General features: G+C 53.5%; 115 protein-coding genes, 1 other RNA gene, 2 pseudogenes and 1 other annotated feature (2 of these 119 cut by a window edge). Of the genes and pseudogenes, 75 read left to right on the forward strand and 43 right to left on the reverse strand.

The window, feature by feature from the left end:
• Positions 1-180, reverse strand: the start of a protein-coding gene (gene uspF, locus OGV82_RS18735) for a universal stress protein UspF (protein WP_012132695.1). 249 nt of this gene lie to the left of the window's left edge; only the first 180 of its 429 coding nucleotides appear in the window; it begins with the start codon at positions 178-180; the stop codon falls past the left edge of the window.
• A 531-nt stretch (positions 181-711) separates the two neighbouring features.
• On the opposite strand from uspF, the gene OGV82_RS18740 reads away from it, so the two are divergent.
• From OGV82_RS18740 to OGV82_RS18770, 7 genes are all read left to right on the forward strand, one after another.
• Complete coding sequence (locus OGV82_RS18740) at positions 712-1,806, forward strand: NapC/NirT family cytochrome c (RefSeq protein WP_047457454.1); 1,095 nt, start codon at positions 712-714, stop codon at positions 1,804-1,806.
• A 20-nt stretch (positions 1,807-1,826) separates the two neighbouring features.
• Positions 1,827-4,271, forward strand: coding sequence for a trimethylamine-N-oxide reductase 2 (locus tag OGV82_RS18745; protein WP_047457451.1), 2,445 nt, complete (start codon positions 1,827-1,829; stop codon positions 4,269-4,271).
• Between the two features lie 136 nt (positions 4,272-4,407).
• Positions 4,408-5,058, forward strand: a complete 651-nt coding sequence (gene zinT, locus OGV82_RS18750; RefSeq protein WP_024130401.1) for a metal-binding protein ZinT — start codon at positions 4,408-4,410, stop codon at positions 5,056-5,058.
• A 209-nt stretch (positions 5,059-5,267) separates the two neighbouring features.
• Positions 5,268-5,906, forward strand: a complete 639-nt coding sequence (gene leuE, locus OGV82_RS18755; protein WP_012132690.1) for a leucine efflux protein LeuE — start codon at positions 5,268-5,270, stop codon at positions 5,904-5,906.
• Between the two features lie 186 nt (positions 5,907-6,092).
• A complete protein-coding gene (gene yeaR, locus OGV82_RS18760) occupies positions 6,093-6,455 on the forward strand; it encodes a DUF1971 domain-containing protein YeaR (protein WP_024130400.1) in 363 nt (120 codons plus the stop codon).
• A 3-nt stretch (positions 6,456-6,458) separates the two neighbouring features.
• A complete protein-coding gene (locus tag OGV82_RS18765) occupies positions 6,459-6,641 on the forward strand; it encodes a DUF1869 domain-containing protein (protein ID WP_012132688.1) in 183 nt (60 codons plus the stop codon).
• A gap of 231 nt (positions 6,642-6,872) precedes the next feature.
• On the forward strand, positions 6,873-7,520 hold the full coding sequence (locus tag OGV82_RS18770; RefSeq protein WP_058669016.1) for a hypothetical protein: 648 nt from the start codon (positions 6,873-6,875) through the stop codon (positions 7,518-7,520).
• 63 nt (positions 7,521-7,583) lie between these two features.
• Here OGV82_RS18770 and fdhF read toward each other — a convergent pair whose 3' ends face one another.
• Complete coding sequence (gene fdhF / locus OGV82_RS18775; protein ID WP_101744271.1) at positions 7,584-9,731, reverse strand: formate dehydrogenase subunit alpha; 2,148 nt, start codon at positions 9,729-9,731, stop codon at positions 7,584-7,586.
• 466 nt (positions 9,732-10,197) lie between these two features.
• Here fdhF and OGV82_RS18780 point away from each other — a divergent pair, with 466 nt between their 5' ends.
• Positions 10,198-10,446, forward strand: a complete 249-nt coding sequence (locus tag OGV82_RS18780) for a GlsB/YeaQ/YmgE family stress response membrane protein (RefSeq protein WP_012132684.1) — start codon at positions 10,198-10,200, stop codon at positions 10,444-10,446.
• Between the two features lie 139 nt (positions 10,447-10,585).
• Here the strand turns inward: OGV82_RS18780 and OGV82_RS18785 are convergent, their stop codons facing one another.
• Entirely contained in the window at positions 10,586-10,684 is a 99-nt protein-coding gene (locus OGV82_RS18785; protein WP_024130398.1) for a YoaK family small membrane protein, read from the reverse strand.
• Positions 10,685-10,854: 170 nt separating this feature from the next.
• Between OGV82_RS18785 and OGV82_RS18790 the strand changes: the two genes are divergently transcribed.
• On the forward strand, positions 10,855-11,109 hold the full coding sequence (locus OGV82_RS18790; protein ID WP_024130397.1) for a putative hemolysin: 255 nt from the start codon (positions 10,855-10,857) through the stop codon (positions 11,107-11,109).
• Between the two features lie 55 nt (positions 11,110-11,164).
• Here the strand turns inward: OGV82_RS18790 and OGV82_RS18795 are convergent, their stop codons facing one another.
• Positions 11,165-11,512: a DUF488 domain-containing protein gene (locus tag OGV82_RS18795; RefSeq protein ID WP_012132682.1), complete on the reverse strand. Its 348-nt coding sequence runs from the start codon at positions 11,510-11,512 to the stop codon at positions 11,165-11,167.
• A 217-nt stretch (positions 11,513-11,729) separates the two neighbouring features.
• On the opposite strand from OGV82_RS18795, the gene OGV82_RS18800 reads away from it, so the two are divergent.
• Positions 11,730-12,437, forward strand: a complete 708-nt coding sequence (locus tag OGV82_RS18800; protein ID WP_101744272.1) for a CTP synthase C-terminal region-related (seleno)protein — start codon at positions 11,730-11,732, stop codon at positions 12,435-12,437.
• Positions 12,438-12,469: 32 nt separating this feature from the next.
• Here the strand turns inward: OGV82_RS18800 and OGV82_RS18805 are convergent, their stop codons facing one another.
• Positions 12,470-13,657: a CynX/NimT family MFS transporter gene (locus OGV82_RS18805; RefSeq protein WP_101744273.1), complete on the reverse strand. Its 1,188-nt coding sequence runs from the start codon at positions 13,655-13,657 to the stop codon at positions 12,470-12,472.
• Between the two features lie 99 nt (positions 13,658-13,756).
• Here OGV82_RS18805 and OGV82_RS18810 point away from each other — a divergent pair.
• Positions 13,757-14,546 (forward strand): annotated as a pseudogene (locus tag OGV82_RS18810) (AraC family transcriptional regulator); the annotation flags it as partial.
• On the opposite strand, the gene OGV82_RS18815 reads toward OGV82_RS18810, so the two are convergent.
• Positions 14,529-14,975, reverse strand: a complete 447-nt coding sequence (locus OGV82_RS18815; RefSeq protein ID WP_101744274.1) for a DUF441 domain-containing protein — start codon at positions 14,973-14,975, stop codon at positions 14,529-14,531. The pseudogene OGV82_RS18810 and the gene OGV82_RS18815 overlap by 18 nt on opposite strands.
• Positions 14,976-15,184: 209 nt before the next feature.
• Between OGV82_RS18815 and yoaI the strand changes: the two genes are divergently transcribed.
• On the forward strand, positions 15,185-15,289 hold the full coding sequence (yoaI, locus tag OGV82_RS18820) for a small membrane protein YoaI (RefSeq protein ID WP_096753847.1): 105 nt from the start codon (positions 15,185-15,187) through the stop codon (positions 15,287-15,289).
• A 4-nt stretch (positions 15,290-15,293) separates the two neighbouring features.
• Here the strand turns inward: yoaI and OGV82_RS18825 are convergent, their stop codons facing one another.
• On the reverse strand, positions 15,294-15,797 hold the full coding sequence (locus tag OGV82_RS18825) for a YbaK/prolyl-tRNA synthetase associated domain-containing protein (RefSeq protein WP_012132676.1): 504 nt from the start codon (positions 15,795-15,797) through the stop codon (positions 15,294-15,296).
• 45 nt (positions 15,798-15,842) lie between these two features.
• Positions 15,843-17,330 (reverse strand): diguanylate cyclase DgcJ, encoded by a 1,488-nt coding sequence (gene dgcJ, locus OGV82_RS18830; RefSeq protein ID WP_012132675.1) that lies wholly within the window; start codon positions 17,328-17,330, stop codon positions 15,843-15,845.
• Positions 17,331-17,500: 170 nt separating this feature from the next.
• On the opposite strand from dgcJ, the gene OGV82_RS18835 reads away from it, so the two are divergent.
• Entirely contained in the window at positions 17,501-18,271 is a 771-nt protein-coding gene (locus OGV82_RS18835; protein WP_049008788.1) for a class I SAM-dependent methyltransferase, read from the forward strand.
• A 51-nt stretch (positions 18,272-18,322) separates the two neighbouring features.
• Here the strand turns inward: OGV82_RS18835 and OGV82_RS18840 are convergent, their stop codons facing one another.
• Complete coding sequence (locus tag OGV82_RS18840) at positions 18,323-19,606, reverse strand: YeaH/YhbH family protein (protein WP_058669020.1); 1,284 nt, start codon at positions 19,604-19,606, stop codon at positions 18,323-18,325.
• A gap of 204 nt (positions 19,607-19,810) precedes the next feature.
• Positions 19,811-21,745, reverse strand: coding sequence for a protein kinase YeaG (gene yeaG / locus OGV82_RS18845; protein WP_012132672.1), 1,935 nt, complete (start codon positions 21,743-21,745; stop codon positions 19,811-19,813).
• A gap of 432 nt (positions 21,746-22,177) precedes the next feature.
• Between yeaG and OGV82_RS18850 the strand changes: the two genes are divergently transcribed.
• On the forward strand, positions 22,178-22,924 hold the full coding sequence (locus OGV82_RS18850) for a MipA/OmpV family protein (protein WP_012132670.1): 747 nt from the start codon (positions 22,178-22,180) through the stop codon (positions 22,922-22,924).
• Between the two features lie 209 nt (positions 22,925-23,133).
• Here OGV82_RS18850 and OGV82_RS18855 read toward each other — a convergent pair whose 3' ends face one another.
• Together OGV82_RS18855 and gapA are read right to left on the reverse strand one after the other, a co-directional pair.
• Positions 23,134-24,018, reverse strand: a complete 885-nt coding sequence (locus tag OGV82_RS18855; protein ID WP_047457434.1) for a D-hexose-6-phosphate mutarotase — start codon at positions 24,016-24,018, stop codon at positions 23,134-23,136.
• Positions 24,019-24,102: 84 nt separating this feature from the next.
• Complete coding sequence (gapA, locus tag OGV82_RS18860; protein ID WP_012132666.1) at positions 24,103-25,098, reverse strand: glyceraldehyde-3-phosphate dehydrogenase; 996 nt, start codon at positions 25,096-25,098, stop codon at positions 24,103-24,105.
• A gap of 341 nt (positions 25,099-25,439) precedes the next feature.
• Here gapA and msrB point away from each other — a divergent pair, with 341 nt between their 5' ends.
• Entirely contained in the window at positions 25,440-25,853 is a 414-nt protein-coding gene (gene msrB, locus OGV82_RS18865) for a peptide-methionine (R)-S-oxide reductase MsrB (RefSeq protein WP_047457431.1), read from the forward strand.
• Between the two features lie 41 nt (positions 25,854-25,894).
• Positions 25,895-26,170 (forward strand): YeaC family protein, encoded by a 276-nt coding sequence (locus OGV82_RS18870; protein WP_012132664.1) that lies wholly within the window; start codon positions 25,895-25,897, stop codon positions 26,168-26,170.
• Positions 26,171-26,274: 104 nt separating this feature from the next.
• Here the strand turns inward: OGV82_RS18870 and pncA are convergent, their stop codons facing one another.
• The 3 genes from pncA to sppA form a co-directional block, all read right to left on the reverse strand.
• Positions 26,275-26,916 carry a bifunctional nicotinamidase/pyrazinamidase gene (pncA, locus tag OGV82_RS18875; protein ID WP_047457428.1) on the reverse strand — a complete coding sequence of 214 codons (642 nt, stop codon included), beginning with the start codon at positions 26,914-26,916 and terminating at the stop codon, positions 26,275-26,277.
• Between the two features lie 10 nt (positions 26,917-26,926).
• Positions 26,927-27,943, reverse strand: a complete 1,017-nt coding sequence (gene ansA, locus OGV82_RS18880; protein ID WP_047457426.1) for an asparaginase — start codon at positions 27,941-27,943, stop codon at positions 26,927-26,929.
• Between the two features lie 127 nt (positions 27,944-28,070).
• Entirely contained in the window at positions 28,071-29,927 is a 1,857-nt protein-coding gene (sppA, locus tag OGV82_RS18885; protein WP_047457423.1) for a signal peptide peptidase SppA, read from the reverse strand.
• A 180-nt stretch (positions 29,928-30,107) separates the two neighbouring features.
• Between sppA and OGV82_RS18890 the strand changes: the two genes are divergently transcribed.
• The 3 genes from OGV82_RS18890 to topB all read left to right on the forward strand — a co-directional run bounded on the left by OGV82_RS18890 (position 30,108) and on the right by topB (position 33,811).
• Positions 30,108-30,659 carry an NAD(P)H nitroreductase gene (locus OGV82_RS18890; protein WP_286462791.1) on the forward strand — a complete coding sequence of 184 codons (552 nt, stop codon included), beginning with the start codon at positions 30,108-30,110 and terminating at the stop codon, positions 30,657-30,659.
• Positions 30,660-30,819: 160 nt separating this feature from the next.
• Entirely contained in the window at positions 30,820-31,863 is a 1,044-nt protein-coding gene (gene selD / locus OGV82_RS18895; protein ID WP_024130393.1) for a selenide, water dikinase SelD, read from the forward strand.
• A 4-nt stretch (positions 31,864-31,867) separates the two neighbouring features.
• The gene (gene topB, locus OGV82_RS18900) at positions 31,868-33,811 is read left to right on the forward strand and encodes a DNA topoisomerase III (protein WP_012132656.1); all 1,944 of its coding nucleotides are present in this window, start codon (positions 31,868-31,870) and stop codon (positions 33,809-33,811) included.
• Positions 33,812-33,913: 102 nt separating this feature from the next.
• Here the strand turns inward: topB and gdhA are convergent, their stop codons facing one another.
• A complete protein-coding gene (gdhA, locus tag OGV82_RS18905; RefSeq protein ID WP_012132655.1) occupies positions 33,914-35,257 on the reverse strand; it encodes an NADP-specific glutamate dehydrogenase in 1,344 nt (447 codons plus the stop codon).
• A 269-nt stretch (positions 35,258-35,526) separates the two neighbouring features.
• On the opposite strand from gdhA, the gene OGV82_RS18910 reads away from it, so the two are divergent.
• The gene (locus OGV82_RS18910) at positions 35,527-35,769 is read left to right on the forward strand and encodes a YnjH family protein (RefSeq protein WP_172773950.1); all 243 of its coding nucleotides are present in this window, start codon (positions 35,527-35,529) and stop codon (positions 35,767-35,769) included.
• Here the strand turns inward: OGV82_RS18910 and OGV82_RS18915 are convergent.
• Complete coding sequence (locus OGV82_RS18915) at positions 35,729-36,142, reverse strand: pyrimidine (deoxy)nucleoside triphosphate diphosphatase (protein ID WP_111925695.1); 414 nt, start codon at positions 36,140-36,142, stop codon at positions 35,729-35,731. The genes OGV82_RS18910 and OGV82_RS18915 overlap by 41 nt on opposite strands.
• 79 nt (positions 36,143-36,221) lie before the next feature.
• On the opposite strand from OGV82_RS18915, the gene OGV82_RS18920 reads away from it, so the two are divergent.
• Together OGV82_RS18920 and OGV82_RS18925 are read left to right on the forward strand one after the other, a co-directional pair.
• Positions 36,222-36,791: a carboxymuconolactone decarboxylase family protein gene (locus OGV82_RS18920; RefSeq protein ID WP_047457415.1), complete on the forward strand. Its 570-nt coding sequence runs from the start codon at positions 36,222-36,224 to the stop codon at positions 36,789-36,791.
• Positions 36,784-37,419: a CDP-alcohol phosphatidyltransferase family protein gene (locus tag OGV82_RS18925; protein WP_101744276.1), complete on the forward strand. Its 636-nt coding sequence runs from the start codon at positions 36,784-36,786 to the stop codon at positions 37,417-37,419. Before OGV82_RS18920 ends, OGV82_RS18925 begins: the two co-directional genes overlap by 8 nt.
• A 32-nt stretch (positions 37,420-37,451) precedes the next feature.
• Here the strand turns inward: OGV82_RS18925 and OGV82_RS18930 are convergent, their stop codons facing one another.
• The 6 genes from OGV82_RS18930 to xthA all read right to left on the reverse strand — a co-directional run bounded on the left by OGV82_RS18930 (position 37,452) and on the right by xthA (position 43,655).
• Positions 37,452-38,759 carry a sulfurtransferase gene (locus OGV82_RS18930; protein WP_101744277.1) on the reverse strand — a complete coding sequence of 436 codons (1,308 nt, stop codon included), beginning with the start codon at positions 38,757-38,759 and terminating at the stop codon, positions 37,452-37,454.
• 87 nt (positions 38,760-38,846) lie between these two features.
• A complete protein-coding gene (locus OGV82_RS18935) occupies positions 38,847-39,479 on the reverse strand; it encodes an ATP-binding cassette domain-containing protein (RefSeq protein ID WP_047457409.1) in 633 nt (210 codons plus the stop codon).
• The gene (locus OGV82_RS18940) at positions 39,479-41,014 is read right to left on the reverse strand and encodes an ABC transporter permease family protein (RefSeq protein ID WP_047457405.1); all 1,536 of its coding nucleotides are present in this window, start codon (positions 41,012-41,014) and stop codon (positions 39,479-39,481) included. The genes OGV82_RS18935 and OGV82_RS18940 overlap by 1 nt, the downstream gene beginning before the upstream one ends.
• Positions 40,987-42,150, reverse strand: a complete 1,164-nt coding sequence (locus OGV82_RS18945; RefSeq protein ID WP_047457401.1) for an ABC transporter substrate-binding protein — start codon at positions 42,148-42,150, stop codon at positions 40,987-40,989. The genes OGV82_RS18940 and OGV82_RS18945 overlap by 28 nt, the downstream gene beginning before the upstream one ends.
• 14 nt (positions 42,151-42,164) lie before the next feature.
• Positions 42,165-42,839, reverse strand: a complete 675-nt coding sequence (locus tag OGV82_RS18950) for a TVP38/TMEM64 family protein (protein ID WP_012132644.1) — start codon at positions 42,837-42,839, stop codon at positions 42,165-42,167.
• A 9-nt stretch (positions 42,840-42,848) separates the two neighbouring features.
• Entirely contained in the window at positions 42,849-43,655 is an 807-nt protein-coding gene (gene xthA, locus OGV82_RS18955; protein WP_012132643.1) for an exodeoxyribonuclease III, read from the reverse strand.
• Between the two features lie 445 nt (positions 43,656-44,100).
• On the opposite strand from xthA, the gene astC reads away from it, so the two are divergent.
• From astC to ves, 7 genes are all read left to right on the forward strand, one after another.
• Positions 44,101-45,321, forward strand: coding sequence for a succinylornithine/acetylornithine transaminase (gene astC / locus OGV82_RS18960; protein ID WP_101744278.1), 1,221 nt, complete (start codon positions 44,101-44,103; stop codon positions 45,319-45,321).
• A complete protein-coding gene (gene astA, locus OGV82_RS18965) occupies positions 45,318-46,352 on the forward strand; it encodes an arginine N-succinyltransferase (RefSeq protein ID WP_012132639.1) in 1,035 nt (344 codons plus the stop codon). The genes astC and astA overlap by 4 nt, the downstream gene beginning before the upstream one ends.
• Positions 46,349-47,827 (forward strand): succinylglutamate-semialdehyde dehydrogenase, encoded by a 1,479-nt coding sequence (gene astD / locus OGV82_RS18970; RefSeq protein ID WP_101744279.1) that lies wholly within the window; start codon positions 46,349-46,351, stop codon positions 47,825-47,827. Before astA ends, astD begins: the two co-directional genes overlap by 4 nt.
• The gene (gene astB, locus OGV82_RS18975) at positions 47,824-49,167 is read left to right on the forward strand and encodes an N-succinylarginine dihydrolase (protein WP_101744280.1); all 1,344 of its coding nucleotides are present in this window, start codon (positions 47,824-47,826) and stop codon (positions 49,165-49,167) included. The genes astD and astB overlap by 4 nt, the downstream gene beginning before the upstream one ends.
• The gene (astE, locus tag OGV82_RS18980) at positions 49,160-50,128 is read left to right on the forward strand and encodes a succinylglutamate desuccinylase (RefSeq protein ID WP_101744281.1); all 969 of its coding nucleotides are present in this window, start codon (positions 49,160-49,162) and stop codon (positions 50,126-50,128) included. The genes astB and astE overlap by 8 nt, the downstream gene beginning before the upstream one ends.
• A gap of 324 nt (positions 50,129-50,452) precedes the next feature.
• Positions 50,453-50,941: an ATP-independent periplasmic protein-refolding chaperone Spy gene (spy, locus tag OGV82_RS18985; protein ID WP_047457387.1), complete on the forward strand. Its 489-nt coding sequence runs from the start codon at positions 50,453-50,455 to the stop codon at positions 50,939-50,941.
• Positions 50,942-51,113: 172 nt separating this feature from the next.
• Positions 51,114-51,689: an environmental stress-induced protein Ves gene (gene ves, locus OGV82_RS18990; RefSeq protein ID WP_012132633.1), complete on the forward strand. Its 576-nt coding sequence runs from the start codon at positions 51,114-51,116 to the stop codon at positions 51,687-51,689.
• A 98-nt stretch (positions 51,690-51,787) separates the two neighbouring features.
• Here the strand turns inward: ves and nadE are convergent, their stop codons facing one another.
• Positions 51,788-52,618 carry an NAD(+) synthase gene (gene nadE / locus OGV82_RS18995; RefSeq protein ID WP_049008582.1) on the reverse strand — a complete coding sequence of 277 codons (831 nt, stop codon included), beginning with the start codon at positions 52,616-52,618 and terminating at the stop codon, positions 51,788-51,790.
• Positions 52,619-52,846: 228 nt separating this feature from the next.
• Here nadE and osmE point away from each other — a divergent pair, with 228 nt between their 5' ends.
• The 8 genes from osmE (at position 52,847) to cedA (ending at position 59,195) form a co-directional block, all read left to right on the forward strand.
• Positions 52,847-53,188: an osmotically-inducible lipoprotein OsmE gene (gene osmE / locus OGV82_RS19000; protein WP_012132630.1), complete on the forward strand. Its 342-nt coding sequence runs from the start codon at positions 52,847-52,849 to the stop codon at positions 53,186-53,188.
• A gap of 300 nt (positions 53,189-53,488) precedes the next feature.
• Positions 53,489-53,809, forward strand: a complete 321-nt coding sequence (gene chbB, locus OGV82_RS19005) for a PTS N,N'-diacetylchitobiose transporter subunit IIB (protein ID WP_024130389.1) — start codon at positions 53,489-53,491, stop codon at positions 53,807-53,809.
• A gap of 86 nt (positions 53,810-53,895) precedes the next feature.
• Positions 53,896-55,254, forward strand: a complete 1,359-nt coding sequence (gene chbC / locus OGV82_RS19010) for a PTS N,N'-diacetylchitobiose transporter subunit IIC (protein ID WP_012132628.1) — start codon at positions 53,896-53,898, stop codon at positions 55,252-55,254.
• 50 nt (positions 55,255-55,304) lie between these two features.
• Positions 55,305-55,655 carry a PTS N,N'-diacetylchitobiose transporter subunit IIA gene (gene chbA, locus OGV82_RS19015; RefSeq protein ID WP_012132627.1) on the forward strand — a complete coding sequence of 117 codons (351 nt, stop codon included), beginning with the start codon at positions 55,305-55,307 and terminating at the stop codon, positions 55,653-55,655.
• Between the two features lie 7 nt (positions 55,656-55,662).
• Positions 55,663-56,505: a transcriptional regulator ChbR gene (gene chbR / locus OGV82_RS19020; protein WP_012132626.1), complete on the forward strand. Its 843-nt coding sequence runs from the start codon at positions 55,663-55,665 to the stop codon at positions 56,503-56,505.
• Between the two features lie 123 nt (positions 56,506-56,628).
• A complete protein-coding gene (locus tag OGV82_RS19025) occupies positions 56,629-57,984 on the forward strand; it encodes a 6-phospho-beta-glucosidase (RefSeq protein WP_012132625.1) in 1,356 nt (451 codons plus the stop codon).
• Between the two features lie 12 nt (positions 57,985-57,996).
• Positions 57,997-58,755, forward strand: coding sequence for a chitin disaccharide deacetylase (gene chbG / locus OGV82_RS19030; RefSeq protein WP_047457377.1), 759 nt, complete (start codon positions 57,997-57,999; stop codon positions 58,753-58,755).
• 176 nt (positions 58,756-58,931) lie between these two features.
• Complete coding sequence (cedA, locus tag OGV82_RS19035; RefSeq protein WP_196050445.1) at positions 58,932-59,195, forward strand: cell division activator CedA; 264 nt, start codon at positions 58,932-58,934, stop codon at positions 59,193-59,195.
• 49 nt (positions 59,196-59,244) lie between these two features.
• On the opposite strand, the gene tcyP is transcribed toward cedA, so the two are convergent.
• The 4 genes from tcyP to hxpB all read right to left on the reverse strand — a co-directional run bounded on the left by tcyP (position 59,245) and on the right by hxpB (position 63,035).
• Positions 59,245-60,636, reverse strand: a complete 1,392-nt coding sequence (gene tcyP / locus OGV82_RS19040) for a cystine/sulfocysteine:cation symporter (RefSeq protein WP_047457375.1) — start codon at positions 60,634-60,636, stop codon at positions 59,245-59,247.
• Between the two features lie 132 nt (positions 60,637-60,768).
• Positions 60,769-61,371, reverse strand: coding sequence for a metal-dependent hydrolase (locus OGV82_RS19045; RefSeq protein ID WP_077956894.1), 603 nt, complete (start codon positions 61,369-61,371; stop codon positions 60,769-60,771).
• 85 nt (positions 61,372-61,456) lie between these two features.
• Complete coding sequence (gene kduD, locus OGV82_RS19050) at positions 61,457-62,218, reverse strand: 2-dehydro-3-deoxy-D-gluconate 5-dehydrogenase KduD (RefSeq protein WP_047457368.1); 762 nt, start codon at positions 62,216-62,218, stop codon at positions 61,457-61,459.
• 148 nt (positions 62,219-62,366) lie between these two features.
• Positions 62,367-63,035: a hexitol phosphatase HxpB gene (gene hxpB, locus OGV82_RS19055; protein WP_012132618.1), complete on the reverse strand. Its 669-nt coding sequence runs from the start codon at positions 63,033-63,035 to the stop codon at positions 62,367-62,369.
• A 148-nt stretch (positions 63,036-63,183) separates the two neighbouring features.
• Between hxpB and OGV82_RS19060 the strand changes: the two genes are divergently transcribed.
• Positions 63,184-63,720: a YniB family protein gene (locus tag OGV82_RS19060; RefSeq protein WP_012132617.1), complete on the forward strand. Its 537-nt coding sequence runs from the start codon at positions 63,184-63,186 to the stop codon at positions 63,718-63,720.
• Between the two features lie 79 nt (positions 63,721-63,799).
• Here the strand turns inward: OGV82_RS19060 and OGV82_RS19065 are convergent, their stop codons facing one another.
• The 3 genes from OGV82_RS19065 to pfkB form a co-directional block, all read right to left on the reverse strand.
• Positions 63,800-64,660 (reverse strand): fructosamine kinase family protein, encoded by an 861-nt coding sequence (locus OGV82_RS19065; protein ID WP_024130386.1) that lies wholly within the window; start codon positions 64,658-64,660, stop codon positions 63,800-63,802.
• Positions 64,661-64,770: 110 nt separating this feature from the next.
• Positions 64,771-65,058 (reverse strand): type V toxin-antitoxin system endoribonuclease antitoxin GhoS, encoded by a 288-nt coding sequence (locus tag OGV82_RS19070; RefSeq protein WP_012132615.1) that lies wholly within the window; start codon positions 65,056-65,058, stop codon positions 64,771-64,773.
• Between the two features lie 105 nt (positions 65,059-65,163).
• On the reverse strand, positions 65,164-66,093 hold the full coding sequence (gene pfkB / locus OGV82_RS19075) for a 6-phosphofructokinase II (protein ID WP_012132614.1): 930 nt from the start codon (positions 66,091-66,093) through the stop codon (positions 65,164-65,166).
• 287 nt (positions 66,094-66,380) lie between these two features.
• Here pfkB and OGV82_RS19080 point away from each other — a divergent pair, with 287 nt between their 5' ends.
• Entirely contained in the window at positions 66,381-67,139 is a 759-nt protein-coding gene (locus OGV82_RS19080) for a DUF481 domain-containing protein (RefSeq protein WP_012132613.1), read from the forward strand.
• A 189-nt stretch (positions 67,140-67,328) separates the two neighbouring features.
• Here OGV82_RS19080 and yniD read toward each other — a convergent pair whose 3' ends face one another.
• Positions 67,329-67,436, reverse strand: a complete 108-nt coding sequence (gene yniD / locus OGV82_RS19085; RefSeq protein WP_096753848.1) for a small membrane protein YniD — start codon at positions 67,434-67,436, stop codon at positions 67,329-67,331.
• 304 nt (positions 67,437-67,740) lie between these two features.
• Between yniD and thrS the strand changes: the two genes are divergently transcribed.
• The 16 genes from thrS (at position 67,741) to selO (ending at position 81,416) form a co-directional block, all read left to right on the forward strand.
• Positions 67,741-69,669 (forward strand): threonine--tRNA ligase, encoded by a 1,929-nt coding sequence (gene thrS, locus OGV82_RS19090; RefSeq protein ID WP_047457364.1) that lies wholly within the window; start codon positions 67,741-67,743, stop codon positions 69,667-69,669.
• A 3-nt stretch (positions 69,670-69,672) separates the two neighbouring features.
• Positions 69,673-70,215: a translation initiation factor IF-3 gene (gene infC / locus OGV82_RS19095; protein WP_047457361.1), complete on the forward strand. Its 543-nt coding sequence runs from the start codon at positions 69,673-69,675 to the stop codon at positions 70,213-70,215.
• Positions 70,216-70,311: 96 nt separating this feature from the next.
• The gene (rpmI, locus tag OGV82_RS19100; protein ID WP_001124225.1) at positions 70,312-70,509 is read left to right on the forward strand and encodes a 50S ribosomal protein L35; all 198 of its coding nucleotides are present in this window, start codon (positions 70,312-70,314) and stop codon (positions 70,507-70,509) included.
• Positions 70,510-70,626: 117 nt separating this feature from the next.
• Entirely contained in the window at positions 70,627-70,983 is a 357-nt protein-coding gene (gene rplT / locus OGV82_RS19105; RefSeq protein ID WP_000124850.1) for a 50S ribosomal protein L20, read from the forward strand.
• 119 nt (positions 70,984-71,102) lie between these two features.
• Positions 71,103-71,226 (forward strand) — a sequence feature (Phe leader region).
• A complete protein-coding gene (gene pheM, locus OGV82_RS19110; RefSeq protein WP_001386830.1) occupies positions 71,108-71,152 on the forward strand; it encodes a pheST operon leader peptide PheM in 45 nt (14 codons plus the stop codon). Its footprint overlaps the feature before it by 45 nt.
• A 62-nt stretch (positions 71,227-71,288) precedes the next feature.
• Positions 71,289-72,272 (forward strand): phenylalanine--tRNA ligase subunit alpha, encoded by a 984-nt coding sequence (pheS, locus tag OGV82_RS19115; RefSeq protein WP_024130384.1) that lies wholly within the window; start codon positions 71,289-71,291, stop codon positions 72,270-72,272.
• Positions 72,273-72,287: 15 nt separating this feature from the next.
• Positions 72,288-74,675 carry a phenylalanine--tRNA ligase subunit beta gene (gene pheT / locus OGV82_RS19120; RefSeq protein ID WP_012132607.1) on the forward strand — a complete coding sequence of 796 codons (2,388 nt, stop codon included), beginning with the start codon at positions 72,288-72,290 and terminating at the stop codon, positions 74,673-74,675.
• Positions 74,676-74,679: 4 nt separating this feature from the next.
• On the forward strand, positions 74,680-74,979 hold the full coding sequence (gene ihfA, locus OGV82_RS19125) for an integration host factor subunit alpha (protein ID WP_001229266.1): 300 nt from the start codon (positions 74,680-74,682) through the stop codon (positions 74,977-74,979).
• A gap of 100 nt (positions 74,980-75,079) precedes the next feature.
• Positions 75,080-76,060 (forward strand): vitamin B12 ABC transporter permease BtuC, encoded by a 981-nt coding sequence (gene btuC / locus OGV82_RS19130; RefSeq protein WP_101744282.1) that lies wholly within the window; start codon positions 75,080-75,082, stop codon positions 76,058-76,060.
• 41 nt (positions 76,061-76,101) lie between these two features.
• The gene (gene bla, locus OGV82_RS19135; RefSeq protein WP_072025336.1) at positions 76,102-76,968 is read left to right on the forward strand and encodes a class A beta-lactamase; all 867 of its coding nucleotides are present in this window, start codon (positions 76,102-76,104) and stop codon (positions 76,966-76,968) included.
• A gap of 47 nt (positions 76,969-77,015) precedes the next feature.
• On the forward strand, positions 77,016-77,567 hold the full coding sequence (locus OGV82_RS19140; protein WP_024130381.1) for a glutathione peroxidase: 552 nt from the start codon (positions 77,016-77,018) through the stop codon (positions 77,565-77,567).
• Positions 77,567-78,316 (forward strand): vitamin B12 ABC transporter ATP-binding protein BtuD, encoded by a 750-nt coding sequence (gene btuD, locus OGV82_RS19145; RefSeq protein ID WP_101744283.1) that lies wholly within the window; start codon positions 77,567-77,569, stop codon positions 78,314-78,316. The genes OGV82_RS19140 and btuD overlap by 1 nt, the downstream gene beginning before the upstream one ends.
• 78 nt (positions 78,317-78,394) lie before the next feature.
• Positions 78,395-78,859 carry a C40 family peptidase gene (locus OGV82_RS19150; RefSeq protein ID WP_012132602.1) on the forward strand — a complete coding sequence of 155 codons (465 nt, stop codon included), beginning with the start codon at positions 78,395-78,397 and terminating at the stop codon, positions 78,857-78,859.
• Positions 78,860-79,031: 172 nt separating this feature from the next.
• Positions 79,032-79,202, forward strand: a complete 171-nt coding sequence (locus OGV82_RS19155) for a hypothetical protein (RefSeq protein ID WP_153257548.1) — start codon at positions 79,032-79,034, stop codon at positions 79,200-79,202.
• Positions 79,199-79,912, forward strand: coding sequence for an EAL domain-containing protein (locus OGV82_RS19160; RefSeq protein WP_101744284.1), 714 nt, complete (start codon positions 79,199-79,201; stop codon positions 79,910-79,912). Before OGV82_RS19155 ends, OGV82_RS19160 begins: the two co-directional genes overlap by 4 nt.
• Positions 79,913-79,973: 61 nt before the next feature.
• A complete protein-coding gene (gene selO, locus OGV82_RS19165) occupies positions 79,974-81,416 on the forward strand; it encodes a protein adenylyltransferase SelO (protein ID WP_047457346.1) in 1,443 nt (480 codons plus the stop codon).
• A 3-nt stretch (positions 81,417-81,419) separates the two neighbouring features.
• Here selO and hemP read toward each other — a convergent pair whose 3' ends face one another.
• The 3 genes from hemP to ppsR form a co-directional block, all read right to left on the reverse strand.
• The gene (gene hemP, locus OGV82_RS19170) at positions 81,420-81,611 is read right to left on the reverse strand and encodes a hemin uptake protein HemP (RefSeq protein WP_047457344.1); all 192 of its coding nucleotides are present in this window, start codon (positions 81,609-81,611) and stop codon (positions 81,420-81,422) included.
• 153 nt (positions 81,612-81,764) lie between these two features.
• Positions 81,765-82,811: a 3-deoxy-7-phosphoheptulonate synthase AroH gene (gene aroH / locus OGV82_RS19175; protein ID WP_012132596.1), complete on the reverse strand. Its 1,047-nt coding sequence runs from the start codon at positions 82,809-82,811 to the stop codon at positions 81,765-81,767.
• Between the two features lie 165 nt (positions 82,812-82,976).
• Positions 82,977-83,810: a posphoenolpyruvate synthetase regulatory kinase/phosphorylase PpsR gene (ppsR, locus tag OGV82_RS19180; protein WP_012132595.1), complete on the reverse strand. Its 834-nt coding sequence runs from the start codon at positions 83,808-83,810 to the stop codon at positions 82,977-82,979.
• 335 nt (positions 83,811-84,145) lie between these two features.
• On the opposite strand from ppsR, the gene ppsA reads away from it, so the two are divergent.
• Positions 84,146-86,524: a phosphoenolpyruvate synthase gene (ppsA, locus tag OGV82_RS19185; RefSeq protein WP_012132593.1), complete on the forward strand. Its 2,379-nt coding sequence runs from the start codon at positions 84,146-84,148 to the stop codon at positions 86,522-86,524.
• A 139-nt stretch (positions 86,525-86,663) separates the two neighbouring features.
• On the opposite strand, the gene rprA is transcribed toward ppsA, so the two are convergent.
• An RNA gene (rprA, locus tag OGV82_RS19190) (antisense sRNA RprA) lies at positions 86,664-86,771 on the reverse strand.
• A gap of 191 nt (positions 86,772-86,962) precedes the next feature.
• On the reverse strand, positions 86,963-88,075 hold the full coding sequence (ydiK, locus tag OGV82_RS19195) for an AI-2E family transporter YdiK (RefSeq protein WP_047457341.1): 1,113 nt from the start codon (positions 88,073-88,075) through the stop codon (positions 86,963-86,965).
• Positions 88,076-88,288: 213 nt separating this feature from the next.
• Here ydiK and ydiJ point away from each other — a divergent pair, with 213 nt between their 5' ends.
• The 3 genes from ydiJ to OGV82_RS19210 all read left to right on the forward strand — a co-directional run bounded on the left by ydiJ (position 88,289) and on the right by OGV82_RS19210 (position 92,040).
• The gene (gene ydiJ / locus OGV82_RS19200; protein ID WP_047457338.1) at positions 88,289-91,345 is read left to right on the forward strand and encodes a D-2-hydroxyglutarate dehydrogenase YdiJ; all 3,057 of its coding nucleotides are present in this window, start codon (positions 88,289-88,291) and stop codon (positions 91,343-91,345) included.
• The gene (gene menI, locus OGV82_RS19205; protein WP_101744285.1) at positions 91,342-91,752 is read left to right on the forward strand and encodes a 1,4-dihydroxy-2-naphthoyl-CoA hydrolase; all 411 of its coding nucleotides are present in this window, start codon (positions 91,342-91,344) and stop codon (positions 91,750-91,752) included. Before ydiJ ends, menI begins: the two co-directional genes overlap by 4 nt.
• 99 nt (positions 91,753-91,851) lie before the next feature.
• On the forward strand, positions 91,852-92,040 hold the full coding sequence (locus tag OGV82_RS19210) for a YdiH family protein (protein ID WP_024130379.1): 189 nt from the start codon (positions 91,852-91,854) through the stop codon (positions 92,038-92,040).
• A gap of 91 nt (positions 92,041-92,131) precedes the next feature.
• Here OGV82_RS19210 and OGV82_RS19215 read toward each other — a convergent pair whose 3' ends face one another.
• Positions 92,132-92,983 carry a Vmh family MBL fold metallo-hydrolase gene (locus OGV82_RS19215; protein WP_047457334.1) on the reverse strand — a complete coding sequence of 284 codons (852 nt, stop codon included), beginning with the start codon at positions 92,981-92,983 and terminating at the stop codon, positions 92,132-92,134.
• Between the two features lie 125 nt (positions 92,984-93,108).
• On the opposite strand from OGV82_RS19215, the gene OGV82_RS19220 reads away from it, so the two are divergent.
• The 8 genes from OGV82_RS19220 to ldtE all read left to right on the forward strand — a co-directional run bounded on the left by OGV82_RS19220 (position 93,109) and on the right by ldtE (position 101,190).
• Entirely contained in the window at positions 93,109-94,002 is an 894-nt protein-coding gene (locus OGV82_RS19220; protein ID WP_047457332.1) for a LysR family transcriptional regulator, read from the forward strand.
• Between the two features lie 562 nt (positions 94,003-94,564).
• A complete protein-coding gene (gene sufA / locus OGV82_RS19225) occupies positions 94,565-94,933 on the forward strand; it encodes a Fe-S cluster assembly scaffold SufA (RefSeq protein ID WP_012132586.1) in 369 nt (122 codons plus the stop codon).
• An 8-nt stretch (positions 94,934-94,941) separates the two neighbouring features.
• A complete protein-coding gene (gene sufB, locus OGV82_RS19230; protein WP_012132585.1) occupies positions 94,942-96,429 on the forward strand; it encodes a Fe-S cluster assembly protein SufB in 1,488 nt (495 codons plus the stop codon).
• A 16-nt stretch (positions 96,430-96,445) separates the two neighbouring features.
• Positions 96,446-97,192: a Fe-S cluster assembly ATPase SufC gene (gene sufC, locus OGV82_RS19235; RefSeq protein WP_012132584.1), complete on the forward strand. Its 747-nt coding sequence runs from the start codon at positions 96,446-96,448 to the stop codon at positions 97,190-97,192.
• Positions 97,167-98,438 carry a Fe-S cluster assembly protein SufD gene (gene sufD / locus OGV82_RS19240; protein WP_047457329.1) on the forward strand — a complete coding sequence of 424 codons (1,272 nt, stop codon included), beginning with the start codon at positions 97,167-97,169 and terminating at the stop codon, positions 98,436-98,438. The genes sufC and sufD overlap by 26 nt, the downstream gene beginning before the upstream one ends.
• Complete coding sequence (gene sufS / locus OGV82_RS19245) at positions 98,435-99,655, forward strand: cysteine desulfurase SufS (protein ID WP_012132582.1); 1,221 nt, start codon at positions 98,435-98,437, stop codon at positions 99,653-99,655. The genes sufD and sufS overlap by 4 nt, the downstream gene beginning before the upstream one ends.
• A gap of 12 nt (positions 99,656-99,667) precedes the next feature.
• A complete protein-coding gene (gene sufE, locus OGV82_RS19250; protein ID WP_049011812.1) occupies positions 99,668-100,084 on the forward strand; it encodes a cysteine desulfuration protein SufE in 417 nt (138 codons plus the stop codon).
• A gap of 101 nt (positions 100,085-100,185) precedes the next feature.
• Entirely contained in the window at positions 100,186-101,190 is a 1,005-nt protein-coding gene (gene ldtE, locus OGV82_RS19255) for a L,D-transpeptidase LdtE (protein WP_047457324.1), read from the forward strand.
• Positions 101,191-101,258: 68 nt separating this feature from the next.
• Here the strand turns inward: ldtE and lpp are convergent, their stop codons facing one another.
• The 5 genes and pseudogenes from lpp to OGV82_RS19280 form a co-directional block, all read right to left on the reverse strand.
• Positions 101,259-101,495, reverse strand: a complete 237-nt coding sequence (gene lpp, locus OGV82_RS19260) for a murein lipoprotein Lpp (protein WP_001082307.1) — start codon at positions 101,493-101,495, stop codon at positions 101,259-101,261.
• Positions 101,496-101,806: 311 nt separating this feature from the next.
• Positions 101,807-103,219: a pyruvate kinase PykF gene (gene pykF, locus OGV82_RS19265; protein WP_012132579.1), complete on the reverse strand. Its 1,413-nt coding sequence runs from the start codon at positions 103,217-103,219 to the stop codon at positions 101,807-101,809.
• 7 nt (positions 103,220-103,226) lie between these two features.
• Positions 103,227-103,421, reverse strand: a complete 195-nt coding sequence (ynhH, locus tag OGV82_RS19270) for a protein YnhH (protein WP_244264181.1) — start codon at positions 103,419-103,421, stop codon at positions 103,227-103,229.
• Between the two features lie 174 nt (positions 103,422-103,595).
• A pseudogene (locus OGV82_RS19275) lies at positions 103,596-104,749 on the reverse strand (trans-sulfuration enzyme family protein).
• Positions 104,750-104,758: 9 nt separating this feature from the next.
• Positions 104,759-106,129 (reverse strand): pyridoxal-phosphate dependent enzyme, encoded by a 1,371-nt coding sequence (locus OGV82_RS19280; RefSeq protein WP_047457321.1) that lies wholly within the window; start codon positions 106,127-106,129, stop codon positions 104,759-104,761.
• 423 nt (positions 106,130-106,552) lie between these two features.
• Between OGV82_RS19280 and OGV82_RS19285 the strand changes: the two genes are divergently transcribed.
• The 8 genes from OGV82_RS19285 to OGV82_RS19320 form a co-directional block, all read left to right on the forward strand.
• The gene (locus OGV82_RS19285) at positions 106,553-107,575 is read left to right on the forward strand and encodes a methionine ABC transporter ATP-binding protein (RefSeq protein ID WP_047457318.1); all 1,023 of its coding nucleotides are present in this window, start codon (positions 106,553-106,555) and stop codon (positions 107,573-107,575) included.
• A complete protein-coding gene (locus OGV82_RS19290) occupies positions 107,568-108,236 on the forward strand; it encodes a methionine ABC transporter permease (RefSeq protein ID WP_012132573.1) in 669 nt (222 codons plus the stop codon). The genes OGV82_RS19285 and OGV82_RS19290 overlap by 8 nt, the downstream gene beginning before the upstream one ends.
• Positions 108,237-108,257: 21 nt before the next feature.
• Positions 108,258-109,070 (forward strand): MetQ/NlpA family ABC transporter substrate-binding protein, encoded by an 813-nt coding sequence (locus OGV82_RS19295; RefSeq protein WP_047457314.1) that lies wholly within the window; start codon positions 108,258-108,260, stop codon positions 109,068-109,070.
• 203 nt (positions 109,071-109,273) lie between these two features.
• Complete coding sequence (gene fumD, locus OGV82_RS19300; protein WP_012132570.1) at positions 109,274-109,483, forward strand: fumarate hydratase FumD; 210 nt, start codon at positions 109,274-109,276, stop codon at positions 109,481-109,483.
• 407 nt (positions 109,484-109,890) lie between these two features.
• Positions 109,891-110,517 (forward strand): ferredoxin-like protein, encoded by a 627-nt coding sequence (locus OGV82_RS19305; protein WP_012132569.1) that lies wholly within the window; start codon positions 109,891-109,893, stop codon positions 110,515-110,517.
• 20 nt (positions 110,518-110,537) lie between these two features.
• The gene (locus tag OGV82_RS19310) at positions 110,538-112,640 is read left to right on the forward strand and encodes an aldehyde ferredoxin oxidoreductase (protein WP_047457312.1); all 2,103 of its coding nucleotides are present in this window, start codon (positions 110,538-110,540) and stop codon (positions 112,638-112,640) included.
• A 10-nt stretch (positions 112,641-112,650) separates the two neighbouring features.
• On the forward strand, positions 112,651-113,295 hold the full coding sequence (locus tag OGV82_RS19315) for a YdhW family putative oxidoreductase system protein (RefSeq protein WP_047457308.1): 645 nt from the start codon (positions 112,651-112,653) through the stop codon (positions 113,293-113,295).
• Positions 113,296-113,358: 63 nt separating this feature from the next.
• Positions 113,359-113,769: the 5' portion of a 4Fe-4S dicluster domain-containing protein gene (locus OGV82_RS19320; protein ID WP_071818897.1), read on the forward strand. The gene runs 258 nt beyond the window's last position; 411 of the gene's 669 nt are visible here — the first part of the coding sequence; its start codon is at positions 113,359-113,361; its stop codon lies off the right edge, out of view.

Raw genomic sequence — 113,769 nt, forward strand, 5'->3', positions numbered from 1 at the left:
GCTTCTATCCGGGAACTCGCTGGAGTAGGCCAGACCCAGTGAGGCATAGAACGGGACAGAAGGTATTACGGCCAAAAAATGCACCTTTGCGGTTTTAGCATGCGCCTCAACCTGCGGGATGATCTGACGGGTCAAGCTGGCTTCTGAGATATCAATCGGCACCAGAATAGAACGATACATATTCACCACCTCCTGTTTGTTTTATCTCCACCTTAAGTGTACTGGACTTATCGGTTGTATAAGAAGTAATCAGATCAAAGTTATGTGAACGAGTCCGCAAGTCGTAAGAATGTAGACACAAAACGTCCACCAGAAGGTGTTACCGACATGATGGCTGTCAGGAGAATGATTTTTACCGTGAATATCGTTATGAAGCAGTAATGGGTTCCGTTTTACTTTATTTCATTGTATATTTATTTATATAACGACGGGGTGTTTTCTCTCTCTTGAATCGCCATCTTAATTATTTGAAACTTTCTCCTGATATTTAATTTAATACTGGTTTAAATATCTATATAATACAGTGTAACTTGCTGTGTTTTAACGATTTTATACTCATATATTCCGTTGTTGTGTAATCTGCGATCCCCTTCAAATTTACTTGCATGCTAATTCTTATTCACATCCACGCTTGATGGATATCAATAATTAACCTGCTCGGTCTAATTATTGTCTACCTCTAAAAGGGTAGTTGTCTGACGAGAATGAAGAATGAGAAAAATAAATAAAACCATTTTATGGACGATGCTGCTTTGCATCGTTCTTGGCGCAGTAATTGTTTTAGCGGGGCAATGGACGTTACATAAAACATCGAGCACTGAATTTTGTCTGTCTTGCCATACGATGCAGGCGCCTTATGAGGAGTATACGGGCTCGGTTCACTTCCAGAATCAGAAGGGGATTCGTGCGGAATGCGCGGATTGCCATATCCCGGAAGGCGGAGTGGATTACCTGGTAGCCAAGCTCCTTGCCTCGAAAGATGTCTATCATCAGTTCATCACCAAAAAAATCGACACGCCAGAGAAGTTTGAAGAACATCGTCTGGAGATGGCGCAAACCGTTTGGGCGCAGTTGAAAGCCAGCGACTCCGCAACCTGTCGTAGCTGTCATAGCATGGATGCGATGGATCTTGACGCGCAAAGCGCTGATGCCCGCAAAATGCACCAAATGGGCATTCAGGAAAAACAAACCTGTATTGATTGCCACAAAGGCGTCGCCCACTTCCCACCCGAAATAACAATGGACGACAGCGCCCTCAAAGCGCTTGAGGCCCAGTCTGCATCCACCCCCGCATCTGCAAAAACGCTCTATGCCGTAAGCAATACCGCACTTGGCGATCTGGCAACGGTCTATCCGGCCACGCAAATGCATGTCCTGAAATCGACGGAAACGTCACGGCTGGTGGAGATCCGCGGGAGCCAGATGCAGGGGAGCGAGCAGGTTATTTACTACGCGGCAGGCCAGCGGTTGATCCTTGCCAGTCTGAGTGAGAAAGGGCAGCAATCACTCCACATTCTCTCTGACTGGAAAAAAGATGATTACGGTAACGCGTGGCGGGATGTGGCGCTACAGGGCGAGTGGAGCGGCTCTGCGCTCGCCAGCCGCGAACCGATGTGGGACTACGCGCGCAAACTCGACAATGTGTATTGCGCAGGCTGCCATGCGCCGATTCCTGCGAAGCATTTTACCCTCAATGCCTGGCCCTCTGTGGCGAAAGGGATGGGGGCTCGTACCAACATCAGTGAAAACGAACTGGATATCCTGAGCCGTTACTTCCAGTACAACGCGAAAGACATGCATGAATAGTGATAATACCAGGAGAAATCATGAAACTCACAAGACGTGACTTTATCAAGACGGCTGGAGCGGCAACCGGGACTATGGCGATTTCTTCGGTGATCCCAATGCCTGCCTGGGCCGAAAACCAAAATGGCGGCGCCATCCTGACTGCCGCACGTTGGGGGGCCGTATATGTGGAGGTTAAAGACGGCAAAGTTGTCTCTTCAAAAGGCGCATTACCTAAAACCATACCGAACTCATTGCAGCAAACCGCGCCGGATCAGGTACATACCAACGTCCGTGTAAAATACCCAATGGTGCGTAAAAGCTATCTGGAAAATCCAGGTAAAGCGGACGGTAAACGGGGAAGCGATCCCTTTGTGCGGGTGAGCTGGGAACAGGCGCTGAAACTCATTCATGAGCAGCATAGCCGTATTCGTAGCAGCTATGGCCCGTCCTCCATTTTTGCGGGTTCCTATGGCTGGCGCTCCAGCGGCGTCTTGCATAAAGCGCAAACGTTGCTGCAACGCTATATGAGTATGGCCGGGGGATATGCAGGCCATACCGGGGATTATTCCACCGGGGCGGCGCAGGTTATCATGCCATATGTTGTGGGATCGGTTGAGGTATACGAACAACAGACGACATGGCCGATGGTGCTTGAGCACAGCCAGGTGGTGGTGCTGTGGGGGATGAACCCGCTCAACACGTTAAAAATTGCCTGGAGCAGTACGGATGAACAAGGGCTTGAGTATTTTAATCTGCTGAAGAAATCGGGAAAAACCGTTATCGCGATCGACCCAATGCGCTCAGAAACCATTGAGTTTTTTGGCGACAATGCAACGTGGATCGCCCCGCATATGGGAACTGACGTGGCGATGATGCTGGGGATTGCGCATACGCTGGTGAAAAAAGAGCGTCACGATAAAGCGTTCCTGGAAAAATACACCACCGGTTATCCGCAGTTTGAAGAGTATCTGCTCGGCAAGAGCGACAACGTTGAGAAAACCGCTGAATGGGCATCCGGCGTCTGTGGCGTACCCGCAGAACAGATTGAGAAACTGGCGGAAATTTTTGCCAGCAACCAAACCATGCTGATGGCGGGCTGGGGGATTCAACGTCAGCAATACGGTGAGCAAAAACACTGGATGCTGGTGACGCTGGCCGCGATGCTGGGGCAAATTGGGACGGAAGGCGGCGGTTTCGGTTTCTCCTATCACTATTCCAACGGCGGGAACCCGACGCGTACCGGTGGTGTACTGCCTGCGATATCGGCGCAAATTGAGGGGGGATCGTCGGCAGGGAACGACTGGGCGGTATCGGATGCGGTGGTGAACCTGCCTGTGGCGCGAATTGTGGAGGCGCTGGAAAACCCGGGAGGAAAATATCAGCATAATGGTAAAGAGCAAACCTTCCCGGATATCAAAATGATCTGGTGGGCAGGCGGCGCGAACTTTACTCATCATCAGGATACCAACCGCTTAATCAAAGCGTGGCAGAAGCCCGAGCTGGTGGTGATTTCCGAGTGCTACTGGACGGCGGCGGCGAAACATGCCGATATTGTTCTCCCGATCACCACATCGTTTGAACGTAACGATCTCACGATGACCGGAGACTACAGCAACCAGCATCTGGTGCCTATGAAGCAGGTGATTGAGCCGCAGTTTGAGGCCCGTAATGACTTTGACGTCTTTGCTGATTTAGCTGAGATGCTCAAACCCGGCGGCAAAGCGGTCTATACCGAAGGTAAAGATGAGATGGCGTGGCTGAAGCAATTCTACGACGCCGCGCAAAAGGCGGCTCGCGCTCAACGTGTGGCAATGCCTCAGTTCAATGCGTTCTGGCAGCAGAATAAGCTGATTGAAATGCGCGAGAACGAAAAGAACAACAAGTATGTGCGTTATGCCGATTTCCGCCATGATCCGGTCATGAATGCGCTCGGTACGCCAAGCGGTAAGATCGAGATCTATTCAAAAACCATTGAAGGTTATCACTACAAAGACTGTCCGCCTCATGCTTCATGGATTGAACCGGATGAGTGGAAAGGGTCTGCGGATAAGGATCAGCTACAGTTGCTGACCGCCCATCCGGCGCACCGTCTGCACAGTCAGTTGAACTATGCGTCGTTGCGAAAAGAGTATGCCATTGCCGATCGCGAGCCGGTGACGATTCATCCAGATGATGCGAAGGCAAGAGGCATTGCCGAAGGCGACCTGGTACGCGTATGGAATGGTCGTGGTCAGGTTCTGGTCGGGGCGCACGTCAGCGATGGGATCAAGCCGGGGATCATCTGTATCCATGAAGGCGCCTGGCCTGATATCGAGAATGGCATCTGTAAAAACGGCGGCGCCAACGTGCTGACGGCGGACATCCCGACGTCAAGGCTGGCGAACGGCTGCGCGGGGAATACGACCCTGGTATACGCAGAGAAATTTACCGGCGAAGCCCCAACGCTCACGGTATTTGATGAGCCAGAGATTGTCACTCTGTAACGCCGGGGACTGTCAGTTTGTTGGAATAAGCGGGAGCCTGTGTGCTCCCGTTTTTTATGCTTCTCATTCAGAGTTGAATTAATGGTGATGTTATATTATAACATTTTATCTTTACGCACTGATTGAGGGTGATATTTTGGCGATTCATTTTGAAAAATTAGCAGTAGCTCTGGGAATGCTTCTGGTTAGCGGACACGCGCTTGCGCATGGGCACCATTCACATGGCGCACCGCTAACGGAGATGGAGCAAAAGGCGGCAGAAGGCGTTTTTGACGATAAAAACGTGAAGGACAGGGCGCTAACGGACTGGGACGGTATGTGGCAGTCTGTTTATCCGTATCTGGTAAGCGGGGAGCTTGATCCGGTATTTAAAAAGAAAGCGGAGAAAGATAACAGCAAAACGGCCGAGGAGATTAAGGCCTATTACCGTAAAGGCTACGCCACCAATGTGGATACTATCGGCATTGAGAATGGTGTCATGGAATTTCACACCGGTAATCAGGTTGAGTCCTGCCAATACGATTATGCCGGACACAAAATCCTGACCTACGCATCCGGTAAAAAAGGCGTTCGCTATCTGTTTGAGTGTAAAGATGCGAAGAGCAACGCGCCTAAATATGTGCAGTTCAGCGATCATATTATCGCGCCGCGTAAGTCGAGCCATTTCCATATCTTTATGGGGAACACTTCCCAGCAGGCATTGCTTGAAGAAATGGATAACTGGCCAACCTATTATCCGTACCAGCTGAAGGCCGAAGAGGTCGTCGACGAGATGTTGCACCACTAAGATGTTGTCATTATGGCGGGTCCGGCAGGACCCGCCATCGTGTTGCGACGGTGTCCCAAAAGAGCGATATCTGTCATAAGTAGGGCGCCTTTGCCGGTAAATATCATGATATAACGCAACGCTATGATTTCCCTTCCCATCATTCAGTTCATTCGTTAGCATATTGTTTCGCAGTAAAGCGTATCTGTTTTTTTCAGGAAGAGGTTAACGTGTTCGCAGAGTATGGAGTTCTGAACTACTGGACGTATCTGGTTGGGGCCATTTTTATCGTGCTGGTGCCGGGGCCTAATACGATATTTGTGCTGAAAAACAGCGTCGGGCGAGGGATGAAAGGCGGGTATCTCGCCGCCAGCGGCGTGTTCATTGGCGATGCGGTGCTGATGTTTCTGGCGTACGCGGGCGTCGCAACATTAATAAAAACAACGCCGGTGCTGTTTAATATCGTTCGTTATCTCGGCGCTTTTTATCTGCTGTATCTTGGTGCGAAGATTCTTTACGCCACGCTCAAATCGAAAGGGAGCGAAGTGGCGCATGATGAGGTTCCGTTTGGCGCAATCTTTAAACGTGCCTTAATTCTGAGCCTGACCAATCCCAAAGCTATCCTTTTTTACGTTTCGTTTTTCGTCCAGTTTATTGACGTCAATGCGCCGCACGCGGGGTTGTCATTTTTTATCCTGGCGACAACGCTTGAAGTGGTGAGCTTTTTCTATCTGAGCTTCCTGATTATTTCGGGCGCTTTTGTAACGCAGTACATTCGCACGAAAAAGAAACTGGCGAAGGTGGGGAATTCCCTTATCGGTTTGATTTTCGTTGGTTTTGCCGCACGTCTGGCGACGCTTCAGTCATAACGCCATCAGGCCCGCGCACTCTGTGGGCCTTCCGTTTTTACTTTTTACTTAAAGATGATGCTCACCGCCACGCGCGACGGAAAAAAATAACCAATAAATGGTATTTAAAACACATCTTATGAGGCGTACCCTTTTTACAGCAGCGATTCAGTAAGATCGCTGGTTGTTACTGGAAGAGGGAATAAAATGCTTCAAATTCCACAAAATCATATCCATACACGCTCCACTCCGTTCTGGAATAAAGACACCGCGCCAGCCGGAATTTTCGAACGCCACCTTGATAAAGGAACCCGACCAGGGGTTTATCCTCGCCTGTCGGTTATGCAGGGGGCGGTCAAATATCTCGGATACGCAGATGAACACAGCCCGGAACCGGAAAAAGTGATGATCATTGAAGCCGGTCAGTTCGGTGTTTTTCCCCCGGAAAAATGGCACAACATCGAAGTGATGAGCGACGATACCTACTTTAACATCGACTTTTTTGTTGCACCGGAAGTGCTGATGGAAAGCGCCAGCCAACGAAAAGTCATTCATACCGGGAAGGAGTAAATCATGGGCAAAGCGACCTATACCGTTACCGTAACCAATAACAGCAACGGTGTTTCAGTTGATTATGAAACTGAAGCGCCGATGACACTGCTGGTCCCGGACGTTGCGGCAGAAGTGGTGAAAGATCTGGTGAACACCGTGCGCTCATACGACACCGAAAACGAGCACGACGTTTGCGGCTGGTGATCCCGTTCGGGAAGTCTGCGACCACGATTTTTTAACCGTTACGCTAAACCGCACAGCGCTATCACGACGCTGGGCGGTTTTTTTTCGCCTGATATCAGCATGTACCTGACAACTGAAATTAATTGAAAAGAAATATTAAGGAAACCTTAAGAACATCGCATTGTTTGTTAATGCTCTGGCATTCATAAAATATATGATTGAGCATCAAACACTGAACAGAAAATGACCACCATGAAATTTGATACTCGATTAACCTCGTCGGCTCTCGTCCTTGCGCTTGTTGCGTTGGTTATTCCTTTCACTGCGAACTGGCACGTACCTCTGCTAAATGGCGTCGTGGTGTTATGGATTGAAAATGGGCAGGCGCTATGGCTACTGTTTGGTGCGCTATTTACCGCCTGGTATATCAGGCCGTTGTCTCGCCCTGACGGCGCAAAGCAGTTTTGGCTTTGGGCGGTGGTGTGGTGGCTGGTGTTGTTAGGGCGAAGCACCAGCTGGGGGCGCGACTATTTTCCTGACCATCCCAAAATGATCTTCCGGGGGATTTCCGTTGTCCTGATCGCCGCGCTTGTGCTTCCGGTATTGATCTCAAAGACTTTGCGCCAGGAAATTGCGCGTCGGCTGCGTGAAGAATCCCTGCCGCTGTGGTTGCTAACTGTTACTGCCTGCGCGTTTTTAATTTCCGATACGGTGGAGCATCATCGGTTACTGGCGCCGCTGTTCCTGCACAGTAAGCAATACACCGATTTGATTGAAGAACTGTATGAATTGCCGTTCATGATCGGGCTTTTTTTGGTTACGCTGACGTTTATGAAACGCGATAAACAAGATGAATATATTGCGTTGCAGACGGCGGAACCACAGCATGCGGAATATTGAGGTTCGCTGATGAAAACGCCCGGGTTCCTTTTCCCGAACCCGGGCTAACAGGCACAACGCGGCTTATGCAATTGTCTCGCATAAACGCGACTTCATATCGCTGTACGATTGGGCAGCATGGTTTTCCGCCCAGCGCTGATCGGTAATGGCTTCGACCTTCACGGCGCAGTATTTGGTTTCAGGCGTTTTCGAAATCGGATCAAGATTATCTTGAGTCAGTTCATTACATGCGCCTATCCACCATTGATAGGTCATATAGACCGTTCCCTGGTTAATGCGATCTGAAACATCGGCCCGGCTGATGACTTTACCGCGACGTGAACTCACCCACACCAGTTCACGATGACGAATCCCCAGTTTTTCCGCGTCGTTCGTGTTGATTTGCACGTTGCCAGGTTCATCTGCCAGCGCCTGTAGCGCAGCGCAGTTGCCGGTCATTGAGCGGCAGGAATAGTGTCCCACTTCGCGAACGGTACAGAGTACCATCGGGAACGCATCATCAGGAACTTCCGCCGGAGCCCGCCACGGTGCGGCGAATAACTTGCCTTTGCCGCTGGGCGTATCAAACTGACTATGTGCGTAAAGATACGGTGTGCCGGGGTGGTCAAGATCCGGGCACGGCCACTGCACATGCCCCATATCGCCCATTTTCTCCCAGGTGACACCGTAGAAAAGCGGACACAGTTCGCGCATCTCATCCCAGATGTGCTGGTTACTTTCATAATGCATCGGGTAGCCCATTTCGGTCGCCAGCAGACTGATAATCTCCCAGTCGCGCTTCACATCTCCGGTGGGGTCGATGGCTTTTTCAAACCGCTGGAAGCCTCGGTCGGCACAGGTGAAGACGCCTCCGTGTTCGCCCCATGAGGTCGCGGGCAGGAGAACATCCGCCATTTCTGCCGTTTTGGTCATGAAAATATCCTGCACCACGATAAAGTCCAGCGCCTCGAAACCGGTCCGCACCAGCCCCAGGTCGGCCTCGGTTTGCAGCGGATCTTCCCCCATGATGTAGTAGGCTTTAATTTTGCCTTCCATCGCCAGGTGCGGCACCTCGGTAATACGCGTGCCGACTTTGTCATCCATCAGGCTGGCATCGATTCCCCAGGCTTGCGCGAATTTCTCTCTGGCGGCTGCATCCGTCACGTCCTGGTAGCCGGGGAACTGGTTAGGCAGAACGCCCATATCGCACGCTCCCTGGACGTTGTTCTGACCGCGTACCGGGCCGACGCCGACGTCAGGACGCCCCAGATTGCCCGTCAGCAGCGCCAGGCTCGATAAACCGCGCACGACGTCGACAGCCTGACCAAACTGGGTCACGCCCATTCCCCACATGACCGTGGCGGAAGGGGCGGCGGCGAACGTTCGCATCGCCTGACGCACCTGCTGGGCAGGGACGCCGGTTAAATGTTCGACGGATTCCGGGGCGTAATCTTTTACGGTCTCCCGGTAGGCCTCCAGTCCTTCCGTGTGCTTTTGTACGTACTCCGTGTCGTAAAGGTGTTCATCAAGCAGAACGTAGCCAAAGGCGTTAACCAACGCCATATTGCAACCGTTGTTCAGTTGCAGGTGCTGATCGGCAATACGGGCGGTTTCAATGCGCCGGGGATCGCACACAATAATTTTGGCGCCGTTCTGCCTGGCCTTAATGACTCTGCGCGCGACAATAGGGTGAGAGTCTGCGCAGTTATAGCCGAAAATCAGCAGGCATTTGGAGTTCTCTATATCGCTGATGGAGTTACTCATCGCCCCATTACCCAGCGTCTCCTGCAACCCGGCGACGGAAGGGCCGTGGCATACACGGGCGCAGCAATCGACATTGTTGGTATTGAGTACGGCGCGGGCGAATTTCTGCATGACGTAGTTGGTTTCATTCCCTGTCCCACGGGAAGAGCCCGTCGTCATAATGGCGCGGGGCCCAAAGGTTTCTTTAATGGCGGATAAGCGTTGTGCGGTATAGCGGATCGCTTCATCCCAACTGACGGGGGTAAATTTTCCGCCTTTTTGATAGCGGATCATCGGGCGGGTCAGACGTGGCGTCAGAAGCCGCGTGTCGTTAAGGAAGTCCCAGCCATAGTAGCCTTTCAGGCATAACTGGTTCTGGTTGGTTACACCCTCTGCGCCTTCGGCACGGATAATTTTGTTATTTTCAACAACAAGCTTGAGCTTGCACCCGGCCCCACAGTACGGGCACACACTGGTGATTTTTTTCATCAATAACAGACCTGTTAAAAGCTGAAATAGCGCGAATTGTAGTCGAAGCCGACGCGCGACATGGCGCTGGCTTCGGTTTGTCGTAGCGACGGGCTGTTAAAGCACAAACCGTGCCAGAAACAGAAACTCAGGCGCGGCGGGGCTTGTCTGCGAAAAGATGAAGAAAATGACAGCGGATTCGTCATAAATGACGAGTAAACGTCAAAAAAAAGCCCGCACTCAGTGAGGCGGGCAAAAATACTGGAAGCAATGTGAGCAATGTCGTACTGAATACCTGAGTGATTTGCTCAACTATTCAGTAATGAGAAAGATAATCTTTATCATCTAAACTTGCAACCCCAACTTTTATGGGAGTAAATAAAAAATAATAAAAGTGACATTTATCACAAATTTCAATTCTCTGATGATGTGCTATTCTTTTTAACGGCGAGTAAACCGCTAACGTACAAACATAAGTGAGGAAAAAATGGGCATTATTTCATGGATTATCTTTGGGCTTATTGCAGGTATTCTGGCGAAGTGGATTATGCCTGGTAAGGATGGCGGCGGGTTCTTCATGACGATCATCCTGGGGATCGTCGGTGCCGTGGTAGGGGGATGGATCAGCACGTTCTTCGGGTTTGGCAAAGTTGACGGCTTCAACTTTGGCAGCTTTGCCGTAGCGGTTATCGGCGCGATTGTCGTTCTGTTTATCTACAGAAAAATCAAAAGTTAAGCGAAGTAGTTCGTAAGACGAAAAGGCTACCGTTGGTGGCCTTTATTATTTTGATAAGCCCGTTACCACCAGCCCAGTTTGGTTCCTGCCACCGCGATAATCGCGATGCCAATCATGATGAGCGTCGTTTTCTTCATCGTTACGCCCCCGGCGTGGCGTAGCCGCCGATGAAAAACCATGCCAAAAAAGTCACCGCCGTAATGAAAATCACGACAGGAAAAATAATGCCTAACTTCATGCTATCACCCGTTCTCGTTATAGGAAGACGAGTAAGGATAGCAGGGCGTCGTGCGTGACAAAAGATGTTTTAACGTCACGCTTTTCATTCTGATACGTATCGCAAGAAAACATGGAGATACAACGGCAGGCGGGTTAACCTGTCGGGGTGTAATGTTAACGGGAGTTCATATGAGATTCATGTTTGTCGCGCTGCCGTGCGCGTTGGCGCTCTCCGCCTGTTCGTCGTCATCCCAGCCCGAGGCGCCGAAACCCCCGCAAATAGGTATGGCAAACCCGGCTGCCGTCTATTGCGAACAGAAGGGCGGTACGCGAGTGCCCGTTCAAAGCCCGCAAGGGGTACGCACGGAATGCAAACTACCCGGCGGAGAAGTGATCGAAGAGTGGGATCTCTGGCGCAGAGATCATCCTGCCAGCGGTAAGTGACACCTGGCGCATCGCTTTGCGCGTGCGCCGTGTTTTGGCGGATTTTGTGTGCGAATCACAATCCGCGTAGCCAGTCGGCCAGGACAAGTGCGTGGTTCTGCTCTGTGTTCTTTGCCGCATATAGCAGGGTCAGCGTCTGCTGGCGGGCAATATCCGCCAGCCGTTTACCTTCCTGCTTTTGTTGGTCGAGTTCACTCCGGTATTGCTCAGTAAAATTTTTGAAATCAATCACTTCAGAGTGAAAGGCCTTGCGTAATTCAGATGAAGGCGTCAGCGTTTTATCCCACTCGTCAAAGGCCAGATCGGTTTTTTTGACCCCTCGCGGCCACAGCCTGTCAACCAGTACACGGTAGCCGTCGCTTTTTTCTGCCGGGTCGTAGACGCGTTTACACTGAATTTTCATCCTTTTCTCTCCTCAATCCAGGCCATGACTTCATTAATCTGATTGCCGGAAAATCGTGCCGCGTCATGCTGACGTAGCAGGCTGTTTCTGAAACGTAGAACGTCATCACTATAGCACTTCGAACCTCCTCAATTTAAGGGATTGTGATAACAGTAAAAGATCGGTAGTCTGAGGTTCCTTATGTTGTCCCTCATTGCATTGACATAAGGAACGCCTCATGGAACTTTCCCCTGTTAAAGACACGCTACGTATTGCGCTGGTGGGTGATTACAACCCCGATATCGTGGCGCACCAGGCCATACCCCTCGCTATTGATGATGCGGCCGCCGTGCTGGAGTTAATGGCGGACTATGACTGGCTGACGACGCCCGACATCAATAGTGACGAAGATTTGGTGGGCTATGATGCCATCTGGGTTGTTCCCGGCAGCCCCTATAAAAATACCGAAGGGGCATTGATTGCTATTCGTTATGCCCGTGAAAACAGCATTCCTTTTCTGGGAACCTGCGGCGGATTCCAGCACGCGATCCTCGAGTATGCCCGCAACGTGCTGGGCTGGCGCGATGCGGCGCATGCCGAAACTGATGCTTCCGGTCGGATGGTTATCGCCCCGTTGAGCTGCTCGCTGGTGGAAAAAACGGATGATATCGAACTGAGGGCGAATACGCTGGTCTCCAAAGCCTACGGGCAGGACGTTATCTCCGAAGGGTATCACTGCAACTACGGGGTATCAGAGGATTTTGCCGCTGAACTTGAGAATGGCGATTTGCGGGTTACCGGGTGGGATGAGGCGGGAGACATCCGTGCCGTGGAACTGGTAACACATCCCTTTTTCGTTGGTACGCTTTTTCAGCATGAACGTGGCGCGCTGGCGGGAAAACCCGTTCCCCTGGTGCAGGCAATGCTGCGAGCCGCACGGGGATAAAAACAAGGGCAGGTCAATGCCTGCCCGTTCGGTTATTTTGCAGCGATCTCCCGATCGCGTCCGGCATAAAGGCCGAATATCGCCATCGCGACCGCCAGAACCGCCACGCCAATTAGCGGGATGTGCCAGTCGCCGTTGGCATCATGAATCTTACCCATCAACGGCGGCCCACATGCCGCCAGCAGATAGCCGACAGATTGCGCCATGCCCGAAAGCGCCGCCGCCTGGTGCGCGGAACTGGCGCGCAGCCCGATAAACGTCAGACCCAAAATCATCGTCGCGCCAGAGCCAAACCCAAACAGAATCGTCCACAGCACCGCCTGTTCCGGCATAAACCAGAACCCGGCCGCGCCGAGAGCGCACATGAGCGATACCAGCGCGGCAATACTGCGCTGATCCTTGAACCGGTGCAGGATGAGCGGAATCAACAGTCCCGGCGCAGCCGTCGCCAGTTGCAGCAGGCCGTGTAGCGATCCGGCCTGCGCTTCACTGTAGCCGTGGCTGATTAAAATCGCGGGCAGCCAGCCGATGATAACGTAATAGATAAGCGAGTTAATGCCGAGGAATAAGGTGACTTGCCAGGCGAGGGAGGATCGCCAGATGCCGCGCGAGTGTAACGCGCGGGAGTTGCTCAGGTTGGCGGTGGCCGTGTTGCGCCACTGCGGCAGCCAGATAAGAAAGGCCAGCAGGGGAAACAGCATCAGCATTAACAGCGCGCCGCGCCAGCCAAAGCCATGCAACGCCAGAGGTACGACCATTGCCGAACCCACCGCTGCTGCGGCGCCCATCGTCAATGAATAGGCACCGGTCAGTTTTGCCACATGCTGTGAGTAATCGCGTTTAATCAGCCCGGGGAGCAGCACGTTTCCCAGCGCGATACCGCAACCAATAATGGCTGTGCCGGTAAACAGGAAGCTGGCAGAAGGCAGCGAGCGCACGGCAATACCGAAGCAAATCAACAGCATGGCGGCAAACAGGCTACGTTCCATGCCGAACCGGCGCGCAATGTTTGCCGCCAGCGGAGAGACCAGCGCGAAAGCCAGCAAGGGAAGCGTGGTCAGGAGGCCCGTTTGTGCGGTAGTTAGCCCGTAATCCGCACGAATCGTCTCCAGTAACGGCGCAGCGCCAGTGAAGGTAACGCGCAGCGTCGTCGCAATCATCAGAATACCGGCAATCAGTAATGCACCGTTTTTGCCACGTAATGAAGGGGAAATAGTCATTGTTTTCTCATATCAACAGGCGAGGCGATACCTTACCGTTTTTACTCTCTGGATCAATCAAGCTAAAATGACAGTTTATCGCTAAAATCGGACAATATGATGATTGGCCTGAGACTGGATGGCTACGAGCCTGACCTTCACCATGATGCGGCTGTGGCCTTTTGCATTCGCGCTCGCGAAGATGAGCTTTTCAGTCCGCTGCATCACCATCGAAAAGGGCAACTGATCCTGGCGCTGCATGGCGCTATTACCTGCGAGGTAGAAAGCGCCATGTGGATGGTGCCACCACAGTATGCGGTATGGGTTCCCGGCGAAATTCCCCACAGTAACCACGTCACGGCGGGGGCGGAATTATGTTTTCTGTTTATTGAGCCGGATGCGGTTGTGATGCCGGATCGCTGCTGTACGCTAAAAATAACGCCATTGTGCCGGGAGCTGATTCTGGCGCTTGCCGCGAGAACGGATATTCAGCGTACCGAGCCAATGACGCAGCGCCTGACACAGGTCTTGTTTGATGAGCTTCCGCAGCAACCACAGGAGCAGATGCAGCTTCCGGTTTCCGGGCATCCCAAAATACGTCAAATGGTGGAGACGATGGCGCGTGAACCAGCCCGCTGGCAAACGCTGGGGCAGTGGGCGAGCCTGTTCGCCATGAGCGAACGCAATCTTGCCCGACTGGTGGTAAAGGAAACCGGCCTGAGCTTTCGTCGCTGGCGTCACCAGTTGCAGCTTATTCTGGCGTTGCAGGCGCTGATTGACGGACACAGCGTGCAGCACGTCGCCCAAACGCTGGGTTATGATTCAACGACCGCGTTTATCACCATGTTTAAAAGGGGGCTGGGGCAAACTCCAGGCCGTTATCTGGCCGGGCTTACTGCTTCCCAATAATCAGCGACACCAGGCCTGCGGCAATGAGCGGGCCGACCGGCACGCCCCGGAACAGCGCAACGCCCAGTACCGTCCCCACCAGTAAACCCGCGACCAGCTGCGGCTGGCTTCCCATCAGCGTAACGCCGCGCCCGCCCAGCCAGGAAACAAAGATGCCAATGGCGATGGCAACCAGTGATTTCCAGTTGACGAAGGAGTGAATGAGCGTAGAGGGAGGCAGCGAACCGCTGGCGATCGGCGCCATGACGCCGATAGTCAGGATAATGATCCCGACGGTCAGCCCCTGTTTCTCAATCCACGGGAAAAACGTATTGAGTGGGGTAACGCGGACAATGATCAACACCAGAATTGAAACGGCGACAGTGGTGTTATGGCTGATAAAGCCCAGCGCTGCCAGTCCAAGCAGGATCAGCAGAGTGACATCAAACATCGTGGTTTCCTTGCCAGAGAAAGATAAGCCTGCTTACTGTACGCGCAAATACGTGAGTGAACAGGCTTTTTTATCAATAACGGCACATTTTCAGGCGAATGCCTGAGGAGAATTTTCCGGGCAGGTCAGGCTTGCTGTCATTAAATTGCCATTAATTCGATTTATCAATAACAGGTGAGCCGTTTTCTCTGTCGCAACGGGGTGAAACTATGAACGATCATATGCTGATTGAAACGCTGATCATTACCTCATCATTTTTCGCTATTGCCGCGGTGATTGTGATTTCCGTACTGGTGCTGGAAAGACGTTTCTGAGCCGTTATTGCGCTCGGCGAAAGTTGACCAGTTCAGGCTGCGCAATGCGCAGGTAATCGTCGGTATTCATAATGACCGATTTTTCCAGCACCCCGGCGTTAAACGCGATTTCGTTGAAGCGCTCGAACAACAGCGGATCGGCCACCAGCTTCAGGTTAGGGTGGAAGCTAAAAGGGGGAATCGCGCCAAAGACGCAGCCGGTCAGCGCATCCACCTCGGCAGGGCTGGCAAGCGAAGCTCTTAGTCCACCGAGATGGTTTGCGAGTTGGGCGAGATCGGCCTGCTGGTCAGCGGAAAGGATCGCCAGGACATGTTGATTGACGCCATTGCCTTTCACTTTACACACCAGCGCTTTTGCCCCCTGGCCCAGTGCGGTGCCGCGAATTTCCGAAACCGCTTCGCACTTACCGACCGCCTCGTGGCTGAGTACACGATAAGTGGCGCCTTCCTGCGATAAAAGGGTAATCAAACGCTGGTGAGCCGTGATTCCCTTAGCGACTTCATTCATCATTCACTCCCAATATTGCGATGAAGTTTTAACGGCAAAAGGGTATCACAAACGTGCATGATTTTGTTGTTTGTTGAGATAGAGTTGCTCATCGGAGGCCTTGTATGCGTCCTGGATCGTATCCTCAGGTTGCATATGATAAAGTCCAGCGGAAAAACTAATCACCTTATCTGGCGCGATGATTCGCAACTTATTGGCAATACGCTCAGGTAAAGTTGTTGCCGGTACAACTGAATCGATAAGAATTACACAAAATTCATCACCTCCCAGTCTTATTGCATAATCTGTTTTACGCACCGATGCTTCAATGGCTTTTGCCAGCAATGTAATTGTGCGATCGCCTTCCTGATGCCCCTGCGTGTCGTTAATGACTTTCAACCTATCCAGATCGATGGCGATAAACGTCACGGAGGTGCCTGTGTTGACCAGTCGCTGCAAACGCTGTTCAAGCTGCGGTGTCAGGATCTTACGGTTATAGAGGCCGGTCATCGCATCGCTGATATTTTCACGATTGACATTATGGTAAAGGCGAAAATGCATTCTGACCATGTTCAGTAACGTAGCGGTAACGAGCAGGTAAAAGGCGAACAGTTTCCATGATGAGACAATAAAATACAGGATGTCGAGAGATAATGTGACACGGATTCCGCCTGGCAGGTCGTGAACATAATTAACATAATTAAAGAGGTTATTTTCACTCTGATGGACAATGATTTTTTTCTCTGAATTCAGGTCGAACAGAGTCGCGTCCAGATAGCGCCAGACCAGTGGACGATCCTGAGTGTAAAAAATATTCTTCAGGTTATCCTGGTTAATATCCACCATTACTATGCCTTTTAACTTTCCATGTAGATAAACGGGAGTTAAAAAACTCATCACATTTTTTTCCGTAAGATCGTCCTGATAAATGCTTGAGAGCACTGTTCGCCCTGTGAATTGACCATCAATATCGTTACGGTTGATTCCCAGTGTTCCTTTTCGCAGAAAAGACCAGTGGTGCATAAAAAATTGTCTGGAGTCAATCAGGTTATAGAAATAGACGTAGCGTTTTTTAATATCCAGATAGTAGTGGAATTTATCTTCTACAGTGCCCAGCCCTTTACCATAATCCTTCTGGTTACGATTCGCGGCCACCGCCTGATCAAAAGCGAACAACAGAGGAGCGTCGTCAGCTACGATCGCGCAGTTTGCCTCGGCGGTTTGCAGTGTTCCATGTAGCGATGGGTTATTATGAGTGGTGAGATTGATGCCGTGGGTATTGCGACCTGTTTCAAATCCGCGGCATAACGCATATTGTTGTTCATCGGATGGCGGTGTTTTGGGCTCCGTGAACGTGCGCATTAAATGAGCTGCAATGCTCTGATTCTGGTACTTGTCATACAAAAATGAAGAGTCTGCCTTTTCGATGATGTAGCCCATATAGGCATTCATCGCCCTGTCACTGGCGATCAATTCATAAGCCAGAAAAGAGGACGTCAGTACAATGACGCTTGCGGAGATAAAGAGCCTGAGCGCTTTATGATGCAATTTCATGATGAATAACAGTTTTCAAAGGGCGACGCTTCAGTTTATCACAGTGGTGATGTTCTCTCTAACAGCGCCTTCGTCCTCTTTTGTGTTGTGAAATAAAAATCATTCTCATACTTCCCCTTTTTCTCTTAATGTTGTATTTATAATGCAACTTATCAGGAAGGAGGTGCGCGATGAGTGCGAATGAAAAAGCGGGCCATACATTTTTAGCAAGCCTGGGCAAAACCCGTCTGCGTCCGGGCGGCATTGAGGCGACGGAGTGGCTGTTCAGCCAGTCTCAGCTGACGCCGGGCAGCCAGGTGCTGGAAGTGGCATGCAATATGGCGACGACCGCCATTGAGTTGGTGCAACGTTTTGGTTGTTCGGTCTACGCCATCGATATGGATAAAAACGCGCTGGCAAACGCGCGGAACAATGTCGCGGCGCACGGGCTGGAAAATCACATCCATGTCATGGCCGCCAATGCCAACAGCTTACCCTTTGCCGATAACAGTTTTGATGTCGTGATTAACGAGGCCATGCTCACCATGTATGCCGACAAAGCGAAAGCAAAGCTGATCGGTGAATATTATCGGGTTCTGAAGCCGGGTGGCCGTCTCTTAACGCACGATATTATGCTGACCAGCCAGAAGCTGGCGGAAGGTGAGCAGAACCAGCTTCAGCATGTGGTGAAATCGAATGTAAGTCCGATGACCAAACAAGGCTGGCGCGATCTGTTGCTGGATTCCGGGTTTGAGCAGGTTTTACAGCAGAACGGTGAAATGTCGCTGATGTCTCCGCGAGGGTTGATTCGCGATGAAGGGCTGAAAGGGGCGCTTAAAATTGTTTATAACGGACTGTGCATCCGTGACAATCGCAGCCGTTTTATCAAGATGTTTCGCTTCTTTAAATCACAGCGCCATCAGTTGAATTACATTGCCTGCTGTTCGGTTAAGGGGAAATAAAGAAAAGCCAGAACACGGTTCTGGCTTTTTACTGACCTGACGGACTGATTTCTAGTCTTTACTTGTCGTACTTTGTTTCTGGAACAGCTCACGGAAGACCGGATAGATATCATCCTGGTCGCGGATATGCTGCATCGCAAAGTTATCAAAAGTCGATTGCAGATGCTCATATTCGCGCCATAAGGTCTGGTGGGCGCGGCGGGTGATTTCGATATAGCTGTAATAGCGCACCACCGGCAGCAGTTTTTTCGCCAGAATCTCATGACACAGCGGAGAGTCATCTGCCCAGTTATCGCCATCCGAAGCCTGCGCCGCGTAGATATTCCACTGCGCCGGGTCGTAGCGATCTTTCACTACCTCATCCATCAATTTCAGGGCGCTGGAGACGATAGTGCCCCCGGTTTCCTGGGAGTAGAAGAACTCATGTTCATCCACCTCTTTTGCCTGCGTATGGTGGCGGATATAGACCACTTCAACGTTCTTATAGGTTCGGCTGAGGAACAGGTAGAGCAGGATATAAAAACGTTTGGCCATATCTTTGGTGGCCTGATCCATCGAGCCGGATACGTCCATCAGGCAGAACATCACGGCCTGGCTGGAAGGGTCAGGGCGCTTTTCATAATTTTTGTAGCGTAAATCAAAGGTGTCGATAAAGGGGACACGGTCGATTTTTGCCCGCAGTTCGGCAATCTCTTTACGTAGCCGCTCCTCTTCCAGCAACTGCGCGGGTTCGCTTTTGGTGATGATGTCCAGGTCGTCCTCAAGCGCGCGCAGCTCCCGACGTTTACCCGCAGTCATCGCCGTGCGGCGCGCCAGAGAGTTTTGCAGGGAACGCACCACGCTGATGTTGGCCGGAACGCCGTTGGAGGTAAAACCCGCGCGGTGGGTTTTATACTCAGTAAGCTGCCGTTGCTGATTTTTTTTCAGATTAGGCAGCGCTAAATCTTCAAAGAGCAGATCCAGATACTCATCTTTGGAAATCTGAAAGACGAATTCATCCTGACCCTCACCATCCTGACTGGCCTGGCCTTGCCCACTCCCGGAACCACCGCCGCCACCTTGTGGACGCTCAATGCGATCGTTCTGTACGAAATGATCGTTGCCGGGGTGTACGCGATGGCGCAAGCCGCCCCGTCCCTGATGAAACATCGGTTCGCTGATGTCATCCGTCGGGATTGAAACGGACTCGCCGCTCTCTACATCGGTCACCGAACGTTTATTAATGGCCTCGGAGATCGACTGTTTAATTTGCGCTTTATAACGGCGTAAGAAGCGCTGGCGGTTCACCATGCTCTTGTTTTTACCGTTAAGACGCCGGTCAATAAACCAGGTCATAAGCCCCCCGTACTGCATTTGCCAACTTACGCTTCATCCTTCAAGTTGTCTCTGCGTTGGCTGTATTCGCTCACCCCAGTCACGTACTTATGTACGCTCCTGGGGATTCACTCATTTGCCGCCTTGATACCTCTTGAATGATTTCGCGTACAAAAGAATTGTTGGCCCGGTAAACGGATAAAATTTTCCGGGCCATTTATGCTGTTAAGACGATTTCCGTACGCGCAGATACCATTCGCACAGCAGGCGAACCTGCTTACGGGTATAACCTTTCTCCATCATGCGGTCGACAAAATCGTCGTGTTTTTTCTGCTCGTCGGTTGAGGTTTTCGCGTTAAACGAAATCACCGGCAGCAGCTCCTCGGTATTCGAGAACATTTTCTTCTCAATAACCGTGCGCAGTTTTTCGTAACTGGTCCAGTTTGGATTGCGACCGCTGTTATTCGCTCTGGCACGCAGAACGAAGTTGACGATCTCGTTACGGAAATCTTTCGGGTTGCTGATGCCCGCCGGTTTTTCGATTTTCTCCAGTTCAGCGTTCAGTGACTCGCGGTCAAAGAGCTGGCCGGTATCCGGGTCGCGGTATTCCTGATCCTGAATCCAGAAATCCGCATAGGTGACATAACGATCAAAAATGTTCTGTCCGTACTCGGAATAGGATTCCAGATAGGCTGTCTGGATCTCTTTGCCAATAAACTCGGCGTATTTCGGGATCAGATAACCCTTCAGGAACTCCAGATAGCGCTCAGCCAGCTCCTGCGGGAACTGTTCGCGCTCGATCTGCTGCTCCAGTACGTAGAACAGATGCACCGGGTTGGCGGCCACTTCGGCATGGTCAAAGTTAAACACGCGGGAGAGGATCTTAAACGCGAAACGCGTGGACAGACCGTTCATCCCTTCATCGACGCCGGCGTAGTCCCGGTATTCCTGATAGGACTTCGCTTTCGGGTCGGTATCTTTCAGGCTTTCGCCATCATAGACGCGCATTTTCGAGTAGATGCTCGAGTTTTCCGGCTCTTTCAGACGAGAAAGAATCGAGAAGCGCGACAGGGTTTCCAGCGTACCCGGCGCGCATGGCGCATGAGTCAGCTCACTGTGATTCAGCAGCTTCTCGTAGATTTTGATCTCTTCGGAAATGCGTAAGCAATACGGCACCTTCACGATGTAAACACGGTCGAGGAAGGCTTCGTTATTTTTGTTGTTGCGGAAAGTCACCCATTCGGATTCGTTCGAGTGGGCAAGAATAATACCGTTAAACGGCAGGGCGGAGATACCTTCCGTCCCGTTGTAGTTACCTTCCTGAGTGGCGGTCAGCAGCGGATGCAGCACTTTAATCGGTGCTTTAAACATCTCGACGAACTCCATGATCCCCTGGTTAGCGCGGCACAGCGCGCCGGAATAGCCATAGGCATCCGGGTCGTTTTGCGCGTGGTGTTCGAGTTTACGAATATCCACCTTGCCGACCAGCGCGGAAATATCCTGGTTGTTTTCATCGCCGGGTTCTGTTTTGGCGATAGCAATCTGTTCCAGAATGGACGGCCAGACTTTGATGACGCGGAATTTGGTAATATCCCCGCCGAACTCATGCAGACGTTTCGCGGCCCACGGCGACATAATGGTGCCGAGATAGCGGCGCGGAATGCCGTACTCTTTTTCCAGAATCTGCGCGTCCTCCTGCGGATTAAACAGGCATAACGGGTGATCGTTTACCGGACTACGCTCACCGTTGGCGCTCAGAACATAAATAGGCACATGCTGCATCAAAGATTTCAGTCGCTCGGCAAGCGACGATTTACCGCCCCCTACAGGCCCCAACAGATACAGGATCTGTTTCTTCTCTTCCAGCCCCTGAGCCGCGTGTTTCAGATAAGAGACAATCTGTTCAATCGCGTCTTCCATGCCGTAAAACTCTTCGAATGCGGGATAGCGAGCGATGACCCGGTTCGAAAAGAGTCGAGAAAGTCGAGGTTCCTGGGCAGTATCGACCATGACAGGCTCACCAATAGCCATCAGTAGCCGCTCTGCCGCGTTGGCATAAGCACTGCGATCTTGCCGACAAGTGGTAAGAAACTCCTGCAGTGTGAACTCTTCGTCCTTGGCAGCTTCATAGCGCTGGCGATAGTGATCGAATATATTCATGGTATGCCGTCCTTTCGTTTTTTAGCACATGGTAAGAGCCGTTCATATGAATAGTAGAGGCTCCCGGAAGAGGTAACTGAACGACGTCTCTACTGATAAACAGCAACTCTCATGCCACAACGCTGAGCAAGAGATCAACGTGCCCGGTGATACACCTTCTTAAAATTAAGCGTAGATGGCATTTGCAAAACTTGCCTGTGCGCATAAATGAATTTCAATGGCATATCAATAACTCATCCGCTAAAAGTGCATGGTTATGTAAAGAAAAGAGATGAAAGTCATCCCGCGTTCATCCGACTGCAAGCAAACTGTCATCCACTATTGAGAAATTAACCGGTTACAGAGAGTGAAACGAATAAGTAAAATAGTTGGGTTGAAACGTATTGGCAGTTACACTTTTGGCGCTAAACATTTGAATAAGGAATATGGATTGTGACCAAACTCAAACTTCTGGCATTTGGCGTGCTTATCGCCACATCAGCTGGCGTAGCGCAAGCTGAAAACGACTTGACGCTGGGCGCTGGCGTTGGTGTGGTTGAACATCCTTACAAAGATTACGATGCTGATGTGTATCCGGTGCCGGTTATCAACTATGAAAGTGATAACTTCTGGTTCCGGGGTCTGGGCGGCGGATACTACCTGTGGAACGACAAAGCGGATAAATTGTCGATTACCGCGTACTGGTCTCCGCTGTACTTTAAGCCAGGCGACAGCGACGATCGCCGACTGCGCGAACTCGACAAGCGTAAGAGCACCATGATGGCGGGCCTGTCTTACATCCACAATACCGAATACGGTTTCCTGCGCACCACGCTGGCGGGCGATACGCTGGATAACAGCAACGGCATCGTGTGGGATCTGGCCTGGTTGTACCGCTATACCAATGGCGCGCTGACGCTGACGCCGGGTATTGGCGTGCAGTGGAACAGCGAAAACCAGAACGAATACTACTATGGCGTTTCGCGCAAAGAGTCCTCGCGCAGCGGCCTGCGTAGCTACGATCCAGAAAGCGGCTGGAACCCGTACCTGGAAATCAGCGCTAACTACAACTTCCTCGGGGACTGGAGCGTTTACGGTACAGCGCGTTATACCCGTTTGTCGGATGAAGTGACCGACAGCCCGATGGTTGATAAATCCTGGACCGGCCTGATCTCAACCGGGATCACCTATAAGTTCTGATTGTGCATTTTTACAGTGCAATTCGTGCATCAAAACAGGGCGCTTGCGCTCTGTTTTGCTTTACGGTGGTGCATTGATGGGGAGGATGCGATGACAGGACGTGGTACATGGGTGAGAATGCCAGCGCAGAGATGTACGCAGACAGCTGCTCCGACAGGTTGCAGGCCGGATAAGATGCGTCAGCATCGTCATCCGGCATCAGTCAACCCTTAACGTTTTGCGACGCGAATTGTTTGCACCAGGCGAGACGGTTTTTCTTCGCTGGCTTTTTGCGGCGCGGTGGCATAAGCCGTTTCCACACAGACAAAGGTTTTGTAGCCATCATCCGGCATGTCGCCCATGCTGGCGGCGAGTGCCGGGCCAGGGTTCCATCCCACAACGTTAATGTTGTGATGGTGGATGACGTCAATGTTGCGGTTCAGCGCATCATCATGGATGACGCTACAGGCTTCCGGGTTCAGGTAAACACGGTCAGTACGATCCGGGAACGTCTGGACGCCGTCTGCCAGCACATCTTCTTTGGCGTCGTTCACTTTATCAATGAAACGGTCGCCAAGACCGCTGACCTTAACTGCGGCGATATCGCCGACGTTAAAGTAGGTGTGCAGGGCAGATGTGGTTTCAAATTCGCCGTGGGCTTCCAGTTCGATCTCACAGGTTTTACCCACTTTGAAGCGCGCAAGCAGGGTGAAATCGTGCGGCCAGTACTGGCGAGTCGCCTCGCTGCTCTGTAGCTCAAATGTCAGTACCGCGCCGTTGTCGTCTTCGTTGTGGGCTTTCAGCGCCCACGGCAGGTTACGGGCAAAGCCGTGAGACGGCAGACCCTGCTGCGCAGAGGGGCCAAACCACGGCCAGCAGATCGGTACGCCGCCACGCAGCGCAACGCCTGTTTTAAACGGCGTGTTGTTGCTCAGCCACAGCACTTCTTCGGCGCCTGCTGGTTTCCAGGAGAGCAAATGTGCGCCCTGGAGTGCAAAAGACGCCTTAACTTGCGGGTGATCGACGACGATCACGTCAAGCTCGTCGAGCTGGCGGCGGGAGAGGACAGGGGTAATTTGTTCGATGACCGGGAGAGCGAAAATTGTGTTAATCATGATGCAATCCTTGGAGTTGAAAACTCTTAGCCATAAAAAAAGGCGACCGGAGGTCGCCTTTTGGGATCAATTTCTCATCTCAACTTATTTGGAGATGTGAGCAATCAGATCCAGAACTTTGTTGGAGTAGCCGGTTTCGTTGTCGTACCAGGAGACCAGTTTCACGAAGTTGTCGTTCAGCGCGATACCTGCTTTAGCATCGAACACGGAAGTGCATACTTCGCCGTTGAAATCGGTAGATACTACGTCGTCTTCGGTGTAACCCAGAACGCCTTTCATCGGGCCTTCGGAAGCAGCTTTGATCGCTTTCTTAATGTCTTCGTAAGAAGCCGCTTTTTCCAGACGAACGGTCAGGTCAACAACGGATACGTTCGGAGTCGGAACGCGGAACGCCATACCAGTCAGTTTGCCGTTCAGTTCCGGCAGCACTTTACCTACCGCTTTAGCAGCACCGGTAGAGGACGGGATGATGTTCTGAGCCGCGCCACGGCCGCCGCGCCAGTCTTTGTGAGACGGGCCGTCAACGGTTTTCTGAGTAGCGGTGGTCGCGTGAACGGTGGTCATCAGACCTTCGATGATGCCGAAGTTGTCGTTGATAACTTTAGCCAGCGGCGCCAGGCAGTTAGTGGTGCAGGATGCGTTGGAAACGATGTCCTGGCCTTCGTATTTGTCAAAGTTAGCGCCTTTAACAAACATCGGAGTGTTGTCTTTGGACGGACCTGTCAGAACCACTTTTTTCGCGCCAGCAGTGATGTGCTTACGTGCGGTTTCGTCAGTCAGGAAGATACCGGTAGCTTCAGCAACTACGTCAACACCAACTTCGTCCCATTTCAGGTTAGCCGGATCACGTTCAGCGGTAACACGGATTTTTTTACCGTTAACGATCAGATGACCGTCTTTCACTTCAACGGTGCCATCGAAACGACCGTGAGTGGAGTCATATTTCAGCATGTAAGCCATGTATTCAGCGTCTAACAGATCGTTGATTGCAACAATCTCAATGTCAGAACGTTTCTGAGCAGCACGGAAAACAATGCGACCGATACGGCCAAAACCGTTGATACCTACTTTGATAGTCATATATTCCACCAGCTATTTGTTAGTGAATAAAAGGTTGCCTGTAAAATTACAAAAACCTTACGCAGCGTCAAGCGGAATCGTGTCAATCATTGCGACAAATCAATCCTCTGTACAAGCTTTGCACGGCTGACTCGCCTCACTCTTCCTTTCGGCTTGAAACCACATGGGGGCGGCGCCCCGAATTTTAAAGGACAACTGAGATAAAAACGTGATTCCGATCACGATTCATAAGCTGCCATTTCGCAAGGATCAAGTTTAGAACAAAAGTTCACACTGGGGTGTTAATGTTTTGTTAGAATCGGTCACGCAATGTGAGTATGGCTAAAGCGAGATGTGAGCAAATGGCTAATCAACCCTCTGCGGAAGATCTGAAAAAAAAGTTGTCCGAAATGCAATTCTACGTGACGCAGAATCACGGTACGGAACCGCCATTTACCGGGCGTTTGCTGCATAATAAGCGTGATGGCGTCTACCACTGTCTGGTCTGCGACGCGCCGCTGTTTCATTCCCAAACCAAGTATGATTCCGGCTGCGGCTGGCCGAGCTTTTACGAGCCGGTCAGTGAAGAATCTATCCGTTACATTAAGGACTTTTCCCACGGGATGCAGCGTATAGAAATTCGCTGCGGCAACTGTGATGCGCACCTGGGACATGTCTTTTCGGATGGCCCACAGCCGACGGGTGAGCGTTATTGCGTCAATTCGGCCTCATTAAGCTTCACCGATGATGAAAACGGCGAACAAACTAAGGGCTGAAAAAACGATTCAGCAAATTATTCCACAGGAGCGGACTTATCATGAATCTTGATGAGATGATCGACAGCATGACGCCGGAAGTTTATCAGCGCTTATCTACCGCCGTTGAGCTGGGAAAATGGCCGGACGGCGTTGCGCTGACGCCGGAGCAAAAAGAGAACAGCATGCAACTGGTGATGCTCTGGCAGGCGCGGCACAATACCGACGCGCAGCATATGACCATTGATACCAACGGTCAGATGGTGATGAAAAGTAAGCAGCAGTTGAAAGAGGATTTTGGCATTGCGCCAAAATCGATTGCGACGCTGAAACTGTAATGTAGCCTTTTTTGTTGGTAGCCTGATGGCGCTTCGCTTATCAGGCCTACAAAGCGATAACCAGTAGGCCTGATAAGCGAAGCGCCATCAGGCAGTAAGAACACCTAACCCTGCGTCTCTTCCCAGTCTGCCAGCGTATACAGCGTGGCGCCAGCGGCCGCCATCTCCATAAAGGCGTGCGCGCTGTCCTGCGGCTGAATATTCACACCACGGCAGCCATCGGTAATCACATTCACCGTATAACCCAGTTGCAGCGCATCCAGCACGGTAAACTTCACGCAGTAATCGGTCGCCAGCCCCATCACGATCAGCGTCTGTACGCCGTTCTCCCGAAGCCAGGCGTCCAGGGCGGTTTTCTGGCGGCGTCCGTTATCAAAAAAGGCGCTGTAGCTGTCCACCTGCGGATTCTCGCCTTTATGGAAAACCGCGTCGATGGCGTTCTGCCTGAGCAGGGGATGCAGGGCCGCGCCGTCGCTATTTTGTACGCAGTGATCGGGCCAGAAGGTTTGCGCTAAACCGTCCAGTTGTCCCTGGCTGTAGGGCTGCGCCTGATGCTGGCTGGCGAAACTGCCGTGTCCGGCAGGATGCCAGTCCTGGCTGGCGATCACTGTGTCGCCGCGCGCTTTACACCAGGCGATAAGACGGTTTGCTACATCCACGGTGCTGTCGCCTTCAGGGACGGCCAGTGCGCCGCCGGCGCAAAAATCATTCTGCAAATCAACCAGCAGTAAGGCCCGGGTCGTCATGAAAAGCTCCTTATTCGTCTGACGTCAGTTCACCGCGCAGATTTTGCGTCATCGCGGTACGAATGGTCTGTGTATCCAGATTCTGGCTTAACAAGTAGTGCAGCTTAGTCAGCGTTGCTTCAACGGTCATATCCGCGCCGCCGATCACGCCCGCATGCGCCAGCGCGTTGCCGGTGGCATACCCACCCATATTCACCTTGCCAGACATGCATTGCGTCAGGTTAACCACCACGATACCGCGTGAACTCGCATCCTCCAGTTCTTTGAGGAACTCTTTGTTCTGCGGCGCGTTACCGACGCCGTAAGAACGTAGGATCAGCGCTTTTACCGGCTGGCGCAGGAAGTTACGCACCACTTCGGCAGAAATTCCCGGATAAATGGTGACGACGCCAATAGGCTGCGGCGTGATTGGGTGAACAATCAGCTCGCCTTCGCCGTGCGGTGCGGGCGGCGTACTTAAGCGACGGATATGAATTCCGGCTTCCAGCAGCGGCTGAAGGTTGGGGGAGGCGAACGCGTCAAAGCCATCGGCATGCGCTTTTGTCGTGCGGTTGCCGCGAAACAGCCGATTATTGAAAAAGAGGGTAACTTCATTGATGGGGTAATTCGCGGCGACATACAGGGCATTCAGCAGATTAATCTGCCCATCGGAGCGCAGCTCCGCCAGCGGGATTTGTGACCCTGTCACAATTACCGGCTTACCCAGATTCTCCAGCATGAAGGAGAGCGCCGAGGCGGTGAACGCCATCGTGTCCGTGCCGTGGAGGATGACAAAGCCGTCATAGTCGTTGTAACGCACTTTAATGTCTTCTGCGATATGCTGCCAGTCTTCCGGCGTCATATCGGATGAGTCCATCAGCGGGGCATATTCATGAATGGTGAAGTCCGGCATTTCCGGGCGGTGAAATTCGGGCATCAGCGCCAGCTGGCGCTGGAGATGGCCTGATACCGGAATGTAACCCTGTTCCGAGCGCTGCATACCAATCGTACCGCCGGTATAGGCAACGTAAATCGATTTCTTCTGCATGGCAATGTTCTTACGAAGTGAAGTCTCTTATATTGCCGGAGGCGGTTGCACCTTATCCGGCCTACAAATTACGCGAAACTCGTAGGCCGGATAAGACGCGATAGCATCGCCATCCGGCAATGGCAATTTAGCGCACGTTCGCGCAGGTCAGGCAGAACGCATAACGGTTTTGCGGATCGTTAAAGGCAGCCAGCTTATCACTCTCTGCTTTTACCGCGCTGGCGGCTGTCGCCAGCGGCGCCGGGAGCATCGCCTGAATGGCTTCCGGCAGCATTGCGCGCACGGAGCCGGACATGCTGTCCATGATTCTGTCGAAGAATGTCGGTTCATCCTGATAATACTCAAGATGCCATTGCTTCAGTTTAGCCAGCTCTGCGGCTTTGGCGATGGCGTCGTCAAAGTCACCCAGACTGTCTACCAGACCATTCGCTTTTGCATCCTGACCGGTCCAGACATGCCCCTGCGCGATTTTATCAATCTGCGCCGGGGTGCTCTTACGCGCATCGGCAACCAGCGTGATAAAGCGTTTGTAGCCATTCTCAATGCTGAGCTGCATCATCTGCTGCACTTCAGGCGGCAGCGATTTGGTGACAGAAACGTCCGCCAGCGGCGAGGTGGCGACGCCATCGGTATGCACGCCGATCGAATCCAGGCTGTTCTCAACGGTGTTGATAACGCCAAAGATGCCGATTGAACCTGTCAGGGTGCTCGGGTTCGCCACAATGTAGCTTGCCGGGGTGGAGATCCAGTAACCGCCAGATGCCGCCATTCCGCCCATCGACACCACAACCGGCTTGCCTGCGGCTTTCGCAGCGGCCAGTTCGGCGCGAATGACTTCAGAGGCGCTGACGCTGCCGCCGGGGCTGTTTACGCGCAGCACAATCGCTTTCACTTTTGGGTCCAGGCGCGCATCGCGGATTTGCGACGCCGTCGTGTCGCCGCCGACGTTGCCCGGTGTTTCTTCACCGTCCATAATCGCGCCATTGGCGAACACGACGCCAATACCGTCGCCGGTATCGGCAGGCGTTTTCAGCGAATAATCGTAATAGCTGATGGCCCGATAGTTGTTTTCTGCTTTGCTCCAGCCAAACTGTTTGGTCAGCGCTTTTTCCACTTCGGCGTTAGACGCCAGCGCATCCACCAGTTTGTTGTCGAGCGCGTATTTCGCGGTATCGCCATCCACTTTGCTCAGCCCGTCGAGCATAGCCTGCGCGCCAAGGAAGACCTGCTGCGCGGGGATCTGACGGTTCGCCGCAACGGTGTTCAGGTAGTTTTGCCACAGCTCGCCAATCCAGCGGCTGTCCGCTTCGCGCGCGGCAGGCGACATATCATCGCGGATAAACGGTTCCACGGCGGATTTATAAGTGCCGACGCGGAAGACGTGCGTGGAGACTTTCAGCTTATCCAGCAAGGATTTGTAATACAGGCCGTTGGTTGCGAAGCCGTGCAGATCGACCGTACCCTGCGGAGAAAGCCAGATTTTATTGGCGAAGCTCGCCAGGTAATATTGCCCCTGACTGTAGCTGTCGCCTACGGCAAAGACCGGCTTGCCGCTATCGCGAAATTCGCGCAGTGCTTTCCCGATGTACTGCATGGAAGGCTGATCGGCGCCCGCGAAGTTTTTCAGATCCATCACGATGCCGGTGATATTGCGATCGTCTTTCGCCTGACGAATGGTGTTGACGATATCAAACAGTGAGTTTTCTTGCAGGCGGTCAGAGCTGGCGCCAAACAGCTGTCGGCCAATGACGCCCAGGCGGTTGGTGCTGGACGGTTTATCGACGATCACGCCGGAAATATCCAACAGCAGCGCGCCGCGTGCAGTTTGTTGGCTGGTATTGCCATCGCTAAGCTGCATCCAGATACCGACGCCCACCAGAACCAGAAAGATGAAGAACAGGTTGAGCACCAGTTCCCGGACGAAATTCAGCAGTCGCCATGTCCACTTAAAAAATCCGGCAATAAATCGCCACAGGGTTCGCATGTATTCTCCCTACCAGATTAACATTCCGCTATCTCCGTCATACTCAGAGAGAAAGCGTATAAGATGTGGGTATCGTAATGACCAGGCAGGCACTTGTCAGCAGGAATCACTGCCTGTGCTGTAACTAAATCCCCTCTCGTGTTAATTTTGTGAATAAATATCATTGCTGGAGTTAACCAAATGGACGCACTCGAATTACTTGTAAACCGTCGTAGCGCCTCTCGTCTGGCCGAACCCGCGCCTGCGGGTGAACAGTTACAAAATATTCTGCGCGCGGGCATGCGCGTACCCGATCACAAATCCCTGCAACCCTGGCGTTTTTTTGTGATTGAAGGTGAGGGGCGTGAGCGCTTCAGCGCTGTTCTGGAGCAGGGCGCCATTGCGGCGGAAGGCGATGAGAAAGCGATAGAGAAAGCGCGCACCGCGCCATTTCGCGCGCCGCTGATCATCACGGTGGTGGCGAAATGCGAGGAGAACCACAAAGTGCCGCTGTGGGAGCAGGAAATATCAGCAGGATGTGCGGTTATGGCGATGCAGATGGCGGCGATTGCGCAAGGCTTCAACGGCATCTGGCGCAGCGGCGCGTTAACCGAAAGCCCAGTGGTTTGCGAGGCGTTCGGCTGTCGCGCACAGGATAAAATTGTGGGCTTCCTCTATCTGGGCACGCCGCAGTTGAAAGCGTCAACGACCATCAGCGTACCGGACCCGACGCCTTTCGTGACGTATTTCTAAGCGTCATGGCCCCGGCAGGCGGCTTTTTCGGTGAGCGCCTGCCGATTATTCGGCAAAACTGTCTGGATTATGAGCAAAGACGCCGGAATTCAGACACTCTCTCTTACCACGTCATGGAATGAGCGCTACCATAGCCCGATTGCAATGACAGGAGATGTCCATGAGCGAGCACGCTATTCGTTTAACGCAATACAGCCACGGAGCCGGTTGCGGTTGTAAAATTTCCCCTAAAGTGTTGGAAACCATCCTGCACAGCGAGCAGGCGAAGTTTGTCGACCCGAACCTGCTTGTGGGCAATGAAACCCGCGATGACGCGGCGGTATATGACCTGGGTAATGGCACCAGTATCATCAGCACCACCGACTTCTTTATGCCGATTGTCGATAATCCGTTTGATTTTGGCCGTATTGCGGCGACCAACGCCATCAGCGATATCTTCGCGATGGGCGGCAAACCGATTATGGCGATCGCCATTCTGGGCTGGCCCATCAACAAACTGTCGCCGGAAATTGCCCGGGAAGTCACCGAAGGCGGGCGTTTTGCCTGTCGTCAGGCGGGTATTGCGCTGGCGGGCGGGCACTCTATCGACGCGCCTGAGCCCATTTTCGGTCTGGCTGTCACCGGCGTGGTGCCGACCGAGCGCGTGAAGAAAAACAGCACCGCGCAGGCCGGATGCAAACTGTTCCTCACCAAGCCGCTGGGCATTGGCGTGTTGACCACCGCCGAGAAAAAATCACTGCTCAAGCCGGAACATCAGGGGCTGGCGACAGAAGTGATGTGCCGGATGAACATTGCGGGGGCGTCGTTTGCCCATATCGACGGCGTGAAAGCAATGACCGACGTGACCGGTTTTGGTCTGCTGGGGCACCTTAGCGAAATGTGCCAGGGCGCAGGCGTGCAGGCGCGGATCTGCTATCAGGACATTCCAAAACTGCCGGGCGTCGAAGAGTACATTAAACTTGGCGCAGTGCCGGGGGGGACGGAACGTAATTTCGCCAGCTACGGCCATCTGATGGGCGACATGCCGCGCGAGGTGCGTGATCTGCTGTGCGATCCGCAAACGTCTGGCGGTCTGCTGCTGGCGGTGACGCCGGAAGCGGTAGAGGAAGTGAAAGTCACCGCGGCGGAGTTTGGTATTGAACTGACGGCGATTGGTGAACTGGTTGACGCCCGTGGCGGTCGCGCCATGGTAGAGATCCGTTAATTCGATGCGGTTGTTTATTGCCGAAAAGCCGAGTCTGGGCCGCGCCATTGCGGATGTGCTGCCAAAGCCGCACCGCAAAGGCGACGGCTTTATCGAATGCGGGAATGGACAGGTGGTGACCTGGTGCATCGGCCATCTGCTTGAACAGGCGCAGCCGGACGCGTATGACGGTCGTTATGCGCGCTGGAATCTGGCCGATCTGCCGATTGTGCCGGAAAAGTGGCAGCTCCAGCCACGTCCTTCCGTGACGAAGCAGCTCAATGTCATTAAGCGCTTTTTACATGACGCAAGCGAAGTGATTCACGCGGGAGACCCGGATCGCGAAGGGCAACTGCTGGTGGACGAGGTGCTGGATTATCTGCAACTGTCCCCGGAAAAACGCCAGCAGGTGCAGCGTTGCCTGATCAACGATCTTAACCCGCAGGCGGTGGAGCGTGCGATTTCCCGGCTGCGCGCCAACAGCGAATTTGTGCCGCTGTGCGTCTCCGCGCTGGCGCGTGCGCGCGCCGACTGGCTGTATGGCATTAACATGACCCGCGCGTATACCCTTCTCGGGCGCAACGCGGGCTACCAGGGCGTGCTCTCGGTAGGGCGTGTTCAGACACCGGTTCTCGGGCTGGTGGTTCGCCGCGATGAAGAGATCGAGAACTTCGTCGCCAAAGATTTCTTTGAAGTGAAAGCGCATATCGTCACGCCAGCTGAGGAGCGGTTTACCGCCATCTGGCAACCCAGTGAAGCGTGCGAACCGTATCAGGATGAAGAGGGGCGTTTGCTGCATCGTCCGCTGGCGGAGCATGTGGTAAATCGTATTAACGGTCAGCCCGCGATCGTCACCAGCTATAACGATAAACGGGAATCAGAATCTGCCCCGTTGCCGTTTTCGCTGTCGGCGTTGCAGATTGAAGCGGCGAAACGCTTTGGCCTGAGCGCGCAGAACGTGCTTGATATCTGCCAGAAGTTGTACGAAACCCACAAATTAATTACCTATCCGCGTTCCGACTGCCGCTATCTGCCGGAAGAACATTTTGCCGGACGCCATGCGGTGATGAATGCCATTGGCGTACATGCCGCGGATTTGTTGCCGCAGCCGGTGGTTGACCCGGACACGCGAAACCGCTGCTGGGATGATAAAAAAGTTGACGCTCACCACGCGATCATCCCGACTGCGCGCAGTTCATCAATTTCCCTCAGCGACAATGAAGCGAAGGTGTACAACCTGATCGCTCGCCAGTACCTGATGCAATTCTGCCCGGACGCGGTATTTCGCAAATGCGTCATTGAACTGGAGATTGCGAAGGGGAAATTCGTCGCCAAAGCGCGTTTTCTGGCGGAGGCCGGATGGCGAACGCTGTTGGGCAATAAAGAGCGTGACGAAGAGAACGACGGTACGCCGTTACCGGTGGTGGCGAAAGACGACGAACTGCTGTGCGAAAAGGGCGAGGTCGTTGAGCGTCAGACCCAGCCGCCACGCCATTTTACCGATGCTACGCTGCTGTCCGCCATGACCGGGATTGCCCGTTTCGTGCAGGATAAAGATCTGAAAAAGATCCTGCGAGCGACCGACGGACTGGGAACCGAAGCGACGCGCGCGGGCATTATCGAACTGCTGTTCAGGCGCGGATTCCTGACCAAGAAAGGGCGTTACATTCATTCAACGGATGCCGGGAAAGCCCTGATTCACTCGTTACCGGAGATGGCTGCCCGACCGGATATGACGGCGCACTGGGAGTCTGTCCTGACGCAAATCAGTGAAAAGCAGTGCCGCTATCAGGATTTTATGCAGCCGCTGGTCGGCACGCTTTTTCAGTTGATCGATCAGGCTAAACGCACGCCGGTACGTCAGTTCCGGGGCATTGTCGCGCCAGGCGGTGGCGGCGAGAAGAAAAAGAGCGCGCCCCGTAAGCGAGCGGCGAAAAAAAGCCCGCCGTCAGAAGAGGCGAGCGTATAACGCACAGGCCGGATAAGGCACTTACGCCGCCATCCGGCAATGCCTGATGGCGCTGCGCTTATCAGGCCTACAACGCTTATCAGGCCTGCATGCCACGGAAAATTAAATCACACCCTGCGCCAGCATCGCGTCGGCCACTTTGACGAAGCCTGCGATGTTCGCCCCGCGAACATAGTTGGTATGTTTGTTTTCGCCGCCGTATTCCACGCAGGCATGATGAATATCCAGCATGATGTGGTGCAGACGCGCATCCACTTTCTCGGCTTTCCAGCTCATTCGCGCGGCGTTCTGCGCCATCTCCAGACCGGAAGTCGCCACACCGCCTGCGTTGGCCGCTTTACCTGGCGCGAACAGCACGCCGGCTTCAAGGAACAGATCGGTGGCTTCAATGGTGGTTGGCATATTGGCGCCTTCCGCCACTGCTTTCACGCCGTTGGCGATCAGCACGCGCGCGGCGTCCACGTCGAGTTCGTTCTGCGTTGCGCACGGCAGGGCGATATCAACTGGCACTGACCACGGCTGTTTGCCTTCCATATAGGGCAGGCCGAACTCGCGGGCGTAATCCGCCACACGCCCGTCACGGCTGGCTTTGATTTCGCACAGGCGCGCCAGTTTTTCTTCGGTGAAGCCGCTCTCATCCACGACGGTGCCGCTGGAGTCCGAAGCCGTCACCACACGAGCGCCGAACGCCATTGCTTTCTCGATAGCGTACTGCGCCACGTTGCCGGAACCGGACACCGCCACACGCATACCCTCAAAACCCAGACCGTGGCGTTTGAGCATCGCTTCGGTAAAGTACACCAGGCCATAACCGGTGGCTTCCGGGCGAATCAGGCTACCGCCAAACGAGAGGCCTTTCCCGGTGAACACGCAGGCGCTGTTGTTGGAGAGCTTACGCATCATACCGGCCATAAAGCCCACTTCACGTCCGCCAACGCCGATATCGCCAGCAGGTACGTCAGTGTCTGGCCCTAAATGGCGATAGAGCTCTGTCATCAGCGCCTGACAGAAACGCATCACTTCGCCTTCGCTCTTGCCTTTAGGATCGAAATCGCTGCCGCCTTTACCGCCGCCCATCGGCAGCGTGGTCAGCGCATTTTTAAACGTCTGCTCGAAGCCGAGGAATTTCAGGATCGAGAGGTTAACGGAAGGATGAAAACGCATCCCACCCTTATACGGGCCGATGGCGGAATTAAACTGTACGCGCCAGGCACGGTTAACCTGCACCTGATTACGATCGTCCACCCACACCACGCGGAACTGGATCACGCGTTCTGGCTCAACCAAACGTTCCAGCAATGACATCTGACGATAACGAGGATTTTGCTCAAGGAAAGGCCACAGCGTGGTCATTACTTCACGAACGGCCTGCGCGAACTCGGTCTGATTGGGGTCACGCTGTTGAACATGGTTTAGAAACGACTCCAGAGAACATGTCTGATCCATAGATATAAGAACCTCTTATGTATTGATATGGTTATATTTATAATGTTGTGTTTCGTGTTTATGCAGTTTTTGACTATACCACCAGCAGTGTGACGGTAAGCAAGAAAAAAAAATGGCGTGCCAGGGAAATTAATAACGGCGCGCGCGTCATAATAAAAAGCGATGGATGGAGTGGCTAAAGTTTCAGTCGCTTACGACCGTTATACTGAAGGTAGGCTTCATAACAAGGAAACGCTATGCATCGTTTATTTATCGCGGCAGCAGCGGCGATGGTCTCTTTTGCCGCGCTGGCGAATCAGCATTATCGCCCGGATGTGGAGGTTAACGTCCCGCCCGAAGTGTTCAGCTCCAGCGGGCAGCGTGCGCAGCCCTGCAATCAGTGCTGCGTCTACCAGGATCAAAACTATTCGGAAGGGGCGGTGATTAAAGCCGAAGGCGTGCTGCTGCAATGCCAGCGCGACGAAAAAACGCTCAGTACGAATCCGTTGGTCTGGCGTCGCGTAAAGCCATAAACGCCTCTAACAGCGGAATGTCCGCAGGCGCAAGCGGGTAACGCAGCGCCTCTTTTGGCGAACACCAGATCATGTTCTGGTGATAATGTGCGGTGACGGCACCGGTAAACGCCGGGACGTGCCAGGCGTGCAGATGGATCAGCCGGCCAGAGACTTCGCGCTGATGGCTGGCGATATAGCGCCCGACAACCGCCTCAATACCCAACTCTTCACGCAGTTCGCGAATCAACGCCTGAGGTTGCGTCTCACTGGACTCCACTTTGCCTCCGGCAAACTCCCACATACCCGGCTGATCGGCGTGTTCCGGGCGTTGAGCCAGCAATATTTTGTCGTCACGCTCAATGATTGCGGCGACGACATCAATGGTTTTCATCATATTCATCAAGGTTCAACAACGGAAAGTGACATACTATCCTTATCTTTGCGTGACCTAAAGTCTTCAGGAGCAAGCGTTGAACGATCCACAACCCTGGGTTAGCCCATTGACCCATATCCCTTCCAGTCTGAAACCTCTCGTCGCTACGCAGAAAAAACATTACGGCGACGTTCTGCACCCCACGCGCTGGTGGGGGCGAATGCCGTTTCTGTTCTGGCTGGTGGCGCTGTTTGTCGGGTTTCTGGAACGTAAGCGCGCGCGGGTAACGCCGGTGATGCGCGCGTTGTTGATGACGCGCGTTTCGCAGGTGTGCCATTGCGCCTTCTGTGTGGATGCCAACAGTTTACGTCTGGCCGAACGGTGTGGAGCGCTGGATAAAGTACAGGCCGTTGCCGGGTGGCAATCGTCCACGCTGTTCAGCGAGGAGGAGCGTGTCGCACTGGCTTATGCCGAGGCCGTGACCGCCACGCCGCCGCAGGTTGATGAGGCGCTCAAGGCGATGATGAAACGCTATTTTACTGACGACGCGATTACCGAAATGACGGCGCTGATCGCCTTTCAGAACCTGTCGGCGCGTTTTAATGCCGCGCTGGATATTCCTTCGCAAGGGCTGTGTGACGCATTGAAAGGAGCGCCACATGTTTGACCGGCATCTGCACCCACGGGTTAAACCGCTCCTGCACCGCGGTGCTGCGTATCTCGATAAACCGGCGATCACCCCGGACGGCCTGACGCTGTTCGGATTTGCCATTGGCGTGCTGGCGCTGCCGTTTCTGGCGCTGGGTTGGTATCTGGCCGCGCTGGCAGCCATTGTGCTGAATCGCCTGTTCGACGGGCTGGATGGCGCGCTGGCGCGGCGCAGAGGGTTAACCGATGCGGGGGGATTTCTTGATATCACCCTCGACTTTCTGTTTTATGCGCTGGTTCCGTTTGGTTTTATCCTGGCCGTACCGGAACAAAACGCGCTGGCAGGGGGCTGGCTGCTGTTTGCGTTTATCGGTACGGGCAGCAGTTTTCTGGCGTTTGCGGCGCTGGCGGCGAAGCATCAGATTGATAATCCGGGCTATGCGCACAAATCGTTTTACTATCTGGGCGGGTTGACCGAAGGCACCGAGACGATATTGCTTTTTGTTCTGAGCTGCCTGTTTCCGCGTTATTTTCCCGTTCTGGCGTGGGTATTTGGCGCGTTGTGCTGGATGACCACCCTGACAAGGGTCTGGAGTGGATACCTGACGCTGAAGGTTATCCGGCCTGGAAAAAGATCCTCCCTGTAGGCCTGATAAGCGTAGCGCCATCAGGCGTATTACTACTTACTGCTGTCCGGGCCGTGCTCGCCGGTGGACACCGGATTTTTCGGATCGCTGCTCCATTCGTACCAACCGCCGTCATACACGGCGACGTTTTTCCAGCCCATCGCCCGCGCGTACATAAACGTTTCGGAGGCGCGCCAGCCGGTGCCGCAATAGAAGGCAACGTGCTGATCCGGCAGAATATCCCACTGCTTCCACATGGCGGCGATATCCTCTGCGCTGCGCATGGTGCCGTCCGGGTTATGGAAATCCTCCATATGCGTGGAGTCGCTGCCCGCATGTCCCCAACGCGCGCCGGCAATTTCGCCTTTTGGCTTGATATAGCTGTATCCGCTGGTGGTGCCGATAAATTCCGGCCAGGAACGGATACTGACCAGCGATGCGTCTTGACGGTGCAGCAGGGCGCGGGCCTGTTCCATATCCAGCATTAACTGCGGCTGCGCTGGGATCGCCACGCCAAAGTCGGGTTCCGGCTTCACGTCAGCGGGCATGCCGCGTTCAACCGGCAGGCCCGCATCGGACCAGGTTTGCCAGCCGCCGTCGAGCAGACGAACGTCCTTCACGCCCGCATAGAGCATAATCTGCGCAACGCGCGCCGCAGCGTATACGTCGCGGCCATACAGAATAACCGTCGTGTCATGGCGAATACCGTGTTTCGCCAGCATCGCTTTCAACTGCGCGTCAGAGACTTTATTCCACAGCGGTTCGCTTTCCACCTCATTGGTGTCGATGTATCCGGCGCCGGGAATGTGGCTGAGCAGATAATATTTCGGCGCGCCCCAGCCTGCTTCAATCACCTTCCAGTCTCCCGCCGGTTTAGCCGTAACCGGCTGGTTTTGTTGAAGGGCATGCAACCACTGTGGGTATGCTAATTGCTCGAAGTGAGGGAGCTTTTGCAGTCGGGAAGGATCGGTCAGCGCATCGCTCAGCGTAGCAATCTGGCTGAAGCCTGCCTTCTGTAAACGTGATTTCACAGCCTGTACGCCACTGTCATTGCCATACAGCGCCAGCGGGGCGTCTTTCCTGAGCTGATGCCGTTGCAGCCAGGCGGCGAGCTGCTCGTCGCTCATTTTATCGAGCCAGGAGGCTGACAGATTCAGTGCGGAAGGTTCGTGACCGGAAGAGCCATTAAGGGTTTGCGGCCAGCCGTTGTAAAAAGCGCTCTGGCGCGTATCAATTGCGGCGCCCTGTTTTTGCTGTAGCTGGCTGAAGGTAAGCGACTGCGCCATATCAGCAGCCCAGGAGGAAGCGCAGGCGAGTCCTGAAGCCAGTGCCAGCGCGGTCATTTGAGAAACACGTTTCATCGAATAGCCCGACGTTAAAATAAGAGGGCGCCATTCTCTGCTGGCTGGCAGGGAAAAACTTTGCGTTAACGCAGTTTGTCGGCATATTCACGCCCACGCCTCCATCTGGAGCACCGTGCCGCCGGGAGGGACATCCTGGATATCGTGCGTCACCTGTACCACCGGAATGTTTTGTTGCCGTACTTCGGCAAAGACCCACCGGCGGAAGGCGTCGCGGCGCCCGGCGTCCAGTCGGCTGAACGGCTCATCCAGCAGTAATGCCTGCGGTTGCGCCAGTAACGCGCGAAGCAGGGCCACCCTGGCGCGCTGGCCGCCGGACAATGACGCCGGATCGCGGCGGCTGAACCCGTCCAGCCCGGCGCGCTCAAGAGCATGCCGTACTTCCGTTTGTCTGGCCGCCCCTTTTATTGCGGCAGGCAGCGCCAGCAGTAGGTTCTGCCCGACGCTGAAATGGTCAAACAGCAGGGCATCCTGAAACAAAATACCGATTTGACGTTGCGCGGTGGGGAGCGTATCGATGCGTCGTTCGTTGAGCCAAAGCTCGCCGGAGGCCTGAAACTGAGACGGCAGTGCGCCGACCATCCACGAAAACAGCGAAGACTTTCCGCTACCGGAGGGTCCCATTAACGTGACAATGTCACCTTTTTTGACCTGAAAGGCGACCTGATTCAATAAGCGATGATTGCCCAGGCGCAGCGTGAGATGTTGAACGATGAGCATTAGCGGAGTCCTTGACGATAGTGGCCAATGACGCGTGAACATAGCGCCGTCAGCGCGAAAACCAGCAGGGGTAACAGCAGTTGCCATAGCGCCTGCGATGCAAGAATTGTGGTACTGCCGCCGCTGCTGAGCGCCACGGCTTCTGTGGTGAGCGTAGGATAGCGTCCGGCGCCCAGCCAGAGTGTCGGCATATATTGGGCGATGCTGACGGAAAAGCCTACCGCGAAGGCAAACAATGCGGGGCGCAGTAAAAGTGGGCACTTGATGCGCCAGAAGATACGAACCCGCGTCCAGCCCAGCGTTTGCGCGATCAGCACCAGCCGTGGGTCAATGCGCTGCCAGGCGGGTTTGAGGACGAATAACATCCACGGGATAACCCACAGCAGGTGTCCCCAGATAACGGTAGCGTACTGGCCGTCTTGCCCGGCGAGCAGCGCCAGAGTGTATTGCCCGGCGACCAACGGCAGCGCAGGCAGCAATATTGGCAGCCAGACCCAGCGGTGCCCGGTTTGCGGCCCCCATTCCAGCCATAAGAACAGCGTCATCAACCCCAGCACGGCGGATGCCAGCCCCATTTGCAGGCTGTTCATCAGCGCTTCGCGGTTCACCGACGCAGGTTCAGCCATATAAGCCAGCAGCGCCACGCACAGCATGCCGCTTAACGGCAGCGTTAGCGCCAGCGTTTTTCCGCTTCTGCCTGATAAGCGCTGGCGGCGAAGACCGTTGATGGCAGGAAGGGTGCGTTGCCATCCCCGCCAGATGAGATAGCCGAACAGGGCAAACAGCATAAGCAACGCCACGAGCAGTAAACTGGCGAGCGCGCCTTTGGCCTGTTGGTCGGCGTCGCCCTGGCTCAGCCATTGCCAGCTTAACACTGCCAGCGTAGGTGGATTGCCCGGCCCCAGAATCATCGCGACATCCACTGCCGATAATGACCAGGCGACAATCGCCAGCATCACCGCGCCTAATCCTGGCGCAACGGCGGGTAACAGCAGCCAGCTCAGGCATTGCAGACGGCTGTAGCCCAGGGTATCCAGCACGATGACCTGCTGCGAAAGCTGTTTTTCACTTAATAATGCCGACAGAACCCAGAGCAGAAAGGCGCTCTCTTTGACGGCCAGCGTGAGCCCAAGCCCGATGCCATAGCGATCCATCTGCGGCGTGAGCGAGGGGAAAAGGCGATAAAGCATCCCGCCTTCGGCAAAAAGCAGCAGGGCGCTGGCGGCAAAGGCCACATGAGGAATGGCCAGTAGCCAGGGGAGGCGGGCGCAAAGACGCGCCCATTTTGCGCCAGGCCACAACGCGACGACGATCGTCAGCGCAATAGCCAGTGCGCCGGTTGCCGCCAGGGTGACGGAGACCAGCGTTGCCCGCAGCGCCTGCGGAAGCTGCGGATCGCTAAACAGCGCCAGCCAGTGCGTAGCGGAGAGCGCGGGCGTGATAAGCGTGAATGCGGCAGGAACCAGCGGCAGCCAGATGACCGCCATCACGCCCCAGACCAGCAGGGTTACTGCGTACCGTAGCGGCGTAGCCATGCCTGTTCCAGCGCGTTCACCCATGCGGAATGCGGTTCCGCCAGCGTAGGCGGCAACCCGTCAGGAATGCGCGACCGTAACGCTTCCCGCTGCCCGGCGGGCAGCTTATGCGGATCAAGCACGGAAGGATCGCCCCAGAACGCCGGATCGGCTTTGCGCAACTGCGCGTCGGGGGAGAGCAGGAAATTGGCAACCACCTTTGCGCCTGCGCTGGCGCGGGCGTTCGCCGGGATCGTGACAAAATGCACGTTGCCAATCATGCCTTGTGAAAAGCCGAAACTGTAGCTGGTTTTGGGCAGCTCGCCGCTGGCGATCTTTTGCTGCGCATGAGCGGGATTAAACGTCAGAGACAGGCGCAGCGAACCGGCTTGCAGCAGCGCGTCCATCCGGGCGGGAGAGGGAGGGAAGTCTTTTCCCTTCCGCCACAGGCTGGGATGCAGCGCATCGAGGTATGCCCATAGCGGCGCGGTGACGGAATCGAACGTCGCGTCATCCGGCGCGACCTTGAGCGCATCCGGTTGAGGGGTTAACGCCAGTAACAGCTGTTCCAGAAACGCCGTCCCGGTAAAATCCGGCGGCCGTGGGTAGGTGACAGTACCGGGATGGGCTTTCGCAAAAGCGAGTAGCGCCTGCGGGCTTTGCGGCGGCTGCGGCGTAATATCCCGGTTAGCAATGAAGGTTAACTGCGCGCCGCCCCAGGGTGACTCCGCCCCTTGCGTCGGCATGGAAAAATCCTCGCGTACCGGTTTGCGCGTATCGACATAGCGCCAGTTTGGCAGCGTTTCCGCCCAGTGAGTTTGCAGCAGTCCGGCTTCTTTCAGCGTGCGGAAGTTCTCGCCATTTACCCACAGCAGATCGACGGAACCATCGGTTTTACGCCCGGCGGCGGACTCTGTCTGAATGCGTTTCACGGCATCGGCGGCATCCGCAAGCCGGACAATCCTGAGGTTAATGGCGTAATGCGTTTTCATCTCGCCGCTGACCCAGTCGAGATACTGATTAACGGCATTGTCGCCGCCCCAGGCGTTAAACCAGACGGTCTGGCCTTTGGCTTCATCTTTCACCGCCTGCCAGTTTTCGACGGCTTGCACATGGCCCGTCAACAGCAGACCCGCCAGTAATAGAGTACGACGCATGATCGCTCCTGAAATTAGGATCGTAAAAAACGCTTAACCAGCCAACGGGAGGCCAGCGGTAACAGCCCCAGCAGGGCAAAGGCCGCCAGCATACCGGGGGAAATAATGTCGCGTATTGATGTCAACTGGCTGAGCTGGCGTCCGGCGTTGAGATAAATCACCGTTGCCGGAAACATGCCCGCCTGACTGATCCACCAGTATTGACGTACGCGGATTGACGTCAACCCGGCGAGTAAATTAACGAGAACAAAGGGGAACAGCGGCATTACGCGTAGCGCAAACAGATAAAAGGCGCCGTCGCGCGCCATACCATGATTTACGGTTTGCATCTGGCGTGCGAACCGGCGGGAGATCCACTCCCGCAGCAGGTAGCGGCTGGCCAGCATGGCGAGCGTAGCGCCGAGGGTTGACGCGAAGGAGACCAGCAGCGTTCCTTGCCAGAGTCCGAATAGCGCGCCGCCGAGCAGCGTCAGCAGCGCAGCGCCGGGAATCGATAAGGCCGCCACCAGCGTATAGACCAGAAAATAGAGACCGGCGCTCAGGAATGGCGACTGTTGCTGCCAGGCCGCCAGCATCGTGTGATAGCGTTTCAGGGTATCAAGGGAGAGAAAACCGGGGGGCAAAGCCCACACCACCCCGGCGATACAGATGATTAAAAAACCTGAGAGCAGTCGTTTTTTCGCGTTCACCTGCGTTTATCAGACCCGGAATTTTGCCCAGACGGGCGCATGGTCGGACGGTTTTTCCATGCTGCGGATTTCATAGTCAATGCCGGTTTCAACGCAGTGTTCGGCCAGCGGATTGCTCGCCAGCAGCAGGTCGATGCGCAGCCCCCGGTTGTCGTCGAAACCTTTTGAGCGGTAATCAAACCATGAAAATTTATCGACCGTTTCCGGGTGCGCGTGACGGAAGGTATCCACCAGCCCCCAGTTAATCAGGCGATCCATCCACTCGCGCTCTTCCGGTAGGAAGGAGCACTTACCGGTACGCAGCCAGCGTTTGCGGTTCTCTTCGCCAATGCCGATATCCAGATCGGTTGGGCTGATATTCATATCCCCCATGATCAGCACCGGATTGTCGCGTTTCAGTTCGTTGTCCAGGTAGTTTTGCAGGTTCTGATAAAACTGCGCTTTTGCCGGAAATTTCAGCGGGTGGTCACGGCTTTCGCCCTGCGGGAAATAACCGTTAATGACGGTGATACTGCCCAGCGGCGACGGGATCTCCGCCATGATGATACGGCGCTGCGCCTCTTCGCCGTCGTCGGGAAAACCACGGCGCACAGAAACAGGCGTCTCTTTGGTCAGTAGCGCGACGCCGTAATGGCCTTTCTGTCCGTGATAGAAGACGTTATAGCCGAGCTTTGCTACCTCTTCGAGAGGGAACATATCGTCGTGAACTTTTGTCTCCTGCAAGCCGATCACGTCAGGCTGGTGCTTGTCGACAATGGCTGACAGTTGATGAGGACGGGCGCGCAGGCCGTTGATATTAAAAGAGACAAATTTCATAGTCGCTGCCACTTTGCAAGGTGAATAGTGCAAGGATGGTAGCAGAAATTAGACGGGCTGACTGCCACTTGTCGCGCGAATCAAACGATAACTGCCAATGGTCTTAACGATGGAGCAAAAACTGCACTGTTTCAGGGCGGAGTGCGTCATAACGATGCAATAATTTCCGATAAATTTCGTCTACGATCACAATTCCAGAATTATATTTGGCGACTGAATAATATTTCGATTTTTCCTCTTATTTGTTCTTTTCTTCGCAAATATATTCACTTTTTATGCAGCAATAGTGAATACCGGCGGGTTGTAACCCGTTGATTTTTCGTTTCCAAAACCGGTTTATGCATTTTTTCCTCTGGCTGGCACGAACAGTGCAATCTACATTTACAGCGCAAACACTCATTTTATTAACATATAAATAACTTTTTATTTACCGGAAGAGGTCGCTATGTCTCTGTCAATTACGCGTGAAAATTTTGATGAATGGATGATGCCGGTCTATGCCCCGGCACCTTTTATTCCGGTTCGTGGAGAAGGCTCACGCCTGTGGGATCAGCAGGGGAAAGAGTATATCGACTTCGCCGGGGGAATTGCGGTGAATGCGCTCGGCCATGCGCACCCGGCTTTACGCGAGGCGTTGAATGAGCAGGCGAGCAAATTCTGGCATACCGGAAATGGCTACACCAACGAGCCGGTGCTGCGACTGGCGAAGATGCTGATTGACGCCACCTTTGCTGAACGCGTCTTCTTCTGTAACTCCGGCGCGGAGGCCAACGAAGCGGCGCTGAAACTGGCGCGTAAGTATGCGCACGATCGTTTTGGCACGCATAAAAGCGGGATTGTGGCATTTAAAAATGCCTTTCATGGCCGCACGCTGTTTACCGTCAGCGCAGGCGGGCAGCCCGCGTATTCACAGGATTTCGCTCCGCTGCCGCCGGATATCCGCCATGCCGTGTATAACGATCTCAACGCGGCCAGAGAACTGATTGATGACACGACATGCGCGGTGATCGTGGAGCCCATGCAGGGCGAAGGGGGCGTGCTCCCGGCCACGAAAGCATTCTTACAGGGGCTGCGCGAATTGTGCGACCGACACAATGCCTTGCTGATTTTTGATGAAGTACAGACGGGGGTTGGGCGTACCGGCGAGCTGTATGCCTACATGCATTATGGCGTCACCCCCGATCTGCTCACTACAGCGAAAGCGCTGGGCGGCGGTTTCCCCATCGGGGCGCTGTTGGCCACTGAAAAATGCGCCAGCGTGATGACGGTAGGCACTCACGGAACCACCTACGGCGGCAACCCGCTGGCTTCTGCGGTGGCGGGAAAGCTGCTGGAAATCGTCAATACGCCGGAAATGCTGAACGGCGTTAAGCAACGCCATGACTGGTTTGTCGAACGCCTGAACGCCATAAATGAACGCTTCGGATTGTTCAGTGAAATTCGTGGACTGGGGCTGCTTATTGGCTGTGTTCTGGAGGCTGAGTTTGCCGGAAAAGCTAAACTTATTTCACAGGAAGCCGCAAAAGCCGGAGTGATGGTGTTGATTGCGGGCGCTAACGTGGTGCGTTTCGCACCTGCGTTAAACGTCAGCAAAGAGGAAGTGGCAACCGGGCTGGATCGCTTTGCGCTGGCCTGTGAACGCATCAAAGCAGGAGGTTCGTCATGATGGTGATCCGCCCCGTCGAACGACGTGATGTCAGTGCGTTAATGCAGCTTGCCAGTAAAACCGGTGGCGGCCTGACCTCTCTGCCAGCAGATGAAGCGACGCTGACGTCGCGTATTGAGCGCGCGCTAAAAACGTGGCGTGGCGAACTGCCGAAAAGCGAACAGGGTTACGTGTTCGTGCTGGAGGACAGCGATACGGGAAGCGTTGCGGGAATTTGTGCGATTGAGGTGGCCGTGGGGTTGAACGATCCCTGGTACAACTATCGCGTTGGCACGCTGGTGCATGCTTCTAAAGAGCTGAATGTCTATAACGCGCTGCCGACGCTGTTCCTCAGTAACGATCACACCGGGAGCAGCGAACTGTGCACGCTGTTCCTCGATCCCGACTGGCGTAAAGAGGGCAACGGCTATTTGCTCTCTAAATCACGCTTTATGTTTATGGCGGCGTTTCGCGACAAATTTAATGAAAAGGTTGTGGCGGAAATGCGCGGGGTGATCGACGAACACGGCTACTCGCCGTTCTGGGAAAGCCTGGGAGAACGCTTTTTTTCCATGGAATTCAGCCGGGCAGACTATTTATGCGGCACCGGGCAGAAGGCGTTTATTGCTGAACTGATGCCGAAGCACCCTATTTACACCCATTTCTTATCGGAAGAAGCGCAGGCGGTGATTGGCGAAGTACATCCGCAAACGGCGCCGGCCAGAACGGTACTGGAGAAAGAAGGTTTCCGCTACCGCAACTATATCGACATTTTCGACGGCGGCCCGACGCTGGAGTGCGACATTGATCGGGTTCGGGCAATCCGTAAAAGCCGCCTGCTGGACGTGGTGGAAGGCCAGCCCGCGCCGGGCGAGTTTCCGGCGTGTCTGGTCGCCAATGAAAATTATCATCACTTTCGCGCCATGCTGATTCGCACCGACCCGGATACGCAACGTCTGGTGCTGACTGCGGCGCAACTTGATGCGCTCAAATGCCACGCGGGAGATCGCGTTCGTCTGGTACGTCTTTGCGCTGAGGAGAAAACCGCATGACTTTATGGATAAATGGCGACTGGGTAACTGGTCAGGGGGAGCGCCGGGTCAAAACGAATCCGGTGAATGGCGAAGTGCTCTGGCAGGGCAGCGACGCGGATGCGACACAGGTCGCTGAGGCAGGGCGTGCGGCGCGTGCAGCGTTTCCGGCCTGGGCCAGGCTGCCTTTCGCCGCGCGACAGGCCATTGTGGAAAAATTTTCCGCCTTGCTGGAGGTTCATAAAGCGGAGTTGACGGCAATTATTGCGCGAGAAACCGGGAAGCCTCGCTGGGAAGCGGCGACGGAAGTGACGGCGATGATCAATAAAATCGCTATCTCGGTGAAGGCATACCATGCCCGGACGGGAGAACAACAAAGCGAATTGCCGGACGGGGCGGCGACATTGCGCCATCGACCGCATGGCGTGCTGGCGGTGTTTGGCCCATACAATTTTCCCGGCCATTTACCCAACGGCCATATCGTTCCGGCGCTGCTGGCCGGAAATACCCTGATTTTTAAACCGAGCGAGCTGACGCCGTGGACTGGCGAAGCGGTGATGAAACTGTGGCAACAGGCGGGGTTGCCGCCTGGCGTACTCAACCTGGTGCAAGGAGGGCGCGAAACGGGACAGGCGCTCAGCGCGCTGGACGCGCTTGACGGCCTGCTCTTTACCGGCAGCGCGAATACGGGATATCAGTTGCACCGTCAGTTATCCGGGCAACCGGAAAAAATCCTGGCGCTGGAAATGGGAGGGAATAACCCGCTCATTATTGAGAATCCAGAGGACATTGATGCGGCGGTACACCTCACGATTCAGTCGGCGTTTGTCACCGCCGGACAGCGTTGCACCTGCGCCCGCCGTTTGCTGGTGAAACGCGGGGAACAGGGCGACGCGTTTCTGGCGCGCCTGCTGGAGGTGAGTCAGCGTTTAACGCCGGGTGAGTGGGATGATGAACCGCAGCCGTTCATCGGCGGGCTGATTTCCGAACCGGCTGCGCGTCATGTGTATGAGGCCTGGCAGCGTCTTGAGGCGATGGGCGGACGAACGCTGCTGGCCCCACGTATGCTGAAAGCGGGAACGTCCTTGTTGACGCCGGGCATTATCGAAATGACCGGTGTGAAGCAGGTCCCGGATGACGAGGTATTTGGCCCGTTACTGAGCGTCTGGCGCTATGAGCGCTTTGATGAAGCCATTCGTATGGCGAATAACACCCGCTTCGGTTTGTCGTGCGGGCTGGTGTCTCCCGATCGTAAGCAGTTCGACCAGCTACTGCTGGAGGCGCGTGCGGGTATTGTTAACTGGAACAAACCGCTGACCGGAGCGGCCAGCACGGCGCCGTTTGGCGGCGTTGGCGCGTCGGGGAACCATCGCCCCAGCGCCTGGTATGCGGCAGATTATTGCGCCTGGCCGATGGCGAGCCTGGAATCGCCGACGCTTGTACTGCCCGATTCGCTCAGTCCGGGGCTGGACTTCTCTCGCGAGGAACCGGTATGAAAGCGCATGAAGTGAATTTTGACGGTCTGGTGGGGTTAACCCACCACTATGCCGGGCTGTCCTTTGGTAACGAGGCGTCGATACAGCACCGCTTTCAGGTGTCGAATCCCCGCCTGGCGGCGAAGCAGGGCTTACTCAAGATGAAAGCGCTGGCGGATGCGGGGTTCCCTCAGGCGGTCATCCCCCCGCACGAGCGGCCGTTTATTCCCGTGCTTCGTCAGCTAGGTTTTAGCGGGCAGGACGAGCAGGTGCTGGAGAAAGTGGCGCGCCAGGCGCCTCACTGGCTCTCCAGCGTCAGCTCCGCCTCGCCGATGTGGGTGGCGAATGCGGCGACGGTATGTCCTTCAGCGGACGCGCTTGACGGCAAAGTGCATCTGACGGTGGCGAACCTGAACAACAAATTTCACCGCGCGCTGGAGGCGCCGACCACGGCGTCTTTGTTGCGGGCCATCTTCCGCGACGCGCAGTTTTTCGCAGTGCACGACGCGCTGCCGCAGGTGGCGCTGCTGGGGGATGAAGGCGCTGCCAACCATAACCGGCTTGGCGGTGATTATGGCGCGCCGGGCATTCAGCTGTTTGTCTATGGGCGTGAAGAGGGCGTCGACACGCGTCCGGTGCGCTATCCGGCGCGGCAAACCCGCGAGGCCAGTGAAGCGGTGGCGCGTCTTAACCAGGTGAATCCGCATCAGGTTATCTTTGCCCGGCAGAATCCAGACGTTATCGATCTCGGCGTGTTCCACAATGATGTGATTGCGGTGTCGAATCGCCAGGTGCTGTTCTGCCATGAACAGGCATTCGCAAAGCAGGGCGAGCTGATGCGCCAGCTCCGGTCGCGCGTGGCGGGATTTATGCCGCTTGAGGTGCCTGCCAGGGAGGTTTCCGTGCAGGATGCCGTCGCCACGTACCTGTTTAATAGTCAGCTTTTAAGCCGCGATGACGGCTCGATGGTGCTGGTTCTGCCGCAGGAGTGCCGGGAACATGCCGGTGTGTGGCGGTATCTGAACGCGTTGCTGGCGGCTGATAACCCCATCAGCGATCTGCGCGTGTTCGACCTGCGCGAAAGTATGGCGAACGGCGGCGGCCCGGCCTGTTTACGCTTGCGCGTGGTATTGACCGAGGATGAGCTGCGGGCGGTGAATCCGGCGGTGATGATGAACGATACCCTGTTCAGCACGCTCAATGACTGGGTGGATCGTTATTATCGCGACCGCCTCACCGCCGCCGATCTGGCCGATCCGCAATTGCTGCGTGAAGGGCGGGAGGCGCTTGATACGCTGACGCAACTGCTTAACCTGGGGTCGGTGTATCTCTTCCAGCAGGAGGGCGCAGGGAATGGATAACTTTCTGGCGCAGACGCTGGCAGGAATATCCCCCGATATTACGCAAGGGGAAACGGAGAGCTTTCACTGGCGCTGGCAGATGCCTGGTGTGCTTGAACTTACGCCTGCCGTTGAGGTTGACCGCGCTCTGGTGCTCTCTGCGGGCATCCACGGCAATGAAACGGCGCCTGTGGAAATGCTGGATGCACTCCTTTCGGCGCTGTTTGAGGGAAAAATCCCCCTGCGCTGGCGATTGCTGGTGATTCTGGGGAATCCTCCGGCGCTGGCCGAGGGGGTACGCTATTGCCATAGCGATATGAACCGTATGTTCGGCGGGCGCTGGCAGATGTTCGAGGAGAGCGGGGAAACGCTGCGCGCCCGCGAGCTGGAACAACTGCTGGAGGATTTTTATTCCCGCCGCAAAACGCGGATACGCTGGCATCTTGATCTGCATACTGCGATTCGCGGCTCCCGCCACGTTCGGTTTGGCGTCTTGCCGCAACGGCCGATCCCCTGGGATGAACACTTTTTGTCATGGCTGGGGGCGGCAGGGCTGGAGGCGCTGGTTTTTCATCAAACGCCGGGCGGCACCTTTACGCATTTTAGCTGTGAGCATTTTGGCGCGTTGTCCTGCACGCTGGAGCTGGGCAAAGCGCTGCCGTTTGGGCACAACGATCTGACGCAATTTACCCCTACCGCGCAAGCGCTGGCGACGTTGCTGGCGGGAGAAAAGCCGATGGAAGGGGGAACGAGGCCGGTTCGCTATCGCGTGGTGGCGCAAATTACACGCCGCAGCGATGCGTTTGTTCTCTATATGGATAACCAGACGCTGAATTTCACGCCGTTCAAAGAAGGAACGCTATTGGCGCAGGATGGCGATGAGCGGGTGATCGCTACCCATGATGTTGAATATGTTCTCTTTCCTAACCCTAATGTGGCCTGTGGTTTACGCGCTGGCCTGATGCTGGAAAAACTCGCGTAATTATTTCTCCCCTCAGGCGAACGTCTGAGGGTCTTATTTTTGTGTGCTATCGCGATTTATTACGGATTAATCCTGGTAAACTGCTTTATTAATAGTCATCGGTCAGGTATAGTTCTTCATATTTCCTGCAAAATCACCCGCTTGCAATAAAATATTGCAACTCTCCTCGATTTATTCTTTTTTTCTTCATAATTGACGAAAAATTGTTTTTTACACTTTCATTGTTTTACCGTTGCTCTGACTAATTGACGATTAAGGCGGTAAAGTTTATCTCGTCAACACGGCGCTACGCCGAAAGAATAACTGAAAGGAAGGACATAGATTATGCGTAAATTAACTGCACTGTTTGTTGCCTCTACCCTGGCGCTGGGCGCTGCGAACCTGGCTCACGCGGCTGATACCACTACCGCTGCTCCGGCAGATGCGAAGCCGATGATGCACCACAAAGGCAAATTCGGTCCGCATCATGACATGATGTTCAAAGATTTGAACCTGACCGACGCGCAGAAACAGCAAATCCGCGACATTATGAAAGGTCAGCGTGACCAGATGAAACGTCCGCCGCTGGAAGAGCGCCGCGCAATGCACGATATCATCGCCAGCGACAGCTTCGATAAGGCGAAAGCCGAAGCGCAGATTGCGAAGATGGAAGAACAGCGTAAAGCCAATATGCTGGCGCACATGGAAACGCAGAATAAGATCTACAACATTCTGACGCCGGAACAGAAAAAACAGTTTAATGCCAATTTTGAGAAGCGTCTGACAGAACGTCCGGCGCCGGAAGGTAAAATGCCAACACCACCTGCTGAGTAATCCCTCAGCGTTACGCTAACGCATTCAAGACCGCCGGTCCTGTTCACAACATCTCTTCTCGATGTGGACAGGATCGGCGGTTTTTCTTTTCTTCTCGTTAAGGTAAATCTTCACTGCTGCCGATAACAACAATGTGCCATATTATGGCGCTGCGTCCTTCTCGGGAGTGATAATGGAATACTTTGATATCCGTAAAATGCCGGTAAACCTCTGGCGCAATGGTGCGGGCGAAACGCGCGAGATTTGTTGTTTTCCTCCGGCGACGCGGGATTTTCACTGGCGCGCCAGTATTGCGTCTATCGCCGGGAACGGGGAGTTTTCCCTTTTTCCTGGGGTTGAGCGCGTTATTACGTTACTGGAAGGCGGAGAGGTGATGCTGGAAGGCGTGAATGCGTTTACCCATACCCTCAAGCGACATCAGCCGTTCACGTTTGCAGGCGATAGCGTCGTGAAAGCTACGCTGTCGGAAGGGCAAATGTCGATGGATCTCAATATCATGACCCGACGCGATCGTTGTAAGGCGAAGGTCAGGGTTGCCGATCGCACGTTTACGACCTTCGGTTCGCGCGGTGGCGTTGTGTTTGTTATTAGCGGCGCCTGGCAACTGGGAGACAAGCTCCTGACCGCCGATCAGGGCGCCTGCTGGCATGACGGGAAACACACGTTACGGTTGTTGAAGCCAGAAGGACAGCTGTTGTTTAGCGAGATTACGTGGTTGCCGGGTTATACGCCGGACACCGTCCAGTAAGTGTAACAGGACGACGCCCGATGGCGCTTCGCTTATCGGGCCTACGGGCGTTATACAGTGATGTAGGCCGGATAAGACGGTACGTCGCCATCCGGCGATTATGATCTCTTCCAGAAATCGTCAAACACCGTAATGGGTGTGCGACGCTTGTGTTCCGTTCGGATATACCAACCTTCGATGATTTTCGCGACGCTGGCATCCAGCGTTTTCCCTTCCAGATAATCATCAATGTTGTCATAGGTGACGCCAAGCGCCGCTTCGTCCGGCAGAGAAGGGCGATCGTCTTCGAGATCCGCCGTTGGCGCTTTCTTATATAAATGTTCCGGGCAACCCAACGCGGCGAGCAGCTGTTTTCCCTGGCGCTTGTTCAGACGGAAAAGCGGGTTAATATCGGTACCGCCATCGCCATATTTAGTGAAGAAGCCCGTCACCGCTTCGGCGGCATGATCGGTGCCGACCACCACACCGTTGGTCATTCCGGCGATACTGTACTGTGCCTTCATGCGTTCGCGGGCTTTTTCGTTGCCGCGAACAAAATCGCTTAATTCAATGCCTGCTTCACGCAACGCCTGCTCGCTGGCCAGAACGGCGCCTTTAATATTGACGGTCAGGACTCTGTCCGGCTGAATAAACGCGATCGCATCCTGACAATCCTGCTCGTCGGCCTGCACGCCGAATGGCAGACGCACGGCAATAAATTGCAGGGCGTCGTTCCCTGTCTCTTCACGCAGTTCAGTAATTGCGGTCTGGCACAATTTGCCCGTCAGCGTCGAATCCTGCCCTCCGCTGATACCCAGTACCAGGGATTTCAGGAAGGGATATGTTTTCAGGTACGCTTTCAGGAAATCTACGCTGCGGCGAATTTCCTCTTCTGCATTAATGTGCGGTTTTGCGCCAAGCGCCCGGATTATCTCTTGCTGTAGCGTCATTTAACCCCTCCGAAGATTTTCAGAATAAATATACTGCGTTAAAGCTAACGCTTTGCTCTCTAAACGACAAGACTCCACGGCCTGAGTGGCGCAATTTACGGCATTAAAACGACATCGTTTTGTTTAATTGGAATTTTCTGAAAGATTTGTTGCATCGATTGTGGGCTTGAAAAAAGCCCTGATGTATTCCAGGCTTATATAACACGCTGATAAACAAGAGGACGGAAAATGAACAAGAATATAGCAGGAATTCTGAGTGCAGCGGCGGTAATGACTATGCTGGCAGGGTGTACGGCGTACGATCGTACAAAAGACCAATTTGTCCAGCCTGTAGTAAAAGATGTGAAAAAAGGGATGAGCCGGTCGCAGGTTGAGCAGATTGCCGGTAAGCCTTCATCTGAAGTGAGCATGATTCACGCGCGCGGTACTTGCCAGACCTACATCCTGGGTCAACGTGATGGTAAAGCTGAAACCTATTTTGTCGCGCTGGATGACACTGGTCATGTGATTAACTCCGGCTACCAGAGCTGTGCAGAGTATGACACCGATCCGCAGGCTCCGAAGCAGTAACAACTGTATATTGCCTGAGCATATGTATGAACCGGCCTGTGTGCCGGTTTTTTTGTTCCTGGGATAATCTTATTTATTGTCGCGAAATATTTGCCTGAAATGTGAGAGGGGTCATAACAACAGGTCAATGAGAGACAATTTTGTTAGTCAAAGAAATACCATCCGCCAGTTCTATCCCGTATACTCATTTCAGCCACCTAAAAAAGTAAATTCGGTTACGCAAGTTGTCCAGTGCATGGATGCAGGTTAAGGCTTGCGGAATGGCTGGCTAACAGATAATCGCATATGAGGATCGTTTTTATGGAAAAGAAACACATTTATCTGTTTTGTTCTGCGGGCATGTCGACTTCTTTACTGGTATCGAAGATGCGCGCTCAGGCTGAGAAATATGAAGTGCCGGTTATTATTGAAGCATTTCCTGAGACGCTGGCAGGAGAAAAAGGTCTTTCAGCGGATGTCGTGTTATTAGGCCCACAAATTGCTTATATGTTACCCGAAATTCAGCGTTTGTTACCCAATAAACCTGTGGAAGTGATTGACTCGCTGCTGTATGGCAAAGTCGATGGTTTAGGCGTGCTTAAGGCTGCTGTCGCAGCAATTAAAAAAGCCGCTGCAAATTAATTTTTTGTTTTAATTTTTCCCGTCAAAGAGTTATTTCATAAACATTCACCGCAATATTTTATTGCGGTATTTAAGGGTATTTTTCTATGAGTAACGTCATTGCTTCACTTGAAAAGGTACTCCTTCCTTTTGCTGTTAAAATAGGAAAGCAGCCGCACGTTAATGCAATCAAAAACGGCTTTATTCGCTTAATGCCGTTAACCCTTGCGGGGGCCATGTTTGTATTAATCAACAACGTTTTCCTGAGTTTTGGGGAGGGGTCGTTTTTTTATTCTTTAGGCATTCGGCTTGATGCTTCCACCATTGAAACATTGAATGGCTTAAAAGGCATTGGCGGAAACGTCTATAACGGTACGCTTGGTATTATGTCGTTAATGGCGCCGTTCTTTATCGGAATGGCGCTGGCGGAAGAGCGTAAAGTTGATGCGCTGGCGGCGGGGCTGTTATCCGTGGCGGCCTTTATGACCGTTACGCCATATAGCGTAGGCGAAGCTTATGCGGTTGGCGCGAACTGGCTGGGCGGTGCGAATATTATCTCCGGTATTATTATTGGTCTGGTCGTGGCGGAAATGTTTACCTTTATTGTGCGCCGCAACTGGGTCATTAGATTACCGGACAGCGTCCCGGCGTCGGTTTCCCGTTCATTCTCGGCGTTAATTCCTGGCTTTATTATTCTCTCCATTATGGGGATCATTGCGTGGGCGCTGGCGAACTACGGTTCTAACTTCCACCAGATCATTATGGATACCATTTCTACGCCGCTGGCATCGCTGGGCAGCGTGGTTGGCTGGGCCTATGTGCTGTTTGTTCCGCTACTGTGGTTCTTTGGTATCCACGGCTCGTTGGCATTGACCGCGCTGGACAGCGGTATTATGACCCCGTGGGCGCTGGAAAACATCGCCATCTATCAGCAGTTTGGTTCCGTGGATGCGGCGCTGGAAGCCGGGAAGACGTTCCACGTCTGGGCGAAACCGATGCTCGATTCCTATATTTTCCTCGGAGGGAGTGGCGCGACGCTGGGTCTGATTATCGCTATCTTCCTGGCCTCGCGTCGTGCGGATTACCGCCAGGTAGCAAAACTGGCGCTGCCGTCCGGTATCTTCCAGATTAACGAACCGATTCTGTTCGGCCTGCCGATTATTATGAACCCGGTGATGTTTATCCCGTTCATTCTGGTTCAGCCGATTCTGGCCGCCATTACGCTGATTGCGTATTACCTGGGGATTATCCCGCCGATTACCAACATCGCGCCGTGGACGATGCCAACCGGTCTGGGAGCGTTCTTTAACACCAACGGCAGCGTTGCCGCTCTGCTGGTCGCACTGTTCAACCTGGGCGTCGCGACGCTGATTTATCTGCCTTTCGTGGTTGTCGCCAACAAAGCGCAGAATGCAATTGAGCAAGAAGAAAGCGAAGAAGAAATCGCTAACGCACTGAAATTTTAAATTTAATCCGGCATGGTCTCCCCATGCCGGGCTGAACCAGAGGAAAACGTATGTTGGATCTCGAAAACGTAGCGGGTACGCCGTCAGAGGCTGAAGAACTCGAAGAAGTGGTGATGGGGCTTATCATCAACTCCGGTCAGGCGCGCAGCCTGGCTTATGCGGCGCTGAAACAGGCCAAGCAGGGTGATTTTGCTGCGGCAAAAACGATGATGGAGCAGTCGCGGATGGCGCTCAATGAAGCGCATCTCGTGCAGACGAAACTGATTGAAGGCGATCAGGGCGAAGGTAAAATGAAAGTCAGCCTGGTGCTGGTTCATGCTCAGGATCACCTGATGACGTCGATGTTAGCGCGGGAACTGGTTACAGAGTTAATCGAGCTTCACGAGAAGCTGGAACAGTGAGGAATAAATGATGCAGCTACAGGTTAACGCACCGGAGATCGCCACCGCTCGTGAGCAACAGCTTTTTAACGGCAAGAATTTCCATGTGTTTATCTATAACAAAACTGAGAGCATCAGTGGGCTGCATCAGCATGATTATTATGAATTTACCCTGGTGTTAACGGGGCGCTACTATCAGGAAATCAACGGTAAACGTGTGCTGCTGGAGCGTGGTGATTTCGTGTTTATCCCGTTGGGATCGCACCACCAGAGTTTCTATGAGTTCGGCGCCACGCGTATTCTTAACGTTGGTATCAGTAAGCGTTTTTTTGAACAACACTATCATCCTTTATTACCGTTTTGTTTTGTTGCGTCTCAGGTATACCGGGTCAACAGCGCTTTTCTGACTTATATTGAAACGGTTATCGCGTCGCTGAACTTCCGGGGAAACGGGTTAGATGAGTTTGTAGAAGTGGTCACCTTCTACATCATTAACCGGCTGCGCCATCACCGTGAAGAGCAGGTGATTGACGATATTCCGCAATGGCTGAAAGCGACCGTGGAGACAATGCACGACAAAACGCAGTTTGGTGAAAACGCGCTGGAAAATATGGTGCACCTGTCCGCAAAATCTCAGGAGTATCTGACCCGCGCAACGCAGCGTTATTACAGCAAAACGCCAATGCAGATTATTAATGAGATCCGTATTAATTTTGCGAAAAAACAGCTGGAAATGACCAACTACTCCGTAACGGATATAGCGTATGAGGCGGGTTACAGTAGCCCAAGTCTGTTTATTAAAACGTTTAAAAAGCTGACCTCATTTACACCGAACAGTTATCGTAAAAAATTAACTGAATTTAATCAGTAAACAATATTGACCTGACAACACGATTTTATCGCTTGCCCTGAATAGCGCGGGACGTCCGCGCCATACCTGACGAACGGGCAGAGCGTAATACACGCCAGTGTTTTTACACTGAAGGGAGAAAGTATGAGCCAGAAATTAAAAGTCGTCACAATTGGTGGCGGGAGCAGCTACACCCCTGAATTACTGGAAGGTTTTATTAAGCGTTATCATGAATTGCCGGTTTCTGAATTATGGCTGGTGGATGTTGAAGACGGAAAAGAGAAGCTGGATATTATTTTTGACCTCTGCCAGCGCATGATCGACAAAGCCGGTGTCCCGCTGAAATTATACAAAACGCTGGATCGTCGCGAAGCTTTGCAAGGGGCAGATTTCGTCACTACGCAACTGCGCGTGGGCCAGCTGAAAGCCCGTGAACAGGATGAACGCATTCCGCTAAGTCACGGGTATCTGGGGCAAGAGACCAACGGCGCAGGCGGTCTGTTCAAAGGGTTGCGCACCATCCCGGTTATCTTTGATATCGTGAAAGATGTCGAAGAACTGTGCCCGAACGCGTGGGTCATTAACTTCACTAACCCGGCAGGCATGGTGACAGAAGCGGTTTATCGCCACACCCACTTTAAGAAATTCATCGGCGTATGCAATATCCCCGTGGGGATGAAAATGTTCATCCATGACGTGCTGGCATTGCAAGACAGCGACGATCTGTCGATCGACCTGTTTGGCCTCAACCACATGGTGTTCATTAAAGACGTACTGGTGAATGGCGAATCGCGCTTTGCTGAACTGCTGGATGGCGTGGCGTCCGGGCAGTTAAAAGCGTCAACGGTGAAAAATATTTTTGACCTGCCGTTTAGCGAAGGGCTTATTCGCTCGCTGAATATGCTGCCGTGCTCCTACCTGCTTTACTACTTCAAGCAAAAAGAGATGCTGGCGATTGAAATGGGCGAATACTATAAAGGCGGCGCGCGCGCTCAGGTGGTGCAGAAGGTTGAGAAACAGCTCTTCGATCTTTATAAAAATCCAGAGCTGAACATCAAACCGAAAGAGCTGGAGCAGCGCGGTGGGGCTTACTATTCCGACGCCGCATGTGAAGTGATTAACGCTATCTATAACGATAAGCAGACGGAACACTACGTTAATATCCCGCATCATGGTCATGTGGATAATATCCCTGCTGACTGGGCGGTGGAGATGACCTGCACATTAGGGCGGAATGGGGCGACGCCGCACCCGCGCATCACGCATTTCGATGAAAAAGTGCTGGGCCTCATCTATACCATCAAAGGGTTTGAAGTCGCAGCCAGTAAGGCGGCGCTGAGCGGTGAGTTCAATGATGTGCTGTTAGCGCTTAACCTGAGCCCGCTGGTGCACTCCGATCGCGATGCGGAAACCCTGGCGCGGGAGTTGATTCTGGCCCACGAGAAGTGGCTGCCGAATTTTGCGGAATGCATCGAGAAACTCAAAGGCGCACAACACTAACAGAGGTTGGGTATGGAACGCTTATTGATTGTGAATGCGGATGATTTTGGCCTGAGCAAGGGACAAAACTACGGCATTGTCGAGGCTTGTCGGAATGGCGTTGTGACGTCCACAACGGCGCTGGTCAATGGTGAAGCCATCGACCATGCGGCGCAATTGTGCCGTGACGTGCCGAAACTGGCGGTGGGGATGCATTTTGTGCTCACCTTAGGGAAGCCGCTGACGGCAATGCCGGGTTTGACGCGTGAAGGGCTGCTGGGAAAATGGATCTGGCAAATGGCCGAGGAAGAGACCTTGCCGCTGGATGAAATTTCGCATGAGCTGGAGTGTCAGTATCAGCGTTTTATCGACCTTTTTGGCCGTGAGCCAACGCATCTGGACAGTCATCACCATGTGCATATGTTCCCGCAAATTTTTCCCATTGTGGCACAGTTTGCGGCAGAACGCGGCGTTGCTCTGCGTATCGATCGCCAGTCGGTGCTTAATGCTGACGATCTGCCGGTAGCGTTACGCAGCTCGCAGGGATTCAGCAGCGAGTTTTACGGCGACGCTATTTCAGAAGCGCTGTTTCTTCAGGTGCTGGATGCCTCTGCTGACAGAGGCGAAAAGTCACTGGAAGTGATGTGTCATCCGGCGTTCATCGACAATATCATCCGTCAGAGCGCCTATTGTTACCCCCGCTTGACTGAGCTTGACGTGCTGACGTCTGCGTCGCTGAAGTATGCGATTGCGGAACGTGGGTATCGTCTCGGCAGTTTTCTTGATGTCTGACTCCTGAGTTTGCGGCGCATTGCTGCGCCGCATTTTTTATGCCGTCAGCCTGACGGCGCTTGTTTTACCCGCCCGTGACCAGACGCGGTGCGTCGCCATCAGCGTAAACCGCACATGCAAGGCGGGACGAACGGGGGCAAAATCAGCTAAGATAGTGTTTTTCTGATTTTTAGCATTTGCCTTTAGTGAAACAACTGATGATGAAACCTCTTCGCCAACAAAATCGCCCGGTTATCAGCTATGTTCCACGCGTGGAGCCCGCGCCGCCAGAACATGCGATAAAAATGGACGCGTTTCGTGACGTATGGATACTGCGCGGAAAGTATGTCGCCTTTATCTTAATGGGGGAGGCATTTCAGCGATCGCCTGCATTTACCGTTCCTGAGTCGGCGCAGCGATGGGCGAATCAGGTTCGCCAGGAAAATGAGATAGCCGAATAATTCGCATAAAAAAACCGCCTGATTAAGGCGGTTTTTTCATCACGCGGGATCAATGATGTGCCAGTTCGGCATCGTCTTCACTGTCCAGAAGGGTTTTGTCCGTCTGCTTCAGCCACTGGCTGGTCAGCGTACCGGCAGTCATTGAGCCGCTCACGTTCAGCGCGGTACGACCCATATCGATCAGCGGTTCAACGGAAATCAGCAGCGCGACCAGCGTGACCGGCAGGCCCATCGCAGGCAGGACGATCAGCGCAGCGAAGGTGGCGCCGCCGCCGACGCCCGCGACACCGGCAGAGCTGACGGTCACAATACCGACCAGGGTGGCAATCCAGACCGGATCAAGCGGGTTAATACCGACAGTCGGCGCAACCATCACCGCCAGCATAGCCGGGTACAGGCCTGCACAACCGTTCTGACCAATCGTCGCGCCAAAAGAGGCGGAGAAGCTGGCGATGGATTCCGGTACGCCCAGACGACGCGTTTGCGCTTCCACGTTCAGCGGAATGGACGCGGCGCTGGAGCGGCTGGTAAAGGCGAACGTCAGAACCGGCCATACTTTACGGAAATATTTCAGCGGGCTAACGCCGTTGACGCCCAGCAGGATACCGTGCACCACAAACATGATGATCAGGCCAAGATAAGACGCGACCACGAAGCTACCCAGTTTGATGATGTCCTGTAGGTTAGACCCTGCGACGACTTTGGTCATCAGCGCCAGTACGCCATATGGCGTCAGTTGCATTACCAGGCGCACCAGCTTCATCACCCAGCTTTGCAGGGTATCGATAGCGATTAACACGCGTTCGCCTTTCGGCGCGTCGTCTTTCAGCAGTTTCAGCGCCGCGACGCCGAGGAATGCCGCGAAGATCACCACGCTGATGATGGAAGTCGGGTTTGCGCCGGTCAGGTCAGCAAACGGGTTTTTCGGCACAAACGACAGCACCAGTTGCGGCACGCTGAGGTCGGCGACTTTGCCAACATAGTTGGTTTCGATGGCGTTCAGACGCGCGGTTTCCGCGCCGCCCTGCACCAGACCTTCCGCCGTCAGACCGAACAGGTTGGTGACCAGTACACCCACCAGTGCGGCAATCAGGGTAGTGAAAAGCAGCGTGCCAATGGTCAGAAAGCTGATCTTACCCAACTGAGACGCGTTATGCAGACGCGCAACGGCACTGAGAATAGACGCGAAGACCAGCGGCATGACGATCATTTGCAGCAGTTGTACATAGCCGTTGCCGACGATGTTGAACCACTGAACGGAGTCTTTTAGTACCGGGCTGTCAGACCCGTAAACGGTGTGCAGGGCGAGACCGAAGATCACGCCCATCACCAGACCGACCAGCACTTTTTTTGCCAGACTCCACTGTTTGTGGCGAGTTTGCGCCAGCACGAACAGCAGTGCAACGAACACCACGATGTTCGCGATTAATGGAAAATTCATCCCCGTTCTCCTGATTTTTTTATACGTATCGCCGTGTGACAGCGATCCTGTTGGCGCAAGGTTAGCAGAACTGTGACCGACCTCTTATATTCAAATGGAATTGTTTATGCCAAAAATGACATTTATGCTGGTTTACTCAGCAATCTGGTGATTTATAAAGCGATCGAACTGCATTTGCAGCATATTAATCATCTGCGACGACCAACGCACTGCACTGTTTTCGGGCATTGTCTGCGGCATCCAGATAGCCCACACGAATAACGCCATGCATAAAAAACGCTCCAGTTGATTGCCTTTTTGCGGAACGAGGATCGGTAGACGGAAGCGCCAGCGGCAGGGCCAGAGCAGGGGAACGCCCGCCGGGGTCAGCATATCGGCCAGAATATGGCTTAAATAACCGAGCACCATTCCTTGCAGGGCATCGGCCGGAATAATCCAGCTCTCCGGCACTTTCAGGTAGAAAAGGGCAAGCATAGCGAACACGGCGAACAGGCTGTGCGTAAACCCGCGATGGCCGAACGCGCGCGCGACAGGTTTTGATATCCATTTCAGACGCTGGCCAAGAAATGATTTTGGATGATCAATATCGGGCAGCAGGCAGGTCAGGATGGCCGAAGGGACAATATGCCACCAGTCGCCCTGAGCGAGAACCGGCGTCAATTCCGCATTTTTGGCAAACACTGCGCAGGCAATGGAAAAAAGAAGGTGGCCTTCCGCCGTCATGATAAAACCCAATAAACTGTCAATTCATACAGTATAGGGTTTTTATACAGTAGGCGGAAGAGGTGACGTTGTAACTCTATGTCACAAATGACATGAATTAGCGCGCCAGCCAGCCGCCATCGACGGCGAGGGTATAGCCGTGAACGTAATCAGACGCCGAAGAAGCGAGAAAGACAACCGGGCCTTGCAGATCGGCAGGTGTGCCCCAGCGTCCGGCCGGAATGCGGTCAACAATCTCTTTGCTGCGTGCGGCGTCATCCCGCAGCTGTTGCGTATTGTTCGTCGCCATATAACCGGGAGCGATGGCGTTCACGTTGATGTGATGTTCCGCCCATTCGTTCGCCAGCAACCGCGTGATACCCAATACGCCGCTTTTCGACGCGGTATAAGAAGGAACGCGAATGCCGCCCTGGAATGAAAGCATTGAGGCGATATTAATAATCTTCCCGCCATCACCTTGCTTCAGGAATTGCCGTGCGACGGCCTGAGAGAGAAAGAACACGGATTTGAGATTCAAATTCATCACATCGTCCCAGTCTTTCTCGCTAAACGACAGCGCGTCTTCGCGGCGGATCGTCCCGGCGTTGTTCACCAGAATGTCAATTCGGCCAAACTGTTCGACCGTTTGCGCGACAATAGCCGGGATAGCGCGTTGCTGGCTCAGGTCGGCCTGGATCGCCATAAAACGGCGTCCGAGCGCCGCCACTTTTGCTGCCGTATCGTGGGGGACTTTGCGATTAACGCCGACGATGTCGCAGCCTGCTTCCGCCAGCGCCAGCGTCATACCCTGCCCAAGCCCGGTATCGCATCCGGTCACTATCGCGACTTTACCTGCAAGACTAAACGCATCCAGAATCATGTTCACCTCGGCTATCGGTTTTTATCAGTTTTTTGCCCTGAGAAAAGGATAGAAGAGGCGGTGAAGGAATACAATAAAAAATGAAACAGTGTTTTATAAAGCAGATGTGCGTAGCAAAACGGGCAATGTCGCCACCGCCCGTCGCTATTTAACCGCGCAGATGCGCTGCGGTCAGTTCAGCCAGCGAAGTCAGTTTGACGTTGGCAAGGGCAAAGCGCGGGTCGTGCTGGCCTTCTTCCGCCGGAACAACAATTGAGCGCATTCGCGCCGCTTTTGAGGCGACCATGCCGTTGACGGAGTCTTCCAGCGCAACGCAGGTTAACGGGTCAACGCCCAGTTTGGCCGCGCAATCGAGGTATACCTGCGGATGCGGCTTGCTGTAAGGCAGTTTTTCCGCAGAGGCCAGGGCATCGAAACTTTCACGCAGATCAAACATGGTCAACACCTTTTCCAGCATATGCAGGGGGGAAGCGGAGGCCAGACCGACCATTAACCCCTGAGATTTGCACAGCGCGACCGCTTCGCGCACGCCGGGGAGCAGCGGGCGAGTTTCTTCAACCAGTGAAATGGCGCGGGTAATGATTCGGTCGGTAACCGCCTGACGGTCTGGCCCATTCCACGGTTGTTGGGCGTACCAGAGGTCAACAACCATATCGATGCGTAAACCCAGCGTATCCGGGAGTTCATGGCGGCGGGTAATATCTACGCCTAAACTTGCCATGACCTCCAGTTCAGCTTGATCCCAAAGCGGTTCGGAATCGATCAGTAGTCCATCCATATCGAAAATTGCAGCAAGAATCTGACGCGGGGTTGACATTACAACCTCTCCTTTTGAGGTGAAAACACAATGGATTAAGCGCTTATTATGGCTAATGACGTATCATAGCGCCTTTAAAGAACAGGCGAAATTGGTTATCAGCAGGTAGACTTAGGCCAAAACGACGCGTCTTTATCAAGGGGAACTCATGACGTATCAACAAGCTGGACGCATTGCTGTCTTAAAAAGGATTCTGGGATGGGTGATTTTTATCCCCGCGCTTATTTCCACACTGGTTTCATTGCTGAAGTTTATGTATGAGCACAGCGAAAAGCAGGAAGGGATTAACGCGGTGATGCTTGATTTTACTCACGTTATGATTGATATGATGCGGGCGAATACCGCGTTCCTGAACCTGTTCTGGTATAACTCGCCGACACCGGATTTTCAACACAGTCTGAACATTGTTTTCTGGGTGATTTTTGTGTTGATTTTCGTTGGCCTGGCATTGCAGGACTCAGGCGCCAGGATGAGCCGCCAGGCGCGTTTTCTTCGCGAAGGGGTTGAAGATCAGCTTATTCTGGAAAAAGCGAAAGGCAGCGAGGGGTTGTCACGCGAGCAAATTGAGTCGCGCATCGTGGTTCCGCATCACACGATCTTCTTACAGTTTTTCCCGCTTTATATCCTGCCGGTGATTATCATCGTGTTGGGCTACGTTTTCTTTTCGCTTCTTGGATTTGTGTAGCAATGAAAAATGCCCGATAGCGCTTCGCTTATCGGGCCTGTGGTTCAGTGCATCTGTAAGCTGTCATTCGGCACAATAGCTATGCCGCCAGCAACCTTTCCATCGCTTTTTGCGCCACCACCAGGTGTTGCCCGCCAAACAGTCTCGCCCGATTGAGCAGGGTATAGAGCTGATAAATCGGCTGGCGATCCAGAAAATCCAGCGGTAGCGGAGAAACAGACTGGTAGCCATCATAGATCTGCGGGGGTTGGTCGGTATGCAGCGGCAGCATGGCCAGATCGCACTCCCTGTCGCCCCAGTAACAGGCGGGATCGAAAATATAGGGGCCATCAGGCCCAAGCGCGCAGTTTCCTGACCATAAATCGCCGTGCAGCAGCGAAGGCTGCGGCTGATGCGAGGCCAGACGCTGCTGAACATGCTCAACGATCGCATCGATATTGCCAAATGCGATGCCTTTTTCTGCCGCCAGTTCAAGCTGCCAGCCAATGCGTTGTTCGGCAAAAAATGTTGACCAGCGTCGTTGCCAGGCATTGGGTTGAGGCGTGGTGGAAAGGGCGTTATCAAAATCAAGGCCAAACTGGGGCTGGTCGCTCCATTCATGTAAATGGGCAAGTTGCTGACCGAGGATAAAGGCGTTGTGGGCATCCAGAGGACGGGGAGGGAGATAATCCATCACCAGAAAACTGTAGTCTCTGTCTGAGCCCTGCGCCCAGACTTTCGGGACGGTGACGGTTTTACTGCGGGAAAGCAGCTCCAGCTGGTCAGCTTCCGCCGTAAAGCCGGGAAGGAGCTCTCTTTCATCACATTTGACGAAAAAATCGCGTCCCGCATAGCGTAAATGCCATGCGGCATGGATCTCTCCGCCGGGCAGTTCATTACGCAGTTCGATTTCGCCTTCACCTAATTGCTCGCTTAAAAGACGACTGATAGCCTGCCACATGATGTCTCTCCCCATGTTGTCTGCCAGATCATAAGGTTAGCGCATAAATGCGGTGAAAAAACACGAGCTAACGCACACCGTAGACGCGTTTTTGCACAATGGCACTGATATTATCGGTCTTTAGTCCACTCCTCCCATGTCATGACCGATATTTCTGGTTTCTTATCTAAAGCGCTTTCCGCCAGCCCGGCGGTAAGCGCGGCGATCTCATCTTCGCTCAGGGCGCTGATAAAACCAAATGTGTTGGTACCCAGTTCATGCACATGCCCTTGCTCGTCGGTCATGGTGAGCAGAAAACCGCACCGCGTCAGATGGTTGTTCAACTCGTTAATCTCTGTCAGCGAGTCTTCATGAAATTTCACGGTTATGACATAGCGGATGACATCACCACTGGCCATAAATCACCTCTTTGTAATCACATGATTTTTTAGCATAGTCGGTTAATTCGTATGCTGATAGCTTTGCCGCTGAAACCCCCTCGTAATAAGGAGGGGGATGGCCGATCACTGAGAAAGCCAGGCGTAGATTTTCTGCGTATCGTCCCGGGAACACAGACGTGTTCCTTGATTCAACGTCGCCGCGCTGCCTGCCGAGACGCCGAAACGCACCATCTCTTCCAGCGAGGCGTTTTCCGCCAGTTTTAGCGTCATTGCGCCAACCATGCTGTCGCCCGCGCCGACGGTACTTTGACTTCTGACGGGAGGGGGAACAACCTGGACGCAGCTTTCGCTATCCACCGCCAGCGCCCCCTGTGGCCCCAGAGATACAACGACGCGGCGCGCTTTGCCGCTCTTCACGATTTCCTGCGCCGCTTGGCGCACATCGTCAGGCTGCGTGAGTTCGCGATTGACCAGCGCGCTCAGCTCTTTTTGGTTCGGTTTGACCAGTTCAATATTGCCGAGAGATAACGCCGCGTTGAGCGCATCGCCCGAACTATCAATAATGCAGCGGATGCCCTGTTTCTGCGCGGCGGCAATAAGCTGCGTCAGTTTTTCCAGCTTGACGCCGGGCGGCAGACTCCCGCTGATAACCAAAATGGCGCCGGATTCGATCTCCAGAACCTGTTCTTCAATCTGGCGAAATTCGTCATCGTCGAGTGCGGCGCCGGGCATGACAAAGCGATATTGCTCCCCGCTGGACTCCACATGAACATGCAGGTTTTGTCGCGTCCAGTCTTTGGCATCGATGGTGACGACGGGGACGTTTTCATCGGCCAGAAGTGCGACCAGATGTTCGCCGGTCGCGCCGCCAGCGGGGAAAATCGCGGTTGCGGTTCCGCCAAGATGGGCAATCGCGCGGGCAACGTTGATTCCGCCGCCGCCAGGTTCAAAAACGGGTGATGAACAGCGAAGTTTCCCTTCGGGATAGAGTTGTGGGGTGATTGTTGCGCTATCGAGAGAGGGCGCAAGTGTTAACGTATAGATACGTATCATCTTTACCTCCTGTTAGGCTGACTTCAGTCTGGCACTGAATGCCCGGAAAGGGAAGTAATTAACAATATGATTTACTGGATATTTATTTAAAATTACCGGGAGAAAGATATATAAATAAATATCTGCTTTGGGAACTCTCTTATTCAAAAAATGAAATAAGAATTCATTGCTATGTTATTCGAGCCTTTTTATAATTTGTTACCTTTCCTGGATCGTTTGTCATTGATCCTTATGAAAGTTTCCGGGACCGTAACGGTCTCTTTTTTTGTTGTACGGACTCTTTATAAATGAAGCTTTTGAAGACAGTACCCGCTGCATTAATGTTGGCAGGGGGCGTATTTGCGTCAATGCATGCCGCTGCTGATGATTCCGTTTTTACTGTCATGGATGATCCCGCCACTGCGAAGAAACCCTTCGAAGGTAACCTGAATGCGGGCTACCTTGCTCAGTCAGGCAACACGAAAAGTTCTTCTTTAACGGCTGACACCACGATGACCTGGTACGGTGCAACTACCGCCTGGTCGCTGTGGGGGAATGCCAGCAATACATCCTCCAATGATGAACGTTCTTCGGAGAAATACGCGGTAGGCGGCCGTAGCCGTTTCAATATGACCGACTACGATTACCTGTTTGGCCAGGCAAGCTGGCTGACAGACCGTTACAACGGTTATCGTGAGCGTGACACACTGACCGCCGGTTATGGCCGTCAGTTCCTCAACGGGCCGGTGCACAGCTTCCGTTTTGAATTCGGTCCTGGCGTACGCTATGACGAACATACCGATGGCAAAACCGAGACCCAACCGCTGGGCTACGCTTCCGGTAGCTACGCCTGGCAGATGACGGATAACACCAAATTTACGCAGGGCGTGTCCGTTTTCGGCGCTGAAGATACCACCCTCAACTCAGAGACGGCGTTGAATGTCGCGATCAACGAGCATTTTGGTTTAAAGGTGGCTTATAACCTGACCTGGAACTCCGAACCGCCCGCAACGGCGCCGGAACATACCGATCGCCGCACGACGGTATCGTTAGGGTATAAGATGTAATCGCCTGCCGGGTTGTTTTAAACACGACCCGGCTTTTTAAATTAGCGTTTTTATCGCGATTGCGCGCTAAGTGAAATTATATTTATATTTTCCGTGGCGAATGCCATTCATAAAAATGCGTTGAACGTGCATATTATTGATGCTTTCTATTCATTCGCAGGAATTAACTTTCGGCGAACGCTTCGGATATTAGCCCCAAATCATCGCCGCCCAGCGGAGCAGCAACATTGCGCCGCAAATGAGGAGCAATACGACAACCATCTTCCAGTGTTTTTTGGCAAAGCGGTTTGTTGGCATTTTCTCTCTTCCTGTCAAAATCGGACTGATGCTCCCAGTGTAACAAAAGCGATGGCGCGTCAGGGAATTGATTTACATCATACAGTTCGGCGTGATTGCGGCTTTGATCGGCAGTCAATGCCGTGTACACTGTCAAACGGTGTTATCAAAAAACGGGTGTAGGTCCAGTCTTGCCATTCAGGCGGGCCGTGACATATTTCGCAGAGTGAAGCGGGAATCAGCCCATAACTTTTTGATAATTTTAAATATTGAAACTTTGTATGTGATCTTTCGTGTGGGTCACCACTGCAAATAAGGATATAACATGCCTGTTATTACTCTTCCTGATGGCAGCCAACGCCATTACGACCACGCTGTAAGCCCCATGGATGTTGCGCTGGACATAGGTCCAGGACTGGCGAAAGCCTGTATCGCAGGTCGCGTTAATGGCGAACTGGTTGACGCGTCCGATCTCATTGAAAACGACGCTCAGCTGGCAATCATCACCGCGAAAGATGAAGAAGGTCTGGAGATCATTCGTCACTCCTGCGCGCACCTGTTAGGGCACGCGATTAAACAACTTTGGCCGAACACCAAAATGGCTATCGGTCCGGTTGTCGATAACGGTTTTTACTATGATATTGATCTCGACCGTACGTTAACCCAGGAAGATGTCGACGCGCTCGAAAAACGGATGCACGAGCTTGCTGAGAAAAACTACGACGTCATTAAGAAGAAAGTGAGCTGGCACGAAGCGCGTGAAACCTTCGTGAAGCGTGGCGAAACCTATAAGGTTTCTATTCTTGATGAGAATATTGCGCATGATGACAAGCCGGGCTTGTATCATCATGAAGAATATGTCGATATGTGCCGTGGCCCGCACGTGCCGAACATGCGTTTCTGCCATCACTTCAAACTGATGAAAACCGCAGGGGCATACTGGCGTGGCGACAGCGACAACAAGATGCTGCAACGTATTTATGGTACGGCGTGGGCGGATAAAAAATCCCTGAACGCCTATCTGCAACGCCTTGAAGAAGCCGCCAAGCGCGACCACCGTAAAATCGGTAAGCAGCTTGACCTGTATCATATGCAGGAAGAAGCGCCGGGTATGGTGTTCTGGCATAACGACGGCTGGACTATCTTTCGTGAACTGGAAGTCTTTGTGCGTTCTAAGCTCAAAGAATATCAGTATCAGGAAGTTAAAGGCCCGTTCATGATGGACCGTGTGCTGTGGGAAAAAACCGGGCACTGGGAAAACTACAAAGATGCGATGTTCACTACCTCTTCAGAGAACCGTGAATACTGCATCAAGCCGATGAACTGCCCGGGCCACGTGCAGATCTTCAACCAGGGTCTGAAGTCCTACCGCGATCTGCCGCTGCGTATGGCGGAATTCGGTAGCTGCCACCGTAACGAACCGTCAGGCGCCTTGCATGGCCTGATGCGCGTACGTGGCTTCACCCAGGATGATGCGCATATCTTCTGTACTGAAGAACAGATTCGCGATGAAGTGAACGCCTGTATTCGTATGGTCTACGATATGTACAGCACCTTTGGCTTCGAGAAGATCGTCGTCAAACTTTCCACTCGCCCCGAAAAACGTATCGGTAGCGATGAAATGTGGGATCGTGCTGAGGCGGATCTGGCCGTTGCGCTGGAAGAAAACAACATCCCGTTTGAGTATCAACTGGGTGAGGGCGCATTCTACGGTCCGAAAATTGAATTTACCCTGTATGACTGCCTCGATCGTGCATGGCAGTGCGGTACGGTACAGCTGGACTTCTCTCTGCCGTCTCGTCTGAACGCCTCTTATGTTGGCGAAAACAACGAGCGTCAGGTGCCGGTGATGATTCACCGCGCGATTCTTGGGTCAATGGAACGTTTCATCGGTATCCTGACTGAAGAGTTCGCAGGCTTCTTCCCGACCTGGCTTGCGCCGGTTCAGGTAGTGGTGATGAACATTACCGATACTCAGTCTGAATACGTTAACGAATTGACGCAGAAACTACAAAATGCGGGCATTCGTGTAAAAGCAGACTTGAGAAATGAGAAGATAGGCTTTAAAATCCGCGAGCACACTTTACGTCGTGTCCCTTACATGTTGGTCTGTGGCGACAAAGAGGTAGAAGCAGGCAAAGTAGCCGTGCGTACCCGTCGTGGCAAAGACTTGGGCAGCCTGGACGTAAATGAAGTTATCGAGAAGCTGCAACAAGAGATTCGCAGCCGCAGTCTTCAACAACTGGAGGAATAAAGTATTAAAGGCGGAAAACGAGTTCAAACGGCGCGTCCTAACCGTATCAATGGCGAAATTCGCGCCCAGGAAGTTCGCTTAACAGGTCTGGAAGGCGAGCAGCTTGGTATTGTGAGTCTGAGAGAAGCTCTGGAAAAAGCTGAAGAAGCTGGAGTAGACTTAGTCGAAATCAGCCCTAACGCCGAGCCGCCGGTTTGTCGTATAATGGATTACGGCAAATTCCTCTATGAAAAGAGTAAGTCTTCTAAGGAACAGAAGAAAAAGCAAAAAGTTATCCAGGTTAAGGAAATTAAATTCCGTCCTGGTACAGATGAAGGCGACTATCAGGTAAAACTCCGCAGCCTGATTCGCTTTCTCGAAGAGGGCGATAAGGCCAAGATCACGCTGCGTTTCCGTGGTCGTGAGATGGCCCACCAACAGATCGGTATGGAAGTGCTTAATCGCGTGAAAGAAGATCTGGCTGAACTGGCAGTTGTCGAATCCTTCCCTACGAAGATCGAAGGCCGTCAGATGATTATGGTGCTCGCTCCTAAGAAGAAACAGTAAGGCCTTCAAGTAGCAATTCCTGTGGAGCCTTCGGGCTTCACAGATTTTGTTCGCCTGGGTTTCGTTTATTAACAATGCGAAGTGGAAGTTATTAAAATGCCAAAAATTAAGACCGTACGCGGTGCTGCTAAGCGCTTCAAAAAAACCGGTAAAGGTGGTTTTAAGCACAAGCACGCTAACCTGCGTCATATTCTGACCAAAAAAGCGACCAAGCGTAAACGTCACCTGCGCCCGAAAGCCATGGTTTCCAAAGGCGATCTGGGTCTGGTAATCGCGTGCCTGCCGTACGCATAAGCCGTTAACGTTTTTTTTAACTTTTTTATGCCCAATAGATTTCGCATGTCGCAAGGCGGTTAACGCCGCGAAAATGTGAAAGATGAGGGCGAATCAGAATAGATACAGGAGAGCACTATGGCTCGCGTAAAACGTGGTGTAATTGCACGCGCACGTCACAAGAAAATTTTGAAACAAGCCAAAGGCTACTACGGTGCGCGTTCTCGCGTATACCGCGTTGCCTTCCAGGCAGTTATCAAAGCTGGTCAGTATGCTTACCGTGACCGTCGTCAACGTAAGCGTCAGTTCCGTCAACTGTGGATTGCGCGTATCAACGCAGCAGCACGTCAGAACGGTATTTCTTACAGCAAATTCATCAACGGCCTGAAAAAAGCCTCTGTTGAAATCGACCGTAAGATCCTGGCTGACATCGCAGTATTCGACAAAGTAGCGTTCACCGCTCTGGTTGAAAAAGCGAAAGCAGCTCTGGCATAAGCCAGTGAAAAGAGGGAGCCTGGCTCCCTCTCTTTTATTTGTAGTGCAATCAATCAGTTGACAATTTATCCGTAACCCTTTTCAATAAAGGTTGTCCGGTTTTACCACACAAGGTAACGCAAGCATGAATGCTGCTATTTTCCGCTTCTTTTTTTACTTTAGCACCTGACTCCAGGAGGCTAGCGCGTGAAAGAAGAAACGAAAAACAGCGCGAAAAAGCCTCCTGATGGAGGCTTTTTTTGTACCTGAAATCGAGAGATTAAGTCCAACGAACCGGTGTCTTCACCGACACAATGAGGAAAACCATGTCACATCTCGCAGAGCTGGTTGCCAGTGCGAAGGCAGCCATTAACCAGGCGTCAGATGTTGCCGCGTTAGACAATGTACGCGTCGAATATTTGGGCAAGAAAGGGCATTTAACCCTTCAGATGACGACCCTGCGTGAATTGCCGCCAGAAGAGCGTCCGGCAGCCGGCGCGGTTATCAATGAAGCAAAAGAGCAGGTACAACAAGCGCTGAACGCGCGCAAAGCGGATTTAGAAAACGCGGCGCTGAATGCACGTCTGGCGGCGGAAACCATCGACGTTTCTCTGCCTGGGCGTCGTATTGAAAACGGTGGTCTGCATCCGGTAACACGTACCATTGATCGTATTGAAAGTTTCTTCGGTGAGCTTGGTTTTACCGTGGCGACTGGCCCGGAGATCGAAGACGATTACCACAACTTCGATGCGCTGAACATTCCAGGCCATCACCCGGCCCGTGCTGACCACGACACTTTCTGGTTTGATGCCACCCGTCTGCTGCGTACGCAGACTTCCGGCGTGCAGATTCGTACTATGAAAGAACAGCAGCCGCCGATCCGTATTATTGCGCCGGGCCGAGTGTACCGTAACGACTACGATCAAACGCACACCCCGATGTTCCATCAGATGGAAGGGCTGATTGTTGACACCAACATCAGCTTCACCAACCTGAAAGGCACGCTGCACGACTTCCTGCGTAACTTCTTTGAAGAAGACCTGCAAATCCGTTTCCGTCCTTCTTACTTCCCGTTCACGGAACCGTCCGCAGAAGTGGATGTAATGGGCAAAAACGGCAAATGGCTGGAAGTGCTGGGTTGCGGGATGGTGCATCCGAACGTTCTGCGCAACGTGGGCATCGACCCGGAAATCTACTCTGGCTTCGCGTTTGGTATGGGGATGGAGCGTCTGACCATGCTGCGTTATGGCGTGACCGATCTGCGCTCATTCTTCGAAAACGATCTGCGTTTCCTCAAACAGTTTAAATAAAGGCAGGGTAAAACAATGAAATTCAGTGAACTGTGGTTACGCGAATGGGTGAACCCGGCAATCGACAGCGATGCGCTGTCGGATCAGATTACGATGGCGGGTCTGGAAGTGGATGGCGTTGACGCCGTCGCCGGTGAGTTCAACGGCGTGGTTGTGGGTGAAGTGGTGGAGTGCGGCCAGCACCCGAACGCAGATAAACTGCGCGTTACGAAAGTGAACGTGGGCGGCGAACGCCTGCTGGATATCGTCTGTGGCGCGCCTAACTGCCGTCAGGGGCTGAAAGTAGCCGTTGCAACTATCGGCGCGGTTCTGCCGGGCGATTTCAAAATCAAAGCCGCTAAACTGCGCGGCGAGCCGTCGGAAGGGATGCTGTGCTCCTTCTCCGAACTGGGGATTTCCGACGACCATAGCGGCATCATCGAATTACCGACGGATGCGCCGATCGGAACCGATATCCGTGAATACCTGAAGCTTGACGATAACACCATTGAAATCAGCGTGACGCCGAACCGCGCCGACTGCTTAGGGATCATCGGTGTGGCGCGTGATGTCGCTGTCCTGAACAAAATCGCGCTGGTTGAGCCGGAGATCGCACCTGTTGCAGCCACCATCAATGACACGCTGCCGATCGCGGTTGAAGCGCCGGATGCCTGCCCGCGCTACCTGGGTCGCGTGGTGAAAGGCATTAATGTTAAAGCGCCTACGCCGCTGTGGATGAAAGAGAAGCTGCGTCGCTGCGGCATTCGTTCCATTGATGCTGTCGTTGACGTCACCAACTATGTACTGCTTGAACTGGGTCAGCCGATGCATGCCTTTGACAAAGATCGTATTGAAGGCGGTATTGTCGTGCGTATGGCCAAAGAGGGCGAAACCCTGGTGCTGCTGGACGGCACAGAAGCGAAGCTGAGCACCGATACGCTGGTGATCGCGGATCACCACAAAGCGCTGGCGATGGGCGGTATCTTTGGCGGCGAGCATTCCGGCGTGAATGAGGAAACGCAAAACGTGCTGCTGGAATGCGCGTTCTTTAGCCCGCTGTCTATTACCGGTCGTGCGCGTCGCCACGGTCTGCATACGGATGCTTCCCACCGCTATGAGCGTGGTGTGGACCCGGCGTTGCAGTACAAAGCAATGGAGCGCGCCACCCGCCTGTTGATCGACATTTGCGGCGGCGAAGCCGGTCCGGTTATCGACGTCACGAATGACGCCACGCTGCCGAAACGCGCGACCATTACGCTTCGTCGTAGCAAGCTGGATCGTCTGATCGGGCATCACATTGCCGATGAGCAGGTGAGCGATATTCTGCGTCGTCTGGGCTGCGAAGTGACTGAAGGTCAGGACGAGTGGAAAGCGGTCGCGCCGAGCTGGCGTTTCGACATGGAGATTGAAGAAGATCTGGTCGAAGAAGTGGCCCGCGTGTATGGCTACAACAACATTCCTGATGAGCCGATTCAGGCGGGTTTAATCATGGGGACTCACCGTGAAGCCAACTTGTCGCTGAAGCGTGTGAAAACCATGCTCAATGACAAAGGCTACCAGGAAGTGATCACCTATAGCTTTGTCGATCCGAAGGTTCAGCAACTGCTGCATCCGGGCGAAGAAGCGCTGTTGCTGCCAAGCCCGATCTCCATTGAGATGTCGGCGATGCGTCTTTCACTGTGGACCGGCCTGCTGTCAACGGTGGTCTATAACCAGAACCGTCAGCAGAATCGCGTGCGTATCTTTGAAACCGGTCTGCGTTTCGTGCCGGATACCCAGGCAAATCTGGGCATTCGTCAGGATCTGATGCTGGCAGGGGTGATTTGCGGCAACCGTTATGACGAGCACTGGAATCTGGCGAAAGAGACCGTTGATTTCTATGATCTGAAAGGCGATCTGGAAGCGGTGCTGGATCTCACCGGCAAACTGGCCGACATTCAGTTCAGGGCGGAAGCGAATCCGGCGCTGCATCCTGGGCAGTCCGCGGCGATTTATCTGAAAGGTGAACGCATTGGTTTTATTGGGGTTGTTCATCCTGAGCTGGAACGTAAACTGGATCTGAACGGTCGCACTCTGGTGTTTGAACTGGAGTGGAATAAGCTCGCAGACCGCGTGGTGCCTCAGGCGCGCGAGATTTCGCGCTTCCCGGCTAACCGTCGCGACATCGCGGTGGTGGTCGCAGAAAACGTTCCCGCAGCGGATATTTTATCCGAGTGTAAGAAAGTTGGCGTAAATCAGGTAGTTGGCGTAAACTTATTTGACGTGTACCGCGGTAAGGGTGTTGCGGAGGGTTATAAGAGCCTCGCTATCAGCCTGATCCTTCAGGATACCAGCCGTACACTCGAAGAAGAGGAGATTGCCGCTACCGTCGCCAAATGTGTAGAGGCATTAAAAGAGCGATTCCAGGCATCATTGAGGGATTGAACCTATGGCGCTTACAAAAGCTGAAATGTCAGAATATCTGTTTGATAAGCTTGGGCTTAGCAAGCGGGATGCCAAAGAACTGGTCGAGCTGTTTTTCGAGGAGATTCGTCGTGCTCTGGAAAACGGTGAGCAGGTGAAACTCTCTGGTTTTGGTAACTTCGATCTGCGTGATAAGAATCAACGTCCGGGACGTAACCCGAAAACGGGCGAAGATATTCCCATTACAGCACGGCGCGTGGTGACCTTCAGACCCGGACAGAAGTTGAAAAGCCGGGTTGAAAACGCTTCGCCCAAAGAAGAGTAATCTGATCTAACTAAAAAGGCCGCTTTGCGGCCTTTTTTCTTTCCTGTGATGGTTACGCACCGTAAAATCAACATCATCCCTTTTCAGCTGAATGGAAAACATGCTGACTTTTGCCTGCCAACAACAGCGCCGCAATGTGCGCTGGTTATCCAGTCTGTCGGTGCTTATGCTGCTGGCAGTGGTATTAAGCCTGTGCGCCGGAGATCAGTGGATAGCCCCTGGCGACTGGTTCAGCGCCCGTGGTGAACTGTTTGTCTGGCAGATACGACTCCCTCGCACGCTTGCTGTTCTGCTGGTAGGCGCCGCGCTGGCGCTGTCAGGCGCGGTAATGCAGGCGTTATTTGAAAACCCGCTTGCCGAGCCCGGATTGCTTGGCGTCTCCAACGGCGCTGGCGTGGGCCTTATTGCCGCAGTGCTACTGGGGCAAGGTCAGTTACCCGGCTGGGCGCTGGGGTTCTGCGCCATTGCCGGCGCGCTTATCATCACACTTATTCTCCTGCGATTTGCCCGTCGACATTTATCAACCAGCCGCCTGCTGCTGGCGGGCGTTGCGCTTGGCATTATTTGCAGCGCGATGATGACGTGGGCCATCTATTTTTCAACCTCCTTCGACCTGCGCCAGTTGATGTACTGGATGATGGGCGGATTCGGCGGGGTGGACTGGCAGCAGGCCTGGCTGATGATTGTCCTGATCCCGGTTTCACTCTGGATTTGCTGCCAGTCGCAGCCGATGAATATTCTGGCGCTGGGCGAAACGTCCGCGCGTCAGCTGGGGCTGCCGCTGTGGTTCTGGCGCAATTTGCTGGTGGTCGCCACGGGCTGGATGGTCGGCGTTAGCGTTGCGCTCGCGGGTTCGATTGGGTTTATCGGCCTGGTGATCCCACATATCTTACGGCTTTGCGGTCTGAGCGATCATCGCGCTTTGCTGCCGGGCTGCGCGCTGGCGGGGGCGATAGCTCTGCTGCTGGCGGATGTTATCGCCCGTCTGGTGCTGGCGTCGGCGGAACTGCCTATCGGCGTAGTGACGGCGACGATGGGGGCGCCGGTCTTCATCTGGCTATTATTAAAATCCAGGCGCTAGCCAAAATGAGAAATGAGGAAGTCATTAGTATGTGGCAACGGATGAAATGGGGTCTGTGTGTGCTGGCGGCACTCAGCGGTTCTGCGATGGCCGCACCACTGACGGCGCAATACGTGTCGACTATCGCGACGCAGGAAGAACAGCGTCTTCATGCCCGGATTGGCATTGCGGTACTTGATACGGCGACCAACAGTATCACCCATTATCGGGGAGAAGAACGGTTCCCGTTAAACAGTACGCACAAGCCGCTGTTATGCGCAGCGTTATTACGCGAAGTCGACAGGAAGGTGCTGGCGCTTTCTGCTTCAACGCAGTTTGAATCCTCGCAGCTGGTGGAGTATTCGCCGATTACTGAAAAACATGTGGTGCCAGACGCCATGAGCTGGGCGCAATTGTGCAGCGCGGCGGTAAGCTACAGCGATAACACGGCCGCCAATCTCATCGCCAGGAAGCTCAACGGGCCGCAGGCCGTCACGCAGTTTTTGCGTGATTCGGGGGATACAATAACCCGCCTCGATCGCTATGAGCCTGAACTGAACAGCGCCATTCCCGGCGATGAACGCGACTCCACGACGCCTGTCGCGATAGCGCAGACGCTCAATACGCTACTGCTGGGGAACGTGTTGCAGCCATCCTCAAGAGAGCAGCTTATGCAATGGATGCGGGACGACAAAGTGGCTGACAGTCTGCTGCGTTCGGTCTTGCCGGACGGCTGGAAAATCGCGGATAAAACCGGGGCGGGCGACAACGGCTCGCGTTCTATTGTTAGCGTTGTCTGGCCGACATCACAAAAACCTCTGCTCGTGGTTATCTATATTACACAAACTCCGGCGACAATGGCGCAGCGTGACGCCGCGATTGTCCGCATCGGGGAGTCGCTGTTTTCAACACTCGCAGTCTATGATTAAAAGCTGATATTTGATCACTCACATCCGCCTGTTATATGGGAGACGCTATGCAAGATACCATTCTCAACACTGAAGTGACGACGATCGACGGGGATGTCACCACGCTTGAGAAGTACGCCGGAAACGTACTGCTGGTGGTTAATGTGGCCTCGAAATGTGGCTTAACGCCACAATACGAACAGCTGGAAAATATTCAGAAAGCCTGGGCCGATCAGGGCTTTACGGTGTTAGGTTTTCCCTGCAACCAGTTTCTTGGTCAGGAACCTGGCACTGAAGAGGAGATTAAAACCTATTGCAGCACCACCTGGGGCGTCACATTCCCGATGTTCAGCAAGGTTGACGTCAATGGTGAGAACCGCCATCCACTGTATCAGAAGTTGATTGCCGCAGCGCCTGCCGCCGTTGCGCCGGAAGGTAGCGGTTTCTATGAGCGCATGGCGAGTAAAGGCCGCGCGCCGCTTTACCCGGACGATATTTTGTGGAACTTTGAGAAGTTTTTAATCGGCAGGGATGGACAGGTCGTACAGCGTTTCTCACCGGACATGACGCCTGAAGATCCGGGGATGGTGGAAAGTATCAAAATCGCGTTGGCAAAATAATGATCTCGTTGATGCAGTTACAGGATGTTGCCGAAACGACGCGTCTGGGGCCGCTTTCCGGCGACGTTAAGCCTGGCGAGATTCTTCACCTCGTGGGGCCGAATGGGGCAGGGAAAAGTACGCTGCTGGCGCGTATGGCGGGCTTAACCTTCGGGGAAGGCACCGTCATATTCGACGGCGCGTCGCTGGAGACATGGCCTGCGGCGAAACTGGCTCAACATCGGGCCTATCTCGCGCAGCAGCAGAATCCCCCATTTTCAATGCCGGTCTGGCATTTCCTGACGCTGCATCAACCTGATAAAACGCAAACGAACCTGCTGAATGACGTTGCGCAGGCGCTTGGGCTGAGCGACAAGCTGGGGCGGAGCGCGAATCAACTCTCCGGCGGCGAGTGGCAGCGTGTACGTCTGGCGGCGGTGATATTGCAAATTCACCCTCACGCTAACCCGCACGGGCAGCTTCTGCTACTGGATGAACCGATGAACAGTCTGGACGTTGCGCAACAAAACGCGCTGGATAGGCTGCTGAGCCAGCTATGCAGCCAGGGTATCGCCATCGTGATGAGCAGCCATGACCTTAACCATACTCTGCGCCACGCGCATCGCGCCTGGTTGCTGAAACAGGGGAAATTGATCGCCAGCGGGCGGCGTGACGAGGTGCTGACGCCGCCAAATCTGGCCCGGGCATACGGCATGAACTTCCGTCGGCTGGACGTTGAAGGCCACAGAATGCTCATATCAACCACTTAAGTTAAATGGGTTCTTGAAAAACACATAATTTCCACGCTAAATAGAAGCAAGAATAAAAAGATAGAGGATTCGTCCTGAATGCGCTTTTGGCTTCTTCTTATCGCAGCACTGTTTTTGGCAGGGTGTAGCAGCCATCGTGCGCCAGCACCTAACGCCAGGCTTTCGGATTCCATTATGGTTATCGCGGGCCTGAACGATCAGCTACAGTCCTGGAGAGGTACACCGTATCGCTATGGCGGAATGAGCCGTAGCGGGGTGGACTGCTCGGGATTTGTGTTGATGACGATGCGCGACAAATTTGATTTACAACTGCCGCGTGAAACGCGCCAACAGTCAAAAATTGGTACGGAAATCGACAAAGATGAACTGCTGCCCGGCGACCTGGTCTTTTTTAAAACTGGATCGGGGGAAAGTGGTTTGCACGTCGGCATTTATGATACCAACAATCAATTTATTCATGCGTCTACCAGCCGTGGCGTGATGCGCTCATCGCTCGACAATGTCTACTGGCGGAAAAATTTCTGGCAGGCGAGACGTATTTAATGCTATCGATGGTAAAGCGGATACCCAGCGGCCGCTTCATCATCTATATTTAAGAAATTGATTTTTCATTGTCTGAATGCCAGGGCTATCGTGAGTTATCAGAAATAGTTTTAACCCTACATTTTGCAAAAGTATTTTTAGTCAAAATGATTTATCTGGTGTCTTGCGGAAAATGCAAAACTGGATATTGGTTTATAATCGAGATAAGCTAAAAAAAGGACCCGGTTTACCGGCTAAAAAGGAAAAAATGAAAGCACCTCCAGTCGTATCAGAAATGACATCTTTCTTCGTTCTTTCTTACAGGATGCCGGATTACACCCATGCAGCGGGGCTGGCACAATGATTGTTTCACTGGATAACTTTTATCATTCTCACCTTTATTTTGTTCCTGCCCGAACCGAGAAAGAGAAACTCGTCGGCCTGGAGATTGTTGCAAACTTTGTCACTGAAGACGGTAATGTCCGTATGCCGACGGAGCTGGTCATGCCGCGCCTGTCAGCAGAAGAACAGCGTTGTCTGTTCGAAGAAAAACTCGCATTGCTGGAAACGTGCCAACATTTTTTTATTCAACATAAACTTATTGCCTGGATTAATTTAACGTCAGCCGTCGTCGCATCATTATTATCAGACGGCGAGTTTGTATCCCATGTAAGGCGCTTTCCATTTTTGGAACTGATGATTAATGAGAATTATCCTGAATTAAGTCTTGGGAAAGAGAATCAAATTCTGGCTGAGTTAGCCGGACGATTTCCCCTCATCCTTGCCAATTTCGGCGCTGGCGATACATCGATAAAAGCGATCTTTGATGGTCTCTTCAAACGCGTCGCGCTGGATAAAAACTTTGTCCAGCAAAGATCCGCAAGTCTTTCTTTTGAACCCTTTATGCAGGCTATTATTTCGCAGATATCACCGTGCTGTGATTCGATAATGATTGCGGGTATTGATACTGAAGAGATGCTGGTGCGGATATCATCAATGGGATTTAGCGCGCTGCAAGGATGTTTATGGCCTGCCGTGCCAGCGAGCCAGGTTACGACGCTGGTTCAGGGATAACCTTTTTATTTGCTGGTGTTTAAGCGGGTATTAACCGTCTACACTACAGGCAGGAGGCTCTATGACCCTGTCTTTTACATCCCGCTGGCGTGACGAACTGCCAGCCACATATACAGCACTTTCTCCAACTCCTCTGAGTCATGCCCGCCTGATTTGGCATAACGATGCGCTGGCGCAGCAGCTGGCGATACCACCTTCGTTGTTTGCTATGGAAAACGGCGCAGGCGTATGGGGCGGCGAGTCATTACTGCCCGGCATGTCGCCTCTGGCTCAGGTTTATAGCGGCCATCAGTTTGGCGTCTGGGCCGGCCAGCTCGGTGATGGACGCGGTATTCTGTTAGGCGAACAACTGCTGGCGGACGGCAGTACGCTTGACTGGCACCTGAAAGGCGCCGGACTAACGCCATACTCCCGCATGGGCGACGGGCGAGCAGTGCTGCGCTCAACGATCCGTGAAAGTCTGGCCAGCGAGGCGATGCACTATCTTGGCATCCCCACAACGCGGGCGCTGTCTATTGTCACTAGCGACACGCCTGTTTACAGGGAAACGGTTGAATCCGGCGCGATGCTCATGCGTCTGGCGCAAAGCCATATGCGTTTCGGTCATTTCGAACATTTTTACTATCGACGTGAGCCGGATAAAGTCCGTCAGCTGGCCGATTTTGCGATTCGCCATTACTGGCCGCAATTTCAGGCGGAAGAGGACAAGTATGCGCTCTGGTTCCGGGACGTTGTGGCGCGCACGGCGAGGTTGATTGCTGACTGGCAAACGGTAGGTTTTGCGCATGGCGTGATGAACACCGATAACATGTCTGTACTGGGGCTGACGATAGATTATGGTCCTTTCGGTTTCCTGGATGATTATCAGCCAGGGTTTATCTGTAACCACTCCGATCACCAGGGGCGCTATAGCTTCGATAATCAACCGGCTGTCGGATTGTGGAATCTGCAACGCCTGGCGCAAACCCTGTCGCCGTTTATGCCGGTCGATACGCTGAATGATGCGCTGGATGGCTATCAGCTGGCGCTGCTCACGCGCTACGGGCAGCGCATGCGGCAAAAACTGGGCTTCTTTACCGAACAAAAAGAGGACAACGCGCTTCTCAACGAGCTTTTTGCCCTGATGGCGCGCGAAGGCAGCGATTATAGCCGAACGTTCCGTATGTTGAGTCAGACTGAGCAACAGAGCGCGGCATCGCCGCTGCGTGACGAATTTATCGATCGCGCGGCCTTTGACGGGTGGTTCAGCCGTTACCGGGCACGTTTACAGCAGGAGCAGATGGATGACGCAACGCGTCAACAGCACATGCAGGGCGTGAATCCTGCGGTGGTGCTGCGCAACTGGCTGGCGCAACGCGCGATAGCCAGCGCTGAGCAGGGGGATATGGGCGAATTACATCAACTGCATCAGGTTCTGCGCGACCCCTTTACCGACAGAGATGACGATTATGTCAGCCGTCCGCCGGACTGGGGTAAACGGCTGGAAGTCAGTTGCTCAAGCTGATTGCTACTTGGTCAACAGCAACTTACCTGCCTGCGTCTTGCGCAGCAGGTATTCCTGGCCGTCATGATCGATGATGACTTTGCCTTCAGGGCCTAGCAATGTCTGGCTGCTGATACGCCGCTCGGCAGCAGGGGAAGGGGGCACGCTGTCTCTTTCCTTAAAATGAAGTAACTCAATGTCGTCCATATGTGGCATATCGCTAATTAATAATAATCAGTTTAACAATGATTATTATTATCAATATTGTGTATAGCGACAGCAAGTGTTAATTCTGGTAGCAAATCAGGCGAGTGGGGAATGCGTGGAGGGGAAAGAAGCGCGCCCATCCCCGCGAGGATGGGCATGATGTCAAAAACGGCTATCAACCGCTGAGGCAAGTTTTTCTAACAGTAATTCAGTATCTTCCCAGTTCAGGCAAGGGTCGGTAATGGACTGACCGTACACCAGCGGCTGACCGCTGACGATTTTCTGCGTACCTTCACGCAAGAAACTTTCGGCCATGATCCCGGCAATCGCGGTAGAACCGTTACGGATTTGCTGGCAGATATCATCACAAACTTCTAACTGGCGGCGATGCTGCTTCTGGCAGTTACCGTGGCTGAAGTCCACCACCAGGTGTTCCGGCAGACCAAACTCATGCAGCGTATCGCAGGCGGCAGCGATGTCTTCCGCGTGGTAATTCGGTTTTTTACCGCCGCGCATGATGATATGGCCGTACGGGTTCCCGCTGGTCTGATAAATCGTCATCTGGCCAGTTTTATCCGGCGAGAGGAACATATGGCTGGCGCGCGACGCGCGAATCGCATCAACGGCGATGCGCGTGTTGCCATCGGTCCCGTTTTTAAACCCAACCGGGCAGGAGAGCGCGGAAGCCATTTCACGGTGAATCTGGCTTTCCGTCGTGCGCGCGCCAATGGCGCCCCAGCTGATCAAATCGGCAATAAACTGGCCGGTGACCATGTCGAGAAATTCGGTGGCGGTGGGGACTCCCAGCTCATTGACCTGCAACAGCAACTTGCGCGCCAGTTCGAGGCCATGATTTACGCGGTAACTGCCATTTAAATCGGGATCGGAGATGAGGCCTTTCCAGCCCACAACCGTGCGCGGTTTTTCAAAATAGGTGCGCATAACGATTTCCAGACGCGCCTGATGCGTGTTGCGCAACGTTTGCAAGCGCGTTGCGTATTCCATCGCAGCGTCCAGATCGTGAATCGAGCAGGGGCCGATGATCACCAGCAGGCGGCGATCTTCACCATTTAATATTTTTTCAATCCGGCGTCGGGAGTCAGTAACGTGGCTGGCGACGGAGGATGATACAGGATGACGTAGCGCTAGCTCAGCAGGGGTGACCAGGCTGTCAATACGCGCGGTACGCAGTTCGTCGGTTCTGTTCATTACAAGTCTCAGAAATTTGTTGCTTCAACGGCAGGACTACCGGGAAGTGATGGGCATCACAATAACACACTTCAACCTTCACCTGCTGATTTCAAATGCGAGGCGTTTCACACCTCGCAAGCAGAGCGGCATGATAGCAAAAAATTGAACTCTTGCACTAGTTTGTTAGTACATTCGACGATTCAGCCCCATGATGTCGAGAATCTTGGTGGCAATTTCTTCTACCGAATAGTTAGTACTGTTCAGGCAAGGGATCTGATTTTTACGGTAGAGCGCTTCAACTTCCGCAACCTCCATCCGGCACTGGCGTAGCGATGCGTAGCGGCTGTTTTCACGGCGTTCCTCGCGGATTGCCGCCAGACGTTCCGGGTCAATGGTCAGGCCAAAAAGCTTATGCTGTAGCGGTTTAAGCGACGTGGGCAACACCAGGTTATCCATATCGTCAGCAATAAAGGGGTAGTTCGCCGCCCGGATGCCAAACTGCATCGCCAGATAGAGGCTGGTCGGCGTTTTTCCGCAGCGTGAAACCCCCAGCAGGATCACCTGCGCCTGATCCAGATTGCGCAAGGAGATCCCATCGTCGTGCGCAAGGGTATAGTCGATTGCCGCGATACGCGCGTCATACTTGTTGAGGTTGCCGGGGTTAAGCCCGTGGGTGCGATGCGCGATTGGCGTTGGGTCGAGCTTCATTTCCTGCTGTAGCGGCGCCACCAGCGCCTGCACGATGTCCTGACAGAACCCTTCGCTTTGTAAGATGATGGCGCGAATTTCCGGCAGAACAATCGAATAGAACACCAGCGGACGCACGCCAGTTTGCTGATAAATCGCGTCGATCTGATCTTTCACGGCCCTGGCGCGACTCTCGTTTTCAACGAACGGCAGCGTAATGCTGCTGATGGTCACAGGGAATTGCGACATCACCGCATGACCCAAAACCTCGGCGGTGATGGCCGTACCATCGGAAATATAAAAAACATGGCGATCAACAACATTATCCATTTTGTTTATCCTGAGGAGCAAACATAATTATCTGAAAGCATAAATTAAAATTTGCCAGAAGCGTATATCACGATGCTTATTTCATAAAATGAAACGCTATTTTTATATTAAGTGAAAAGTGCATTTCATTTTTCGGAACTTATGTTTATACCGACAGTTTTTGGGGAGATCGCCCGTCGCCCGTGGGTTTGCGCAAATGCGTAAACAATCTGAAAAAATAAAAAATAAATCTGCTTGAACGATTCACCGTTTTTTTCAGGGGTTTAAATATGCAAAGATAAATACGCAATAATGTAGTTTCTAAACTCGTTCATTTATCACAAAAGGATTGTTCGATGTCCAACAATGGCTCGTCACCGCTGGTGCTTTGGTATAACCAACTCGGCATGAATGATGTAGACAGAGTTGGGGGCAAAAATGCCTCCCTGGGTGAAATGATTACTAACCTTTCCGGTATGGGTGTTTCCGTACCGAATGGTTTTGCAACGACCGCCGATGCGTTTAACCAGTTTCTGGATCAAAGCGGCGTAAACCAGCGTATTTATGAACTGCTGGATCAAACGGATATTGACGATGTCACCGCGCTGGCGAAGGCCGGCGCGCAGATCCGCCAGTGGATTATCGACACTCCTTTCCAGCCAGAGCTGGAAAACGCTATTCGCGATGCCTATGCACAGCTCTCTGCGGATGATGCGCAGGCGTCTTTCGCCGTGCGCTCGTCCGCAACGGCTGAAGACATGCCGGATGCCTCTTTCGCCGGCCAGCAGGAAACCTTCCTCAACGTGCAGGGTTTCGATGCGGTGCTGGTGGCGGTGAAACATGTTTTTGCCTCGCTGTTTAATGACCGCGCTATCTCTTATCGCGTTCACCAGGGGTATGACCATCGCGGCGTCGCGCTCTCCGCTGGCGTACAGCGGATGGTGCGCTCCGACCTGGCCTCGTCCGGGGTTATGTTCTCTATTGATACCGAGTCCGGTTTCGATCAGGTGGTGTTTATCACTTCAGCCTGGGGTCTGGGCGAGATGGTAGTGCAGGGCGCAGTCAACCCGGATGAATTCTACGTGCATAAACCGACGCTGGCGGCGAATCGCCCGGCGATCGTTCGTCGCACGATGGGGTCGAAAAAAATCCGAATGGTTTACGCGCCAACCCAGGAGCACGGCAAGCAGGTCAAAATTGAAGATGTGCCGCAGGAACAGCGCGACATCTTCTCGCTGACCAACGAAGAAGTGCAGGAACTGGCGAAACAGGCCGTACAGATTGAGAAACACTACGGTCGCCCGATGGATATCGAATGGGCGAAAGACGGCCATACCGGCAAACTGTTTATTGTACAGGCCCGCCCGGAAACCGTCCGTTCTCGTGGTCAGGTAATGGAGCGCTACACGCTGCATGCGCAGGGGAAAGTGGTCGCGGAAGGCCGCGCCATCGGACATCGCATTGGCGCGGGGGCGGTTAAAGTCATCCACGACATTAGCGAAATGAACCGTATCCAGCCTGGCGACGTGCTGGTGACTGACATGACCGACCCGGACTGGGAACCGATCATGAAGAAAGCGGCGGCCATCGTGACCAACCGTGGCGGTCGTACCTGCCACGCGGCCATTATTGCCCGTGAGCTGGGGATTCCGGCGGTTGTCGGCTGCGGCGACGCGACGGAACGCATGAAGGATGATGAAAACGTCACCGTTTCTTGCGCCGAAGGCGATACCGGCTATGTCTATGCTGACCTGCTCGACTTCAGCGTCAAAAGTTCAAGCGTGGACACCATGCCCGATCTGCCGTTGAAAGTCATGATGAACGTCGGTAACCCGGATCGCGCCTTTGACTTCGCCTGCCTGCCGAATGAAGGCGTTGGCCTGGCGCGTCTCGAATTTATTATCAACCGAATGATTGGCGTGCACCCTCGCGCACTGCTGGAATTTGATGACCAGGACGCGAAACTGCAAAACGAAATCCGCGAGATGATGAAAGGCTTCGATTCACCGCGTGAGTTCTATGTCGGTCGTCTGACAGAGGGCATTGCGACGCTGGGCGCGGCATTTTATCCGAAACGCGTTATCGTGCGCCTGTCGGATTTCAAATCGAACGAATACGCCAACCTGGTGGGCGGCGAGCGTTACGAACCCGATGAAGAGAACCCGATGCTGGGCTTCCGTGGCGCCGGTCGCTATGTCTCTGACAGCTTCCGTGATTGCTTCGCGCTGGAATGTGAAGCGGTGAAACGCGTGCGCAACGATATGGGACTGACCAACGTGGAGATCATGATCCCGTTCGTACGTACCGTTGAGCAGGCGAAAGCGGTAGTTGACGAGCTGGCGCGTCAGGGGCTGAAGCGGGGTGAGAACGGGCTGAAGATCATCATGATGTGTGAAATTCCGTCCAATGCCCTGCTGGCTGAACAATTCCTGGAGCATTTTGACGGCTTCTCGATTGGTTCTAACGACATGACGCAGCTGGCGCTGGGTCTGGATCGCGACTCCGGCGTGGTTTCTGAACTGTTCGATGAGCGCAACGAGGCGGTGAAAGCGCTGCTGTCGATGGCGATCCGCGCGGCGAAGAAACAAGGCAAATATGTCGGCATCTGTGGTCAGGGGCCGTCCGATCACGAGGACTTCGCCGCCTGGCTGATGGAAGAGGGAATCGACAGCCTGTCGCTGAACCCGGACACCGTCGTACAGACCTGGTTGAGTCTGGCTGAACTGAAAAAATAAGCGTCAGCGCTGATCCTAATCCGCAACGGCTCCCGTAAAAAGGAGCCGTTTTTTTGCGATGCGCGCTATCCCGCCCGACGTTATGCGTGGGCATATCAGAATTGTTGGCGGTGGAGAAAAGGGGTGTGAGGGCAGGCACTTAAAAAAAGGCCCATCGTGGGAGATGGGCAAAGACTACACACAGCAATTCGTTGTTTCACTCAGGGGATTTCCATGCTTATAAATCAAGGCGTTGATTTATAACCGTGCCCTAATAGTAGGCGTGGAGATTTTTTGCGTCGATCAGATTCGTCCCAATAGTTTAAAAACTATGAAGAATTTGCGACGTAAATGAATTACGTAAGGAGGATTACGCCATAAGGCAGGTTGGTCAGGATGCTAATTGATGAGCAATGCTAAAGTATCGGCCGACCGAATGCGTCGATCGGCCGATGGGGTTTATTTATGGCTGTCCTCAATCTCCCCCAGTTCTTCGAGGAGTTCGTCAGGGTCGTTTCCCGGCGCGGGCACTTCATGCACCCATGCGGAGAACAGACGCCAGGAAACCGCCAGCAATACCGGACCGATAAACAGACCGATCATTCCAAAGGCAATCAGCCCGCCGATAACGCCAGAGAGAATCAGGATCAGCGGCAGGTCAGCGCCCATACGAATCAATACCGGGCGAATCACGTTATCCAGCGTACCGACCACGCAGCTCCACACCAGCAGCACCGTGCCCCAGGTCGTATCGCCCGTCCAGTACAGCCAAATGATTGCCGGGATTAACACCGGTAACGGCCCCAGTTGCACCAGGCAGGAGAGGATCATGACGACCGTCAGCAGCGTTGCGTAAGGCACGCCGGAAATGGCGAGGCCAATCCCGCCGAGAATTGCCTGAACCAGCGCGGTGACAACCACACCCAATGCAACGGCGCGGATGGCCTGGGCCGCCAGCAGCACGGCGGCATCGCCGCGTTTCGCGGCCAGACGACTGGCAAAGTGGCGGATGCCCAATGCCACCTGTTCGCCGCGCCAGTACAGCAGGGCGCTGAACAGCAGCATCAGACCACAGTGCATCATAAAGCGACCGATATGCGCGGCCTGACCCACAAACCAGGTCGTGGTGGTGCCAATATAAGGACGCACTTTCGCCATGATCGCCGTGCCGCCCATATCCAGCAGGTTGTGCCACCCGGCATACAATTTGGCGCCAATCAGCGGAATACTGTTTAACCAGGCCAGGTCGGGCAACGTCATGTCGCCGGCGGTGACGGCGTGGATGAGCGGGCCGCTACCGTCCACGATGCTGTTGACCAGCAGGGCGATGGGAATAATGAACAGCAGAACCAACAACAGCGTCATAACCAGAACGGCCAGAGAACGGCGGCCCCAGAGTATTTTCTGTAAACGTAACAAAACGGGCCAGGTCGCAATAACGATCGTACCCGCCCATGCAAAACCAAGGACAAAGGGACGCACAATCCACAAGCAGGCCACGATCATGATGGCTAAAAACAGCACCGACAGCAGCACTTGCGCGATATCCCTGGGCTGACGAAGATTTACCATAAATACCTTTTCACCTTTTCTGTGCGTCAGAACGTTGACGCGACGCGAACACGCGAACCTTACCCCATAATGATGAGCAATTTCAGCGGTTTTTAACAGGCGGATTCTGCCTGTAATTCTGCTGGGCGTGTAAGAAAAAAATGTGATACAACAAACAGAGCAACACGCAAACGATTAAATTCACAATACAGACCGCAGGAAAGGGTCACTATAATGATTCCACAGATTTCTCAGGCACCTGGCGTCGTTCAGCTGGTGCTCAATTTTTTGCAGGCGCTGGAGCAGCAAGGGTTTACCGGCGATACGGCAACGAATTACGCCGATCGTCTGACAATGTCGACAGATAACAGTATCTATCAGCTTCTTCCTGATGCTGTGGTTTTCCCGCGTTCAACGGCGGATGTGGCGCTTATCGCCCGTCTGGCGGCAGAGTCGCGCTTCGCCTCATTGATTTTTACCCCGCGCGGCGGCGGCACCGGCACCAATGGTCAGGCGCTGAACCAGGGCATTATCGTTGATATGTCCCGCTATATGAGCCGCATTATTGAAATTAACCCGGAAGAGGGCTGGGTGCGGGTCGAAGCCGGGGTGATCAAAGATCAACTCAATCAGTATCTGAAGCCGTATGGCTACTTCTTTGCCCCGGAGCTTTCGACCAGCAACCGTGCGACCCTCGGGGGCATGATCAATACCGATGCGTCCGGTCAGGGGTCGTTAGTTTACGGTAAGACATCCGATCATGTGCTGGGCGTTCGCGCGGTATTGCTGGGGGGCGATATTCTGGATACCCAGGCAATGCCGGTCGAACTTGCGGAAACGCTTGGTAAAAGCAACACCGCGATCGGTCGCATCTATAACACCGTATACCAGCGTTGTCGGGAAAACCGACAGCTGATTATTGATAAGTTTCCCAGACTCAACCGCTTCTTAACGGGCTACGACTTACGCCATGTCTTTAACGATGAGATGACGGAGTTCGACTTAACGCGCGTGCTGACCGGTTCTGAAGGCACGCTGGCGTTTATCACGGAAGCGCGTCTGGATATTACTCCACTGCCTAAAGTTCGCCGTCTGGTGAACGTCAAATATGACTCTTTTGATTCCGCGTTGCGTAACGCGCCCTTTATGGTCGAGGCGCGGGCGCTCTCGGTGGAAACCGTCGATTCTAAAGTGCTTAATCTGGCGCGGGAGGACATCGTCTGGCATTCCGTCAGTGAGCTGATTACTGATGTGCCTGATAAAGAGATGCTGGGCCTGAACATCGTCGAGTTCGCCGGGGATGACGAAGCGGCTATTGATGCTCAGGTGAGCGCGTTGTGCCAGCGCCTGGATGAGCTGATTGCTCGCCAGGAAGCCGGAGTGATCGGCTGGCAGCTGTGCGCGGAGCTGGCGGGCGTGGAGCGTATCTATGCCATGCGGAAAAAAGCGGTTGGTCTGTTGGGTAATGCCAAAGGCGCGGCCAAACCGATTCCGTTTGCGGAAGATACCTGCGTGCCGCCGGAGCATCTGGCCGACTATATTGCTGAATTCCGCGCGTTGCTCGACGGTCATGGCTTAAGTTATGGCATGTTCGGGCATGTTGATGCCGGGGTGCTGCACGTCAGACCCGCGCTGGATATGTGCGATCCGCAACAGGAAATTCTGATGAAGAGTCTTTCCGATGATGTGGTGGCGCTCACCGCGAAATATGGCGGTCTGCTGTGGGGCGAGCACGGCAAAGGTTTTCGCGCTGAATATAGCCCGGCGTTTTTTGGCGAGCAGCTTTATGGCGAACTACGCAAAGTGAAGGCGGCGTTCGACCCGCAAAACCGCCTGAACCCCGGAAAAATTTGTCCGCCGGAAGGCATTGATGCGCCGATGATGAAGGTCGATGCGGTGAAACGCGGTACTTACGATCGGCAGATTCCACTGGCGGTGCGTCAGGTCTGGCGCGGGGCGATGGAGTGTAACGGCAATGGCCTGTGCTTCAACTTTGACGCCAAAAGTCCGATGTGCCCGTCAATGAAAATCAGCCTGAATCGCATTCACTCTCCCAAAGGGCGTGCGACGCTGGTGCGTGAATGGTTGCGCCTGCTGGCCGACCGTGGGGTTGATCCGCTACAGCTGGAAAAAGATCTGCCGGAAAAACGCGCCAGTCTGCGGACGTTAATTGCCCGTACCCGCAACAGCTGGCACGCTCGTAAAGGCGAATATGATTTCTCCCATGAGGTGAAGGAGGCGATGTCGGGTTGCCTGGCGTGCAAAGCCTGCTCGACACAATGTCCGATTAAAATAGACGTGCCGGAGTTCCGCTCACGCTTCCTGGCGCTTTACCACACGCGCTACCTGCGTCCGCTGCGCGATCATATGGTGGCGACGGTCGAAAGCTATGCGCCATTAATGGCGCGGGCGCCGAAAACCTTTAACTTCTTTCTCAATCAGCCGTTGGTGCGAAACCTCGCGAAGAAACATATCGGCATGGTGGATTTGCCGCTACTTTCGACGCCGTCGCTGCAACAGCAAATGGTCGGGCACCGTTCCGCCAATATGACGCTGGAACAGCTTGAACTCCTGAGCCAGGAGCAAAAAGAACGTACGGTGCTGGTGGTGCAGGACCCGTTTACCAGTTACTACGATGCGCAGGTGGTGGCGGATTTTATCCGGCTGGTGGAAAAGCTCGGCATTCAGCCTGTATTGCTGCCGTTCTCGCCAAATGGCAAGGCTCAGCACATCAAAGGGTTCCTTAACCGATTTGCGAAGACGGCGAAGAAAACGGCCGAATTTCTCAATCGGGTGGCGCAGTTGCGTATCCCGATGGTCGGTGTCGACCCGGCGCTGGTGCTTTGCTATCGTGATGAATACAAACAAACCCTCGGCGAACAGCGTGGTGATTTCCACGTACAGCTGGTGAATGAGTGGCTGCCGACGGTGCTGGCGTCCCGACAGCCTCTTGCCGTGAGCGGTGAGCCCTGGTATTTCTTTGGGCATTGTACCGAAGTGACGGCATTGCCTGGCGCACCGGCGCAGTGGGCGGCCATTTTTGCGCGCTTAGGGGCGAAGCTGGAGAGCGTCAGCGTAGGCTGCTGCGGCATGGCGGGTACTTACGGCCATGAAGTGAAAAATCATGAAAATTCGCTGGGGATCTATGCGCTGTCGTGGCAACAGGCGATGGCGCGACTGCCGCGCAATCGCTGCCTGGCGACCGGTTACTCTTGCCGCAGCCAGGTAAAACGCGTTGAAGGCACCGGGGTTCGCCATCCGTTACAGGCACTACTGGAGATTATTGGATGATCTGGAAACGTAAAGTCACGCTCGAAGCGCTGAACGCTCTGGGCGAAGGGAACATGGTGGGGCTACTGGATATTCGCTTTGAGCATATTAGCGACGATACGCTGGAAGCAACGATGCCGGTGGATAGCCGTACAAAGCAACCTTTTGGTCTGCTACACGGCGGCGCGTCCGTTGTGCTGGCTGAAAGTATCGGCTCGGTTGCGGGCTATCTGTGCACGCAGGGCGAACAGAAAGTCGTGGGGCTGGAGGTGAATGCCAACCACGTTCGCTCAGCGCGTGAAGGGCGCGTCAGAGGGGTGTGCAAAGCGCTGCATACCGGCTCTCGTCATCAGGTCTGGCAGATCGATATTTTTGATGAGCAGGGACGGCTGTGCTGTTCTTCACGTCTGACAACCACCGTTGTGTGACGTTGTCACAAAATATCTTTATTGCAGACTGCTTTTGGTTAAAATGTGTGCAGAAAAAAGTGTTATACTGTGCACGTTTTGAACATAAGCGAGGATGATATGTCTACCGATTTAGACCCAACCCAACTGGCAATTGAATTTTTACGCCGTGATAAAACCGAGCTTTCTCCAGCCCAGTATTTGAAGCGCTTAAAACAATTAGAGCTGGAATTTGCCGATTTACTCACGCTCTCTTCCTCTGAGCTAAAAGAAGAGATTTACTTTGCCTGGCGTCTGGGCGTTCATTGATTCCGCACTGTTTTATCGCTCGGTGAATTAACACCAACAGAAAACCCCGACACGCTCTGCCGGGGTTATTTTTTGGGCTATGGGCGGCGGTTTACCACTTCATTTCACCGGTATTCACTTTCGCGCTCAGCGTCAGGGAACTTTCGTCAGTGAGGCCAGGCCAGGCGGCTGTCATCGTTTTGATGACATACTCTGACCCTTTTTTCGCCTCAAGCGCTTGCTCAAAGGATTGCAGATAATCCTGCGTGAAGCGTATAGCGGCGTCGCCTGCTGGATGTTCACCGATATAGTGACCCGGAATCACCTGGGTCGGCTGCAAACTGTGCATCTCGGTCAACACATGACGCCAGGCCGCACGCTGCTCAGGAGACTGGGTATCCGCCGTCCAGACATGGATACCGGATGCGATTCCCGTTCCGCCAAGTATTGCGCGGTTCGCCGGGACCCAGACGTAAGCGGCGTAATCGTTCGGGTGGCGCAGTTCCAGCGTTTCCCCATCAATCGTAAATTGTGTCTCGGTGGTTGCCTGCGGGATGGTGAGCGCCGCTGGCGCGCCATCTTTCATTTGCGGGCCCCAGTATTGCAGTTTGGCGTCTTTCGTTGCGCGAATGTGTTCCACCACATGCGGCGTCGCCAGAACTTTCACGTTCGGGAAGGCTTTTACAATCGGTTCCAGACCAAAATAGAAATCTGGATCGCCGGAGGTAATCACGATGGCTTTCAGCGACTTGCCGCTCTTTTTAATCATCTCGACCAGCTTTTCCCCGTCTTTGGTACTGAACTGCGCGTCGAATAAAATGGCTTCTTTAGGGCCAGAGACCAGCGTGGAAGAGACCGGGAAAATCGCGTTTTCCTGCGGATTATAAACGTCGAGTTGCAGCGGGGCGGCGAACAATGGCGCGCTAGTCAGCGACAGCAGAAGTGCCAGCGTTTTGATTTTCATTCTGAGTGACCTTATCGGCAGATGATGTTGATTTATTTACGTGGCTTATTTTAAGCAAATCTCGATCTGTTAAAATTCCCCTATCAGGACATGCTGAGTTTCATAAAACGATCGGATGGAAGGTTATGGACAGAGTGATGGCGGCAACGGTGTTTAACCATATCTGCGATTTGGGTAGCCTGAGCGCGGCTGCGCGCGCATTAGGGATCTCCAGGCCGATGGTGAGCCGTTATCTGGATGAAATGGAGAAATGGGCCGGAGCCAGACTTATTCATCGTTCGTCGCGCCGCCTGACGATCACGCCTGCCGGAGAAGACGCGTTGATGAAAACGCGAACGCTGGCGCGGCTTTCCCTGGATATTGCGGGGGCGACCGGGCGAGAGGTGCCGTCCGGCACGTTGCGCGTCGCCTGCGCCCATTTCACCGCGATGCATATTCTTGCCCCGATGCTGCCCGCTTTTTTAGCGCGTTATCCTGAATTGCGCATTGAAGTGGAGATTAATAATCAGCCTGTCAGTTTAGTGGGGGAGCGTATTGATGTGGCGATACGCATTACCGATAACCCTGAGCCAGGGACAATTGCGCGTCGGCTTGGTGACTGTGAGTCTGTGCTCTGCGCGTCTCCTGACTATCTGCATCGCTATGGCACACCGCAGACGCCGGAGGCGCTGGCGCAACACAATTGCCTCTATTACAGCGGATTTGCTGGAAAATCCTGGCATTTTCTGGATGAGCAGGGAGAACCGCTCTCTGTTGCGATCAAGGGCAACCTGAGCGCCGGAATCTCTTCACTTTTGTGTGAAGCGGCGCTGGCAGGGATGGGGATTGCGCTGGTGCCGGAAAAAGAGGCGCGAGAGGGGCTGGCGCAGGAGAAACTGGTTCGTTTGTTGCCCCATCTACAACCGCGGCAATTAGCCGTATACGGGTTATACCTTTCCCGTGAGCATCAGCCCGCTGCGCTACGCCTGTTCCTTGAGGCGGTGCAGGGCGCGATGCGCGACGGTGAAGCCTGTTCCTGATGCAGCATAAGGCGTATAAAAATTGTGCAGAAAGCAAGATCTGTTAAATACGCGATGCAAACTTATGAGAATATTCTTACACCCCTTCAAGAGCTAAGCCTGAAATGAGTGCCGGAGATAAGCGCCGGGTGGGGCAACGAACGATCGGTGTTATTCATACAATACCGATCGTTCGTTGTTAATTACTCCGTTCTTTCCGTTCTTTCTTTTTCACGTTAGTGGATTTGCTAATCCGACGGTTGTTTGAGCTATTGTTTAGCACCGTCATCGTCCGCTTTTGACCCCCATTTTTATTGATAACCCTATCTCAAAAATAGGCATTTTCGATACATATTTAATTTTTTAACCTGCCGCGCTGTTTACTCTTCTTAAATGCTTTATCTATCAATGTATTGAATAAAATAATCCATCACTGATAACCCTCGTAACAAGGTCTATGCTTAGTAAAAGTGGTCAAAAAGGGCGGTTAACCCGAATGACCCTTCTGTCAGAGGGTTGAAGTGATAATCATTATCACTAACATGGTGTTATGCCCTGGTGGCTTATTACACGAGGTGGACCTATGGAATTGCATTCAGGAACATTTAATCCAGACGATTTTGCATGGCGTGGTCTGACGCTAACGCCTGAGGCGGCGGCGCATATTCGTGACCTGGTCGCGAAGCAACCCGGCATGCTTGGCGTGCGTTTAGGCGTGAAGCAGACGGGGTGCGCGGGATTTGGTTACGTGCTGGATACCGTCAGCGAGCCGGAAAAGGACGATCTGTTATTTGAAACGGAGGGCGCGAGGTTGTACGTGCCGCTTCAGGCCATGCCGTTTATTGACGGGACAGAGGTCGATTATGTGCGCGAAGGATTAAACCAGTTATTTAAATTTCATAACCCGAAAGCCCAGAACGAATGCGGCTGTGGCGAAAGCTTCGGGGTATAGGCGGTACTATGTCTCGTAATACTGAAGCAACTGACGATGTCAAAACCTGGACCGGTGGTCCACTGAATTATAAAGAAGGCTTCTTCACCCAGTTACAGACTGACGAGCTGGCAAAAGGCATCAGCGAAGAGGTCGTGCGTGCGATTTCCGCCAAGAGAAATGAGCCGGAGTGGATGCTGGAGTTTCGCCTTAATGCGTACAAAGCCTGGCTTGAGATGGAAGAGCCGCACTGGCTGAAAGCGCACTACGATAAGCTGAATTATCAGGATTACAGTTATTACTCTGCGCCATCGTGCGGTAACTGCGATGAGACGTGCGCGTCAGAACCGGGTGCAGTACAGCAAACCGGTGCGAATGCGTTTCTCAGCAAAGAGGTGGAAGACGCCTTCGAACAGCTTGGCGTACCGGTACGTGAGGGTAAAGAGGTGGCGGTGGATGCCATTTTCGACTCCGTTTCCGTTGCCACCACCTACCGGGAAAAGCTGGCGGAACAGGGCATCATCTTCTGTTCGTTTGGCGAGGCGATTCACGATCACCCTGAGCTGGTGAAGAAATATCTGGGCACCGTGGTGCCGGGTAATGACAACTTTTTTGCTGCGCTGAACGCTGCGGTAGCGTCTGATGGCACCTTCATTTATGTGCCGAAAGGCGTTCGTTGCCCGATGGAGCTGTCGACCTATTTCCGAATCAACGCGGAAAAAACAGGGCAGTTCGAACGCACTATTCTGGTGGCGGATGAGGGCAGCTACGTCAGCTACATCGAAGGGTGTTCTGCGCCAGTGCGCGACAGCTACCAGCTGCACGCGGCGGTGGTAGAGGTGATCATCCACAAAGATGCCGAAGTAAAATATTCCACCGTGCAAAACTGGTTCCCCGGCGATAACAACACCGGCGGGATACTGAACTTCGTCACCAAGCGCGCGCTGTGCGAAGGTGAAAACAGCAAGATGTCGTGGACGCAGTCCGAAACGGGATCGGCCATCACCTGGAAATACCCGAGCTGCATTCTGCGCGGCGATAACTCCATCGGTGAGTTTTACTCTGTGGCGCTGACCAGCGGTCATCAGCAGGCCGACACCGGCACCAAAATGATCCACATCGGTAAGAACACCAAATCGACCATTATTTCAAAAGGGATCTCCGCCGGGAATAGCCAGAACAGCTATCGCGGGCTGGTGAAGATCATGCCGACGGCAACCAACGCCCGTAACTTTACCCAGTGCGACTCAATGCTGATTGGCGCGGACTGCGGCGCGCACACCTTCCCGTATGTCGAGTGTCGTAATAACAGCGCCCAGCTTGAGCACGAGGCGACGACGTCGCGGATCGGTGAAGATCAGCTCTTTTACTGCCTGCAACGCGGCATCAGCGAAGAGGATGCCATCTCGATGATTGTTAATGGCTTCTGTAAAGACGTCTTCTCTGAACTGCCGCTGGAATTTGCCGTTGAAGCGCAAAAATTGCTGGCAATCAGCCTTGAACACAGCGTCGGTTAAGTATTAAGGAAAGCACATGTTAAGCATTAAAGATTTACAGGTCAGTGTGGAAGATAAAGCGATTCTGCGCGGTCTGGACCTCGACGTCAGACCCGGAGAAGTGCATGCCATTATGGGGCCGAACGGTTCCGGGAAGAGTACGCTCTCCGCGACGCTGGCGGGCCGTGAAGATTATGAAGTGGTTGGCGGCTCTGTCGAATTTAAAGGCAAAGATTTACTGGAACTGTCGCCAGAGGATCGGGCGGGCGAAGGCATCTTTATGGCGTTCCAGTATCCGGTAGAAATTCCTGGCGTCAGCAACCAGTTTTTCCTGCAAACAGCGCTGAATGCCGTGCGCAGCTATCGTGGTCAGGAGTCGCTGGATCGTTTTGATTTTCAGGATCTGATGGAAGAGAAAATCGCGCTTTTGAAGATGCCGGAAGATTTGCTGACCCGTTCGGTGAACGTGGGCTTCTCCGGCGGTGAGAAGAAACGTAACGATATTCTGCAAATGGCGGTGCTGGAGCCGGAACTGTGCATCCTTGATGAGTCTGACTCCGGGCTGGATATTGATGCGCTGAAAATTGTCGCGGAAGGCGTCAACTCGCTGCGTGACGGTAAACGTTCGTTCATTATCGTGACGCACTATCAGCGTATTCTGGACTACATCAAACCTGATTACGTCCACGTCCTGTATCAGGGGCGGATTGTGAAGTCCGGCGATTTCACTCTGGTCAAACAACTGGAGGAGCAAGGATATGGCTGGCTTACCGAACAGCAGTAACGCGCTGCAACAATGGCACCATCTGTTTGAGGCGCAGGGCGAATCCCGCTCGGCGCACGCGCAGCAGCATTTACAACAGATGCTGCGCCTGGGGCTGCCGACGCGTAAGCATGAAAACTGGAAATACACGCCGCTGGAAGGGTTGGTCAGTAGCCAGTTTGTCAGCCGTTTTGCCGAGGTTACTCAAGAACAGCGCGACGCGCTGGCGCTGGATATCGACGCTGTGCGTCTGGTGTTTATTGACGGCCAGTTCAGCCCGCAGCTTAGCGACAGCGCTACAGCCAGCGGTTTCGACATTGCGATCAACGACGAACGTCAGGCGCTGGCCGCACCGGTTCAGCCGGAGGTTTTCCTGCATCTGACGGAAAGCCTGGCGCAGAGCGTGACGCACATCAGCGTTAAGCGCAACCAGCGGCCCTCTAAGCCGTTGCTGCTGATGCACATCACGCAGGGGCTGGAAGGCGATGAGGTCAACACTGCGCACTACCGCCACCACCTGGAACTGGCGGAAGGGGCAGAGGCGACGGTGATAGAACACTATGTCAGCCTTAACGCGGCACGGCACTTTACCGGGGCGCGTCTGACCATGAACGTGGCGGCGAATGCGCATCTGCACCACATCAAACTGGCGTTTGAAAACCCGGTGAGCCACCACTTTGCCCATAACGACATTCTGCTGGCGGCGGATGCAAGCGCGCACAGTCACAGCTTCCTGTTGGGCGATGCCGTGCTGCGACATAACACCAGCACCCAGTTAAACGGTGAAAACACTACGTTGCGGATTAACAGCCTGGCGATGCCGGTGAAAAACGAAGTGTGTGATACCCGTACGTGGCTGGAGCACAATAAGGGTTACTGCAACAGCCGTCAGTTGCATAAAACCATTGTCAGCGATAAAGGTCGGGCGGTATTCAATGGCTTGATCAACGTGGCGCAGCACGCCATTAAAACCGACGGACAAATGACCAATAACAATCTGCTGCTCGGTAAACTTGCCGAGGTGGACACCAAACCGCAGCTGGAGATTTACGCCGATGACGTGAAATGCAGCCACGGGGCGACGGTAGGACGGATTGATGACGAGCAGATGTTCTACCTGCGTTCACGCGGGATTGGAGAGCAGGATGCCAGACAGATGATTCTCTACGCGTTTGCCGCTGAGTTGACGGAAGCCCTCGGCGATGACGCGCTTAAACAACAGGTGCTGGCGCGAATAGGGCTTCGCCTGCCGGGAGGCATAGCATGACATTTCCCATCGAAAAAGTGCGGGCTGATTTTCCCGTCCTGACGCGTGAAGTCAACGGGCTGCCGTTGGCGTATCTGGATAGCGCGGCCAGTGCGCAAAAGCCCAACCAGGTGATTGACGCTGAGGCGGAGTTTTATCGTCATGGCTATGCGGCGGTGCACCGGGGCATCCATACGCTGAGCGCGCAGGCCACCGAGAAGATGGAAAATGTGCGTAAACAGGCATCGCTGTTCATTAATGCCCGCTCAGCGGAAGAGCTGGTGTTCGTGCGCGGGACGACAGAGGGCATCAATCTTGTTGCCAACAGCTGGGGGCCGGAGAATGTTCGGGCTGGCGATAACATCATCATCAGCGAGATGGAGCACCACGCCAATATCGTCCCCTGGCAGATGCTGTGCGCGCGTACAGGGGCGGAACTGCGCGTCATTCCGCTCAATACAGACGGCACGTTGCAGCTGGATACGCTCCCGTCGCTGTTTGATGAGCGTACCCGATTGCTGGCTATCGCGCATGTGTCGAACGTGCTGGGAACGGAAAACCCGCTTCCTGAAATGATCGCGCTGGCGCATCAGTATGGCGCGAAAGTGCTGGTCGATGGCGCGCAGGCGGTAATGCACCATGCGGTGGATGTTCAGGCGCTGGATTGTGATTTTTACGTTTTCTCCGGGCATAAGCTGTATGGCCCCACCGGTATCGGCGTGCTGTATGTCCGGGAGGAACTGCTTCAGGATATGCCGCCGTGGGAAGGCGGCGGTTCGATGATTGCGACCGTTAGTCTGACGGAAGGGACGACCTGGACCAAAGCGCCCTGGCGTTTTGAGGCGGGGACGCCGAACACGGGCGGAATTATCGGCCTTGGCGCCGCCATTGAATACGTTTGCGCGTTAGGGCTGGCGGAAATCAGCGAATATGAACAAAACCTGATGCACTATGCGCTGGAACAGCTGGCGGACGTGCCGGAGTTGACGCTATATGGCCCGGCTAACCGGCTGGGGGTCATCGCCTTTAATCTGGGCAAACACCACGCCTATGACGTGGGCAGCTTCCTCGACAATTACGGTATCGCCGTACGAACCGGCCATCACTGCGCAATGCCGCTGATGACGTATTACAACGTTCCCGCCATGTGCCGGGCGTCGATAGCAATGTATAACACCCATGAAGAAGTGGATCGTCTGGCAACCGGGCTAAAACGTATTCATCGCCTACTGGGATAACAGGGAGACGCTATGGCTGCGCTACCAGATAAAGAAAGATTGCTGCGTAATTTTCAGCGTTGCGCCAATTGGGAAGAAAAGTATCTGTACATTATTGAACTGGGGCAGCGTCTGGCGGAATTAAATGAGCAGGATCGTCGCCCGGAAAATAGTATTCAGGGATGTCAGAGTCAGGTATGGATTGTTATGCGTCAGAACGCTGATGGCGTTATTGAATTGCAGGGCGACAGCGATGCAGCAATAGTCAAAGGGTTAATTGCCATCGTCTTCATTTTGTATCATCAGATGACGCCACAGGATATTGTGAATTTTGATGTGCGGCCGTGGTTTGAAAAAATGGCGCTGACGCAACATCTCACGCCCTCCCGTTCACAGGGACTGGAAGCAATGATTCGCGCGATCCGCGCCAGAGCCGCAACTCTTAGCTAAACTGAAAAGACGTAGAACGCCAGATGGCGTACAGCTCTACGTGACTCGTCGGCCGGATAAGGCATTTAACCGCCATCCGGCAAAACGCCAGGGGGGTGGATATGAAACGTGCGTCTCTCATTGCAGTTACACTTTTCGGCGCTTACAGCGCATTTCAGGCGGCCTGGGCAGTGGATTACCCCTTGCCGCCAGCAAACAGTCGCCTTGTCGGGCAGAATCAAACCTATACCGTGCAAGCGGGGGATAAAAACTTACAGGCGATTGCCCGGCGTTTTGATACTGCCGCAATGCTGATCCTGGAGGCAAATAATACCATCGCGCCGGTCCCTAAACCGGGGACGCCGATTATCATTCCATCTCAACTGTTATTACCCGATGCGCCGCGTGAAGGCATTATTGTGAACCTGGCGGAGTTACGACTCTATTATTTCCCGCCGGGTGAAAATAGTGTTCAGGTTTACCCTATCGGTATTGGTTTAGAGGGGCTGGAAACGCCGGTGATGGAGACGCGCGTCGGGCAAAAAATCCCGAATCCGACCTGGACGCCGACGGCAGGTATCCGCAAACGCTCGCTTGAACGCGGCATTACGCTGCCGCCGGTGGTACCCGCCGGGCCAAATAACCCGTTAGGACGCTTCGCCCTGCGCCTGGCATACGGCAACGGTGAGTATCTCATTCACGGCACCAATGCCCCGGACAGCGTCGGGTTACGCGTCAGTTCCGGCTGTATTCGGATGAACGCGCCAGACATTAAAGCTCTGTTTGCGCAGGTCAGAACGGGAACGCCGGTACGGGTGATTAACGAACCGGTGAAATTCGCCGTGGAACCAAATGGAATGCGTTACGTTGAAGTACATCGCCCGCTGTCGCCTGAAGAGGAGCAAAACGTACAGACGATGCCGTATGTGCTGCCAGCAGGCTTTACGCAGTTTAAGGCGACTCAGGAGGTGGATGAGCGTCTGGTGGAAAACGCGCTGTATCGCCGGGCGGGATATCCGGTTGCCGTTACATCAGGGCAGGCACCGGTAGCTTCTGGTCGCTCAGTGGTGGAGTCCGCGCAAAACAGCCAACCCGGGAGCGGCGCTGAAACCCAGGCAACGCAGTAGCAGAGAAGGGAAAACACAGGCAAAAAAAATGGCGCACAATGTGCGCCATTTTTATTACACAGGTACTATTACTTACGGTATTTAGTAGCCTGGTTGTCCAGACGCTGGTTAGCGCGAGCTGCGTCGTCTTTAGCAGCCTGAACGTCGGAACGCATTGCGTTCACGTCGTTGCTCAGCTGGTCAACTTTAGCGTTCAGAGTCTGAACGTCAGAAGACAGCTGATCGATTTTAGCGTTGCTGGAGCAACCAGCCAGCAGAGTAGAACCCAGGATTACCGCGCCCAGTACCAGTTTAGTACGATTCATTATTAATACCCTCTAGATTGAGTTAATCTCCATGTAGCGTTACAAGTATTACACAAACTTTTTTAGGTTGAGAATATTTTTTTGACGGGAATGCACTTATTTTTGATCGTTCGCTCAAAGAAGCATCGAATTGAGCTAAAATGGCTAAAAAACCGAGTGAAAACAGAATCCTTCCATCGGATTCGTCTTAGATAATCTGCGATTAGATAGTGAAATCCGATTTGATTTTTTATTAAGAGTGGCTATCGATTAAATAAAAAAAGCGCCGCGAGGGCGCTTTTTATTCAGAAAATTAATTCACACAGGAATTATTACAGGACGTGAACAGATGCGGTGTTGGTCGTGCCGCTCGGTACCAGCGCGCCGGAAACCATGACCACAACGTCGCCTTTCTGGCCCAGACCGCTCTGTAGAGCGACTTCTTTACCCAGACGGTAGAAGTCGTCAGTAGAGTTAATTTCTTTCACCAGCTGCGGCACAATGCCTTTGCTCAGCACCAGCTGACGCGCGGTCACTTCGTTGGTGGTCAGCGCCAGGATGGTGGCGTCCGGGAAGTATTTACGCACTGCGCGAGCAGATTTACCGCCCTGAGTTGCAACGACAATGACCGGCGCTTCCAGTTTTTCGGCAGTTTCAACCGCGCCGCGGCACACTGCTTCGGTGATGCGCAGTTTACGGCTGTCGTTATTGAAGTCCAGACGGCTGGTCATCACGCGGTCAGTACGCTCGCAGATGGTCGCCATGATGGTGACGGCTTCCAGCGGGTATTTTCCTTTTGCGGATTCGCCGGACAGCATCACTGCGTCGGTGCCGTCGAGGATGGCGTTCGCCACGTCGCCAGCTTCTGCGCGGGTCGGACGCGGGTTCTTGATCATGGAATCCAGCATCTGGGTCGCGGTGATAACGACTTTACGTGCGCGGATACATTTTTCGATGATCATCTTCTGCGCGAAGATAACTTCTTCAACCGGGATCTCAACGCCCATGTCGCCACGAGCAACCATGATGCCGTCAGACGCTTCGAGGATCTCATCGAAGTTGTTCAGGCCTTCCTGGTTTTCGATCTTGGAGATGATCTGAATGTTCTCGCCGCCGTGCGCTTTCAGGTGCTCACGGATTTCAACAACGTCAGAACGCTTACGGATAAAGGACGCGGCAACAAAGTCAACGCCTTGTTCGCAGCCGAAGATCAGATCCTGTTTGTCTTTTTCAGCCAGTGCTGGCAGCGCGATGGAAACGCCCGGCAGGTTAACGCCTTTGTTTTCGCCCAGGTCGCCGTTGTTCAGCACTTTACAGATAACCTTGTTACCTTCGATCGCGGTGACTTCCATGCCGATCAGACCATCGTCAACCAGTACGGTGTTGCCTACGGACAGGTCAGAAGTGAAACCTTCGTAAGTGACGGCAACCATTTCGCTGTTGCCGATAACGGATTTGTCCGTTGTGAAAGTGAAGGTCTGGCCCGCTTTCAGGGAGACGTCATTACCACCTTCCAGCTTAATGGTACGGATTTCCGGGCCTTTGGTATCGAGCAGGATTGCGGCTTTTTTACCGGTTTTGCTCATTACGTTGCGCAAATTCTTGATGCGCTGACCGTGTTCTGCATAGTCACCGTGAGAGAAGTTCAGACGCATAACGTTCATGCCTGCGTCCAGCATTTTGGTTAACATCTCTTCAGATTCGGTTTTCGGACCGATGGTGCAAACAATTTTCGTCTTTTTCATGACAGTCTTAGTCTTTAAGTTGAGAAGGATATGGAAATCTGGCTTCAGGGGCGCACGGCCTTGAAGCTAAACCTGTGTTGCGAAAGTGGTGTTGCCTCGCTCTAAGGATAGGTGACATCGAAAGAGCGTGCAGAGGAATGTGTGCTCGTGTTTCAGCCCAACGGGATGGCGTGTTTTTTAGTCGTTGAGTTTTGCAGTCCAATGCGCTGAAACCATTCAAGAGACAATTGGCGCGCATTATACGCTGAAATTTACACAAAAGGAAAATGAAAACAGCGTTTCAAAAAACATCTGTGCAGATTCACAACAAATTGTTATTAAAGCGTTAATTATGATCCTTGCGTTGTGCCGCCCGGGAAAGGGCGGCGTTGCGCAACTACCCGGCGAGCGCCTGAGCTAAATCGTCCTGCAAATCCTGAACATCTTCAATGCCCACTGACAGGCGAATCAATTGCGGGGTGATGCCATTCGCCAGACGCTGCTCAAGCGGAATAGAGGCGTGAGTCATGGTAAACGGCTGGCTGACGAGGCTTTCAACACCGCCCAGGCTTTCCGCCAGGGTGAATAATTTCAGCCGCGTGATAACGTCAGTGGCGCGCTGGTCATCGCCTTTTATGACGATGGAGATCATCCCGCCGAACTGTGACATCTGCTGGCGCGCAAGGGCGTGCTGAGGATGCGACGCCAGCCCCGGATACCAGACGTGTTCTACCGCCGGATGTTTTTCCAGCCATTGCGCCAGCGTCAGCGCATTGCCGCTGTGCCGCTGTGCCGCTCAATTCGCAAGGCCAGCGTGCGAATACCGCGTAATGTCAGAAAACTGCTAAATGGGTCCAGTACGCCGCCGACGGCGTTTTGCAGATAACCCAACTGTTGTGCGAGCGCCGGGTTGTCCCCGACGACCGCCAGTCCGGCGACGACATCTGAATGGCCGTTCAGGTATTTCGTCGCGGAATGCACCACGATATCGAACCCCAGATCAAGAGGACGATGGATCAACGGCGAAGCGAAGGTGTTATCGGCCACGCTGATAAGCTGGTGGCGACGCGCGATATCGGCAATGGCCGCCAGATCGGCCAGTTTTAGTAACGGATTTGTCGGCGTTTCTACCCAGATCATGCGGGTATCAGGACGAATCGCGGCTTCGATACCGGCCAGATCGTCAGGTTTCACCCAGCTTACCTGTAATCCGGCGCTGCGACGACGCACATTTTCAATCAGTCGATAGGTGCCGCCATAGACGTCGTCAATCGCCACCAGATGGCTGTCTTTATCGAGAAGTTCAAGCACGGTAGCGATGCCCGCCAGACCGGACGCGAAGGCATAACCTTGCGTACCGCCTTCCAGCTCGGCAATGGCGGTTTCCAGCGCATGGCGCGTCGGGTTGCCGCTGCGTGAATATTCATATCCGGTATGCTGACCCGGCGCGGGTTGCGCAAACGTCGATGTCGCATAAATCGGCGGCATAACGGCGCCGTGCGCGTCAGAAAAGGTTCCGCTATGGACGCTAAGTGTGGAATACGATTTCATGAGAGTTCCTTATTTATCCAGGCGGTTGCGCCAGTGGGTGAGCACATCGCTACGGGTGACCAGACCGAGGAACTGGTCGTTGTCGACAATCACAGCCACCTGGCCGCGATCAAAAATAGGTTTCAGCGCGCTTTCCGGTTCACGTTTATCAAGCCGGACTACCTCGCGCGTCATCGCTTCTTTTACCGGGAGGGAAAAACGCGGGTTATCGCCCTGAATATGCGTAATCAGATCCCATTCGTCGATAATGCCGATAAGCTGATCCTCCTGAAGAACCGGCAACTGCGAAATATCGTACAGGCGCATACGCGCCAACACGGTTGCCAGCGTATCGTCCGGCGCAGCGGTCACGGTTGCCCCTTCGTCATGACGTAAGGCGATGAAGTCGCTCAGATCGCCAGCCTGTGGCCGGGTGATGAGCCCTTGCTGGCGCATCCAGTCATCGTTAAACATTTTCGAGAGATACTTATTGCCGCTATCGCAGGCGAAGGTCGCCACGCGCTTTGGCTGCGTCTGCGCCTGGCAGTAGCGCAGGGCGGCGGCGAGCAGCGTACCGGTCGATGAACCGGCAAGGATGCCTTCGGTTCTGAGCAACTCGCGCGCCGTGGCGAAGGCGTCTTTATCGCTGATGCGAAAGGCCTGTGAAACGGATTCGATGTGGGCGAGCGGCGGAATAAAGTCCTCGCCAATCCCTTCAACCAGCCAGGAACCGGCGGTGCCGAATGTGCCTGTCTCGACCTGATCGGCAAGGATTGAACCGGCGGGGTCGGCCAGCACGAACTCCGTGTGCGGGGAGTGTTCGCGAAACCATGCCTGTAAACCGCCCAGCGTGCCGCCGGAACCGACGCCGACCACGATGGCGTCAATGCGGCCATCCATCTGGGCAAACAATTCGGGGGCGGTGGTGGAAGCATGCGCCAGCGGGTTCGCGGCGTTGTTGAACTGATCAATATAGAAGGCGCCGGGCGTCTCCTGCGCCAGACGGCGTGCGTAATCCTGATAATAGGCCGGATGACCTTTGTTGACGTCTGAGCGGGTTAATACCACCTGTGCGCCAAGCGCGCGTAAATGGAAGATCTTCTCACGGCTCATTTTGTCCGGCACGACCAGCGTCAGGGCATAACCTTTTTGCGCGGCGATCAGCGCCAGCCCCAGCCCGGTGTTGCCCGCCGTCGCTTCAATAATCGTGCCGCCGGGCTTTAGCAGCCCCTGTCTTTCCGCTTCATTGATCATAGAAAGTGCGACGCGATCTTTAATCGAACCGCCCGGATTCTGGTTCTCCAGTTTCAAAAAGAGTTCGCTTACGCCGCTATTCAGCTTATGCAACTGAAGCAGCGGCGTATTGCCAATCAGTTCTGTTATGGAGTGAAACGTTGTCATGGTGAATATCCGTCAGTGAATAACATGACGAAATAATAGGGTTGCCAAAATGCACGCCTAAAGAATGTTTGTCTGTGAATAAGAACAGAATGGAATATAAAACGCTATTTGGATGGCAGGACGTTTAGCCGTGCGGTCGTCTGGCGGTGTTGATGGCCGAATAACCCTGTTTTTGTCGATTAATTCAACAGTTTACGCTGCTCGCGTTAAGGATAATGCCGCTCCCCGCATAAAGGTTGCCGAAATTGTACTAAAGCCATTTTCCCGCGCTGCGCCTCTCTTATTCCTTGCGGATATATCAAATTCCTTTTTGGTCATTTAAAAGCAGAAACACCCTGATTACACTCGTTTGGACATCCATACTGCTAAACAGCTAAAAGCACTGGCAGGATAACCATAAGCAGCAGCGGATACGATAACGATATGATCGTCCTGAAAAATATTTCGAAAGTTTTTACGCCCGGCAAGCTGTCCATTACCGCAGTGGATAACGTTAATCTGACGGTTGAACAGGGACAAATTTACGGGATTATTGGCTACAGCGGCGCCGGAAAGAGTACGTTGATTCGTTTGCTGAACGGTCTGGAAAAACCGACCGTGGGCAGCGTGACCATCAATGGTCATGATATTTCAGCGGCGACAGGAGAGTCCCTGCGCCAGGCGCGGCTGAAAATCAGCATGGTGTTTCAGCACTTCAATTTGCTGTGGTCGCGTACCGTCAGCGAAAACATCGCTTTTTCTATGCAAATCGCGGGCGCGCCAAAAGCAAAAATCAAGGCGCGGGTGGCGGAGCTGATCGACCTGGTGGGACTAACCGGGCGTGAGAATGCTTACCCATCCCAGCTGAGCGGCGGGCAAAAGCAACGTGTGGGGATTGCCCGTGCGCTGGCAAATAACCCGGATGTGCTGCTCTGCGACGAGGCGACTTCCGCGCTGGACCCGCAAACCACCGATCAGATTCTGGATCTGCTGCTCGATATTAATCGCCGCTTCCAGCTCACGATTGTGCTTATTACCCACGAGATGCATGTGGTGCGCAAAATCTGCGATCGCGTTGCGGTGATGGAAAACGGCAGAGTGGTGGAGGAAGGCGATGTGCTGAACGTCTTTACTCATCCGCAACAGCCGATTACCCGGCAGTTTGTCCGCCAGGTAAGTCAGTATGCCGAAGAGGAGGCGTTTAACCCGCAGCTGGCGAGCGAGCTGGGCGGGACGGTGATTAAGCTGACCTTCACCGGGCACAGTACGCATCAGCCGATCGTAGGGGAGCTTACCCTGCGTTACGGCCTGCCTTTCAATATCTTACACGGCAAGATGACGCAAACCGCGCATGGCGTGTTTGGCCAACTGTGGCTGCACGTCGTGGCGACGGAAGAACAACTGAATAATATTCTGGCGGATTTGCGGCAGAGCGATATTGAAGGTGAGGTAGTACAACATGGTTGAGAATCTGTTTCCCCATCTGAAATGGGAACAACTTTTTGCGGCAACGCAGGAAACGCTCTATATGACGGCGCTTTCCGGTATCGCGACGTTTGTGCTGGGGATTGTACTGGGGCTGGCGCTGTTTTTGACCGCGCGCGGCGGGCTGTTTCAGAACCGCACGCTGTATAGCGTCATTTCTCTGGTGGTGAATATTTTTCGCTCGATCCCGTTCATCATTTTGATCGTCTTGCTGATCCCGTTTACTAAAGCGCTGGTCGGCACCATTCTCGGCGCGAACGCTGCGCTACCGGCGTTGATTGTCGGGGCGGCACCGTTTTATGCGCGTCTGGTTGAAATCGCACTGCGCGAGGTTGACAGAGGCGTGATTGAAGCCACGCGTTCGATGGGCGCACGTCTCAGCACACTTATTTTTCGGGTTTTACTGCCTGAATCATCACCCGCACTGGTGTCCGGGATCACCGTGACGCTGATTGCGCTGGTCAGTTACAGCGCGATGGCCGGAGTGATTGGGGCAGGCGGTTTAGGGAACCTGGCTTATCTGGAAGGATTCCAGCGCAACCACAACGACGTCACGCTGGTGGCGACGGTGACTATCCTGATCATCGTCTTCATTATCCAGTTCTGCGGCGATGTGATCACCTCTCTGTTAGATAAACGCTAATAAAATACGGAAACCATTATCATGAAAAAATCACTGACATTACTCGCCGCAGCAACCTTAAGCGCCCTGAGCTTCGCCTCCTGGGCGGATACGCTGACCGTTGGCGCCTCTAACGTACCGCATGCGGAAATCCTTGAGCAGGCGAAACCGATTCTGGCGAAACAGGGGATCGATCTGGAGATTAAACCTTTCCAGGATTACATTCTGCCGAATACCGCGCTGGCCGGTCGTGAAATTGACGCCAACTACTTCCAGCATATCCCGTACCTGAATAGCGTGCTGAAAGATCATGCGGGTGATAAAACCTATGATTTCGTCAGCGCCGGGGCGATTCATATTGAGCCGATCGGCATCTACTCTAAAAAATACAAATCGCTGAAAGATCTGCCGGAAGGCGGCAGGATCATTATGCGTGACGCGGTCTCTGAAGAGGGACGTATTCTGTCGATCTTTGAAAAAGAGGGCGTGATCAAACTGAAGCCGGGCGTGGATAAGGTCAGCGCGCGCATCAGCGACATCGTGGATAACCCGAAAAAACTGAAGTTCCTGCCGAACGTGGAAGCGGCGCTGTTACCACAGATGTACAACAACGATGAAGGCGATGCGGTGGTGATTAACGCCAACTACGCTATCGACGCAGGTCTGGACCCGGTTAACGATCCGATCGCCGTTGAGAGCGGAGAAAACAATCCGTACGCCAACATCATTACCGTACATCGTGGCGACGAGAAGAAAAAAGACATCGTGGCGCTGGTTGACGTTCTGCACTCAAAAGAGATTCAGGACTGGATCCGCACGAAGTACAAAGGCGCGGTGATTCCGGTCAATAACTAATACCACGTAGTGCCGGATAGCGTGACGCTTATCCGGCCTATAAAAGAGCCTGGCCGAACGGGTGAGCAAGTTACAGAGTGTGAGGTGACGGATATCGGTTAAGTTGAATAGTCACTCTGTTTATTTGTTTGATTTATTTGAGTTTTGTCTTCATCGTTAGAGTGATATATGCTGTTTGTTTGTGCTGGCGATGAGAGACAATAATGGGAAACCTGACAAAAGACGACGAACTGTACCGTGAGATGTGCAGAGTGGTTGGCAAAGTGGTTCTGGAGATGCGCGACCTGGGGCAAGAGCCGAAGCATATCGTGATTGCGGGAGTGTTACGAACCGCCATGGCGAACCAGCGACTCCAGCGCAGCGAACTTGAAAAACAGGCGATGGAAACGGTTATCAAAGCCCTGGCAGGATAATTCTCTCAGGGATGGCGCTCGCTTCGTCATCCCTTATTCCCGGTATTTAAATTCTTCACCTTGTAAATAATCAGATATCGCGTTTATATTAATATCGATATGTATATTAATATATAACGAAGGCAATTGATATTAATAATGGGAACGAGGTCACATTATTAATTATTAATAGATTGCCGTGTTTTATATCCTCTAAATGATAATAAATATCACTCCGCTTTTATTATTTCACTTCCGGTTTTTAATTGATAACGATCAAAGTTAATAGCACTGAATAACCACATTATTTATGTGCCTAACTCTTTAGGATTAGTCTATTTGTATTTAATGATATGACGTATGCGATCCGGTTAGGGCAAAACATCGGGTGTTGTCAGCACTGTGTTTGCGAAGAGGATGCGAAATAAATGAACCAGGTCGAACGTCCAATATTAGATTTTGGCTTAACGCGGCTCGAATTTCTGCGTATATCAGGAAAGGGTCTGGCAGGATTAACTATCGCTCCCGCGCTGCTGTCACTTTTTGGCTGCAAACAGGAAGACGTTGATAGCGGTACGGTAGGACTGATAAACACGCCCAAAGGGGTATTAGTGACTCAACGCGCCCGCTGCACAGGCTGCCATCGCTGCGAAATCTCCTGCACCAATTACAACGATGGCGCCGTGGGCTCGTTCTTCTCCCGCATTAAGATTCACCGTAATTACTTCTTTGGCGACAACGGCGTCGGCTCCGGCGGCGGTCTGTACGGCGATTTAAACTACACCGCAGATACCTGTCGCCAGTGTAAGGACCCGCAGTGCATGAAGGTCTGCCCAATCGGCGCAATTACCTGGAAACAGGACGATGGCTGCATCGCGGTTGATCATAAGCGATGTATTGGCTGTAGCGCCTGTACCACTGCCTGCCCCTGGATGATGGCTACCGTAAACAGCGAAACGAAAAAATCGTCAAAATGTGTTTTATGCGGCGAGTGCGCCAGCGCCTGTCCAACAGGGGCGCTGAAAGTTATCGAGTGGAAAGATATTACTGTTTGAATCTTGCAAAGGAAAACATTATGGCTAACGGTTGGACAGGTAATATATTACGGGTCAATCTTACAACAGGCGATATTACCCTCGAAGATTCCAGTAAATATAAAAAATTTGTCGGCGGAATGGGGTTCGGCTACAAAATTATGTATGACGAAGTCCCGCCTGGCACGAAACCTTTCGATGAAGGAAATAAACTGGTATTTGCCACCGGCCCGCTGACCGGATCTGGCGCGCCCTGTAGTTCCCGCGTCAATATCACTTCGCTCTCTACGTTTACTAAAGGTAATTTGGTTGTCGATGCGCATATGGGCGGCTTCTTTGCGGCACAAATGAAATTTGCCGGGTACGACGCGATTATTATTGAGGGTAAATCCGCTTCGCCTGTGTGGATCAATATTAAAGATGACAAGGTCAGCCTCGAAAAAGCAGATTTTCTGTGGGGTAAAGGGACGCGCGCCACGACCGAAGAGATCTGCCGTATGACCAGCCCGGAGACCTGCGTGGCGGCCATTGGTCAGGCGGGTGAAAACCTGGTGCCGCTCTCCTGTATGCTCAACAGCCGTAACCACAGCGGCGGGGCGGGAACCGGCGCGGTGATGGGGTCGAAAAACCTCAAGGCCATTGCCGTTGAAGGCACCAAAGGGGTCAATATTGCCGATCGCAAAGAGATGAAGCGGCTGAATGACTACATGATGACGGAGCTGATTGGCGCCAATAATAATCATGTTGTGCCGAGCACCCCGCAGGCATGGGCGGAATTTTCCTCACCGGCTTCGCGCTGGACGGCGCGTAAAGGTTTGTTCTGGGGGGCCGCAGAGGGCGGGCCTGTTGAAACCGGCGAGATCCCGCCGGGTAATCAGAATACGGTCGGCTTTCGCACCTATAAATCCGTGTTTGACTTAGGTCCAGCGGCTGAAAAATACACCGTGAAAATGAGCGGTTGCCACTCATGTCCGATCCGCTGCATGTCGCAGCTCAATATTCCACGGGTAAAGGATTTTGGCGTACCGAGCACCGGGGGGAATACCTGCGTGGCAAACTTTGTCCATACCACGATCTTCCCGCACGGCCCGAAAGATTTTGACGATAAGGACGATGGCCGCGTTATCGGCAATCTGATCGGCCTGAACCTGTTTGACGACTACGGTATCTGGTGTAACTACGGGCAGTTGCACCGTGACTTCACGTATTGCTACAGCAAAGGCGTGTTCAAGCGCGTGCTGCCGGCTGAGGAATATGCGGAGATCCGCTGGGATCAACTGGAAGCGGGCGATCCCAACTTTATCAAGGATTTCTACTATCGCCTGGCGCATCGCAAAGGAGAGTTGAGCCATCTTGCGGATGGTTCATACGCCATTGCCGAGCGCTGGAATCTGGGTGAGGAATACTGGGCGTACGATAAAAACAAACTGTGGTCGCCGTTTGGCTATCCGGTACACCATGCTAACGAAGCGTCGGCGCAGGTGGGGGCAATTACCAACTGCATGTTTAACCGTGACTGCATGACCCACACCCACATCAACTTTATTGGTTCTGGTTTACCGCTGAAGCTACAGCGAGAGGTCGCGGCGGAACTGTTTGGTTCTGAAGACGCCTACGACGAGACTAAAAATTACACGCCGATCAACGCGGCGAAAATCAAGTATGCCAAATGGACGCTGCTCAAAGTTTGCCTGCATAACGCCGTGACGCTGTGCAACTGGGTCTGGCCGATGACCGTTTCGCCGTTGAAGAGCCGAAATTATCGTGGGGATCTGGATCTGGAAGCGAAATTTTTCCAGGCGGTGACCGGGGATGAAACCACCCAGGCGAGCCTTGATTTAGCCGCAGAACGTATCTTCACGCTCCATCGCGCCTATACCGTCAAACTGATGCAGACCAAAGACATGCGCAATGAACACGATCTCATCTGTTCGTGGGTTTTTGACAAGGACCCCAACATTCCGGTGTTCACTGAAGGGACTGACAAAATGGATCGCGACGATATGCGTGAATCCCTGACGCTCTTTTATACCGAGATGGGCTGGGACCCTGAACTGGGATGCCCGACGCGAGAAACGTTGCATCGCCTCGGTCTTGAGGATGTCGCCGCCGATCTGGCCGCGCAGAATCTGCTGCCAGCGTAAGGAAGGTGAGATGAGTCATTCAGAGGGCGAACACTCCACGCCTGAGGTGGATATTGAAAAGCGGCAGTGGCTGCAAGGCTTACATCAGCATGAAAGGCGAGTGGATGAACCAACGCCTCCCGCGAGTCCGGCAGAGATCATGGCGGAGTTCATCCGCCAGCATTCTGCTTCAGGCCAGCTAGTGGCTCGCGCGCTTTTCCTGCAACCGCCGTATTCAGTGGAGGAAGAGGCGTTAATGCCGCTGCTGGAGACGCTGCTTCAGAGCGAGACAGGGGCGGATATCGCCTGCGTACAGGGTGCTCAGGATGATTATTACTACTCGACGCAAACCATGACCGCTAACTATGCCGACATGTGTGTGCAGGTGGTGGAGAACGATATTTGCCGGGCTATCGCACAGGCGGTGCGTTTTGATTGCCAGACCTATCCGCGACCCTACAAGGTCGCCATGCTGGAACAACCGCCATACCGCTTTGCGCCGCAGCAAATAGAGACAGCTCTTGCCGCGATCGGCACGCACCCGGATTACGCGGATATTCGCCGTGTGGCGTCGTCCAACGACGTACCGTATCTGTTTAGCGAACGTTTTATGAGCTACGGCAAGGCATATGGCTTATGCGAATGGCTTGAGGTTGAGCAGTTTCAGAATCCCTGATTGTTCAGGGTGATGTCATGGAAAGCGTGGGCGATCGCTGCCACCGGATTAGAGGATAACCAGATGTCCTTCACTCGACGAAAATTTGTGCTTGGTATGGGGACGGTGATTTTTTTCAGCGGGCCCGGCCAAAATTTGTTAGCGAACACGAAGAATAGCAACGCGGTGCGTTATGCCATGATTCATGATGAATCCCTGTGTAACGGCTGCAATCTCTGCGCCCGGGCGTGTCGCAAGACCAACCATGTTCCGGCTCAGGGCAGTCGTTTATCCATCGCGCATATTCCTGTTTCGGATAATGAAAACGAAACCGTTTATCACTATTTCCGCCAGTCCTGCCAGCACTGTGAAGATGCGCCCTGTATTGATGTTTGCCCGACCGGCGCCTCCTGGCGTGATGAGCGCGGTATTGTGCGGGTAGACGAATCGCGCTGTATCGGCTGTAGCTACTGTATAGGCGCTTGTCCGTATCAG

Origin of the sequence: Citrobacter sp. CK191, assembly GCF_030333435.1 — a bacterium.
GTDB lineage: Bacteria > Pseudomonadota > Gammaproteobacteria > Enterobacterales > Enterobacteriaceae > Citrobacter_B > Citrobacter_B koseri.

Bases quoted from the DNA above. Each gene is read 5' to 3' on its own strand.
- lpp (WP_001082307.1), bottom strand. From the start codon at position 101,495: ATGAATCGTACTAAACTGGTACTGGGCGCGGTAATCCTGGGTTCTACT.
- thrS (WP_047457364.1), top strand. From the start codon at position 67,741: ATGCCTGTTATTACTCTTCCTGATGGCAGCCAACGCCATTACGACCAC.
- chbB (WP_024130389.1), top strand. From the start codon at position 53,489: ATGGAAAAGAAACACATTTATCTGTTTTGTTCTGCGGGCATGTCGACT.
- OGV82_RS19305 (WP_012132569.1), top strand. From the start codon at position 109,891: ATGAACCAGGTCGAACGTCCAATATTAGATTTTGGCTTAACGCGGCTC.
- OGV82_RS18765 (WP_012132688.1), top strand. From the start codon at position 6,459: ATGGGCAAAGCGACCTATACCGTTACCGTAACCAATAACAGCAACGGT.
- OGV82_RS18745 (WP_047457451.1), top strand. From the start codon at position 1,827: ATGAAACTCACAAGACGTGACTTTATCAAGACGGCTGGAGCGGCAACC.
- chbR (WP_012132626.1), top strand. From the start codon at position 55,663: ATGATGCAGCTACAGGTTAACGCACCGGAGATCGCCACCGCTCGTGAG.
- rpmI (WP_001124225.1), top strand. From the start codon at position 70,312: ATGCCAAAAATTAAGACCGTACGCGGTGCTGCTAAGCGCTTCAAAAAA.
- menI (WP_101744285.1), top strand. From the start codon at position 91,342: ATGATCTGGAAACGTAAAGTCACGCTCGAAGCGCTGAACGCTCTGGGC.
- btuD (WP_101744283.1), top strand. From the start codon at position 77,567: ATGATCTCGTTGATGCAGTTACAGGATGTTGCCGAAACGACGCGTCTG.
- OGV82_RS19080 (WP_012132613.1), top strand. From the start codon at position 66,381: ATGAAGCTTTTGAAGACAGTACCCGCTGCATTAATGTTGGCAGGGGGC.
- OGV82_RS19140 (WP_024130381.1), top strand. From the start codon at position 77,016: ATGCAAGATACCATTCTCAACACTGAAGTGACGACGATCGACGGGGAT.
- sufB (WP_012132585.1), top strand. From the start codon at position 94,942: ATGTCTCGTAATACTGAAGCAACTGACGATGTCAAAACCTGGACCGGT.
- OGV82_RS18785 (WP_024130398.1), bottom strand. From the start codon at position 10,684: ATGAAGTTAGGCATTATTTTTCCTGTCGTGATTTTCATTACGGCGGTG.
- astC (WP_101744278.1), top strand. From the start codon at position 44,101: ATGTCTCTGTCAATTACGCGTGAAAATTTTGATGAATGGATGATGCCG.
- OGV82_RS19310 (WP_047457312.1), top strand. From the start codon at position 110,538: ATGGCTAACGGTTGGACAGGTAATATATTACGGGTCAATCTTACAACA.
- OGV82_RS18835 (WP_049008788.1), top strand. From the start codon at position 17,501: ATGAGTGCGAATGAAAAAGCGGGCCATACATTTTTAGCAAGCCTGGGC.
- OGV82_RS19315 (WP_047457308.1), top strand. From the start codon at position 112,651: ATGAGTCATTCAGAGGGCGAACACTCCACGCCTGAGGTGGATATTGAA.
- yniD (WP_096753848.1), bottom strand. From the start codon at position 67,436: ATGCCAACAAACCGCTTTGCCAAAAAACACTGGAAGATGGTTGTCGTA.
- pheS (WP_024130384.1), top strand. From the start codon at position 71,289: ATGTCACATCTCGCAGAGCTGGTTGCCAGTGCGAAGGCAGCCATTAAC.
- OGV82_RS18825 (WP_012132676.1), bottom strand. From the start codon at position 15,797: ATGAATGAAGTCGCTAAGGGAATCACGGCTCACCAGCGTTTGATTACC.
- OGV82_RS18740 (WP_047457454.1), top strand. From the start codon at position 712: ATGAGAAAAATAAATAAAACCATTTTATGGACGATGCTGCTTTGCATC.
- astE (WP_101744281.1), top strand. From the start codon at position 49,160: ATGGATAACTTTCTGGCGCAGACGCTGGCAGGAATATCCCCCGATATT.
- OGV82_RS19150 (WP_012132602.1), top strand. From the start codon at position 78,395: ATGCGCTTTTGGCTTCTTCTTATCGCAGCACTGTTTTTGGCAGGGTGT.
- OGV82_RS18940 (WP_047457405.1), bottom strand. From the start codon at position 41,014: ATGGCTACGCCGCTACGGTACGCAGTAACCCTGCTGGTCTGGGGCGTG.
- pheT (WP_012132607.1), top strand. From the start codon at position 72,288: ATGAAATTCAGTGAACTGTGGTTACGCGAATGGGTGAACCCGGCAATC.
- ansA (WP_047457426.1), bottom strand. From the start codon at position 27,943: ATGCAGAAGAAATCGATTTACGTTGCCTATACCGGCGGTACGATTGGT.
- yeaR (WP_024130400.1), top strand. From the start codon at position 6,093: ATGCTTCAAATTCCACAAAATCATATCCATACACGCTCCACTCCGTTC.
- OGV82_RS18805 (WP_101744273.1), bottom strand. From the start codon at position 13,657: ATGACTATTTCCCCTTCATTACGTGGCAAAAACGGTGCATTACTGATT.
- OGV82_RS18795 (WP_012132682.1), bottom strand. From the start codon at position 11,512: ATGAAAATTCAGTGTAAACGCGTCTACGACCCGGCAGAAAAAAGCGAC.
- ves (WP_012132633.1), top strand. From the start codon at position 51,114: ATGGAATACTTTGATATCCGTAAAATGCCGGTAAACCTCTGGCGCAAT.
- ppsR (WP_012132595.1), bottom strand. From the start codon at position 83,810: ATGGATAATGTTGTTGATCGCCATGTTTTTTATATTTCCGATGGTACG.
- astA (WP_012132639.1), top strand. From the start codon at position 45,318: ATGATGGTGATCCGCCCCGTCGAACGACGTGATGTCAGTGCGTTAATG.
- OGV82_RS19160 (WP_101744284.1), top strand. From the start codon at position 79,199: ATGATTGTTTCACTGGATAACTTTTATCATTCTCACCTTTATTTTGTT.
- spy (WP_047457387.1), top strand. From the start codon at position 50,453: ATGCGTAAATTAACTGCACTGTTTGTTGCCTCTACCCTGGCGCTGGGC.
- msrB (WP_047457431.1), top strand. From the start codon at position 25,440: ATGGCTAATCAACCCTCTGCGGAAGATCTGAAAAAAAAGTTGTCCGAA.
- dgcJ (WP_012132675.1), bottom strand. From the start codon at position 17,330: ATGAAATTGCATCATAAAGCGCTCAGGCTCTTTATCTCCGCAAGCGTC.
- astB (WP_101744280.1), top strand. From the start codon at position 47,824: ATGAAAGCGCATGAAGTGAATTTTGACGGTCTGGTGGGGTTAACCCAC.
- selO (WP_047457346.1), top strand. From the start codon at position 79,974: ATGACCCTGTCTTTTACATCCCGCTGGCGTGACGAACTGCCAGCCACA.
- OGV82_RS18800 (WP_101744272.1), top strand. From the start codon at position 11,730: ATGGAACTTTCCCCTGTTAAAGACACGCTACGTATTGCGCTGGTGGGT.
- chbC (WP_012132628.1), top strand. From the start codon at position 53,896: ATGAGTAACGTCATTGCTTCACTTGAAAAGGTACTCCTTCCTTTTGCT.
- OGV82_RS18910 (WP_172773950.1), top strand. From the start codon at position 35,527: ATGGTCTCTTTTGCCGCGCTGGCGAATCAGCATTATCGCCCGGATGTG.
- OGV82_RS19155 (WP_153257548.1), top strand. From the start codon at position 79,032: ATGCAAAACTGGATATTGGTTTATAATCGAGATAAGCTAAAAAAAGGA.
- OGV82_RS19220 (WP_047457332.1), top strand. From the start codon at position 93,109: ATGGACAGAGTGATGGCGGCAACGGTGTTTAACCATATCTGCGATTTG.
- sppA (WP_047457423.1), bottom strand. From the start codon at position 29,927: ATGCGAACCCTGTGGCGATTTATTGCCGGATTTTTTAAGTGGACATGG.
- OGV82_RS18890 (WP_286462791.1), top strand. From the start codon at position 30,108: ATGGACGCACTCGAATTACTTGTAAACCGTCGTAGCGCCTCTCGTCTG.
- fumD (WP_012132570.1), top strand. From the start codon at position 109,274: ATGGGAAACCTGACAAAAGACGACGAACTGTACCGTGAGATGTGCAGA.
- OGV82_RS18930 (WP_101744277.1), bottom strand. From the start codon at position 38,759: ATGAAACGTGTTTCTCAAATGACCGCGCTGGCACTGGCTTCAGGACTC.
- rplT (WP_000124850.1), top strand. From the start codon at position 70,627: ATGGCTCGCGTAAAACGTGGTGTAATTGCACGCGCACGTCACAAGAAA.
- OGV82_RS19060 (WP_012132617.1), top strand. From the start codon at position 63,184: ATGACGTATCAACAAGCTGGACGCATTGCTGTCTTAAAAAGGATTCTG.
- ydiJ (WP_047457338.1), top strand. From the start codon at position 88,289: ATGATTCCACAGATTTCTCAGGCACCTGGCGTCGTTCAGCTGGTGCTC.
- ydiK (WP_047457341.1), bottom strand. From the start codon at position 88,075: ATGGTAAATCTTCGTCAGCCCAGGGATATCGCGCAAGTGCTGCTGTCG.
- OGV82_RS19290 (WP_012132573.1), top strand. From the start codon at position 107,568: ATGGTTGAGAATCTGTTTCCCCATCTGAAATGGGAACAACTTTTTGCG.
- sufE (WP_049011812.1), top strand. From the start codon at position 99,668: ATGGCTGCGCTACCAGATAAAGAAAGATTGCTGCGTAATTTTCAGCGT.
- sufA (WP_012132586.1), top strand. From the start codon at position 94,565: ATGGAATTGCATTCAGGAACATTTAATCCAGACGATTTTGCATGGCGT.
- OGV82_RS18935 (WP_047457409.1), bottom strand. From the start codon at position 39,479: ATGCTCATCGTTCAACATCTCACGCTGCGCCTGGGCAATCATCGCTTA.
- aroH (WP_012132596.1), bottom strand. From the start codon at position 82,811: ATGAACAGAACCGACGAACTGCGTACCGCGCGTATTGACAGCCTGGTC.
- OGV82_RS18840 (WP_058669020.1), bottom strand. From the start codon at position 19,606: ATGACCTGGTTTATTGACCGGCGTCTTAACGGTAAAAACAAGAGCATG.
- OGV82_RS19215 (WP_047457334.1), bottom strand. From the start codon at position 92,983: ATGAAAATCAAAACGCTGGCACTTCTGCTGTCGCTGACTAGCGCGCCA.
- yoaI (WP_096753847.1), top strand. From the start codon at position 15,185: ATGAACGATCATATGCTGATTGAAACGCTGATCATTACCTCATCATTT.
- sufC (WP_012132584.1), top strand. From the start codon at position 96,446: ATGTTAAGCATTAAAGATTTACAGGTCAGTGTGGAAGATAAAGCGATT.
- OGV82_RS18915 (WP_111925695.1), bottom strand. From the start codon at position 36,142: ATGAAAACCATTGATGTCGTCGCCGCAATCATTGAGCGTGACGACAAA.
- OGV82_RS18925 (WP_101744276.1), top strand. From the start codon at position 36,784: ATGTTTGACCGGCATCTGCACCCACGGGTTAAACCGCTCCTGCACCGC.
- ldtE (WP_047457324.1), top strand. From the start codon at position 100,186: ATGAAACGTGCGTCTCTCATTGCAGTTACACTTTTCGGCGCTTACAGC.
- gapA (WP_012132666.1), bottom strand. From the start codon at position 25,098: ATGACTATCAAAGTAGGTATCAACGGTTTTGGCCGTATCGGTCGCATT.
- ppsA (WP_012132593.1), top strand. From the start codon at position 84,146: ATGTCCAACAATGGCTCGTCACCGCTGGTGCTTTGGTATAACCAACTC.
- osmE (WP_012132630.1), top strand. From the start codon at position 52,847: ATGAACAAGAATATAGCAGGAATTCTGAGTGCAGCGGCGGTAATGACT.
- OGV82_RS19285 (WP_047457318.1), top strand. From the start codon at position 106,553: ATGATCGTCCTGAAAAATATTTCGAAAGTTTTTACGCCCGGCAAGCTG.
- astD (WP_101744279.1), top strand. From the start codon at position 46,349: ATGACTTTATGGATAAATGGCGACTGGGTAACTGGTCAGGGGGAGCGC.
- pncA (WP_047457428.1), bottom strand. From the start codon at position 26,916: ATGACGACCCGGGCCTTACTGCTGGTTGATTTGCAGAATGATTTTTGC.
- OGV82_RS19065 (WP_024130386.1), bottom strand. From the start codon at position 64,660: ATGTGGCAGGCTATCAGTCGTCTTTTAAGCGAGCAATTAGGTGAAGGC.
- OGV82_RS18815 (WP_101744274.1), bottom strand. From the start codon at position 14,975: ATGTTTGATGTCACTCTGCTGATCCTGCTTGGACTGGCAGCGCTGGGC.
- chbG (WP_047457377.1), top strand. From the start codon at position 57,997: ATGGAACGCTTATTGATTGTGAATGCGGATGATTTTGGCCTGAGCAAG.
- OGV82_RS18780 (WP_012132684.1), top strand. From the start codon at position 10,198: ATGGGCATTATTTCATGGATTATCTTTGGGCTTATTGCAGGTATTCTG.
- OGV82_RS18790 (WP_024130397.1), top strand. From the start codon at position 10,855: ATGAGATTCATGTTTGTCGCGCTGCCGTGCGCGTTGGCGCTCTCCGCC.
- OGV82_RS18870 (WP_012132664.1), top strand. From the start codon at position 25,895: ATGAATCTTGATGAGATGATCGACAGCATGACGCCGGAAGTTTATCAG.
- OGV82_RS19025 (WP_012132625.1), top strand. From the start codon at position 56,629: ATGAGCCAGAAATTAAAAGTCGTCACAATTGGTGGCGGGAGCAGCTAC.
- pfkB (WP_012132614.1), bottom strand. From the start codon at position 66,093: ATGATACGTATCTATACGTTAACACTTGCGCCCTCTCTCGATAGCGCA.
- OGV82_RS19070 (WP_012132615.1), bottom strand. From the start codon at position 65,058: ATGGCCAGTGGTGATGTCATCCGCTATGTCATAACCGTGAAATTTCAT.
- nadE (WP_049008582.1), bottom strand. From the start codon at position 52,618: ATGACGCTACAGCAAGAGATAATCCGGGCGCTTGGCGCAAAACCGCAC.
- kduD (WP_047457368.1), bottom strand. From the start codon at position 62,218: ATGATTCTGGATGCGTTTAGTCTTGCAGGTAAAGTCGCGATAGTGACC.
- OGV82_RS18945 (WP_047457401.1), bottom strand. From the start codon at position 42,150: ATGCGTCGTACTCTATTACTGGCGGGTCTGCTGTTGACGGGCCATGTG.
- btuC (WP_101744282.1), top strand. From the start codon at position 75,080: ATGCTGACTTTTGCCTGCCAACAACAGCGCCGCAATGTGCGCTGGTTA.
- ihfA (WP_001229266.1), top strand. From the start codon at position 74,680: ATGGCGCTTACAAAAGCTGAAATGTCAGAATATCTGTTTGATAAGCTT.
- chbA (WP_012132627.1), top strand. From the start codon at position 55,305: ATGTTGGATCTCGAAAACGTAGCGGGTACGCCGTCAGAGGCTGAAGAA.
- pykF (WP_012132579.1), bottom strand. From the start codon at position 103,219: ATGAAAAAGACGAAAATTGTTTGCACCATCGGTCCGAAAACCGAATCT.
- sufD (WP_047457329.1), top strand. From the start codon at position 97,167: ATGGCTGGCTTACCGAACAGCAGTAACGCGCTGCAACAATGGCACCAT.
- fdhF (WP_101744271.1), bottom strand. From the start codon at position 9,731: ATGAAAAAAATCACCAGTGTGTGCCCGTACTGTGGGGCCGGGTGCAAG.
- topB (WP_012132656.1), top strand. From the start codon at position 31,868: ATGCGGTTGTTTATTGCCGAAAAGCCGAGTCTGGGCCGCGCCATTGCG.
- hemP (WP_047457344.1), bottom strand. From the start codon at position 81,611: ATGCCACATATGGACGACATTGAGTTACTTCATTTTAAGGAAAGAGAC.
- gdhA (WP_012132655.1), bottom strand. From the start codon at position 35,257: ATGGATCAGACATGTTCTCTGGAGTCGTTTCTAAACCATGTTCAACAG.
- OGV82_RS19210 (WP_024130379.1), top strand. From the start codon at position 91,852: ATGTCTACCGATTTAGACCCAACCCAACTGGCAATTGAATTTTTACGC.
- sufS (WP_012132582.1), top strand. From the start codon at position 98,435: ATGACATTTCCCATCGAAAAAGTGCGGGCTGATTTTCCCGTCCTGACG.
- OGV82_RS19295 (WP_047457314.1), top strand. From the start codon at position 108,258: ATGAAAAAATCACTGACATTACTCGCCGCAGCAACCTTAAGCGCCCTG.
- selD (WP_024130393.1), top strand. From the start codon at position 30,820: ATGAGCGAGCACGCTATTCGTTTAACGCAATACAGCCACGGAGCCGGT.
- yeaG (WP_012132672.1), bottom strand. From the start codon at position 21,745: ATGAATATATTCGATCACTATCGCCAGCGCTATGAAGCTGCCAAGGAC.
- tcyP (WP_047457375.1), bottom strand. From the start codon at position 60,636: ATGAATTTTCCATTAATCGCGAACATCGTGGTGTTCGTTGCACTGCTG.
- bla (WP_072025336.1), top strand. From the start codon at position 76,102: ATGAAATGGGGTCTGTGTGTGCTGGCGGCACTCAGCGGTTCTGCGATG.
- hxpB (WP_012132618.1), bottom strand. From the start codon at position 63,035: ATGTCAACCCCGCGTCAGATTCTTGCTGCAATTTTCGATATGGATGGA.
- xthA (WP_012132643.1), bottom strand. From the start codon at position 43,655: ATGAAATTTGTCTCTTTTAATATCAACGGCCTGCGCGCCCGTCCTCAT.
- OGV82_RS19280 (WP_047457321.1), bottom strand. From the start codon at position 106,129: ATGACAACGTTTCACTCCATAACAGAACTGATTGGCAATACGCCGCTG.
- OGV82_RS18770 (WP_058669016.1), top strand. From the start codon at position 6,873: ATGAAATTTGATACTCGATTAACCTCGTCGGCTCTCGTCCTTGCGCTT.
- OGV82_RS18855 (WP_047457434.1), bottom strand. From the start codon at position 24,018: ATGATTAACACAATTTTCGCTCTCCCGGTCATCGAACAAATTACCCCT.